Source organism: Prevotella sp. C0026C3, from assembly GCF_056590795.1.
In genome coordinates this window covers 115,343-211,821 of the sequence record NZ_JBWPWW010000005.1, presented here as the reverse complement: position 1 = coordinate 211,821, position 96,479 = coordinate 115,343, and the positions used below count along the sequence as shown (strand labels likewise).

Genomic DNA, 96,479 nt, shown 5'->3' with positions numbered 1-96,479 from the left:
CTGGGGCGGGGTGGGGCTTTTGTAGGGATGTGGCATGCCGCATCCGAGAGGGAATACACAACCTTCTTTATTCCAGCATTGTAGCATATACATATCTGCGGACGCGACATGTCGCGTCCCTACGAATTCAATTATATCATCAAACAGTTGCTATTGGGCTGCGAGGGCTGCTAATATATGAGATAGCCACGCTGTGGCTTATTGTCATGACAAAGAGAAGTAGAGACGAAAAATCTTCTATCTCACACCATTATATAAAGACTTTTGCCGACCTTCTATGTTGATGTAGGTCAAAAAATGTAGGTGTTTGCGTAAACAGGTGGGTAAAAGTGTTGTGGGATGGGAGGAATGTTGCTATCTTTACACCGTATTTATAATAGGATAACAGCGAAAAGTAAGGCTCCAAACAGGATAGGGGAGTCTCTGAATATAGAAAGGTAGAAAGATGATGAAAAGGATAATGATAGCTCTTGTGGCACTTTTAGGTATGACGACAGCATTTGCAGGCGAGGAAAAATCGAATGCTGTAGAAGTATCAAGGGTATATAATACTAACTTTAATTTCCGCAAATTGGCCGAGACTTTACGTCTCTCGTCTGACCAACGTTCGATAGCTGAGGATGTACACAACACCTTTACCATTGAGATGAACAATGCCGCTGTGGCAGCAAAGGATGATAAACGTGAGATGGTAGAGCGTGCCGTGGCCAACGATATACGCAATATGCGCTATGTGTTGAACAAGGAACAACTCGCTAAATACGTGTTATTGCTCAATACGACGCTTGAAAACAGGGGGTTGAAGTAGGGACTTATTTAGGAGTTGTTGGGAGTTAAAGCCTTCGGCTAGGGAGTTATCGGAAGTTAACTGACCTATGTTGATAGGCTTCATGCATACGCAGAGGTTTTGATTCAAGGAGTTATTGGGAGTAAATCGACATTTGCCGATAAGTTAAAGAACAAATAAAGATGAAGTAATTTCACTTTCGCAATAGCGGAAGTCTTATATACTGTTTAGATCAAATCTGTGATGGGTATCCAAGAAATTGGGTACCCATTTTTATTATAGGGATGGTTTGAAATACGGTTTATCTTACTGACAGTACGCCGAGAGCTCCTGTTGAGGATGCAGGATAACGTATGAGCTTGTCGCCGGAGTCACCACTGACAATAAAACCGCCATTGTTTAAATCGTAAGAGCGATGGCATACAGGGCAGGTGGCAATGCCATTGGAGGCAACTGCGAGCGGTTTGCTACGCACGGGAATGGCATCCGGGTTGAAACAATTGGGACATTCGCGGTCGTAGGCATAAAAGGTAGCGTCGGTAGAGTTGCCGAATCCTACTATCAAAGCTCCATTCATGCCCAATTGGAACGAGCGGCGTGAGTCGATAGCGTTGAAGATTGATTCGTGGAAAGTGTTTTGATTGCTGACAAAACGGAAATATTGTGCGCCACCATGAGAGGTGACGGTGAGGGTTACGAAGACTCCGGCGTAGGGTGTCATGGCCTGTGCGAGCACGGGATCTTGGTGCACGCTGTTGTCAATGGCAACATAACAAGGGTATCTACTGTACTCGTGGTTGGTGTTACAAGCCGTCGTAAACAATAGCATTATGGCTAGCAGACCGGTTAAGCGGAATTTTTTCATAGGCCTTTAAGAGTTATTGGAAGTTGCCGGAAGATAGCTGTCAAAAGTTTATTTACTGACGGATTACTGCTTATCGTTGCTTTGGCCCGTTGCGAGCAAGGCTTTCTCGGCTTGTTCCATTTGTTCAAAATGGAACTCACTGATGGTCTGTTCCATCAGCGACCGGATATTGTCATTGCACAAATTGCCGATACTGCCCTCGTGAGTATGGTGTATATCCTTGTCGGCCTTGAATGTTCCGGCTTCGATTTCCAGTCCCACTTTCTTGTAAGCATCGCGGAATGGCAAGCCCTCGGCGGCCAATCGGTTCACTTCTTCGACCGAGAACATGGGGTCGTACATGGAATTGTCGAGGATATGCTCGTTCACTTCCATCTTGTTGATGATGTAAGCTGTCATCCGGAGGCAGTCTTTGAGTTCGTCGAAAGCGGGCAGAAAGACTTCTTTGATGATTTGTAAATCGCGGAAATAACCTACGGGCAGGTTGTTCATGATGAGCATAACCTGCTGCGGAAGAGTCTGTAGCTTATTGCTTTTGGCACGTATCAGCTCGAAGACATCGGGGTTTTTCTTATGCGGCATGATGCTTGAACCGGTGGTACATTCTTTGGGTAACTTCACAAACGAGAAGTTTTGGCTGTTGAACAAGCAAGCGTCGAAAGCCATTTTGGCTAATGTGCCGGCCACGGTAGCCATGGCGAAAGCCACATTTCGCTCTGTCTTGCCACGCCCCATCTGCGCATATACCACGTTGTAGTCCATAGAGTCGAAGCCCAACAGGCGGGTTGTCATCGTGCGATTCAATGGGAATGAAGAACCATAGCCTGCTGCCGAGCCCAGCGGATTGCGATTGGTCATGCGCCAAGCGGCCTGAAGGAAGAGCATGTCGTCGGCTAAACTCTCGGCATAAGCGCCAAACCAAAGTCCGAAACTGCTCGGCATGGCTATCTGCAAATGCGTATAACCCGGCATCAAAACGTCGCGGTAACGGTTGCTTTTTTCGATAAGTTCGTCGAAAAGCACTTTGACGTCTTCGACAATATCTTTGAGTTGTTGACGTGTGAATAGTTTCAGGTCGATCAAAACTTGGTCGTTTCGGCTGCGACCGCTGTGTATCTTCTTGCCCATATCGCCGAGCTTGCGCGTCAAAAGTAGCTCTACTTGGGAGTGAACATCCTCTACACCGTCTTCAATACAGAACTCTCCACACTCGCAAGTGTCGTAGATGTTTCGCAATTCGGCCAGTAGTAGGGGGAGTTCGTCGCTACCTAGCAGTCCGATAGATTCCAACATGGTGATGTGAGCCATCGAACCGAGTACGTCGTATTTGGCTAAATAGAGATCCATCTCGCGGTCGCGACCGACAGTGAAACGCTCTATCTCCTTGTTTACTTCAAAGTCTTTCTCCCAAAGTTTGTTCGCCATAAGTCATCGCTCCATCAAAAGTGTGGGACAAAATATGTTTCCCTTTTGTTCCACCCTCGTTATTTTCTTATTGTTATAAAAGTCTCTTGTCGTCTCTCTGCGCCTATCTTTCATTGCTTGATAGGCAAAACAGTCACTAAAGAAGTGCCAAAATTCTTTGTTGTGCATGTAGAGACGGAGCGTACTCCGCCTCATTTGAATGCGTTGGATAGTAATAAATGCTCTCTTCTTATGAGACGGAAAACTTTCCGTCTCTACAAGAGGATGAGCATTTTCTTGATATATTCCTCCGCAAAGAGATTAATATTGTATCATCTGTAGGGCGTCGGCTATATTCTCAATACCCTCTTGGAGGGGCTTCTGAACCATTCCTTTGATGAAAGGATTGAGCTCTGCCTTGATGGTAAGCTTCATTTTGCACGACGTATCTGTCACCGGTAAGAGTTGTATCCAGAAGTTGAAAGGGAGCGGACTCTGCTCTGTTTCAAACTTGATGGTCTTAGGTGGCTCGCGATCAATGATGTGTAACTTCACCGCACCCATCGGACTGCTGATGGCAATAGAGTCTTGATCGAACGAAAGATCGTTGAGTTTATCCTCTGGGATGCGCCCTTTGACCTTTTCGATATTGCTCAAGTCGCTCAGCATATCGTAGACAGCTTGCTGCGAGTAAGCTATCTCGCGGATGCTACTTTCAAATGTACTCATGTTATATGGGGTGTTATTTTACTTGTGCCAATGCGCCGGATCCTTGCGCCATTCATGTAATAACTCTACATCGCTTTCTACTATGTACTCCGTTTCGAGCGCTTCGGCCACCACATGTTCGTAATCCGTGAGGGTGACAAGCTGCACGTTGGCCTTGTTGAAAGCCTCTTCGGCTTCGGGGAATCCGTAGGTGTAAGCTGCTACCATGCCGATAACGTTGCATCCATCGCGACGTATTGCCTCGACAGCTTTAAGACTACTGCTGCCTGTAGAGACGAGATCCTCTACTACTACAACTTTTGAACCGGGTCTTAATTCGCCCTCTATCAAGTTCTCCAAGCCATGATCCTTTGGTTTAGAACGTACATATACGAACGGAAGATGTAGTTCGTCGGCCACCAATGCGCCTTGAGCAATTGCTCCGGTAGCCACTCCTGCGATGGCTTCGACCTCAGGAAAGGCTTCGAGTATGGCGTGTACTAATTCCAGTTTGATGTAGTTGCGCAACTCTGGATATGATAGTGTCTTGCGGTTATCACAATAAAAGGGAGAGCTCCAGCCTGATGCCCAAGTGAAAGGATTGTTAGGTTGAAGTTTGATAGCTTTAACTTTGAGTAATTTTGATGCGAATTCTTTCTTTAAAGAGTCCATAGTGTATTAGTTTAAATCATTATATTGCTGATATGTAGCCTATCTTATGCAAAGGTAAATTAAATATTGCATACTTCAAAATAAATCTTTACGTGTTAGGATTCTTTGTGTTTTTGATGGTTGGATGGGGATAGTGGCAGCTTATTTTGTATTTAAGAGACTTCTCATATTCTCATCGGTAAAAGCTTATATAGTTCGATAAAAAGTGATACTTTTGCATGGAAAAGATTGAAGAAGATGAGTAATGTGACTGATATGACGGTAGGATCGCCTGCAAGAGGTATCCTCAAGTTTTCTATTCCACTGATTTTAGGCTACATATTGCAGCAGTTATACCTCGTTATCGACGCTGCGATAGTGGGTCGTTGGGTTGGAGTTGGGGCTTTGGCAGCTATCGGCGCGTCTACATCTATCATGTTTTTGATTATGGGTTTTTGCAATGGAACGTGTGCAGGTTTTGCAATTCCTGTGGCCCAAACGTTTGGTGCAAAGGATTATAGTAAGATGCGAGCGTATGTAGCCAATTCTATTCGTATCGCCATTGTGCTCTCTGTAGTGATCACCGGAACCTCTTGCATCTTGTGTCATCGTATCCTTGGGCTCGTCAATACGCCTTCCGACATCTTCCATGAAGCCTATGTATTCTTGATGTTACAGTTTCTTGCCATCCCTTTTACAATGGCTTACAACCTACTTTCTGGTTTCATTCGGGCGCTGGGGAATTCTCGTCAACCTTTTTATTTCCTTATTGTTTCATCGGTATTGAACGTAGTTCTCGACGTGATATTGATACTTATATTGGGTATGGGAGTAGAAGGTGCAGGTATCGCAACCCTCCTTTCACAAGGATTTTCAGCGCTATTGTGTGCTTGGTACATTCGTCGAAGCATGCGAATATTGATACCTCAGGGGGCAGAAAGAGCTTATCATGATTCTATGGTAGGTCATTTGCTGAACAGCGGTGTCCCTATGGGCTTGCAGTTCTCCATCACCGGCATCGGTATCATCATGCTTCAGAGTGCCAACAATGCCCTTGGAACCGCCTATGTGGCTGCCTTCACAGCGTCAATGCGTATCAAATACCTGTTCACTTGTGTGTTTGACAACATCGGAGTAGCTATGGCTACCTATTGCGGACAGAACATTGGGGCACGCCAACTGGTGCGTGTGCGACGCGGTATAGTTGCGGTTACAAAGATAATGTTGGTCTATTGTCTGTTCACCTTTATTATAATATATCCCTTTGCCGATTATATGATGCTGCTGTTTGTCGATGGTAATCAGCGGGCGGTGATTGAAAATGCAGCGCTCTTCATGCGTATTGCCAATTATTTTTATCCGGCTTTGGGGTTATTGTGTGTGCTTCGTTACTCCATCCAAGGCTTGGGATACTCCAATTTGTCAATGTTGAGTGGTGTGATGGAGATGATAGCGCGTTGTGGAGTGAGCCTTTGGATAGTGCCGGCATACCATTTTGTGGGTGTATGTTTTGGTGATCCGGTGGCTTGGATAGCTGCAAATGTTTTCCTTATACCGGCCATGTTATGGCTGTATAGACACTTAAAAGTGAAGTTGGTGAATGGTAGTTAGGGAGTAATTATTAAAAGGTAAGAGATTATTTCCTACCAAAATCGGCAGGTATCTCGCCCCATTGCTTCGTTTCCCACTTCACTACGGGGGTGGTTACGCGATGAGTACGTAACCATAGTTCGGCACGCGCAATGATTTGAAACAACGGTTCGGTCTGTGCATTGCGCTCCAGTTTGGTTTTACATTGTTTCTTTTTCACCCATAATATAGCGTTGTAACTGTCGCTATAGATGGTATATCCTGTGATTCCTTTTTTGTCTAGCAAGGCCAGCGCATGCACGATGGCGAGGAATTCCCCGATGTTATTCGTGCCATGAACGGGCCCGAAGTGGAATATCTGTGTCCCTGTCTGTAGGTCAATCCCTTGATACTCCATCGGTCCGGGGTTGCCTGAACAAGCTGCGTCTACGGCAATGGCAGCCCCACCCCGGCCCTCCCCAAAGGGGGAGGGAGTATTATTCTGCAGCGGGTTTGCTATTGTTGCCTCTTTGGAAAGAACCGGAGCGGAGATGGATGTTTGCATTTTGTTGTTCTTTAATAGCGTTAGTTCAGTTCTTATTGAATTAATGACACCATTTATATTAGCAATAATATCTTCGTTTTTGAATCGAATAACTTTGAATCCTTTGCTGTTTAAGAACTCGGTACGTTCTCGGTCGTGCATCGGTTGAAGCCCTCTTTCATGATAAACACCATCAACTTCTATCACAAGCTTATCGTGTAAACATACGAAGTCTGCAATGTATTCACCAATGATATGCTGTCTACGAAACTTATATGTATCCAGTTGTTTCCCTCTTAATGCAGTCCACAGGATACGCTCAGCCTCCGTTGCGCAGAGTCTGTTCTCTTCTGCAAACTTTTTCAGAAGCTCGTATTCGCTACTTTCAGCTGTTTCGTAGATATACATGATGTATTAGAGATTTTCCCTCCCCTTTTGGGGAGGGTTGGAGTGGGGCTATTGGTGAGGTGTTTTGACTGAGAAGAGGTCTTTACATCCTCTCCGGAACCTCGATACCTAGCAATGCCATGCCGTTCTTAATGACTTTGGCAACGTTTGCAGCCAATATCAAACGAGTGATTTTCTCGTCCTCGCGCTCTGCATTCAAGATGCTGTAGTCGTGGTAGAATTGATTGAACAGCTTGGTCAACTCGTAACAATAGTTGGCAATACCGCTCGGACTGTAATCCATTCCAGCTTGTGCCACGGCTACAGAGAAATCGCTCAGCTTCTGAATGAGTTCTGTCTCCTTTTCGTTGAGGGGTGCATTGTCGGTCAATGCGGTTGGCAATGCGATGCCTTCAGCTGCTGCTTTGCGCAGGATACTGCGGATACGAGCGTATGTATATTGGATAAACGGACCGGTATTTCCGTTGAAATCGATACTCTCTGCTGGGTTGAAGAGCATGTTTTTGCGTGCATCTACCTTCAAGATGAAATATTTCAACGCACCCAAGCCCACCACGCGAGCAATCTCGTTACGCTCTTCCTCGCTCATGTCTTTAAACTTACCCAGTTCGTCACTGGTCTTTCTGGCGTCGTCTACCATTGCTGCTATCAGTTCATCGGCATCAACTACCGTTCCTTCGCGGCTCTTCATCTTACCGTTAGGCAGCTCTACCATGCCGTAAGAGAAGTGTACTAACTCCTTTCCCCATTTGAATCCGAGGCGGTCGAGCAGCAATGAGAGCACCTGGAAGTGATAGTTTTGCTCATTTCCTACTACGTAAATCATCTTGTCGATAGGGAAATCGCTGAAGCGCATCTGAGCTGTTCCGATATCCTGTGTCATGTAGACCGATGTGCCATCCGAACGTAGTAGGAGCTTTTGATCGAGTCCGTCACCGGTAAGATCGGCCCATACGCTATTGTCATCTTTGCGGAAGAAGAGTCCTTTCTCCAATCCTTCTTCTACCTTTTTCTTTCCTACGAGGTAGGTATCCGATTCATAATAGATTTTATCGAAGCCTACACCCATAGCCTTATAAGTCTCGTCGAAGCCGGCGTATACCCAGTTGTTCATCTTTTGCCATAGCGCACGTACCTCCGTATCACCTTGTTCCCACTTCACAAGCATCTCATGAGCCTCCTTAATGAGCGGAGCTTCGGCCGCCGCTTTGTCTTCCGCGTCTTTATCGGTCATGCCTTGAGCTTTGAATTGAGCCTCTAATTCCTTGCATTCTGCCTTGTAATGCTTATCGAACAGCACGTAGAAGTCGCCTATCAAGTGGTCGCCCTTCTTTCCGCTCGTCTCCGGTGTCACGCCTTCGCCCCACTTCTGCCAAGCCAGCATGCTCTTACAGATGTGGATACCACGGTCGTTGACGATGTTGGTCTTGACAACTCGATTGCCATTAGCTTCCATAATTTGAGCCAATGACCATCCCAAGAGGTTGTTACGCACGTGTCCCAAATGCAGCGGTTTATTGGTGTTGGGCGATGAATATTCTATCATTACTAGCGGCGAAGACTCTGTGACGGGCTTCTCGCCGTATTTCTCGTTGGCATGAATGTCGTTGAGCAGATCTACCCAAGCTGCCGATGCGATGCTGAGGTTCAGGAATCCCTTTACTACATTGTACTTAGCCACTGCTTTGCAATGCTCCTGTAGATAGGCACCTATTTCCTCTGCCGTGGCTTCGGGACTCTTGCGAGAAGTCTTCAAGAATGGGAATACCACGAGTGTGAGACTACCCTCAAAGTCGCTTCTGGTCTTTTGGAGTTGTACCATCTTTTCCGGAACATCTTGTCCGTACAGTTCTTTCACTGCCGCGAGCACCGAACTGCTTATTTCGTTTTCGATCATCATACCGATATAATCACTTAATTTATTTATCTTATAAGAACACTGCAAAGATAAAGAAAATATTGTAAACCACCATCATTCAGCGTTTTTAAACAGAAGAAGACGTTGGTTGCATCGCAATCTATCGTGGTCACACAACCTTGTGTCACACAACTTTGTGTTACTTTGTTTTGTTTGATACCTTTTTTTTACTATCTTTGGCGTACTGTAACCAATATATACATGATTGTATGAGGAGAAATTTTGTTTTTGGAACGGCTGTGAGTGACTATAATTTTACAGGTCGTGAGCGCGAAATAAAGAGATTATTAACTGCGTTTCAAACAGGTATTAATGTTATTTTGATGTCTGCTCGGCGTTTAGGTAAAACCTCTTTGGTGAAGCATGTCAGTAGATTGCTAGACTCCAATGAGGTTATCATGGTGTTTCTTGATATATTCAGTTGCAAGACAGAATATGAATTCTACAACAAACTAGCGACGGAGGTGCTGAAGCAGACGGCCTCCCGTCAAGAACTTTGGCTTGATGAGGCTAGAGAGTTTATCTTCCGATTGGCTCCAAAAATCTCTATTTCTCCTGATCCCAATTCAGAATTCAGTGTTTCTTTGGGTATATCTCCTAAGACGCACACCCCCGAAGAAGTCTTATCTTTGGCAGAAAAGATTGCTATCAAAAAAGGAAAACGAATAGTTGTATGTATAGATGAGTTCCAGCAAATAGGCGAGATGGAAGGTAGTAAGCAGATTCAAGCTCGTTTACGTGCCGTGTGGCAACATCAAGAGCATGTCTCATACTGTCTTTTTGGAAGCAAACAACATTTGATGAGCAATATTTTCCTCAATCGTAGTATGCCTTTCTATCAATTCGGTGACCTTATTGTGCTGGAAAAAATACCTACGGAAGAGTGGGTAGAATATATCGTTAGTCATTTTGCTGATGGTAATCGGACGATTCTTCGTGAACAAGCTGAAGAGATTTGTCGTTTTGTTGATAACTATTCTTCTTATGTCCAGCAACTCTCATGGATACTCTATACACAAACGAATGAAGGCGAATGTGTGACAGATGAGAAAGTCCGACAAGCCGAAACCGACTTGCTGAATGTTAATGAGATTCTGTTTATGCAGATGGTAGAACCATTGACGGAATATCAAACCAACTTTATTCGAGCCATTGTAAGTGGTGAACATTCCGATTTTGGATTGGCAGAGACACGCGAAACTTATAGGCTAGGCAGTTATTCAAACATAGGAAGGCTGAAAAAAGCTCTCTTAGAACGTGATATTATTACGTCTGAGAATCACATTATAACCCTTACCGACCCTGTATTTGCACAGTGGTTCAATCGTAATATGATGATATGAGAAAGCAAGACATCTTTTTTCATTCTCAATACATCAACCAATAGACTCGTAAATTAGCAACCTCAGTTCACTGCAGGGGCTAGGCAATATCGCTGTTTCGGCTTTGCAGCAATGCTGAATGGGCTTGGCAGAAGTGCTGAGAAGCCGCTGCAGCAACCTCTCTCCGCTCCTCTACAGCCCCACCCACGCCATTACCTCCCTCGTTTACCGTCGCACCGGCTGAGCCGACAGCGACTATTCGGTCGATGACCGATGGTTCCCCAAAAGGGGAGGGAGATGGTTTTGAGTTGACAAGTAGACGAGTTTAGGTTTTAGTTGGTGAGTTCTTGAGTTTATAAGTTATTGGTTGAGTTTGTTAGTTCATGAGTTTTTGAGTTGATAAGTTATTGTGTTATGCGATAATCATGCGGTGTTTGCCCCGTCAGCCGCTTAAAATATTTGCAGAAGAAGCTCACGTTGGAGCGTCCGGCAGCTCTTTCTTATCAAGATAAGGTGATTGTTTCTGCCGCGACTTATCGTGATGTTTCCCATCATTATCATGTGTGTGATACCATGGGTTGCCAATATGGAGGTGCGCGATGTGGCTGTCCGTATCGTCGATAACGACCACTCGCAACTTTCAGCACGGCTTATCCATCGTGTGGAAGCTTCTAATTATTTCACATTTAGAGGTATATCTGCGTCGTACGATGAAGCATTACGGGATGTAGAAAAGGGGCATGCCGACGTGATAGTAAACATTCCGCGCTCCTATGCACGCGACATTGAGCATGGAAAAGTCCCTCAAGTGCTCATTGCAGCCAATGCTGTGAATGGCACGAAGGGTAGTCTTGGTGCCTCGTATATGGCCAATATCGTGATGCAAAATCTGCCTGTATATCCCGGTAAATCGAATGTTCAAGGCGGTATTGTGACCCAGAATCTCTACAATCTATATCAAGATTACAAGGTATTTATGATTCCGGCGCTCATGGCAATGATTATGATTATGATTTGTGGATTTGTTCCTGCGCTTAATATTGTAGGTGAAAAGGAAGCCGGAACCATCGAACAAATCAACGTAACACCTGTTAGTAAGATGGACTTTATATTGGCTAAGCTCATTCCTTTTTGGTTGATTGCCATCTTAGAACTCACCGTTTGTCTGCTCATATCGTGGCTGTTATATGGCTTAGTGCCTGCCGGTAATGTATTGTTTATCTATCTTTTGGCAGTGTTGTTAGCTATTATATTCAGCAGTATTGGGCTCATTGTGTCCAACTATAGCGATACCATGCAACAAGCTATGCTCGTGATGTGGTTTATACTGGTGTGTATGATTCTGTTGAGCGGCCTCTTTACGCCCACTCGCAGTATGCCCGACTGGGCTCAAGTGTTGGTTACGGTCATCCCCGTACATTATTTTATAGATGGTATGAGAGCCGTGTTTGTACATGGTGCAGGCTTTGCGGGTATCACTACTCAACTTTTGGCGCTCACCATCTTTGCTCTGTTGAGGGGTAGTTGGGCTGTGGTTAGTTATCGAAAGAATGTTTAAAAGGGGGCAGTTGATAAGTTTACGAGTAGACAAGTTAACGAGTTTGGAATGAGAAGTGACGAGTTAGGAGTGATGAGTTTATTGTTTCTTATTTAGAAAGAATCTCTATTGGATGCTTAAATTGAAATAATTACAATTTAATTTGACTCGTATTCTATTATTATTTATCTTTGCTTACATATTCATAGCGTATAGGATGTAATATGAAAAGTACATCTTCGAGCGGATAAGGAAATATGATTGCAGCGCCATCTAAGCGTATTGCGACAAGGAATACATCAATACAAAAATTAAAAACAAAAACATTATGAAGAAGAAATTTATCTGTACGGTATGTGGTTTGGTTGTTGAAGGAACTGAAGCTCCTGAACAATGCCCCGTATGTCATGCTCCAGCAAGCAAGTTTAAGGCTGTTGCTGACATCAAATTAGAGGGTACTAAGACCGAGAAGAACCTACAGACAGCTTTCGCCGGAGAAAGTCAGGCTCATACAAAGTATCTCTATTATGCATCAAAAGCAAAGAAAGAGGGATACGAGCAGATTGCTGCTCTCTTTGAAGAGACTGCTCGTAACGAGCGCGAACATGCTAAATTGTGGTTCAAGTTCTTGCACGGTGGCGACATCCCAACAACTACTGTGAACCTCACAGACGCTGCTACAGGTGAGAATTATGAGTGGACCGACATGTATGTTACAATGGCTAAGGAAGCTATGGAAGAAGGTTTCCCAGAGATAGCTGCTAAGTTTAAGAAGGTAGCTGCTATTGAGAAGCATCACGAGGAGCGCTATCGCAAGCTCTTGAAGAACATCGAAGACAAGGTCGTATTCTCTCGCGACGGTGACAGTATATGGCTATGTCGCAACTGTGGACACATCGTTATCGGCAAGGAAGCACCTGCTGTATGTCCTTGTTGTGACCATCCACAGAGCTTCTTCCAAATAGAAGCCCTCAACTACTAAACTTCTTAGAGTATTAAGAAAATAAGAAAGCCCGCGCTCTCCGGTTGATTGGAGAAGCGCGGGCTTATTGTTTTAGTAAGTTGTCAGGATGGTCTGACCTGCCGGACTCATCCGATATTTGTTCTTAAAGAATCGCTATGCCGGCCATAACGATGCTTACCATCGACATCAACTTAATGAGAATGTTGAGGCTGGGACCCGATGTATCCTTGAAAGGATCGCCCACTGTGTCGCCCACAACGGTGGCTTTGTGACATAGCGAGCCCTTTCCGCCGAACTCACCTTCCTCTACCAGCTTCTTGGCATTGTCCCATGAACCGCCTGCATTGGCCATAAAGATGGCTAAGGTGAACCCTGCCGACAAGCTACCCACCAGCAATCCGAGTACACCGGAGACTCCTAAGACGAGCGCAACGATGATAGGAATGAGGATGGCAAGCACAGATGGGAGTATCATTTCGCGTTGGGCGCTGCGTGTAGAAATCTCTACACACAGCTCATAGTCGGGTGTTGACACCCCTTCAAGGATACCTTTTATCTCGCGAAATTGGCGTCTTACCTCGTCGACCATAGCTCCGGCAGCTCGTCCTACAGCTCCCATGGTGAGTCCACAGAATAGGAATGCCGCCATCGCACCGACCATGGCGCCCACCAATACACGTGGATTCATCAGGTTGACTTGGAAGAATTCCATGAAATCGGGCATGTTGGCAGCCGATGGATTGAACGCCTTTCCGGTTGCATCGACGAATGTTTGTCCATGCTCTACGGCTCTGGACATGGCTATCTTCACCTCTTCTACGTACGATGCAAGCAGTGCCAGAGCGGTAAGAGCGGCCGACCCAATGGCAAATCCCTTACCCGTGGCAGCGGTCGTGTTGCCCAATGCGTCGAGTGCATCGGTGCGTTTACGTATCTCAGGCCCCAATTCGCTCATTTCGGCATTACCTCCTGCGTTGTCAGCAATGGGGCCGTAAGCATCCGTTGCCAGCGTAATACCGAGTGTAGAGAGCATACCTACGGCTGCGATGCCAATGCCATAAAGTCCATGAGAAATACTTTCGGCACTCATTGAGAGGTTGAATCCGTTGGCACAAAGGTAGCTTAGCATGATGGCAATGGCTATGGTAACGACAGGAATACAGGTAGATATCATGCCTGTACCGATGCCTTTGATGATGACGGTGGCTGCACCGGTCTGCGAGGCAGCCGCTATACTGCGTGTGGGACGGTAACTTTGTGAGGTGTAATATTCCGTAGCCTGCCCTATAATGACGCCTGCTGCAAGTCCTGTTACTACAGAGAACGACACACCTAGCCAATTATCGAGTTGCAAACCGTATAATATACCGAAGGAAGCAACGGCTATCAAGACGGCAGCTGAGTTGGTTCCACGTCCTAAGGCATGCAATAATTCGCGCATGGTAGCCCCCTCTCGTGTATGCACCAAGTAGATACCAAGGAGCGAAAGGAATATTCCGACGGCCGCAATCACCATGGGTGCGATGACAGCACGTAGTTGCATGTCGCCGTTCATAGCAAAGGCTGTAGCGCCAAGAGCGGCAGTCGACAGAATGGAGCCGCAATAACTTTCGTACAAGTCGGCTCCCATGCCGGCCACATCGCCTACATTATCGCCCACGTTATCGGCTATAGTGGCCGGATTTCGTGGGTCGTCTTCGGGAATATCTGCCTCTACTTTGCCCACAAGATCGGCTCCCACATCGGCCGCTTTGGTGTAGATGCCACCGCCCACACGGGCAAATAAGGCTTGCGTGGAGGCTCCCATACCGAACGTCAGCATTGTTGTGGTGATGGTGATAAGGGCTGCATGACTGCCCGAATAGATGGCTGTGAGGATAAGAAACCACAAGGTGATGTCGAGCAAACCTAATCCTACGACTACCAATCCCATTACAGCGCCACTTCGGAAAGCTATCTTGAGGCCTCTATCCAGTCCCTGTCGAGCCGCATTGGCCGTACGTGCAGAAGCATAGGTGGCTGTCTTCATGCCGAAAAAGCCCGATAATCCGGAGAAAAATCCACCTGTGAGGAAGGCAAAAGGAACCCACGGATTCTGTACTTTCAGCACATAAGCCATGAAAGCAAATACCAATGCCAACACCACAAAGACGATACCGACCACGCGATATTGCTGTTTCAGGTAGGCCATGGCGCCTTTTCGTACATGCGCGGCAATCTCTTTCATGCGCGGAGTGCCCTCGTTTTCTTTCATCATATCGCAGAAAAACTTCCAAGCCATAGCCAGTGCGATGACCGAAGCTGCCGGTACCAGCCAGAAAATAATAGGAATCGTATTCATCATATATAGGTATTAAGAAGTTTATATAGTAAAAACCTGTGTTTTCAAACGATCGACTACTATTATCGCAAATTTAATCATAATTTAAAAGAAAAGCAAGTCTGGATGTTGAAAAAAGATTAACTTTGCGTCCAAAATAAACAGTAAGTATAACTATGAAGTCATTATTCACGTTGATTTTATTCTTGTTTGCTGGTTGGCAGACGCAGGTATGCGCCCAAGGAGAGGTGCGCCAATGGGGCATTGAGGCCTCTATGGGGCAGGCAAGTATGGATTGTAACTACGATGCCAGCAGTCTTGATGCTAATAAGGCAAATACGTTTGCGCTTTCGGTAGATTATTATTTGCATCGCCACTGGGCTCTTACGGGCGGTATCTATATGGAACAGCAGGGTTTGTACACCAATCTTTCAACCGGTATCGGACTCATGAAAAACTGGGTTGCAGGTATTCAGGTCGGTGCCAAATGGTATCCATTGGCTCCCAAATGGATTGTTCAGCCTTATGTAGGGGCTAATTTGTACACCAATGTTCTCAATCTGCCACGCCAAAGGGGCGAGAAGAAGGTCACGGCTACACAAGCTTGGAATGGCGACGGGGTGATGACATACGATATTCAGCACGCTATTGGCAGTCTAAGTCCGAAGATAGGTGTTGATATTCGACTCGTCAGTAGTGTTAATCTCACGCTGGGTTGGGATTATCGTTGGGAGTTTTATGGACATACCAACAGCAATATGCGCTACACATCGGGTCCGGTGACGGGGCATGAGTATCCCATGAAGAGCAACAACAGCCGTGGAGTCATCAACATCGGAGTGAAAGTAGACTTCCCTATGCGCAGTGTTTCCGAGGGAACGATGCAGACCTTGCTTGGTGCGATACTCGGTTTGTTGATGCCATCGAAATAGTAAAAAGAGAGAGGGGCGATTTGATGAATTCATCAAATCGCCCCTCTTGGTATATCGTATGTGAATTATACGCGTGCACCGTACTGTTGGTCAAGACCGAAGATAGCAGATTCGCCCATCTTCTTGATGCGGTCTACGATGCCACTTGCAGTAGCTTCCTCTTCCACCTGTTCGCGAACAAACTGCCAAAGGAAGTCTTGTGTAGCCTTATCGCCTTCGGCAATAGCCTTATCCAAAAGGTTATCGATGAACTTGCTTACATGGCATTCGTGCTTATAAGCGTCTTCGAAAGCCTCCAAAGGAGAGTTCCATGTCTGACGAACAGCAGCAATCTGGTTTACAGTAGCTGTTCCGCCACGCTTGATAATGTAGTTAGCCATTTGGTAAGCGTGGTCCATTTCTTCAGCCGATTGCTTTTTCATCCATGTTGAAAAACCCTCAAATCCCTCTTTCTCCATGTAGAACGACATTGAAAGATATAAGTTAGCAGAGTAAATCTCGTTTACTATCTGTCCGTTTAGCGCTTCTTGTAATGTTTCTGAAATCATAATAGTAATTGTATTAATTATTTATTTGGTGCAAATATACGAAAAAGAATCTATCGTTGTGTCGTTTCCTATAGAATTTTAATATTTTTATATTTGCATGTCGAAAAGAAGCCATTATGAATTCATAAAGGCAGGTTGCTCATCTAAAACTCTAAATTTCTTGCTCTTAACTCATCACTCCTCACCCAAAACTTGTCTATTTGTCAACTCAATACAATCTTCCTCTCTTTGGGATAGAGTTGAGGAGAAGTTATTGCAGGGGCGTATCAGCATCGCTGTTTGGGCTTTTCAGCAATGCTGCATGGGCTAGGCAGTAATGCTGAGAAGTGGTTGCAGCAATCTCACCCCGGCTCTTTCCCAAGGAGAGGGAGTATTGGATGTGGGATGAATTCTTTTGCTTGTGAGTCTATAAGTGGATGAGTTATGGGACAAGGCAGGCTAAGATATGTGCTCACATATAATTTATGGTAGCACGGTCAGTACTCCATCGGCTACGCGGAAGTGTACATCGCGGCCACCGAAAGGCATGCCATAGATACGGGTGGGGTCTTCTTGATAGTGCGGACGCGGGTCGAGTTCGAGCGAAGCTTGCAAGGCCGACAGTTCATCGGGGCTATACACCTCTTTTAATAGGTCGATATTCTCTACTCGGAGTCGCTTGATGGGCTGCCGATCTACGAATCCACTGCGGGCATCGGGGTGACAGTCGGCATACACTACGTAGGGTTTGATGTCGTAAATAGGTGTTCCATCCATCAAGTCAGCGCCTTCGACATGAATTACGGGGCCTTGTGTGGTGTTCCATTCCACATGTGACAGACGTACGCAGGAGAGTCCGATGTTATTCGGACGGAACGGACTACGCGTGGCAAACACACCCATCTTGACGTTTCCTCCGAGCAGTGGAGGTCGCACAACAGGACTGTTGGCACGCTGACGGTTGGCCGAAAACTCCCAAATGAGCCATAGATAGTCAAACTCTTCGATGCCTCTGAGCGAGTCGGCATTTCGATATTCGGGTGTAAAGACGATGGTGCCTTGCAGCGACGGAGCCAGTCCGCTCTGTTTGGGAATGCCGAACTTCGATGTAAAAGGTGAATGGAAAGTGGCTATTTGAATCATGTTATATGTCGGATTTTGGTTATATTTGCACGAAATTGAATCATGGAGAAATTACAAAACATACGGGCTATCGCCTTCGATGCGGACGATACGCTGTGGGATTGCCAGTCGCATTTCGACCAAGTAGAGCGTCGTTATTGTGAATTGTTGGCCGAATATGGTGGGGCAGAGGCTATTTCGGCTTCGCTCTTTGATGTAGAAACGGCCAATATGGACGACCTTGGCTATGGCGCGAAAGCCTTTATGCTGTCGTTGGTAGAAAATGCCGTGAAGGTGAGTGAGGGACAAGTAAAGGCCGAAATCATTGCCGAGATATTGCAACTGGGTCGCCAATTGCTGCATATTCATGCTCGTCCGTTGGCCGAGGTGCCCGATACGCTGGCTCGGTTGCGAGCCTGTGGGCGTTTTCGTATGGCTGTATTCACTAAAGGGGAGCTACTAGACCAAGAGAAGAAGTTACACCGATCGGGGCTGGAACCGTATTTCGACCAAGTCGCTATCGTCTCTGATAAGACGGAGAAAGCCTACCATCAGCTTTGTGAAAACCTAGGTGTGAAGACCGAGGAACTGGTGATGGTGGGCAATTCGTTCCGCTCTGATATAGCTCCAGTGCTCCAAATCGGTGGCAAGGCGGTGCATATACCGTTCCATGCGACGTGGCAACACGAGCACATGGAGGCTTTTGTACATGAGAATCTGCGGACGATTGAGCGGTTCGGTGAACTGCTCAATATCCTCTAATCGGCTAATACTCGGTCTTGCTGTCGCTCTGTTGCCATAGTTCGAAGGCTTCTCTAGCCTCTTCGGGTAGCAGTTTGATGAGTGCTTTTTGGCGGTATTGTGGTGCCAAAGAAATCTCGCGGTAGATGAACTCGTCGTCGAAGCCTATTCGGGCAGCGTCTTTGCGGTTGTTGGCATAGAAGATTCGGTCGATATGCGCCCAATAAATGGCTCCCAGGCACATCGGACATGGTTCGCAACTGGTGTAGATGTCGCAGCCTGTAAGGTCGAAAGTGCCCAGCTTGGCAGTCGCTTGACGGATGGCATTGACCTCTGCATGCGCCGTAGGATCGTGGTCAATGGTGACGCTATTGGACGCTTCGGCAATGATTTCACCATCTTTTGCGATGACGGCACCGAAGGGTCCACCACCGTTTTTTACACTATTTATCGACAAGGCAATGGCCTTGCGCATCAATTCTTTATCGCTCATAGCTTGTTATATTGATTGTAACTTTTTACCAAAGAAAGGCAAATGGGAGCAATGAAAACTTGTTTTCAAATTGCCGAATGCAGCCTTTCTTCTACAAAGATAGGAATCTTATTAGGCTTATCATGCTAATCGGCCTAATAATCTTAACTAACATTAACTCTAAAAAGGTAACATTTGTGCCTTTAGGAGTGTCTGAATCTTTCTACTTTTGCTACCGAAGAATCCTCAAAACCACGTGATAATGAAATATGTGAACGAGACTATCAGGCGACAAGACCGCCTCATGGACAAGGAAAGAGCTATCGAACTGCTGCGTACAAGTGAGTTCGGTGTGTTGTCAATGGCCGATGCCGACAGTACACCTTACGGTATTCCGGTGAACTATGTATGGGATGGAGCCGACAGTATCTATATTCATTGTGCGCCCGAAGGTCGCAAATTACGTATCATCAACAATCATAATAAGGTGTCGTTTTGTCTTGTAGGGCGTGTACACCTGTTGCCCGGACAGTTTACAACAGAGTATGAGAGCGTGGTGTTGACGGGTATTGCCCACGTGGGATTGGACGAAGAGGAGCGCATGAGGGCCTTACATCTACTTATAGATAAACTATCGCCCGACTTCAAAGAGATTGGAGATAAGTATGCTCACAAGAGTTTTCACCGCACAGAGATTATCCGTGTGGACTTCACGGAGTTCAGTGGGAAACGCAAGAAAGTGCATACTGCTGATTAAGAAGATAAAGAATAACAGGTAATTTAAGTTTTGCGAACTTGTGTATGGATAGAAGTTAGTGGGAGTAAAATCCTCTTTGAGGCTTGAAGTTAACAGACGTTTGTTTATTAACTCCTTTATTACTCCAACGTTTTTAAGACGTTTAACTTCCGGATAACTCCAAATTTGAGCATTCATGCGAAACTTATAAATAGTAATTTTAAGGTAAAAAGATTGATATGAAGACTATTTTGGATTTTGAACAGTGGCCACTCGACCTGCTCATCGACTATGTATTGAAGATTCACCATCGCGGTATTCGCGAGCAAGGACCGGAACTCCTAGAACAGTTACAGCGTGTGGCACTGGCTCATAAGGCTGATGCTCCCGACTTACAGAAGGTTGTCGACCACTTCAGAAACAGCCTTGAAGACCTTGATATGCACCTACAGAAAGAGGAAAATGTACTGTTCCCCTTCTGTATGGAGATGTATGAGTCTTATCGTAACGGCCAACAAGCACCGATGTTCCATTGCGGTTCGGTGCAAGGACCTATCTCTGTGATGATGGCCGAACATGCCGATGAGACCGAAAGACATAACCGTATAGCGCAATTGACAAACGATTATACGGCTCCTGAGGGCACCGATGACGATTATCGGGAGGCAATGAGAGGGTTGAAAGAGTTTCGTGAACACCTCGAAGAGCACACTACAGTGGAGAATGAGGTGCTGTTCCCGATGGCTATGCAAGTGGAAATGGCTGGAAGATAAATGTCTTTTTATTTTGAAAAGCCTGCAAATTAGTTTATCTTTGTAGCCTTAACAATTCACTAAATGAAAGATATTTGCTGCGTAGGCCATATTACTCGTGATAAGATAATCACTCCTAAGCAGACTGTAAAGATGGCCGGTGGAACGGCATTTTATTTTGCTTACGGTATTAATCAGCTTCCCCGAAAGGTGGACTTTCAACTCTTGACGAAGGTAGGGGAGGGTTCTATGGACGAGGTTGAGAAGATGAGACAGGCCGGAATTGAGGTGGTTTGCCATCCAAGTAAGCATACCGTGTACTTTGAAAACAAATATGGGGCTAACTCTAACAACCGAACGCAACGCGTATTGGCTAAAGCTGACCCATTCACAGTGGCTGAAATGTACGATATCGAGGCTAAAATCTTTCATTTAGGTTCGCTTCTCGACGACGACTTCTCGCCTGAAACGGTGAAATATCTATCCACAAAAGGACGTATATCTATTGATGTTCAGGGCTATTTGAGGGAAGTTCGGGGTGAGAATGTGCATGCTGTTGACTGGAAAGATAAGGAAGAAATACTGGCTTGCACAGATATATTGAAACTCAACGAGCACGAGATGACAGTCATATCCAACTCGAAGAACCCACGTACGGTGGCTATCCAGTTGCACGAAATGGGTGTCGATGAGGTAGTCATTACACTTGGAAGCTATGGTTCGTTGATTTATTCAGACGGCAAGTTCTATGAGATTCCTGCCTATAAACCTCAAGAGGTGGTCGACGCGACGGGTTGTGGAGATACTTATTCGGCCGGTTATCTGTATTGTCGGTCGCAAGGTTTGGACTGTTTAGAGGCCGGAAAGTTCGCCGCTGCCATGTGTACTTTGAAGCTAGAGCATTCAGGTCCGTTCGATAGAACGATAGAAGAAGTCGAAGAAATTATTCGTGCGGAGAGGCGCTAATGTCTTTTTGAAGATGTATCGCTAATGTCTCGGCATCGAATTCGATGCCGTTTTTCCCAACATATCGGCTTAAAGTGCCGTTTTCGGCCAACTGTTCGGAGGTGCCGATATGTAGTTTTCGCTCGCTATCCAATAACCATAAGCGGTCGGATAATTGCAAAGCTAGTTCTAAATCGTGTGTAGATAGGAATATCGTTTTATTGTGTTGCGCGGCCAATCGACGCAGCAGTTGCATCATGTCTACCTTGCTTGGAAAGTCGAGAAAGGCTGTCGGTTCGTCTAAAAATACAATAGGTGTCTGTTGAGCTAGCGCCTTTGCAATCATGATCTTTTGCCTTTCGCCGTCGCTCAGTGTCTGTATCATACGGTCACTCATGTGCTTCATGCCTACAAGAGTGAGTGCTTCGTCTACGGCTTGGCGGTCTTCGGAGTGCAATCTGCCCCAGAATCCTGTGTAAGGAGCACGTCCCATCTCTACCATCTCGCGTGCCGTGATGTTTTGGATAGTCATTTTTTGCGTGAGAACTACGCTGACCAACCGAGACAGTTCCGCATCGGAAAGACTTGACAACGGCTTTCCACAAATGTCTATACTGCCCTTTAACGGTGGTTGGAAGCCTGCTAATGTGCGCAAAAGGGTCGATTTGCCGACACCATTAGCTCCAAGCAAGCAAGTCAATTCGCCTGCCTGCAACGCGGCCGTCAAGTTGTTGGCCACCTCTTTTACATTGTTGCCTTGTCGATAACCTATTGCTAAGCCACAGAGTGTAATGGTTTCGTTCATATTTACAAAGTTAATGCAAATGAGTGCAATGGAAGTTAACTTCCTAATTGCCGAGTGCCGGTTAACTTCTACAAAGGTAGTGGAAACGTAAGACAATCAGAAATAAAAGCTCAAATACTTAATATGTTGAGCAAAACAACGGCATTATTGTGGGCTTCATCGTGTGCACTGTAAAGTAATGTCACGTCTCCTTGCTCGCTCTCTTGCCTTATCATCGTCTCAAAATCGGCAAAACGAGGGTTTGCTTGTAGTTCTTCTTGGTAACGACGAGCAAACTCTTCGAACTTCTCAGGGGCGTGTCCGAACCACTTACGCAATTCGTTGGTTGGCGCAATCTCTTTTTCCCATAAGTCTATATGGGCTGTTTCCTTCTTCAATCCGCGTGGCCATAGCCGGTCAACGAGAACCCGATATCCGTCTGTATCGGCTACCGGGTCGTATATACGTTTGGTTTTTATCATTTAATCATGATGTCGCGTGCTTTCTGTAAACCCGATGCCAATGATACGGAAGTTGAGGTGTGTCCAATCTCAAAATTGTCGTATACAGGCGATTCAATAGGTGAGCTGAATCCAGAAACGCTGTCAATCTTGCTTGAATCCAAGAACCCTTCGGCACGTCCGGTGAGCATCTTGTGCGGATAACTCTGGTGAGAAATATCAAAAACAATTTTATCTTCGGGAGCGTTGAATACGTAATGAAGCGCTACAGTAGCCTCTGTGAAACCCAAGTTAGGGCCCACATGACCACCGTGCTGGCTCACGCGGTTCAAGATTCCGGCACGTATTTCATCGGCAACAGTGTTGAGTTGTTCTACAGAGAGTCCCTTCAAATCCTTGGGACTGTTGATTTTTTCAATATACATATGATGTTATAGTTTGTTTATCTTGCTTTTTTAATCTGATGATTCACGGTGCAAAGGTAAATAAAAGACTCGTGCATGATACTATAAATATTACATTTATAAGTACCAATATTACAGAATGATTTCTTGATTCAAATGATATTGGGCTTAAGCCGAAGGTTTGCAGGAAAGTAAGTAAGAGATTGTGGAATGATGAAAGGGGAATTTATGCAATTATTCCTAACTTAGTCTTATTTTCATTAAAAAAGATGTCACGGATTCTAATATTATGTACAGGCAACAGTTGTCGTAGCCAAATGGCACATGGTTTCCTGCAATCGCTTGATAAAACATTGGAAGTCTGTTCGGCAGGCACACAACCTGCTGCCCATGTTAATGCTATGGCGGTATCTATGATGCAGGAGATAGGTATTGATATCAGCACCCATACGCCCACATCGGTAGAACGTTATCTAGACCAATGTTGGGATTATGTCATAACGGTATGTGATCATGCTAACGAGACTTGCCCTATATTCCAAGGTAAAGTAGGCAAACGAATGCATATAGGCTTTGAAGATCCCTCTAAGGTGACAGGCTCCCCGGATTTTATATACAATGAATTTGTTAGGGTTCGCGAAGAGATTAAGCGTGAATTCACAAAGTTCTATTTTACAGAGATTACTTCATCTGATTTGCCAAAATGTATATGTAGTAACGGCTAATATTCCATTCAATACGATATAAACATGTTACAGGCTTTTGCAGATTGGCTTTCCTTTCGTTGTATTGGACTAGATTCCCACAGTTCATTGGGCATCGCAGTCAATTTTTTCTTTTATGATACGATGAAGATTTTATTGTTACTCTTCTTTATCAGTATCATCATGGGTATCGTCAATGCTTATTTTCCGATAGAAAGATTGCGCAATTACCTTGTCAACCATAAACTTTATGGTATGCAATATGTTCTGGCTTCGGTCTTTGGTGCAATCACTCCATTCTGTTCTTGTTCGTCTATTCCTCTTTTCATCGGCTTTGTGAAAGGCGGCATTCCATTGGGAGTGACGTTGGCTTTCCTCATTACTTCACCCTTAGTCAATGAGGTCGCTGTCGCTATGTTTCTTGGAACATTCGGTTTCCGAATTACAATAATTTATGTATTGAGTGGTATCTTGCTTGGCGTAGTCGGAGGATTTATACTTAACAAGATACATCTAGATAACTATCTGAGCGAATGGGTTAGGCATATCCAACAGAATTCCACTGTCCAAACAGAAGAATGGGAGCACGACCATGTTACTTTTGTTCAGCGGATGCCATCTATCATCCGCGAAGCATGGAATATTGTGAAAGGTGTCATCATCTATATTTTTGTAGGAATTGGAATCGGGGCAGCCATGCATGGGTATGTTCCGGAAGGCTTTTTCGCTGAATATATGGCAGCTAATCAATGGGTTGCAGTGCCACTCAGCGTCATATTGGCTGTCCCCATGTATGCTAATGCCGCAGGAATTGTACCTGTCATTCAAGTGCTTGTGGCTAAAGGTATTCCCATGGGTACAGCCTTGGCGTTCATGATGGCAGTAATAGGACTTTCGTTACCGGAAGCTACACTGTTGAAAAAAGTCATGACGTGGCGACTCATTGGTATTTATTTTGGGACAGTCACACTTTTTATCGTGATACTAGGCTACTTCTACAACTTTATATTTAGTCTGTAGAAAAAGAACATTCCATTCTTCTCATCTTTATTCCACTATCACCTCGTCGAAGAAGAAACGGGATTTTTGGCCGGGACGGACGTGGGATGGGGGACAAATACCAGCTCCACGCACTTGTATCTTGACATATCGAGCCTTTGATTGGAAGGCGAAAGAAAGGTCTTCACGGAAAGTTCCATCGGCAAACAAGTCGGCTTCATCGCACTGGTAGGTTGCTATGGGACGGAACTTTCGCCCATCCTTAGATGCCAAAACGTCTATTTGAGCCGGCCGATGTACGGCTACTCCATAGTTATTGATACATCCTAGACGGATGTATTTAATGGGTTGGATGCGTTGTAGGTCGATGATGAATGATGCGCTATCGGTATTATTCCACGAGCACCACTCTGAATCGGTGCACTTCATGGTACCTCGTACCCCGTTGGTCAATGTGTAGGGTAGGGTGGCGCCCATAGTTTTGATGGGGCAAGCTGTGGCTTTGTTCCAATGAATGGGGAATGACAAGGTCTCACCTTCCTGATGGTTATCGCGGAAAGTGGCAGCCTGAATGGTGACATCGGTAGACACTTCGAGTGGTGAGGTGTATAGGGGAGAGGTCGGGCTAGGTGGTGTGCCATCGAGAGTGTACCGTATTTGCACGTCGGGACGGATACAGTCGAGTGCCACTTGTAGTTTCCCATTGTGCGGAACGACCGATTCTTGAATGTTAAACATCGAACGTGCCGGTACGATACCCATGTTTCCGAGTTGTTCGCAGTAGTTGTCGGTGGCTTTCAAGAATCGATTCCAATCTTTATGTACGGGCATAGTCCACGCTGTTTCGGCCAAGGCTAGCATGCGAGGGAAGAGCAGATAGTCGACATCGGCAGTGGTCTGGCAGAATTCTGTCCACAAAGAGCCTTGTATACCAAGTAGTTGTTGTGTGATGGCGGACGTCCAATCGCGTTGTACGGGTTCGTAGTCGTACACATCTTTCAGCGTGTTGTTGCCGAAATAGGTAATCGGTTCAAAGCGTTGGGGACCCTGATAGCGGATGAGATAGAGTTTTTGAGCCGGTGTCATAACGATGGGATGTCCCTGTCGGGCAGCTTTTAGAGCGGCTTGTCCCATTCCTCGCCAACCGAAGATGACAGCCCCTTCGGGTAGTGTTTGGCTGTTAGTCAGTTCGTCCCAGCCTATCACTTTGCGCCCTTTGCTGCGTATATATTGTGCTAATTGTGACATGAAATAGCCCTGTAGGTCTTCTTCGTTGGTTATATGTTCGTGCTTCATGCGTGCTTGACAGCGCGGACAACGTTTCCAATAAGTTTTGTCGGCCTCGTCGCCACCGATGTGAATGTAATGCGAGGGGAACAACTCCATCACCTCATCGAGTACGTTGTGGAGGAAAGAATATACGCTGTCGTTACCTGCACAGAATATAATCTTGGCACGAGCAACACCCAGTCCGGGTAGTACACCGGTGGGTTGGTCAACTACCGGACACTTCAATGCCGGGTAAGCGGCCAATGCAGCGTTGCTATGGGCAGGTAGGTCGATTTCGGGAATCACCTCTATTTGCCGAGCAGCAGCGTAGGATACAATCTCTCGAATGTCGGTTTGAGTGTAGAATCCCTTCTCATAAACCGGTTCACCGGGCTCCGGATTGCGTCGCTCGGGGAAGAATTTGCCCGGCCTAACCACGCGTTTAGAGCCTACAGACGTGAGCCGTGGATAACGTTTTATTTCAATACGCCACCCATTGTCGTCTGTCAAATGCAGGTGAAGTCGGTTGAGTTTAAGCATCGACATGCAGTCGATGATTTGTAGAAGATGGTCTTTGGGAGTGAAAAAACGTGCAACATCAATCATTACACCACGATAGCCAAAGCGTGGCGAGTCTTTGATGGTAACAGCAGGTACGCACCATGGTGATTGCGTAGGCATGAGTTGGCGAAGCGATTGTATCGCATAGAAGAGTCCATTATTACCAGCCGAGCGGATTGTGATATGTTTGGTATCGACGTCAAGGATATAACTTTCGTCCGCTAGACTGCTATCTGTGATGATGCGTATGTCGGCTTGGTCGGTCGATACCATCTTGGGTGTAAAGCCCAAATCTCGCCGTAACGCGTCGACGAATAGCTGTATGACGGGCTGTTGTGATGGGTGGGCCACGCCAATCGTGGTAGATGGGGAGAACAGGAAAGTACCTTCGCCAACTTGAATCTCTTGTGGTTGAGGGATAAGATGGATGGTCGGTGATGGCTGTGCAGCTTTCAAGGGCATGCAACTCCATGCCAAGCTAACTAGAACAATGCGTATACTTATGGATAAAAACGTTTCTCTCATTAGGTTATAACGGGATTGAATGATATTGTATAGATGCAAAATTACGAAATAAAATAGATACCGACAACGTAACTTTCTCAAAAAAAAGCGATGACGACAGGCTTTGTTGTTAGCATATTTATTGCTATTTTTGCATGCAGCTATGAGTGAAACGTCGACCATACAAAGTCTTAAACAGCAACGATTGTTGCTGGAGTTGGAATACAACACAGAGAAAGAAGCCTTTCGGAAGCAAACCGAAACGATGGGATTGCAACGAAAGGTGAAGCGTGGCGATGCTTGGTATCTGCTGAGAGTGGGCAAAAGCTACTATAATTCGCTGAACCAACTGTCGCTGGAAGTGTTTCGTACGACCGATGAGGAGATAGAATGTAACTTCGAGTATGGCCGACCGGTGGTATTCTTTCGCGTCGATGGTGAGAGCGGACGCATACATTATTTCCCTTTTACTGGTTCGGTGGGCTACGTAGAAGGTGAGCGCATGGTTGTCACTGTGCCCGACTCGGCTTGCTTGTCGGATGTGCAGGCCTGTACATCTATGGTGGGTGTGCAGCTATTTTTCGACGAAACAAGTTACCGACTGATGTTTGAAGCACTTGACAAGGTGACCCGTGCCGATGGAAATCGATTGGCCTATCTGCGCGATTTGTTCTATTCGCATCGCCCGGCCGAACGATTTACTTTTGCAGCCACGCGTTTCCCATGGCTCAACGCTACGCAGGAGAAGGCCGTGAACGAGGTGTTGTGGGCTAAAGATGTGGCGGTGGTGCATGGTCCACCGGGCACAGGGAAGACTACCACATTGGTAGAAGCCATCAACGAAACACTGATGCGCGAGAGTCAGGTGCTCGTTTGTGCACAGAGCAATATGGCCGTAGACTGGATTTCGGAGAAGTTGGTAGACCGTGGTATTAATGTGCTGCGTATCGGTAATCCATCGCGTGTGAATGATAAGATGTTGTCGTTCACCTATGAGAGACGCTTCGAGTCGCATCCGGATTATCCCCAGCTGTGGGCTATACGGAAAGCTATACGTGAGTTGAGAGGCCAACGGCGTGGCCGGGACGACCGTTACCATCAGAAATTGGAACGTTTGAAGAGTCGAGCAGCGGAACTTGAGATACGCATCAATGCCCAACTATTCGGCGAAGCTCGTGTTGTTGCATCTACATTAACGGGTGCAGCGAACCGTTTACTCGACCGTCAGAAGTTCGGAACGCTCTTCATCGACGAGGCAGCGCAGGCTCTTGAAGCTGCTTGTTGGATAGCTATTCGTAAGGCAACACGTGTCATCTTGGCCGGCGACCATTGTCAATTGCCGCCTACCATCAAGAGTATTGCGGCATTGAAAGCTGGACTAGGCAAGACGCTCATGGAACGAATTGTGGAAAACAAGCCCGAAGTGGTGACGCTACTCAAGGTGCAATACCGTATGAACGAGCAGATAATGCGTTTTTCGAGCGACTGGTTTTATGGCGGACAGGTAGAGAGTGCACCTCAGATTAAGTTCCGTGGCATTCTGGATTATGATAATCCTATTGAGTGGGAGCGTACGGAAGTGACGACAGGAGAGACTTTCGTGGGAGAGAGTTTCGGCCGAATTAACAAGGAGGAGGCTGAATTGACGTTGCAAAAACTGGAGGCTTATTATTATAAGATAGGTAAGGAGCGCGTGTTGGAAGAGCGTATCGACGTGGGGATTATTTCTCCCTATCGTGCCCAAGTGCAATATTTGCGACGCCTCATCGGTAAGCGCGAATTCTTCAAATCCTATCGACATCTCATCTCGGTAAACACCGTCGACGGATTCCAAGGGCAGGAACGCGATGTGATTCTGATTTCGTTGGTGCGCAGTAACGATGAAGGGCAGATAGGATTTCTCAATGATTTGCGACGAATGAACGTGGCTATCACGCGTGCCCGAATGAAACTCATCATCCTAGGCGACGTAGATACGCTCACCAGGCATCCTTTTTATAAGAAACTATATGAAAGTATTCAAAACGAATCATAACGATGTTACAACGCGACTACTACCTCAGACTCATACAAGAGTTTATGGCTGCACTGGCCAAAGTACTGGAAAAGAAAGAGTTTACGGCTCGAAAAGAAGAACTGCATAAACTATATGAGCAGTATGTAGGGCCTTATGCGTTTTACGGTACGGCCACCATTGATGAAGTGATGCAGGCACTTGAGGGTGAAACTCCGGAAAAACGCATTATGAAACTCGAAATGTTATCAGAGTTATACTACCATGAAGGTTGTATAGAAACCGGACCGACACGTGACATCCTGCTCTCTAAAGCCTTCTCGCTCTTGGATTATTTAGAAGCCAATAGCGGTACCTACTCCATGGAACGACATGCCCGCATAGCAGAACTACAACGGGAATACGGGAAGAAAGATTGATATTTTGTTGAGAATATATTTTTCTGAGCGTCTTCAAAGCATACCAAAGACATGACAGACACAGACCTTGAAATACAGATAGAAGCGTTCGGCCGAGGCGATGAGAAAGCCTTTGACTTGCTTTTCTTGAAATATCAACCAAAGTTGGTTGCTTTTATTGAGTGCTTTGTCAAAGACCATGAGATAGCTCGCGATATTAGTCAAGACATTTTTTTGAAACTTTGGAAAGAGCGTGAGAGGTGTTGTCAGGTAAGATCTTTCAAATCTTATCTTTTTCATACTGCCAAGTTTGCTATCTATGACTATTTTGATCATAGTCTTGTCCAAGATAAATACCTACTTCACGCACTAAGAAAACCCATACAGACGAATGATGTAGAAGAGCAAATGTTTGCTGCTCAACTGCAAGAACTCATTGATACAACCATCTTACAGATGACACCTCAGCGTCAAAAGGTCTTTGTCATGAGTCGGAAGGAGAATCTTCCCAATAGTGAGATTGCGGCGAAATTAGGTATTAGCAAGCGTACTGTAGAGAATCATCTAAGTGCAGCTTTGGCTGAGATTAGGAAGGTTGTCAAACTCATGTTCGTTTTATTTATGTGATATCCTAAATAATTTTTGTGCCTAAAAGTGGCTTTCACCTTCTTATATATATAAAGGTAAGATATGAACAATCAAGAGATACAGGCAATCATACGTCAATTTTGTAAAAGAACTTTCTCGATTTTGACACAACAGAAATTTGTTTGGTGGCTTCTGAACAGTCAAGAACGTTTGGGGCAAGAGAATGCGATGGAGTTATTGTGGAATGAGATAGATGGCGAAGCTTCGACAGAAACGATAGAGGATTTGCATAAAATAAAAGGTATAATGCGACATCAAGTTCGTTTCAAACGCTATGTAAGGTTGGGTATAGCTGCTATGTTGTTGGTGTTACTCACTTCTATTACTACGGTCTTGTTGCTGAGACGCCTAGAACATATAGACAAACAAGATATACAATTGGTACAAATAACAGTGCCAAATGGGACTGTGCGTCAAATAATATTAGCTGATAGTACTGTAGCAACTATTAATGGTGGTTCCACATTGATTTATCCTAGCAAATTTTGTTCGGCTACCCGAAATGTCTTTTTGACAGGAGAAGCCAACTTCGCTATACACAAAGATACAGCCCACCCTTTCATTGTACAAACGGAACAGCTATCGGTAAAAGCGCTAGGAACTGTATTTCATGTATTGGCCTATCCAGATTCGAAATGGGTATCGACCACCTTAAAAGAAGGGAAGACAGAAGTTGCTGTGCGGCAACAACTCTCTAGCAAGTCAGTGAACTCTAAGTATCTGATGGAACCCGACCATAAGCTTATCTATAACAAGATAAGTAGAGAAGTAACAATAGTAGATGTAGATGCTCAACAGGTGCTGTCGTGGAATGAGGGAAATCTTATTTTCGATGCTATTGACTTCCGTGAAGTGATCTCAAGGTTGCAACATCGCTACAGTATCCATATTATTTGTCGTAATATGGATGCCATGAGAGGACTCTATCATGTAAAATTCAAATCCGAAGAATCGCTTAACAGCATCCTTAAAGTATTAAGTAATATATGTACACCATTCGATTATGTACAGAAAGGTGACAGTATCTATATTACTCCGCATCCACAACTATATTAAAAACTTAGAATAGCTTTTCTCTAAAAAAATAATTATTATTTTGTGCGTGAAGCTCCTTGTAACCTTCTTAATAGTAAAAAGGGTAGCCTTTTTATGTTCATTAAGCATAATCAATCTATTAAATAACCATTAATAAACCATTAGAATGAAAAACAAAAAGAATTATGGCTTGTTCATAGGGCTTTTGTTTACGACCGCTGTATGGCTGCCGAATAGTCTGTATGCACAGAATATTCGATTTAAAAGCGACCGTATTACGCTTAAAGAAGCTTTCGTGGAAATCGAAAAACAAGCAAAGAAGTCGGTGGATTATGATGTGGCTGTCATTGATTTGAACCGCATTGTTAATGTTAGAGAGGGCAGTGGAAGTCTTCATAAGGCATTGGCAAGCATTCTTAAAGGGACTGGCTACACTTATGAGATGAATAATGGGCACATTATCATCAGTAAAGAGAAGGTACAACAAGGAGAGACTAATGCTCAACAACGCCGAATCACGGGTACGGTAAAAGATGCAAAAGGCGAGCCTTTGACCGGAGCAACGGTCGTACAAAAGGGCACAACCAATGGTACTGTGACTGACGTAGATGGGCATTTTGTTCTTAATACACCTTTAGGAAGTACATTACTCATTTCATATATTGGTTCAAACGACCAAGAAGTGAAGGCAGCAGATAATCTATCTATTATCTTAACCGATAACGTTTCGGCTCTTGAAGAGATTGTTGTAGTGGGTTATGGAACGCAAAAGAAGATGGATCTTACCGGTTCGGTAGCGAATATTGGCAGCAAGGATTTAGCCAATCGCCCCGTAACGACATTGTCTAGTGCTATACAAGGATTGGCTCCGGGCGTTGCTGTGACCCAAGGGCAGGGTAGACCGGGGCAAGAAGGTGCCACTATTAGGGTACGTGGAACCGGTACACTGAATAGTGCCAGTCCTTATATTCTGGTCGATGGTGTAGAAACCGGTACGATGAACTCGCTCGATCCAAACGATATAGAGTCTATATCCGTGCTGAAAGATGCAGCTTCGGCTGCTATCTATGGTTCGAAGGCTGCCAATGGCGTCATCTTGATAACTACTAAACGCGGTGCCGTAGGTAAACCTTCGGTTAATTACAGTGGCTCTGTAGGTTGGCAATCAGAGACCGGTTATATCGAAAGAATGAATTCTGCCGATGCTGCTACCTATTATAATTTAGCCTTAAGTAATAGTGGAAAGGCTCCGAAATTTTCTGAAGAGGAGATTCAAAAGTTCCGTGATGGCTCCGATCCATATAATTATCCCAATACTGATTGGCACTCATTAGCCTTTGACGGAAGCGGTTTCATGCAACATCACAATATAAACGTGAGTGGTGGAAACGAATGGGTGAAATATATGACGTCTGGTGGATTCCTCACACAAGAGGGAGTTCTACGTAATTGTAGCCGTATGCAGTTTAATGTGCGTTCTAATATCGACATCAAACTATCCGACCATTTTACCGCACATAGTAATTTGGCTTATATCAATAACAGTTATGACGATGCCGACAACTCATATGTGGGAGGAGGGTCTGACCAGATTCTGCGTCAATTGAATCGTATTGCGCCTTGGGTTGCATACAAGAACGAGGATGGAACATATGGTACTATCGGAGACGGAAACCCTATAGCATGGCTCGATTTAGACCAAGCTATTCAGCGAAAGAATCAAAATTTTACAGGAATCCTATCTGTTGATTACAAGATGATGGACGGGCTTGTATTGACAGCCCAAGGTACTTACATCAGTAATGTACAAGATTATAAGGCTTTTACCAAGGATATTCAGTATAATAAGAATAAATATCATGGCCCGAATAAATTGAAAGATGCTAGTTATCTATGGAATCGTTATGCCTTTGATGCATTGCTCAACTATCACAAGACATTCGGACAACATGATGTCAAAGGACTTCTCGGTTATCGACTAGAAGATTATAATTATAAGGAACTGAGCGGAACTCGTACTGATTTCCCCAATAACGAAGTGACAGATATGGATGCCGGTACTGAATCTACGCAAACTAATGGTGGTTATTCGCGCGAATTGGCCATGATGTCGTACTTCGGTCGTATCAATTACGAGTATGCTAATCGATACTTATTTGAGGCAAATCTGCGTGCAGATGCATCTTCTCGTTTTGCTAGAGGACATCGATGGGGGTACTTCCCGTCATTCTCTGCAGGTTGGCGCATCAGTGAAGAGAGTTTCATGGAGTCTACTCGTAGTTGGTTGGACAACTTGAAAGTAAGAGCTTCGTGGGGACAATTGGGTAATCAAGACGCACTGTCAGATTACTATCCTGCCCTTCTTACTTACTCTGTTGGTAAGAATTATCCTTTCAACGGGGTGGTAAATACAGGTATTGCACAAACTTCGTATAAGCTTTCAACCATCTCTTGGGAGAAAACCACAACATGGGGTATCGGTTTAGACATGACATTGCTGCGTGGACTGACCCTGAATGTAGACTATTATAAGCGTAAGACTACGGGTATTATTATGTCTGTACCTGTCCCGAGAACCTTTGGTTTATCAGCGTATAAAGATAATGTAGGTTCAATGCAGAACAGTGGTGTCGAGATTTCGTTAGGTTACCAGAAGCAGGCGAAACAATGGTCGATGAATATTGTGGGCAATGTAGCTTTCAATAAAAATGAAATACTCGACTTAGGTGGTGTCAACGAGATGATCGATGATTACTATATCAATCGTGTAGGTTGTGCTTACAACTCGTTCTATGCCTACCAAGCTGACGGATTATTCCAAAGTCAAGAGGAGGCTAATGCCTTCACAGAAAAGTATGGCAATCCTTTTGGCCGTAAATTTAAGGCTGGTGACATACGTTATGTAGATGTCAATGAAGATGGAAAACTCACCTCTGCTGACCGTACTGTGTTCAAGGCTGAACAACCAAAGATGACTTTTGGACTTAATCTATCAGGGACTTATAAACACTTTGACTTGTCTATGCTGTTACAAGGAGCCATCGGTGTGAACAGATATTTTAACGAAGAGGTGTTTGGGGATTTTACAGGAGATACCTCACATCCTTCGACTGTATGGTTTGATGCATGGTCTGCCGATAATCCCAATGGTAAGTTCCCATATATAGCAGAAGCTAAAATGTCACCAAGTTATCCTACCAATCGCTCTTCATTTTGGATTTTCAATACCAACTATCTTCGTTGCAAGAGTTTGCAAATAGGTTATACGCTGCCTAGCCAGTTGACGAAGAAAATTGGATTGGAACGTATAAGATTATATTATGCAGCCGAGAACCTCTTTAAGATAGACAATCTGCCTGTGAATATAGATCCCGAATCTCCTTCAGGACGCGGGTCTCACTATCCACAACTGATGACTAATTCCTTTGGAATCAATATAAAATTCTAAATAACAGCAAGATGAAAGCTTTTAAAATATATATTACTATTGGAATGATAGGTCTTTTGGCCACATCATGCGAGTCGTTTCTAGACACCGCACCAGAGGATGCTCTGTCACCAACTACATTTTGGAAGTCGGAGAAAGACGTCAAAAGTGCTGTCACAGCATGCTATGATGGATGGTATAATCCGCATACCGGTTCCTCTGATATATTCTTTGCTGACTGCACTTCGGACATAGGGTACAACTATACTGGTTCGAGTAGCTATAAGTATGTGGGAAATGGATCGTTGTCGCAAGCTAAAACCATCAAGTATTATGATTACTCTACCATTCGTAGATGCACGTCGTTTTTAGACAATGTAGAACCACTTACCTTTCTCAATGAGGCTACTAAGAAAGACTATATGGCGCAAGTACGTACCATACGGGCTTGGCGATACTTCCAGATGAATTTTTGGTATGGTGGAGTACCACTTATTACAAAGTTTGCGGAGACCGCTGCCGAGGCTCAAGTTGCTCGTAATACCGAGGCGGAAGTGAAGGAATACGTGTACAAGGAGTTGGATGCGGCCATACCTGATTTAGTAAAAATGCCTGTCGAGCGTGGTAGAATAGCACGTGGAACAGCCTTAGCCATCAAGATGCGTGCCTCCCTTTATTGGGGCGATTATGCTCAAGCGCTCGATGCTGCCAATAAGATAAAAGAGCTAGGTATTTATTCTCTTGATCCCGATTATTTGAAAATGTTTTCTATGAGTGGTCAAGATTCCAAAGAGATCATCTATGCCATGCAGCATGTGCCCACCACTTATGAGTTTGGTAATGCCATTCGATTATTCAATAATCAGGATGGAGGATGGGCTTCTTTCGTACCGACACAGAATTTGGTCGACATGTTTGAGATGGCAAATGGCAAATCCATTACTGAAGAAGGGTCTGGCTATGATCCTGTACATCCTTTTGCCAATAGAGATCCACGCTTATATAAGACCGTTGTTTATCCCGGAATGGATTGGGTGGGCTCTGATGGTAAGACGCGTGTATTCAACACTTTGGATAAGAAAATAAATGATAAGAAGAACGCTGATTACTACGATGCAGCTAATAACTCTTCTAAATCGGGTATGATTTGGGCCAAGTACACCACGCCATTATCGCAGTATTCTCCAGCACTCGACAATGAAGGATTATGTCCGATAGTCTTCAGATATGCTGAAGTGCTTCTTACTATTGCTGAGGCTGATGTGGAATTGAATAAGAATCTAACGGAGGCACTCGACATTATAGATATGTTAAGAAAGCGCGGAGGACAGATACCGGTAGACCGTTCACGCTACAATACCCAAGACGCAATCAGAGAATTGGTCAGAAGAGAGCGTTGCATAGAGTTAGCGGGTGAAGGTTTGCGCCGGGCAGACATCGTAAGATGGAAAGACAAAACGGGAAAAATGGTGGCAGAGACGGTGCTGAACGGGACACTATATCGTATGATCGGAACGATAGATTATAAAGAGTCCGATCCTACACGTCGTGCAGTTATTGCTCTTCCTACTTCTGATAATCAAACTGCGAGAAAGTTGGAAGACCGTGTCTTCAAACCGTTCCAGCGTTATCTACCTATTCCTCAGGCCGAACTCGACCGCAATAAACAACTTATACAGAACGAAGGATATAAATAATCTCTTTTTCTCATTCTTTATTCGAGGATGAAATATGAATAAGGGTGTACCAAACGATGATGCGTTGGTACACCTTTTATTTTGTTGCAATGATTCGGCAGAGATGCTGCTAGAACTTTTCAGCGATTCTGAATAGGCAAGGCAATACTCCTGTTCGGCCTTTGCAGCAAACCCATATATTTTCCAACAAATCGTTTTACGATCTCGGTATACTTTTGACGATGGTCGGTATAGCTCATGGCATGAGCCGAGTGGGGGAAGAGGGCGAGTTGTTTGGGCTGCGGTTTGCCCGTATAGAGCGGGTAAACCATACGGGTGGGTACGTAGGTATCGGTCGTGCCATGGATAAAGAGCATCGGTTTGTTGCATTTTGCAACTTGCTTTAATGCTGAAGCTTCAGCAAAAGACCAACCGTAACGCAGCTTGCAAAGTGCACTCGTGGTGTACATCAAAGGGAATGAGGGGAGGCTGAATTGGTTTGAAAGTTCCCCTCTAAACTCATCCCACACGTCGGTATAGCCACAATCTTCTATGAAACAGCGAATGTAAGACGGGGTGTTTTCACCTGATAACATCATCACTGTGGCTGCTCCCATGGATATACCATGAAGCACTTGCTTCGTTCCGACGAACAGCGAATCGGCAAACGCTGACCAGCGCAAGACATCTTTGCGGTCTTCCCATCCCATTTGTATATGGTCGCCATCGCTTAGGCCGTGTCCATAGAGGTCGGGCAACAGCACGTTATATCCCATTCGGGCGTAGATATAGGCTATATGCAGCATCTTCACGGCACTGTCTTTATACCCATGGATGAGCAAGGCTGTGAGTGGGGTACGGCTCGGTGCATAGGCATAGTAGACGTGCATACGCTCACCATTCACCTTATATATAATGGTGTCGTGTAGTGCATGAATATGCAGCAGGCTGTCTATCCACGGTTTAATTTCGGGATTTGCAGCTACCACTTCCTGTAATTGTGTCTTCACATATGTTTCCCGGTTGTCTCTAGGAGACAGGGAGAACGAGAGCATGTAGCACGATGCGGCTGTGATGATGATGATTAGGGTTCCCAAAAGGATGCCCAGCCATCGGCCGATATACGATTTCTGTTTCATAAGTAAACGAAAAAAGGATAGCTTCATGGTATGAAACTATCCTTTATTTATTAGAGCTCAATACCTTCTCTCTTTGGCGAGGGAGGCGTAGGGCTGTTTTACTTCATCTTAGTATAACCATACTTAGCTGAGCAGCACAATTCTTCCTCGATGCGGATGAGCTGGTTGTACTTAGCCATACGGTCTGTGCGGCTCATAGAACCGGTCTTAATCTGACCGGAGTTGGTAGCTACGGCGATGTCAGCGATAGTAGTATCCTCTGTTTCGCCCGAACGGTGAGAAGTAACAGTGGTGTAACCGTGACGGTGAGCCATCTCGATTGCGTCAAGAGTTTCAGACAATGAACCGATTTGGTTGACTTTAATCAGGATTGAGTTAGCTGCACCCATCTTGATACCCTTTTCCAAGAACTTCACGTTAGTTACGAACAAGTCGTCACCAACCAACTGGCAACGGTCACCAATCTTAGCTGTCAGCTTCACCCAGTTCTCCCAGTCGTTCTCATCAAGACCGTCCTCGATAGAGTCGATAGGATATTTTGTGATAAGTTCTTCCAAGTAAGCGATTTGCTCTTCAGCTGTAAGCTTCTTGCCATTCTTTACGTCCTTCGGCATACCGTTCTTGAGTTGACGATAGTCGTAGAACCACTGACCGTTTTCCTGAACAGCAAATTCAGAAGCAGCACAGTCCATAGCAATCTTCACATCATCACCCGGCTTGTAACCAGCGTCCTTGATTGAAGCGATGATAGTGTCGAGAGCGTCTTCGATACCATCAAAGCTAGGAGCGAAACCACCCTCATCTCCAACAGCAGTAGAGAGTCCGCGCTTCTTCAAGTTCTTTGCCAATGCGTGGAAAACCTCAGCACCCATACGGATAGCTTCTTTCTCGTTCTTAGCGCCTACAGGGCGAATCATGAATTCTTGGAATGCGATAGGAGCGTCAGAGTGAGCACCACCGTTGATGATATTCATCATAGGTACGGGCAAAGTATAGGTATTGCAACCACCAATGTAGCGATACAAGGGGATATTGAGAGCCTTGGCAGCAGTCTGAGCAACAGCCAAAGAAACACCGAGAATGGCGTTAGCACCGAGCTTACTCTTTGTAGGAGTACCGTCGAGTTCAAGCATCTTGTTATCGATCTTGCGCTGTTCGAGTACGCAGAAGCCCTTCAATGCTGGAGCGATGACGTTGTTTACGTTCTCTACAGCTTTCAAAACGCCCTTGCCACCGAAACGGTTCTTGTCGCCGTCGCGAAGCTCAAGAGCCTCGTTTTCACCGGTAGAAGCACCAGATGGTACGCTAGCGCGACCCATCACACCATTTTCCAATGTTACTTCTACTTCTACTGTAGGATTGCCACGAGAGTCAATAATCTCACGAGCATGTACTTTTTCAATTACCATAGTTGTTTTCTTTATTTTATAAAATACAAATATATTCGTATTGTCTATGTATGCAAAGTTAGCATAAATTTCGCACATAGCATTCTCCCATGCGCAGTAGAGAGGTGCATTTTATATAAATTAACGCATGCGCGAGATTGATACAGTGCGTATACTGCTTTCTTAGCGTCTTCTGTTTTTACTGATGCTCTCTTTCAACAGTTCTGCGGCCACTTTCGAGATGTTGTATAAGATGACCATGTTGTGGTTGTCGGTGGTGGAGAGTTGCTTGACGAAAGCGGTATTCCAAGCCTTTACCTCATCTATTGTGACGGGATGGTCGGTCTTTATCGGAGTGGGAGAGAAGTTATGCTGCACTTGTTCTATCACGCGAGTGATGTATCGACATGTCTCAATATCCTCTGCTGTGAGTGGTTTGCTGTAATAATGCGCCCCAAGAGCCGATACATACGACAGCAAAGAGTGGTGCATATAGGTCAGTGCATAGGCCTCTCGCTGTAACTTCCGCTTCTTCTTGGGTTCGGCATGCATACCCTTCCAAGCCTTTGCCAAGGCGTTATCAGCCTGATGAGCGGTGCGTCTGTTGTGATAATAAGCGGCTCCTCGCACATCGTTCTCGTAGATGGTGTTGAAATAGCGTAGCGTCTTGGTGATGGCATCAGTCATCAATTGCTGTAGATGGCGATATTGCCAATCGGGCCAAATATACCTTACGGCCAAGAAAGCCATGATAGAACCGAGCAGCGTATCGAGCAGTCGGTAGGTCATGACGGCTATACCGGTGCCAGTCTGTAGGTTGAATGCGGCAATCACGAACATGGTAATGAAGACCACGGCATACGTGTAGCGCTTGCGAACCCAATAGAAGAACGTGAATATAGAGAATAATAAAAGTACGATTTGACCAGCTACGGTGGGTAACAAATGAGCCCAAATGACGCCTAAGGCTACTCCGACAAAGGTTCCGAAGATACGTTCGAAGAGGCGTTGGCGCGTAGCTACGTAACTTTGTTGGCACACAAAGAGAATCGTCAGTACCACCCATGCGCCTTTGTTCATGTGGAAAGCCTCGACAAGGGCGTATCCCGCCACTAGGCAAATAGACAGTCGCACGGCATGGCGGAATCGCGGATGGTTCTCGTTGAAGAGAGCCCGAAGTCGTTGTTTCAGTGATGCCGGCTTGTATTGTAGTGTTTCTACGGGTACAGGCTCGCTGTGATGGCTGTCGTCGGCGTGTTCCAAGAGCAGCGAAATGCGCGACAGGTTGGAATAAAGCATGGACAGTGCGGCGTATTCGGGGTCGTCGGTACTCTCCTCCAATTGGTGTCCTACCACCTCTTTCGTCCATCGTAAGTCGGCCGGTAAGGCAAATCTTTCGCCCATAATAATCGTGTCGGCATAGTGCCGAATAGCTTCCGACAAGCAATAAAGATATTGCCCGAGTCCTTCGAGTAACAAAGGGTGTTTGCAACGACGGCTCAACACATCGTAACGTTGATGGGTTGAGGCTGCACGCTCGTGCAGTTGTTGCAACAATATCCATTGATGGTAAAGTGGAGCGAGCCCCTCTGTGCTTTTTCCACCAAGTACATCGAGGCACGAATAAATCACGTCTTTGCAGCTATCTATGCCGCGTCCCACGGCAATATTGCGCTCGGCCAGTTGTGTGCGCCCCGCTTTATACTCGTCTTTCGTACATGGGAAGAGTTCGGCTTTTACGCTTAGATAGTCGGCTAAATGCCCATAAGCCACGACCAACTGCTCTTTCAGCAATCGATAAGGACGTAGCGAAAGTAGCAAGAGAGAGATGCTGCCGTACATCAAACCGCCAAGTGGCAGCAGAATGGGTTGATAGTACCACGGTTTAATGCCCGCGCCGAGCATGGCATAGACCGACACGAGTAGCGCACCAAAGGTCACCCCTTGATACCGAGTACTTAGTCCGCCGAGTAGAATCAGTATGAACGACGTGGCTCCCAAGCCGATACCAAACAGCCACGGATAGTCTTTCAGCAGTTCGACGCTTGTACTTACAATCACGAAACTCACGATGGTAACGGCTAAACTGCGCATGCGGCCGAGTGGATGGTCGTCGTTTTCGGCTAAGGCAGCGCCTACTGCCCCTAGTGCCAACGTACATCCTACGAACGGTTCGCCAAATAAACAGCATGGTATCAACATCAAGGCGATAGCCAATGTCACCTTGAGAGCCCACAAATTGTCGGGATGTGTCCAGAAACAATCTATCCAAATCCGTCGTAATTGCCGTATGAAGGCGTTGTATGTCTTTGCTAATAATTTGTTCATACTTGTCTGCAAAGGTAGTGATTTTCCACGGATTAGGACATAAAAAATGACGTCTGAACGATAAAATCGTTCAGACGCCAACTCACAACAATTATTATTCAAACACCGTGGCAGCAATCTTCTGTACCAGTGCTATCTTTTTCCATTGCTCATCTTCTGTCAACTTGTTGCCAATCTCGCACGAAGCGAAGCCACACTGCGGACTTAAGCAGAGTCGTTCGGCCGGTATATACTGCTCGGCTTCCTTGATTCGGTCGATAATAGTCTGTTCATTCTCAAGTTCGGCACGCTTGGTGGTAATCAGTCCGAGCACCACTTTCTTGTCAGCGGGTATGTATTTCAAAGGTTCGAAACTTCCCGAACGCTCGTCGTCGAACTCTAAATAGAATGCATCCACATTCTCGTGGGCGAACAGATAGGGCGCGATGGCATCGTAACCTCCCTTACATGCGTAGGTGGAATGGTAGTTTCCACGACACACGTGGGTGTTGATTGCCAAGTCGGCAGGTCTGCCTTCGAGTGCCAGATTGTTCACGTGCAGATACTTCTTAGCCTCGCTTTCTATAGTAGCACCGTCGCCCATCTTCGCCTTCCAGTAATCTTCGTCAACTATCATGCCCCAAGTGCAGTCGTCGAACTGGATGTTTCGGCAGCCGGCCTCATACAAGTCGCGAATCACGGTGCGATAAGCGGCTGCTAAATCTTCCACCAATTCATCAAAATTAGGATAGATAGACTCCGTTTGCTTGGCATTGTCGCCACGGAAAAGCTCTGCTAATGTCTGTGCCGGAGCAGGGATTGTCTGTCTGGCCACGACTCCCGGACGTTCAAATTGCTTCACGTATTTGAAGTGTTCTACGAATGGATGGTTTTCTCCGGAGATTTCTCCGACCAGTTTGATAGACCCTTTTGTGGTCTCTTCGCCATGAAAGAAGTAGCCATGTTCGAGTTCAATGTGCTCTATTCCCTGCAATCCCCACATGAAATCGAGGTGCCAATAGCTGCGACGATATTCTCCGTCGGTGATGACATGTAGCCCTGATGCTATTTGTTTTTCTATCAACTCTTTGATGAGCCGGTCTTCCACGGCTTTCAGTTCGGCATCGCCAATCTCTCCATTGGCATACTTGGCTCTTGCAGTCTTCAATTCTTCCGGTCGCAAAAAACTCCCTACGATGTCGGCACTAAACGGTGCTCTAGTCTCTTCTCTCTTACTCATAGTCTCTATTTTATCTCGTTTTACCTTATTTCGTTGTTGTGAAGGCAAAGGTAAATGGTTTTACTTTTACTAGCAAATAATTTTGGTAAATAGGAATATTATGCTACTTTTGTCGGAAATATAATGCTTTGTGTAGAATATTATTCTATAAAAATGTGTTATTGGAGAGGTGTATAAAGGACTAAAAGAGACTTCCGCAATGGTTATGATGGCTATTGTAAGTCCCTTATCGCAATTGTATAATGATGGAAAATCTAGACGAAACCGATATTCGCATCCTACGCGAACTACAACAAAATGCCCGACTCACAGTGAAAGAGTTGGCTGCCAAGGTGCATCTATCGCCCACTCCAGTCTTCGAACGACAGAAAAGACTGGAGCGAGAAGGTTATATCAAGCGGTATGTAGCGCAGCTAGACAGCCGTAGACTTGGTACGGGTATCATCGTATTGTGTAACATTCGGTTGAAACAGCACTCCCAACACTATATTCAAGAGTTCATGGATGCTGTGCAAAATATAGAGCAAATCACCGAATGTTACAATATCAGTGGCGACTTCGACTTCATTATTAAGGTGCATGCTCGCGATATGCGCGATTATCAAGCGTTCATGTTGAATACGCTCGGTACGATAGATTGCATCGGAAGTCTGAACAGTGTCTTTGTCATTGGCGAAATCAAAGGCAGCCAAGGCATCCCTCTCCCACGTATCAACAGTCAAAACAAACACAACGTATGAAATATCTTATCATCTCAGACATACACGGTTGTCTGCCGGCATTGCAAAAAGCACTGAAATTTTACCGTGAAGAGCATTGCGATATGCTTGTTATTCTAGGCGACATATTGAACTATGGACCGCGTAATGGGTTGCCCGAAGGACTCGACCCACAAGGTATTGTGCGCGAACTCAATGCCATGGCCGACGAGATTGTGGCTATCCGAGGCAATTGTGATTCCGAAGTCGACCAGATGTTACTTGATTTTCCTATTATGGCCGACAGTATGTTGCTCGTTGATAGTGGCCGTCGTATCTTACTTACTCACGGTCATATCTACAACGAAACGAATATGCCACGCGGTCCATACGACGCCATCGTCTATGGGCATACGCATCTCTATAAACTCGAACAGCATGGCTCGCTCACTGTTTGTAACACCGGTTCCATCACTTTTCCTAAAGGTGGCAATCCGCCTACGATGGTTGTGTATGAGAATGGAGAATTTAAAATTATCGTATTACCATAAGACGAGGTAATACGATAATTTCTCTTTGATGCTTGGCGAGAGGTTTCGCCATATCAAGCTGGGGGATAAAAAGGGGTGGAAAAGAATTATTTCTGTTCTTTTACCAAATATACGACTACCGGAAGGTGGTCTGAGAAACCATCAAGCCATACTCCGCCGGCTGTCGTACGCAATGGAGCACCCTTGTATTTTCCTGTTTGTTGGAACAGATAATCACGACGGAAGATCTGTTTTTTCCAATATTTCAGTGTTGAGAAATCTTTCTTTCCGTCCTTATCAAGCAGTGTCGGTGAAAGAACTATTTGGTCGAAGAGATTCCAACTGCCGTTGTACATCAACGTACCGGTACCTTGTTTCGCGAGAATAGCGTAGAACGGGTTGTACATATCGTTCGGTCCAACTTCGGAGATGTCGCCCTTGGCCGCCAATCCTACTTTCATGCTGGCGTTCATGGGGTCGTCGTTCATGTCGCCCATCACAAACACTTTCAGGTCGGGATTGGCTTGCAACAAGCTGTCTTTTATCTTCTTCACCTGTCTACCGGCAGTCTCTCGATAGGGTGAAGTGTTGAAACGGCTAGGCCAGTGGCATACGATAACGCACACAGAATCGCCACCCAAGATTCCTTTCACGGTGAGATAACCGCGTGTATGGAATGCGGTGTCACCTTTCACTTCGTCTTTATATTGATAAAGGTGGCTCCATGTAGGCGTGAACAAACTTGGATTATACAGCAAGGCACAGTCGATGCCACGGCTATCGGGGCCTTCTATGTGTACAAACTGGAAGTTGCGGGCTTTCAAAGGTTCTTGAGCCACGAGGTCGGCCAAAGCCATTGAATCTTCCACCTCGCTCACTCCGATAAGCGAACAGCCCACGCCGGGCAATACATCGGTCCCCATATCGGCCAACGCCCTACTCATATTGCGAAGTTTATGTGTGTAGCGTAGCTTGTCCCACTTATAGATTCCATTAGGTAAGAAGTCGTAATCGCGCTTTCCCTCGTTATGAACAGTGTCGAAAAGGTTCTCTTGATTATAGAATCCTACAGCATAAACGTTGAACTTTTTCTGCGCTGTAGACATGATAGACACAAAGAGACATGCCATCAGCATCAAAGTTGTTTTTCTCATTACTTGCTTTTTTGCTTTTTGATATTACGTTAACCGACAAATATTTTAAAACTATACTTGTCTTTGCAAATGTCGTAAAATTATGCGAGAAATATCCCTTTTTTATGAATAAAAGTAATTTTATAAGGTGGAAATTCAAAAATAAGTACTTATTTTGCAAACAAAGTCAAATTTAAAAACAACCATGCAAAAGAAGATTAAACTTGCTGCGATAGCGATATGCTACTCATCGTTGGCATTTGCACAGTCTGTTGGTAATGGCCAAAAGAACGAAGTTCAGAACGAATCGGCTTTCACCTTTACCGAATCACAGCTTGGAGAAGATGACAATATCACCCAGAATGTGACCATCATCAATTCCAATTCCAATGTCTATGCCAGTGGTGTGGGTTATCTTTTCTCACCAGTGCGGTTCAGATACCGTGCTTTCAATCAGAAATACAACGAGGTCTATATCAACGGTATGCCCATGAACGATATGGAAAGTGGTCAATTCCGCTTCTCGTTGATTGGTGGATTGAACAACCAGACACGTAATTCTGATACATCACTCCCGTTTGAGAACAATGCTTATATGGTATCTGCCATGGCCGGTTCTACCAATTACGATTTCCGTCCGGCAAACATGCCGAGAGGTCATAGAGTCTCTATAGCAGCGGCCAACCGTAGTTATACCGCTCGTGGAGTGTACAGTTACAACAGCGGTCTCAATAGTAAAGGCTGGGCATTCTCTGCCGGTCTTACTTACAGATGGGCCAGTCGAGGCTATGTAGAAGGTACTTTCTACAATTCGTTGTCTTATTTCTTGGGTGTTCAAAAGGTGCTTGGCTCTCGCATGCAGCATTCGCTGAGCTTCACCACATGGGGTAATCCCACCGAGCGTGGTACTCAAGGAGCTGCCACAGACGAAAGTTACTGGTTGGCCAACGACTATCAGTACAATCCATATTGGGGTTATCAGAATGGTAAGAAGCGCAACTCGCGCGTGGTAAACGAGTTCTCTCCTTCTGCATTATTTACATGGGATTGGAAGATAGATAACGATATGAAGTTGACAACCACTTTGGGTGGTAAGCTCGGCCACTACAGTAGCACCAAACTCAACTATAATAACACCGACAATCCACAGCCCGATTACTATAAGCTTCTGCCTAGTAGCTACTATGATGTGTTCGATCCAACCGACACCGGTAATCGTACCGAGGCTTCGTTGGTGGGATGGACAAAGGCTTATAATTACCTTACGGCATCGAAAGCCAATCGGCAAGTCAACTGGGATCGCTTGTATTTAGCCAACGCCAATGCCTCGGCTCAGGGCGCAGATGCTATGTACTATGTGGAAAATCGTCACAGTAACCAAAGCATGTTGACCCTTGCGTCGACGCTTAATGCCAATATTAATAAACTCACGACATGGAATTTGGGTGTGATTCTCGCTACCAGTAGAACACATCATTATAAGACTATGGAGGATTTATTGGGCGCAACATCGTTCCACAATATTAATACTTACGCTTTAGGTACATACGCTCCGGGCGCTGACGAATTGCAATACGACCTTAACCATCCCAATGCTTTGGTAGGAAAGGGCGACATCTTCGCCTACGACTACAACATCTTTGTCAATAAGGGGTATGCTTGGACAAGCTTCACCCGCACATTTGGTCGCCTTCATGGATTGGCAGCTATCAAGGCCGGAGGCACTAGTATGAGTCGAGATGGCAAGATGCGCAATGGTCTCTTCCCCAATAATTCATTTGGTGGAAGCGGTACGGCAACCTTCGCCGAGGCAACCGGCAAACTGGCTTTGACGCTGAATGCAGGTCGTGGACACACGTTCTCCATGGGCGCAAGCTATGGTTGGAATGCTCCTACGGCTTCTGTAGCTTTCCAAGCTGCCGAGATGAACAACGATTTCGTCACCAATCTGAAGAACGAGCGTGTATTTAGTTCTGAGATAGGGTATCAATACCTCTCTTCTTGGCTCCATGCCAATGTCAGTGCACACTATAGTTATGTAGACCGTGTGACCGAATGGATTCCTATCTACTTCGATGATATCAATTCATTCTCTTATGTTTCGCTAACCAACAACGTCAAACGATTCTACGGAGTAGAAGCCGGACTCGACTTTAAGTTGTCGTCTGCCTTCAATCTCAAGTTCCTAGGAACTGTGAGCGAAGCCAAGTATGCCAACAATGCCAACGTTCGTTACCTCAACAGTACAAAGGGAACCTACGACACAGATGTGTTGTTGAACAAGGGAATGCGCGAATCGGGTACTCCTCTCACGGCTTTGAGTGCAGGCATTAGTTATCATCAGGGTGGCTGGTATGTCGACCTCAACGGCAACTACTACGACCGAATCTATCTCTCTTATTCCCCTTATTACCGCTATCAGAAGGTACTTGCCAAGCTCGGACGTGTGGACGAGAGCAACAATTACATCGTATCTTCGCAAGATAAGGGCAAGGGTGGTTTCATGCTCGATGGGTCTATTGGTCGAAACATCTATCTGAAGAAAGGTTCACTCTCTATCAACTTGATGGTAACCAATATTCTTAACAACCGTCGTATCGTGACCGGTGGTTACGAACAGAGCCGCTCAGACGCCACCGCTTCGGGCAATACACGTGGCTATAAGTTCTCTGCCAATCCTAAGAAGTTCTATGCTTACGGCACGAACGGTATGCTTAACATCACCTATAAATTCTAAACAGACATCGCAATGAAACAAATTCTATATTTCATCGTGGCCGTACTGACTTTCATGGCTACCGGCTGTATGAACAACGATTGGGATAATCCCGATAACAAGAATGCATTTGGCAATGAGAAAATCCAAGAAAGCAATGTCATAACCATTGCCAAACTCAAATCTCAGTATGCCGATTACATTTATCAAACGACTAATACATACACCGAAATCACCGACGATGTGCAGATAAAGGCTCGTGTTACGGGTAACGATGTGGGTGGAAACATCTATAGCGAAATCTCTGTCGACGACGGAACTGGTGCTCTTCTCATCTGTATCTCGCAGAATGGACTCTTTGGTTTCTTGCCCGTAGGTCAGGAAATCTTGATAGATTTGAAGGGGCTTTACATCGGTGGATACGGTCAGCAGGCCGAGATTGGTATACCATATACCAATGCACGTGGCAAGAGTTACGTGAGTCGAATGAGCCGTTATATTTGGAATGAGCACTTTAAACTCATTGGTACGGCCGACGCTTCAAAGGTTACGGTCGAAGATTTCGATGGTAACAAGATGAAAGATGCCAACTATCTCAAGTCTAATAGTGGCAAGTTGATGACCATTAAAGGCGTGAAGTTCAATGAAGGTAACGGTACCGACACCTATGCTTCTACCGGAACGCCTGATGCAGCCAACTGTGTGAACCGTGGTCTTGCTGGTTATAATGCGTCCAATCTTGTAGTTCGCACAAGCACCTATGCTGATTTCGCTGCTTCAAAATTACCTACTAAGACTGTCGACATCACCGGTATCTTCACCCGATACGGCAATACATGGCAGATACTCGTGCGTACCGAAGCCGACGTGAAGTAAATATCAATTACCCAAGTAAACAAAAAACAACCATAATATGAAAAAGATTTTTTATTCAATGATCGCAATGGCTATGGCAGCCATGATATTTACAAGTTGCGAAAATGTTCCCGCTCCATACGAAGTTCCCGGCAGTGGAAACACAGAAACGGCTGCTATTTTAAAAGAAACCTTCGCTTCTAGCTTTGGTTCCTTTACCGTTGAGACTCCGAAAGGAATCGCATGGGTTATCAGTCACAACACTGCTACGGCTACAGGATATGTAGATAAGAAGAATACCGAGAGCGAGAGCTATCTAGTTTCGCCAGAAATAGACCTTACCAAAGTCGAAAAAGCTAACTTGCAATTTGATTATATCTTGCAGTATGCCAATAATGAGGGAGCCGACAAAGTGCTTATTACCAAGAATTATACCGGAAAACCTGCCGAAACTCAATGGGAAGACATCACCGGAACATTGACGCCGGGCACTCCGGGCGAATGGTCTACATTCGCACACTATGCTAAGAACATCGACGCTAAGTATCTTGGTGGCAAGTGTCGCATTGCTTTCTACTACAGTGGCACAGCAAAAGGTTCTAGGACATGGGAAATTAAGAATGTCGTAGTGGCTTCAGGCGAAGTTGAAGAACAGAAAGAAGTACTCCCACCTGTTACCGGTACGGGTGAAGGAACAAAAGATTCTCCTTACAATGTAGAGAAAGCTACTAGTCTTATTGCTGCAAAACAAAACGATAGAAACGCAGAAGTCTATGTTAAGGGTATCATTACCAAGGTAGACAGTGTAAGTGCTAAATACCACAACGCTACTTATCAGATTGCCGATACCAAGGATGGTACGAACACCCTTATTATATTTGGTGGTCTGAACTTGGGCAAAGCTAATTTCAACAACGAGAAAGAAGTGCCTGTAGGTAGTACTGTTGTCGTAGTTGGTAAACTGGTAGAATATAAGGGACTGAAAGAGATGTCTGCTAAAAACTACATCTATTCTGTCGATGGCAAGACCGCTCCGGAGAAACCTGATACCCCAATTGGAGAGGCAAAGGGCGATGGTAGCGAGGCTAAACCTTTCAACGTAGCCGGTGCCTTGGCTGAGATTACAGCGAATCCCAAGGACGAGAAGACTGCTACCGACTCTTATGTGAGCGGTGTAGTTTGTAAAGTTGATAAATTTAATAAGAGTTATAACAGTCTCACCTATTATATCTCAGACAACGGTAAAAATGAGAATGCTCTGCAAATATACAGTGGATTGAGAACTAAAGATAATCCTTTCAAGGCAGCAACCGACTTAAAGGTGGGCGATAAAGTAACAGTGAAAGGAAAACTGATAGATTTTAAGGGAACCAAGGAGGTTGCCAAGAACAGCATTATTACGAAGTTTGAGACTGGCTCTGGCACCACTACTCCCGATGTAAAACCTACTGAGGGCAGTGGTTTGACTATCGAAGGCACCACAGTTACATTGACCAACAGCAAGTTTACAGCCGGTCCGTCTGTCACAATAGATCTTAGCAAGGCTGGACTTACAGATAAGAAAGAAGTTGCTCAAGTTGCATTGAGCGATGGAAGTACCATCGAATTTAGCAAGGGAACAGCTTCTACCAATGCTAAATTTTATGCTCAGAGTAAGGGTATCCGTTCATATGCGGGTGGTATTATCACCTTTACAGGTAAGAACAATATTGCTAAGATTGTGATTACTTGTGATAATTTCCGAGGTGCAAATGTTGGTAATGCTGATGCTTCTGTTGTTTACGATGGCAAGAAGGTAGTATATACCAATTCAAAGACAGACCCAAAGAAGCAGATTCGTCTACAAACTGTCACTATCTATTACGCTAAGTAATAGCTTATCATATATAGGTGTGCCAAGAGAAATACACTTTTGGTGCACCTATTTCTTTTTATTTATTATCCATTTATTTCATGTTCAGGAAACTATTTACTATCTGCACGGCTGCATTCCTTTTTGTAGCGTGTTCAAGTAACGACGATATAATCCCCGACAATGAAACCAATAACGCCAATGCCAACGATGCCTCTGTATTCCCGGAATACGCCCGTTTGGAATTTCCCAAGCTTAAAGGGGGAGCCAACAATCGTGTCCTTATCCATAAAAGCAATGATGGTTTCGGTGTCAACTACTGTACCGAGTGGGACGATAGCAAGAAGTCGCAGCGCTGGTCGTGCTATCAACTTTATAAGAGCAACCTTGCTACAGGTAAGGGAGTAAAGCGTTATGTGGCTGATAGGCGGAAAGGTGAGTTGCAATACTTCCAAGATGAACTTATTCCGGCTATGTACCGATTTGCTTATGACCCATATTATAGAACTGGATACGACCACGGCCACATCTGTCCTTCTGCCGACCGACTCTATACGCAGACTGCTAACATCGAGACATTCTATCTTTCCAACATGCAACCGCAGTCGCATGCGTTCAACGATGGAGTGTGGAAAAACATGGAGACTGCCGTTCGCCAGTGGGGGACTCGAAATAATTATGGGTTTGCCGACACCCTTTATGTGTGCAAAGGTGGTACCATTGATAAGAACGACTATATCCTAAAGAGGCTGTCTAGCGGCCTTATCGTGCCTAAATACTTTTGGATGGCTATCTTGCGCGTGAAAGATGGACAGTACAATGCCATCGCTTTCTGGGTAAAGCACGAAGACAACAAGGATACAGCTTTGGCCAAGTATGCCATTTCTATCAACGATTTGGAGAAGAAACTCGATATTGATCTCTTCTGTAATCTGCCCGATGACCGCGAAGAACGAATAGAATCTTCAGTGAATATCAATCTTTGGGGATTGCAGTAAATGCTGAGTTGTCGCGCTGCATTCGCTCTTTAAGTTGACAAGTGTACAAGTGAACGAGTAGGCAAATAGACGAGTTTAGGCTTTAGTTTTAAAGTTTTTGGGTTGATAAGTTATTGGTTGAGTTTGTAAGTTCATGAGTTTTTGAGTTGAAAACTATTGGAGTGGGATTTAGAAAAGAGGAATTTCCTGCCTGAAAGGCAGCCTTTTCATAGCCGGATGCCTTTAGGCTTCCGGAGCACAATGATAAAGAAAGATCGAGTCTGAAAGACTCCCCTACATATAAAAGGTTATATATCAACTAATAAAAAAGATATTTCTTGTCAGGCGAATTGCATTCGCCCTGAATAATTACACCAACGGCAATGAACTGCCAATGAGCTTCTGATAGATGTCAAGGGCATAGACATCGGTCATTCCACTGACGTAGTCGATGACGGCCATGATGCAATTTTCGAGGTTGGCATTGCGAATATCGTACTGGCTGCTTACCAAGTTGATAAGCTGTTTGGAATGGAATTTATTGGGATTGACCACCGCATCGACGAGTGTATCCATCAATGTCTCCATGATTTTATAACCGCTCAGTTCGGTGTCCAACACAGGTTTGCTAGTGTAAATCAGTCGGTACGACTCCTTGGCACATCGTTGATAGGCATCGCGTTGTAGCGGGTTGATGTGGTCGACAAGGCATCCTTTGAACGTTCCGGCAAGTATCTCGTCTTCGTGTTCAACGAAGGTTGCCACACATTCGCTTTCCAGTTTGCCGATAGCACAAGCTCGCATGTAGACCACGCGTTCGTTCTCGTCGGTTATATGTTCATCTTCGATACGTTGTTTTACACGTTCCTGTTCCTCCGGAGAGAGGAAACCGAGCAGCAAGTCGCTCGTCTGTTCGTAGGAGAGGATGCGTAGTTTATGCGAATCTTCAATGTCCATGACCTCGTAACAGATGTCGTCGGCCGCTTCAACGAGATATACCAACGGGTGTCGGGCGTATGCCAACGGTTCGTCGGGAGCCGAGTGGCGAATGATACCTAGTTCTTCTGCAATCTTACAATAAGTGTCTTGCTCAAATTGGAAGAACCCGAATTTGCCGTGATGACCATCTTGTCCTGACGAAAATGGGTATTTGACGATACTCGCAAGTGTCGCGTAGGTCATGGCAAAACCACCTACACGGCGACCATTAAACTGGTGGGTGAGCAGTCGGAAAGCGTTGGCATTACCTTCAAAATGGGTAATATCGCTCCAAAATTGACGGCTCAAGCGAGCCTTGAGAGCTGCTCCGGCCCCCTCTTCAAAGAAAGCTTGTATGGCTTTCTCACCGCTATGACCGAATGGCGGATTCCCCATGTCGTGCGCCAGACAGGCTGTGCTGACGATGGTTCCTATCTCTTCGAAAAGCGTACCGACCAGTTCGGGATGGCGTCGCTTCAATAGTGTGGCCACATCGTTGCCTAGCGACATGCCTACCGAGGCCACTTCGAGCGAGTGGGTGAGGCGATTGTGTACGAATACTGAGCCCGGAAGAGGGAATACCTGTGTTTTATTTTGCAGTCGACGGAAAGGAGCCGAGAAGATAAGACGATCGTAATCACGCTTGAATTCCGAGCGGTCGTCGTGCCGATTGGCATGTTTATATTCTTGTCCTAGTCGTTTGTTGGATATGAGTTGTAGCCAGTTCATGTGCTGATAGCGTCTTTTATAGGTTGACTGGGAGTCTGTCCCATCGCATTGTTTGACAAAAGTAGCAATAAAAAGTCATAACCTTGTGTCTTTTGATAGTTTTTTGTATTTTTGCAATGATGGAACTTCGACAACTCAAATATTTCTTGAAGACAGCTGAACTGCTCTCATTTTCGGAGGCGGCCAAGGCTTTGTCTATCACGCAAAGTACGCTTTCGCAACAGATAAAACATCTGGAAAACGAGCTTGGTGTGGAACTGTTCCACCGCAATAGTCACGAAGTGCAACTCACGGAAGCCGGCGAACACATGGTTCCCAACGCTCGTGCCACGCTTGTATCGGCCGATACCTGTGTGGAAAGCATCAACGAATTAAAGGCCATCATGACCGGGACGTTGAACATCGGAGTCACTTATACGTTCAGTCCGCTGCTTACCGACGCCCTGTTCGACTTCACTCGGCATTATCCGCATGTCCACATGAACATCATCTATAAGTCGATGAACGAACTCATGGAGATGCTGCAACAGCGTGAACTCGACTTTGTGCTGGCTTTCAAACCCTCCGAACGCTATGCCAATATAGATAGCCATGTGCTCTTTAGCACGCATCTGACAGCCGTGGTACGTACCGGTCATCCCTTGACGAAGCTATCTTCGGTGTCGTTATCGGAGCTTGACTACTACGATATGGCCTTGCCGGCTACGGGATTACAGGCACGTAATGCCTTCGACAAGATTCTTGCTGACAGCGACCATCATCCCCATGTGCTCATAGAGTTGAACGATGTGGAGATATTATTGAAATTGGTGCAGCTTAGTAATTACGTTTCGGTACTGGCAGAGACTACCATTCACGGTCTAGAAGGAATAGAGGGAGTGCCCTTGAAGAACTGTGAAGACCTGATGGAAGGTTGTATTCATGTGCGTAAGAATACGTATGTGAAGAACTCTGCCCGCGAATTCTACCGCATTCTCAGCGACTCTGAAGCTATCAAACGCTATTCCGTATTGGCCGATTTGATGTAATTACAGCAGTTCTTTCAACTGTGCTAGATGGATACCATTGCTCCCTTTGATGAGAATATAATATCCGCGAGGTTGCATTTTTGCAATCTCGCTTTTTACTTCCTCCACATCTTTGAACTTCCGGAAGTTGCATTGAGTCTTCCCGAATTCCTCTCCGACGAGCCATACAGTGCCTAATTGTTTCTCGGCCATGAGTTCTACCATCTTCTGATGTTCTTCCATGCTCGCCTCTCCCAGTTCTCTCATGTCGCCTAGAATGGCCATCTTATGCTCGTTTGGGATGAGACTGAAGTTTTGTAGAGCTGCCGCCATACTTGTAGGATTGGCATTATAGGCGTCGACGATGAGTTTGTTGTGCGCCGTTACGTCTAGTTGACTGCGGTTGTTGCTCGGAATGTAGTTGGCAAGTGCCTCGCTTATCAGTTCCGGAGCGATGCCGAAGCGCACACCGACAGCAATGGCTGCCAACATATTATCCAAGTTGTAGGCTCCGATGAGATGTGTTTTGACTTCGTACCACTGTCCATTGCCCGACTGCCAACGGAAATGTAAGAACGGCGTACAGTCGATTAACTCTCCGCGAGTGGTAATCTTGGCATCTTCGCTTTGCCCATAATAGATGGCTTCGGTGATGCCTGCGTGCTCCCGCATCTTTTCCAGATAGGGGTTATCCAAGTTGGCAAACACCTCGCAATGGTTAGCATGGAGATAGTCGTACAACTCTCCTTTAGTGCGCATCACGCCTTCAAACGATCCGAAACCTTGCAAATGAGCCTTGCCAACATTCGTTATCAGTCCGCAAGTAGGTTCCACCGTCTCCACCAAAGTTTTGATGTCGCCGGGATGACTGGCTCCCATCTCGATGACGGCTATCTCGTTTTGCTTCTTAAGACGCAACAAAGTTTTGGGCACTCCCACGTCGTTGTTGAAGTTGCCGAGTGTGTATAACACATTATAGCGCTTTTCCAATACGGCAGCAATGAGTTCCTTGGTCGTCGTCTTGCCGTTGGTTCCGGTGATACCTATCACAGGAATGTTGAACGTACGGCGGTGCTCGCGTACCATATCCTTGAATGCTTGCAGCACATCGGGCACCAATATATAGCGCATATCGCCCTCTACAGCATACTCGGCTTCGTCCACAACGGCATAAGCGCATCCTTTTTCCAACGCGGCAGCAGCAAACTTGTTGCCATTAAACGACTCGCCCTTGAGGGCAAAGAAGATAGAGCCGGCAGGGCAATCGCGGCTGTCGGTGGTAGCTTGTCCCTGTTTTAGGTACAAAGCATATAATTCGGTTGCATTCATGAACACTATTTGTTAGAGAATGAAATTCCTCTTTGAGGAGTTATGGTGGCTTCATTCGTATCATGGAGATACACGATGGTACCTTCATCTTATGCAAAGAAAGTGCAATTGAGCGCAATGAAAACTTGTTTTCAAATAGCCGAATGCAGCCTTTCTTATGCAAAGATAATGATATTTTCTGATTCTGTCGCGCCATGAGTGGGAAAATCGGAAAGCAACTTTGTAACCGTTGTTACAGTAACCATGGTTACAAAGTGAATAGATGGAAAATGGTGACTTCACTCGCATGCCTTTTTCTGTCTGTTATCTAGTCTACTTGCCAATTCCAAACTCTTTGTTTTCATAGCGAAGTGGTGGGTGTTCTGTTCACTCCGAGTAGCTATCTTGGTTAAAGGACAGCCCTTTGTAATGAGCGTAAGCCTAAAGGCATCCGGCTATGAAAAGGCTGCCTTTCAGGCAGTAAATTCCTTTTTTTCAATCCCACCCCAATAGTTTTCAACTCAAAAACCTATGAACTTATAAACTCAACTAATAACTCATCAACTCAATAACTTACAAACTAAAACCTAAACTTGTCTATTTGTTTACTCATTAACTTGTCTACTACTTCGCTGCAAAGCCGAGGCAGCGATGTTGACAAGACTTTGCAGTAATGCTGAATGGACTTGGCAGCAATACTGAGGAGCCGTTGCAGCAACCTCTCCTCAACCCTCTGTAGCCCCACCCCCGCCCTCCCCAAAAGGAGAGGGAGATGGTTTTGAGTTGATAAGTTCTTTAGTTTTGAAGCTGATGAGTTGTTGAATTTTGGGGAGAAAGACTTGATATTCATCACTTTTTGTATGTATTCTTTAAAGTAAAAGGGTGTTAATCATGCTACTATAGTCGAAAAGTGATACCTTTGCGGTCGCGTTTCGACGTTTGAAAAGTTTTATTGTATTCATGGCTAGACAGTTTTTTATCATCTTCGGATGCTTGGCATTGGGAGAGTTTGCAGTGTGGGCCACCGGCATCAAGTTGCCATCGAGCATCATAGGGATGTTGCTCCTGACCCTGTTTTTGAAACTCAAGTGGGTGAAATTGGAATGGGTTCGCCAACTGTGTGACTTCCTTATCGGTAACCTAGGATTCTTTTTTGTGCCACCGGGGGTGGCTATTATGCTCTATTTCGACATTATCAAGCCGCAGATAGTGCCTATCACAGTGGCCACTTTCGTGAGTACGGCCATCGTATTGGTGGTTACCGGTCATATGCACCAGTTGGTGATAGGCAGCGAGCGTACGTTTTTGAGATGGTATGTGTCACACTGTAGAAAGAATAGAAAATAAGCAACGCACATGAACCACGAATATTTATTGCAGATTTTTTCCAATCAATACGTATCATTGGCACTCACCTTTGCCATCTTTTTCTTAACGCGACGCCTGCAACGTCGCACTGGTTGGGTGTTGTTTAATCCCATCTTGATAACGATAGTAGCCATTATCGCTTATCTGAAGTTGACCGGTGTACCCTTTGAAACTTACAGAACCAATGGCGCACTCATCGAGTTTTGGTTGAAACCGGCCGTTGTGGCGCTTGGTGTCCCACTGTATTTGCAGCTTGAAGCTATCAAACGACTGTGGTTGCCTATCGTTGTTTCGCAATTGGTAGGGTGCTTGGTAGGAGTTGTAAGCGTCGTGCTGACAGCCAAACTATTGGGTGCTTCACAGGTTGTTATCGTGTCATTGGCCAGTAAGTCGGTCACCACTCCTATCGCTATGGAGGTGACTCAAGCCCTCAATGGCATTCCATCGCTCACTGCAGCCATTGTGATTGTAACGGGAATCATCGGTTCTATCTTCGGATTTAAGATGCTGGCAATTGGTCATGTCAACAGTCCTATAGCTCAAGGACTGAGTATGGGCACGGCTTCCCACGCTGTCGGAGCATCTACAGCGATGGATGTGAGTAGCAAGTATGGAGCTTTTGCCAGTCTAGGTATCACGCTCAACGGTATCTTTACTGCCCTGCTGACGCCCTCGATACTGAAGGTTATAGGGATTATATAAAGCCCCTTTCCAGCCTTTACCTTCCTCGTTTGCCGTTGCACGGGCTACACTGATAACGACTAATCGGTCGACGACCGATGGTTTTCTAATGAGGGAAAGAGTTTATATGATATTACAAGGTAGCTCTCCCTCCCTTTTTGGGGAGGGAAGGGGTGGGGCTAGGTGAGGTCTTACAAAATATCCAAATACTTCTCCAAGGGTATACCGCGATTCTTATCGACGTTGTCTTTATTCAAATCGATGAGTTTGTAGACGGCATCCATGGCCTTACGGGTACTCTCTGTGAGCTGTTCGCCATTGAGTAAATGACCAATGAGAACGGCAGAGAATATGTCGCCGGTACCCGGAAAATGCACTGGTATCTCGGTATAAGGTAATTGGAAGTAGGTGTCCGTTTCATGATTGTAACCTACTACCGATGGCTGTCCGCCGACAGGAATACTGGTGATGAGCACCGATTTGGCTCCTATATGGCGCAGACCATCTATCAAGGTATGCGCACCGTCCTTATCCACACCCTCCGGATGATAGGGTGAGTCTGTCAGATAACATGCTTCGGTGTGGTTAGGGAATACCAAATGGGCTACGGAAACCATTTCCCGCATGTTTTGGACTGTTGCCGGCGTCACCCCGTTGTAGAGTTTTCCCTCGTCGCCCATGATGGGATCGACGAAGATGGTGGTACCGGTGGTAGCCTGTTCGCGGCAATATTGCGATACCAGACGAGCTTGGCGTTCGGATACGATGAATCCTGTTGCAATGGCATCGAACGAAAATCCCAGCTCTTTCCAAACCGGAAAGACATTTTTGATATAGTCTGTGGTGTCGAGGATATGGAACTTTCCATAGTCGAGCGTGTTGGAAACGAGCGCTGTAGGCAGGTTGTAGGTGGGCAAACCCATGTACGAAAGGATGGGAAGCATGGCTGCTGTAGCTACCTTTCCGTAACCCGCCATATCGTTGATCAGAAGTATCTGTTTCTTGCTCATGTGTGTATGCATTATATTATGTGCAAAGATACGAAAAGGAGTGAAATATTTTTGTATCTTTGCCTAGAATGTTTTGCAATCGCAGAGTAGCTTTCCAGTGGGTAGGTAATTATGGTTGGATATTCTGTAATATGTTTAACGACGATGCGAAAAAGACTTGCTACCTTTGTCGCCAGAAAGAGAAGAAGACTATGACAGAATCAAAAATCAGGCGTATAGACTCCATTGATGCTTACAATAAAGAGATGGGACTTGAGACGCGACACCCTTTGGTGACCGTTGTCGATATGTCGAAGGTTAACTTGGAAGCCGCTCGCGAAGAGCGAACAATTGAATATGGTGTCTATAGTATATGGTAGAAGCAGACCTATTGTGGCGATATTACCTACGGACGGCAGCCTTATGACTATCAAGAGGGGATGGTGACATCGTTCGCTCCGGGGCAGGTGATACATATAAAACCGGCTCCTGACTATACACCTAACGCTATCGGACTGCTCTTTCACCCCGACTTGATTCGCGGAACTTCGCTTGCTCAGAGCATAAAACAGTACGCTTTCTTTTCTTATTCGTCGCGCGAAGCATTACATTTGAGTGAGGACGAGCGTGCCATTTTCAAAGATTGTCTCAGCAAGATACAACAGGAACTGGAGCATCCTATTGACCAACACACGCGTAAACTGATTTGTCGGAATATCGAATTGCTCTTGGATTACTGCTTGAGATTCTACGAACGGCAGTTTGTAACGCGTAAAACAGCTAATCTTGGAGTCTTGGAAAAGTTTGAATCGTTGCTTGATGGCTATTTTAAGGGGCATCGACCGAAACAAGACCGACTCCGACATTGCCGCATGGCTAGGATATGCCAACACAACCTTGATGTATTCGCTCACTCGCTTCAACGAGACGACCCGCCGATTTTCCTATAAATAGGCTCTTATTAATATTTGCTTTAGACACCGGTATCTAAAAAATAGACAGTAAATGGGTGAATATCAAGAATAATTCTTATTTTTGCAAAACCAATAACTTAAAACTGTATCAATATGTTAGGCACACCGGAGATTATTCTGATAGTACTTATTGTCTTGCTTCTCTTTGGAGGTAAGAAGATTCCTGAACTAATGAGAGGCCTTGGTAAAGGCGTGAAGAGTTTCAAAGAAGGAGTAAACGGTATTGAGAACGACCTTAATCCAGACGCTCCGAAGAAGACGGAAGAGAAGAACGACTAGATACATGGCGGAAGAAGAGCTCTCCTTTTGGGAGCATCTTGACGTGTTTCGCAACTGCCTAATCAAGGTTATTTGCGTGACCGTAGTGGCTGGTATTGTCGCATTCTGCCTGAAAGAGCAGCTCTTCGACATTGTGCTGGCACCGAAAGATGCCCACTTCATCACTTACAAACTATTGGGTGCTGACGATTTCAGCATCCATCTAGTAAACGTAGGACTTACCGAGCAGTTCATGGTACACATGAAAACAGCTCTCTGTTTCGGTGTGTTGGTGGCCTTACCTTATGTACTTTACGAGCTCTATGGGTTTGTATCGCCGGCTCTTTATCAGCAAGAACGGCGTTATTCGGCACGTGTTGTGATGGCCGGATACCTGCTTTTCTGCGTAGGAATACTTATCAATTACTTCTTATTTTTCCCCTTGACGGTTAAGTTCTTGGCTACTTATCAAGTGAGTAGTGATGTAGAGAACCTGTTATCGTTGCAATCTTACATTGACACCTTGTTGATGATGAGTTTTGTTTTCGGCTTGGTATTCGAGATACCTGTCGTCAGTTGGCTCATGGCTAAGCTTGGTGTGCTTCGTTCTTCGTGGATGCGCCACTATCGTCGACACGCTGTTGTGGTGATATTGATAGTTGCTGCCATCATCACACCTACTTCCGACATCTTTACGCTCAGTATTGTTGCCGTCCCCATTTGGCTGCTCTACGAAATAAGTATCTTCTTGGTGCAGGGCGTAGAAGGCCCCGAAGTGGAGGAAGATGCTGTAGATGAAGAGGTAGAAGACACTATATAAGCCACGTAGAAAGTACATCACAGACTCTTAAATCCTTACTCTTTATTTCCTGCATGGGCTTGGCAACATCGCTGTCTTGGCTTCTCAGCAATGCTGCTACGGCTTTTCAGCAGTTTTGCCTAGCCCATGCAGAGAATGAAGGGTAAAAAGTTCGGAGTGAATAATGGGCAGTATGAGCCAATGAAATAGGTATGTTCATGCTGAAAGATCATACCTCTTTTATCCGATAGATTACTGAAACAAGCAATAAAAAAGTCCATCTCGCAAAAGATGGACTTTTATGTTAGGCGACTATCAAGTCGCTATAGGTTTGTCGTTTATTTCAAAGGAATGAGCCAAGTGGTGAAGTCGAAGTTACCATACTTCACTTCGTACTTAGGCATAGCTTTGGCATGAGGCGACCAACTGTCGATACCACCGACACCAGCCATGCGCTTGTCGAGGAAGAGGTTGGTGTACTTGCTCTTTGCTACTTGCTGTGTATGGCGCTGTTCTTTTTCTTCTCCATCGTCCAAGTCGTCGATGTTGTAGTGTATAGCACTTGCCGAGAAAGCATTGTCAGATACCACGCGCAAGCCTGTACCGGCTTTTGTAGACTGTATCCACCAGCGCATATCAGTCTTGGTGCCACTCTCTTGTGGGCGAATATAAGAGAAGAACTGCTCATCGGCCGACTGTTTGTTGATACTGATGTTCATACATTCGCGACGGTCGAGGTAGTTTTCGATAGGTCCACGACCAAAGTATTCAGACTGATCCATATCGTATGGCATCTGAAGTACCATTCCGAAGCGGAACAGATTGCTTACCTTAGCTCCCGGAGTGGTCGTCATCTTCTGATTTACTTTGATTTCTCCGTTGGGATAAACCACATAGCTGAGTACCAATTGAGCCTTCACTTCGGGCATATCGTAGCGAGCTACGACGGTAGCCGTGCGTTTATCGCTTGTTGCGGTGAGGCTTTGTAGGTTCATAACTGGATGATGCCATGCTTTATAAGCGATGTTAAGATGGGCTCCCATATCGTTGTCAGTGACTGCACGCCAGAAGTTTGGCTTCAACGTACCGCCTTCACCGAGCATGGAAGTGCCGTTGACAGTGTACGAAGTGAGCAGACCTGTGGCCTTATCAATTTTCACATCTACACCGTTAGCAGTGATACTGATTTGTGTATCCTTCTTCTTATTCTGCAATTTCAGTTTGCCTTCAGCTGCCGGACCGGCATAGTTGTAGGTCGGGAGTGTGATGTGTAGCTGACGATAAGCCACTTCTTGGCCGGCTTTCATCAATGGTTCTGCAGTTTTCAATACGAAGCTTAGGTTGAGCAAAAGCTCTCCCTTGAAGGCTTGAGCATTGTAAGGCAGGGTGTATTCTACGGTCTGTTGAGGTGCCACTTTGAGGTCGTTGACCTCTCCTGTCTGCACAGCTTTACCGTCTTCTGTCATAGTCCATACCAGTTTATAATTGCTCAAGTCGCGGAAGAAGTACTCGTTGTGCACGCTAATCTTGCCGGCTTTGAGGTTAACGGGCTCTGCCCATATGTTTTGGTATTGGTAAGCCACTTCGTAAGCATGCGGATTAAGCTGGCGGTCGGGGCCAATGATACCGTTGCAATTGAAGTTGTTGTCGCTGCCATCATAGTTGTTATAATCGCCACCATATTTATAGATGCTCACGCCATTGGCGTCTTTGCCGTGCAGAGCTTGGTCTACGAAGTCCCAAATAAAGCCACCTTGGAATTTCGGATATTTGCGGACGAGTTCCCAATAGTCTTTGAGTCCACCGCCCGAATTACCCATGGTGTGGTTGTATTCGCACTGAATGAGTGGCTTTTGGTCTTCGGGTGCTGTACTGAGAGCGTATTTTTCGCATGCTGCGGGAGTGCGATACATCGGACAATAGAAGTCGGTGTTGGCACCTTTCTCAGCACGTTCCCACTGTATAGGACGGCTACTATCAAAGTTTTTAATCCACTGGTAGGCTGCCGTAAAGTTTGGTCCATCAACTGTTTCGTTACCCAAACTCCAGTAGATGATGCTTGGATGGTTCACGTGCATCTCTACATTGTGCTGATTGCGTTCCAATATCTGTTTGGCAAAGAGTGGTTTCTTGGCCTCCGAATCGTCGCCGTACTGGAATCCGTGGCTCTCTTGGTTGGCCTCGGCACATACATATAGTCCGTACTCATCGCATAGATCGTACCACATTGGATCATTGGGATAGTGGCAAGTACGTACGGCATTGATGTTCAGACGTTTCATAATCTGAATGTCTTGAATCATTCTTTCTCGGCTAACGACGTATCCTCCGTCCGGATCCATCTCATGTCGGTTGGCTCCTTTGATGTAGATGGGCTTGCCATTGACAAGCAATTGGGCATTCTTTATCTCTATTTTACGGAATCCAATCTTCTGTGTGATGACCTCTTTCACGTTCTTTTTGCGGTCCTTTACGGTCGCTACGAGAGTGTAAAGGTAAGGACTTTCGGCCGTCCAAGTCTTCACATTGCGGAGCAAGAATTGCACTGTTCCGGATGTTCTTCCCTTGAAGTCGGTCTCTGATTTCAACACTTCTATGCCATTGGCATTGTAAAGTTGGAAGTCGATAATGGGTTGTCCCTTCACGTCAACACTGATCTGAGCCTCGCCATCTTGATAGTTGTTCTGCAAATCGGGGGTGATACGGATGTTCGTCATTTGCACATTGGCATCGCGAGCATATAGATAACTCTCGCGAGCAACGCCCGATAAGCGCCAGAAGTCTTGGTCTTCGCAGTACGAGCCGTCACTCCAACGGAAGCTTTGGAAAGCTATTAGGTTTGCTCCTTTCTTCAAGTATGGAGTAATATCAAACTCTGCTGCCACCTTACTATCTTCGGTGTAGCCCACATATTGACCGTTAATCCAAAGATACATGTTGGATGTCACGGAGCCGAAATGGGCGATAACTTGTTTCCCCGTCCAGTTATCGGGGATGTTGATAACGCGACGATAGCTGCCCACATGGTTGTCTTTGATAGGCACCTGAGGCGGATTGTCCTTGAAATGGCCGCGCCATGCGAAGCCCACATTGATGTAGACAGGGTCTCCATAGCCGTTCAGTTCCCATATACCGGGGACGTTCAGGCTCTTCCAAGAAGCGTCGTTGTAATCGGTTTTGAAGAAGTCTGTGGGGCGTTGGTCGGCATTTTCCACCCAATTAAACTTCCATGCACCATGCAATGAAAGATAGTTATCCGACTGGGTCATGTCGCCTTTCATTGCCTTCTCTGCCGATTCGTAGGCAAAGTAATTAGTATGAAGCTTGAAACGATTAACCTGATTGACTGCCATATCGTGCCATTCGGTGAATGTTGGTTGCACGGTCGGGGTGTTACTCGCACATACTGGCAACGCAGAAGTCAATGCAGCGATAAGGAAAAGTTTGTTCATAGATGTTGGTTTATTGGTATTTATTTGTGCAAAAATAACGATAAAACTCTGCATAAACAAAGGGAAATCGTCAAAAGATGTGAAATCTGAAAATGTGACGAATGCTAGATACATTCGTCATAGAGGCGAGAAACGTCCATATGGTCGCATCTCTTATGGGGGTATAATAGTTCTGTTTCCTTGTTGAGTAGGACTAGGATAGGGCTTTATAGTTTCACGTTCGAGATGTCTACTAGATTGTTCACGATGGCATAGATGGTGAGTCCGGCCGATGAATGAATCTGTAGTTTGCGGGCAATGTTGCGTCTGTGCGTGATGACGGTGTTGAAAGAGATAAACAAATGGCCGGCTATCTCTTGGTTGGTCATGCCCTGTACGATGCAGATAACAATGTCTTTCTCTCGCTCACTCAGTGCATCTTTGGCATGAGGAGCTTTGGTGAGCATGGCTTCGATGTTGCTGCTGATGGCATTTTTGCCTATTTTCTCTTCGTAAAGTCGAATAGCCGGCACCATGATCTCGTCTTCCACGCGTGTGTGTTGCTTCAACCATTCCTCGTTACTATATAGTTTATAGAGGGTGGCCATGAGTTTGTTGTTGAGCAACCCGTTGCTAGGCAGATACTTGATGATGATGTCTTTCAGCTCATGGAGTTTGTCGTCGGTAGGCTCATGGTGTGTGGAATAGGTTTCTATATCGTAGTCGGTAGGCATCTGGTTAGCTATCAATTTCTCGATATAAGGGAACACGTTGCGCTCTTCATACTTCATGTGGCGATGCATCAAACGCGAGAAATCGTCGAACAAAGAAAGAATCAACTGCCCAATTTTGTCGTCGGGAGTCACCGATTCCACCAATTGCTCACGGATAGTGGGCAACTGGAATCCCAAATAATACTCATGACAAGCTCTCAAGTGTTTCAATAACGTGGGGATATGGAGCTTGTCTATGCTCGCCGTATTTTTATAACCGTTGATGGTAAAGTTGACAATTGTCAAGAAAGTAAATGTATCTACGTGTTGTTCTTCGCAGACTTCTTTTACTGTTTTGTCGCCAAATCCAAGGTTAATACCGAAACTTCCTAAGCTTTGCAACACTTCTCGGTTGTCGCTAATGAGACTAATCATCCGGTCGTTGGGCTCATAAATCTTGTGATTTACCATAATGTTCTTTGTCCTTCGTTACTTTCTTGCTCCCTTGTGGGCAAGTTTTTTCTTATTGCTCTGCATGCAAAGATAATTATTTTTCCACGAAGTCGGGTACATTTCGATATTTTAAGACGCTTTTTATACCTTTTCTTAACGTCTCAAAAACTATTAGAAAAGATGGAGCGTATTGTTTGTTTGCAGCTTCAGATGACTTATCTTTGTCTCGAAACCAAAAATAAGAGACTATGATACAGAAAAGATTTCAGGATGCAAAGTCTTATATTGTGAACTTAACAGAGCTGATTTGGAACTATATACGTCATCGCGATTGGTTCCCCGAAGGCAGTCTGTTAGCCATACAACCCGAAATTATTGAGGTGGTTATAGAACTTCCGGGCAACTGTAACGGGTGCGAATTATTCGATCCACAACTCTTTATCCGTCGCAATGCACTGGGTTATGCCGTCCCAAACATGCAAGCTATTCGCCAATTGGCACGTCGGTATTATTAAACGATGTATTCATGGGCTTGCTGCTATGGTTTTTCAGTGTTGTGTTAGATGTCGGGAAACGAAGCCCACATTATCTATATGAAACTTATTTTAGCCTGAATGGCAACCATTGGTCGACGTTCTCACCGGCTTGCATACGCCTGCGAATTTCGCTACTACTGGTGTCGTAGAGTTCAGTTTTGAGCAGATGGACATTGGATGGCAAGGTAGTGGCGTCAATAGGATTGTTGCGACGAGGATAAATGAAGATGTCGTGGTCGCGCAGAATATCTTCATGATGTGCCCATTGTGGAAAACTGAGCCAGTTGTCGGCACCAATAATGAGACAGAATTGTCGGTTGGGATAGTCGTGATGTAGGTGTTGTAGCGTGTTCCAGGTATACGAAGGCTTGGGTAAGTGGAACTCGTAATCGGAGACAAAGAGTTGTGGCTCATCGGCCAAGGCTTGGCGCACCCATTCCAATCGTTGCTCGTCGGGCATCAAGTCTCGCTGCCGTTTGAAAGGATTCTGGGGTGAGACGACAAACCAAACCTCGTCGAGGTTGGCTGCTTTGAGTATCTGTTTAGCCAGCGCAACGTGTCCGATATGGATGGGATTGAACGAACCTCCATAGATACCGGTGCGAATGGGTGAGCTTGCGGAATTCATATTCCTAGGAAATCTTTGATGAGTTGGTAGGTCTCTTGTTTCGCTTTTTCGAGGTCATCGTTGATGATGACATGGTCGAAACAAGGTGCAAAGGCGAGTTCGTAAGCCGCACGTGCGAGACGTTGTTCTATGACTTCAGGCGCATCGGTGTTACGACCGACGAGTCGTTGGCGCAAAGCATCGATGGAAGGTGGTTGAATGAACAGGCTCATGGCACGGTCGCCATAGAATTGTTTGATGTTGCATCCACCCTTGACGTCGACATCAAACACCACATTTTGGCCGGCAGCGGACTGCTTCTCTACCTGCGATTTGAGCGTACCATAGAATCTGTCTTGATAAACTTCTTCGTATTCGAGGAATTCGTCGGCTGCAATCTTGGCACGAAACTCATCGGGTGTGAGGAAAAAATATTCCACTCCGTCTTGTTCAGTACCTCGTGGTGCCCTGCTGGTACAGCTGATGGAGAATGCCAGATTAAGTTCCGGATGTTTCGTCATGAGCCAATTGATAATAGTACTCTTGCCACTGCCGGATGGCGCAGAGAAGATGAGGAGTCGGCCTTTAACCTCCCCCGCCCCCTCCCAAGGAGGGGAGAGCCTACGGGAACAAGTCTTTCCTGAGAAGGGAAGTGATGACATTGTGTCCTTAGGTTCAATACTTTCGACTGTAGATTTAGTCTTTATTCTTGTGGAATCATTCATATCTGTTGATATTATGTCATGTTCTTTTGGTTGGTCTAAACGATGTCGCTCTTTGTAATTTGGATTTATTTGTAGTGCCTTTTTGATTTTTTGAATGACTACTTCGGGAGCTGCATTTACCTCTTCGTTAGTAAACCGAATGACTTGAAAGCCCTTTTGGTGGAGATATTCAGTTCGTTCGGCATCGTTCAATGGCTGACCATTAACGTAATGATAGCCTCCATCAACTTCTATGATGAGATTATGTGATAGACAAACAAAGTCTGGAATGTAATCTCCAATGGGATGTTGCCTACGGAATCTTACACCTAATTGCTTACCTCGAAGATATTGCCATAAAAGGAATTCAGAAGTTGTAGGGTATCGCCTGTTACTCTTTGCCGCACGACGTAGTAATTCGTAGTTGCCTGTTTTTGAGGTGAAGTAACCATAAGATCTCTCACTGCATGCATCGTTTGGTATATTATCAGAGTGTTTCATCATGAGGATTATTATGAATCTATTGGTCTACCCTTTCTTTGGAAGGTGTTGATACTATGTCTCTTTGCAGTTCTCCCTTGTAGAAAGAGACTAAGTGAGGTTTATCTCCTATAGGTTTTCCTCTTTTAAAGAGAAGGTTGGAGATGTCCTTTGGCAGTTCTCCTTTGTTGGAAGAGGTTAAGTGAGGATTGTCCCCTGTAGGTCTTCCTCATTCTAAAGAGAAAGTAAGAGATGTTAGTTCCCCGTAGGCACTCCCCTCTTTGGGAGGGGTTGGGGGAGGTTTTTACAGTGCATTTAGCACTTGTTCCTTGATTTGCTCCAACTCATCTTTCATCTTGACGACGATATTTTGCATCTCCGCCTGATTGCTCTTGGACCCAGTGGTGTTGATTTCGCGCCCCATCTCCTGAGCGATGAAGCCCAACTTTTTACCTATCGGTCCTTCTTCGGCCATTGTTTCGCGGAAGTATTTGAGGTGATTGGTGAGTCGTTGCTTCTCTTCATTGATATCTAATTTCTCGATATAGTAGATGAGTTCCTGCTCCAAACGGTTGGTGTCGTAAGTCACACTGGGTATTTGTTCCAGTCCTTTGACAATGTTAGCCTTGATTTTCTCAACGCGTGCCTGCTCATAAGGTTCGATACTGGTAAGCAGTTGTTGGATGTTGTCCACCTTTTCGGTAAACTTCTGTTGCAGTGCAGCACCTTCTTGGTGGCGGAATTCCACGAGGGCGTCGATGGCTTCGTTGATAGTTTGGAGAGCTACGGCCCATTCGTCGTCGGACAATACTTCTACTTCTGTGCGTGTAGTGACGTCGGGCATGCGCATCAATGTGTTGTACCAATCCTGTGGTTCGGGGATGCCGGCAGTGGCAGAAATCTGCTTGAGTTGTTTGTAATAGTTCTCTACCAGTGCCGCATTGATGGGAGTGGCGTCGAGTGCAGCATCTTTCTCAATCCAAATAGAGAAATCTATCTTGCCTCGTTGCAATGCCTGTGTGATAATCTGACGTATCTCCATCTCCTTCTCACGGTAGAGTGGGGCGATGCGAGTGGATAGATCAAGTGATTTACTGTTAAGAGATTTGATTTCTACATGAATCTTCTTCTCGTTGTAGATTGCGACAGATTTGCCGTAACCGGTCATAGATTGTATCATAATTCGAATCGCGTTAAATTTCTGCAAAAGTAAGAAAATTGCAGGAAAAATCTGTAAATTTGCGCTTTATTTAGAATATATTTGTAGTTATGTCGTGTATATTAAATATCGAGACGAGCACCGATGTTTGCTCGGTGTCCGTAGGACGCGATGGAGATTGTATCTTTAATCAAGAAGACCATAGCGGCCCTAATCATGCAGTGAAGCTCGGAGTGTTCGTAGACGAGGCTTTGGCATATATCGACGAGCAGGGTATACAGCTCGATGCGGTCGCTGTGAGCTGTGGTCCCGGTTCGTATACCGGTCTGCGTATCGGTGTCAGTATGGCTAAGGGTGTTTGCTTTGGCCGTTCGGCTAAACTCATCGCTATACCGACCTTGCAACTACTGTGTGTTCCGGTATTGTTGAAAGAACAGATAGAAGAAGAGAATGCTTTGCTCGTACCGATGCTCGATGCTCGAAGGATGGAAGTGTATGCTCAGGTAAATGACCGTGCATTGAAAGAAATACGTCCTATTCAAGCCGATATAGTGGATGCCGATACGTATAAGGAATACTTGGAACGTGGTCCGGTGTACTTCTTTGGCAATGGTGCAGCAAAGTGTATGGAGTCTATCAATCACCCCAATGCCCGTCTCATCAAGGACGTAGAGCCGTTGGCTAAATACATGTTGCCCTTGGCAGAGAAAGCTATGGCTGAGCAACGTTTTGAAGATGTGGCCTATTTTGTGCCTTTCTATCTGAAGGACTTTGTGGCAAAGATGCCGAAGAAATTGTTGTAAGATAAGCAAAAACCAAAAAATCCATTTCATGAATATCCAAGGATTAGACTATAATACCCAGCGCGAACGCTTGAAACTTCCGGAATACGGGCGAGAGATACAAAGCATGGTAGACTATGCGGTAGGACTCCCTACGAAGGAAGAGCGCCAACAGTGTGCTGAATCCATCATTGCCATCATGGATAGAATGTTTCCGCAAAACCACGATACTCAAGACTATTTGCAAAAGTTGTGGGATCATCTAGCTATCATGAGCGACTTTAAGCTAGATGTAGACTATCCTTTCGATGTGACAGAAGCAGTGAAGATGGGCGACAAACCTACGCCTGTGAGTTATCCGATGAAGTCGATTCCGGTACGCCATTATGGCTATATGCTGTTCGAGGTGTTTGAGAAATTGAAGACCATGGAGGAGGGTGTGGAACGTGATGAATTGATTCGCTTAACGGCCAACCAAATGAAACGTAATTTGGTTCAGTGGAGTCATGGCTCCATTGATGACGAGAAAGTAGCGTCGGATTTGGCGCGTTTTACTGACGGTAAAGTGCAATTAGACTTGTCTACATTCAAGTTTGATAAGATTATCGACCGCGAGCCCCAGACTACTAATAACAAGCGAAAGAGGAAATAATGGAGTCTTTTGTGATAGAAGGAGGGCATAAACTCCAAGGAACCATTAAACCGCAAGGTGCAAAGAATGAGGCGTTGGAGGTAATCTGTGCCACGTTGCTGACCCCGGAAGCTGTTAGAATAAACAATATCCCGGATATTCAGGATGTAAACAATTTGATTAAGTTGTTACAGACGATAGGGGTGAAAGTGACACGGCACAATAAGAACGACTATACATTCCAAGCCGATGAACTGGATTTGAGCTACTTGGACAGTTTGGAGTTTGTGAAAGCCTGTGCAGCTTTGCGTGGTAGCGTGCTGATGATAGGCCCGTTGCTTGGGCGATTTGGTAAAGCTACGGTGGCTAAACCCGGTGGAGACAAGATTGGTCGACGTCGTTTGGACACCCATTTCCTAGGTTTTAAATATCTTGGTGCGAAGTTTTCGCGTGAAGACGAGCGCGAGGTATTTCATATAGAAGCTCGCAAATTGAAGGGATGCTATATGCTCTTGGATGAGGCTTCGGTCACAGGTACGGCCAATATCATCATGGCGGCTGTGCTTGCTATGGGTACGACGACTATCTATAATGCTGCATGCGAACCCTATATTCAGCAACTTTGCCATCTGCTCAATGCGATGGGAGCTTGTATCAGTGGCATTGGTAGCAATTTATTGACAGTCGTTGGCGTATCATCGTTGCATGGTGCGACACATCGTATATTGCCGGACATGATAGAAGTGGGGTCGTTTATCGGTATGGCGGCCATGTGTGGCGATGGTATCAGAATCAAAGATGTATCAGTACGCGACCTAGGTATTATTCCCGATGCATTCCGCCGACTAGGTGTGAAAGTCAAGATTGAGGGCGATGATCTATGGATTCCGCCTACCAACCACTATGAGATAGACTCTTTTATAGACGGTACCATCATGACATTGGCCGATGCTCCGTGGCCGGGATTGACTCCCGATCTATTGTCGGTATTGTTGGTTGTGGCTACACAAGCCCGTGGTAGTGTGCTGTTCCATCAGAAGATGTTTGAAAGTAGATTGTTTTTTGTCGATAAATTGATAGATATGGGAGCACAGATTATCTTGTGCGATCCCCATCGGGCTGTCGTTATCGGACATGACCGTAAGCGTACTTTGAGGGCCGGAAGAATGACCAGCCCCGATATTCGCGCCGGTATCGCGTTGCTGATAGCTGCATTGAGCGCGTCGGGAACAAGCAAGATAGCCAATATTGCACAGATAGATCGTGGCTATGAGAATATAGAAGAGCGTCTCAACTCGCTTGGAGCTAAAATAATTCGTGTGGATGATTAAGACTGAAGACGTATATAAGATAGGTAAGATAGGCAAGCCTCATGGGGTGAAAGGAGAGGTTTCGATGTCTTTCACCGACGATGTCTTCGACCGAGTGGAGGCAGATTACCTCGTCTTGGAGATGGATGGAATCCTCGTACCTTTTTTTATGGAAGAGTATCGATTCCACAGTGAAGAGACGGCATTGGTGAAATTCTGCGATATTGAGACGCAGGAGCAGGCTCGACAGCTCACCGGTAGCATCGTATTCTTCCCTCGACATCTGTCTGATTCGGATGCGGAAAACGTGACATGGGCTGAGATTATCGGCTGGACGGTGCGCAATTCGCATGACGGGGAAGCTGTAGGAATCATCCGGCATGTGGACGACACCACTATCAATACGCTTTTTGAAGTGCTTGCTCCGGACGGGAAGGAGATACTCCTCCCTGCATCCGACGACCTGATAGCAGGCGTTGACCACGACAAACACGAAATAAGCCTGATGATACCCGATGGTATCATGGGGCTGGATGAATAGGAGAAACGACAATATGAAGAAACAAATATGTATCCTCGGTTCTACGGGTAGCATCGGAACACAGGCACTCGACGTTATCGAACAGCATAGCGACCTATACGAAGTGTATTGCCTGACGGCCAATAACCGCGTGGACGAACTGGCGGCGCAGGCTCGCAAGTTTCGTCCGGCAGCTGTGGTTATCGGCAATGATGCTCATTATGAGAGGCTGAAGGAATTACTCTCAGACCAACCGGACATTAAAGTTTATGCCGGACGAGAGGCTCTGGAGCAGATCGTCGAGGCCGAACCGATCGATATGGTGCTCACGGCGATGGTGGGATATGCCGGACTGGCACCGACCATCCATGCCATTAAGGCTCGCAAGAAAATTTGTCTGGCCAATAAGGAGACGCTGGTTGTGGCCGGAGAATTGATTTGCCGGTTGGCTCAAGAATACCATGCGCCCATCCTACCTGTCGATAGTGAGCACAGTGCCATATTCCAAAGCCTCGTCGGCGAAGACCATAATGAGATCGAGAAGATACTGCTGACCTGCTCCGGTGGGCCTTTCCGCAAGTTCACGAGTGAGCAGATAGCCCGCGTGACAGCCGCAGATGCACTCCGACATCCGACGTGGGAGATGGGTGCGAAGATAACTATCGACTCGGCATCGTTGATGAATAAGGGCTTCGAAGTGATGGAAGCGAAGTGGTTGTTCGGTGTTCCGGCCGATAAGATTCAAGTGCTTATCCATCCACAGAGCATCGTTCACAGTGCGGTACAGTTCGCTGATGGTGGCGTGAAAGCTCAATTGGGTGTGCCTGATATGCGACTTCCCATCCAGTATGCATTCTCTTTCCCCGATCGTCTGCCTCTGAATGGCGACCGATTGGACTTGTTCAAGCAGCCGTTGGAGTTCTTTGAACCGGATGTGAATAAGTTTAAATGCTTGGCATTGGCCTATGATGCCATTCAAAAAGGTGGTAATATGCCGTGTATCTTGAATGCCGCTAATGAGGTAGTAAACGAAGGTTTCCGTCGTGATAAGTGCTCATTCTTGGGCATGGCCGACATTATAGAGCAGACCATGCAGCAAGCTACTTTCGATGCTACGCCTACCTATGAGACTTATGTAGCTTCGGATGCGCAAGCACGTGCTATTGCCGGCGAGTTGATGGCAACGAAATTTTAATAATAAATAGAATCATTCATTTAGTCCAAACAACTATAGACAATGGAAATATTTCTGATAAGACTGCTACAATTCATGTTGGCAATCTCGTTACTAGTGCTGCTCCATGAGGGTGGGCACTTCTTTTTCTCTAAACTTTTCGGTGTTCGTGTTGAGAAATTCTACCTCTTTTTCGACCCTTGGTTTCATCTTTTCCAGTTTAAACCGCGCAAGAGTGATACGACATACGGTATAGGTTGGCTCCCACTTGGTGGATATTGTAAGATCTCCGGAATGATAGACGAGAGCTTCGACACCGAACAAATGAAGAAACCTGCCGAACCTTGGGAGTTCAGATCGAAGCCTGCGTGGCAACGACTCCTTATTATGATAGGTGGAGTGTTGGTGAATTTCTTGTTGGCTCTGTTTATCTATTCGATGGTTTTGTTCCATTGGGGAGAATCGTATGTGGCTGTCAAGGATATGACCATGGGTATGAAGTTCAATAAGGAAGCCAAAGTTTTGGGCTTCCACGACCATGATATATTAATAGGTACGGAGAAAGGTGATTTCAAAGACTACGGAGCCGACTTGTTCCGCGATCTTTCTGAGGCGCAAAGCGTGCGCATTGTTCGTGATGGAAAGGCCATGACGCTGCCTCTTCCGGGCGAGATTAATCTGCTTGGTATGTTGAAGACGGAACCTCGGTTCGTGTCTCCTTTCGTCCCGGCACAAGTAGATAGCGTGTTGGCAGGTTCTCCTGCTGCCAAGATAGGGCTTGCTAAGGGCGATGTGATGGTCGCTGTCAATGGCAAGGCTGTTGATTCTTACAATGAATTTATGGGAGAATTGGGGCGCTTGTCCGATGTGATGATGGATGCAAAGACTCCTCAGGATAGTCTGAAAGTACGCACGGCATCCTTCGTAGTCAAGAAAGCCGGCATCGAAAAACTTGATACCGTCAATACTATATTGACTTCCGATTTGAAGTTGGGATTCATTGTGAAGAATCTCTTCGATACTTATCAAGAGACACATGTGACTTATGGATTCTTCGAGAGTTTCCCTGCCGGAGTACGATATGGTTGGGATGTATTGTCGGGATATGTCAGCGATATGAAGTATGTGTTCACTGCCGACGGTGCAAAGAGCCTCGGTGGATTCGGTGCTATAGGCAGTCTGTTCCCTCCAACATGGGATTGGCATGTCTTTTGGTTGATGACTGCTTTCCTCAGTATCATCTTGGCTTTCATGAATATCCTGCCGATTCCGGCACTTGATGGCGGACATGTGTTGTTCCTTCTCTACGAGATGATAACGCGACGCAAACCAAGTGAGAATTTCATGATACGTGCCGAATACGTAGGTATTGGTATTTTGATGCTGCTGATGGTACTTGCCAATCTCAACGATATATTGCGTTGGCTTGGTTATATGTAATATAAAGTCAGTGAATTTTAATAGATGAGCAGTGTATCTATGCCAAGTTTGCATAGGTGCACTGCTTTTTTGTTGGTCTTAACTCTGCTTAGTAATTTTTTGAAAGAGTAATTTAGCTTTTTATGGAGCAAAATAGTCCGATTCTTTCTATAATTCAATCAAATGCGTTCTTTATAGTTAAAAAAGTTGTACTATTATAAGAATTGTTGTAATTTTGTCCCATAATTTTGATTAAGCAAGTAGTACAAGATTTAAGTCTGGGGGTACTTTTATTATTTTATTTATTTACATTATGCGTAAGATACTTTCTATTATTGCAGCCAGTGTTATAACACTGAGCGCAAGCGCACAAGGATTTGTGGGTAACAAGTTCTTTGATAACTGGTCTCTTGGAATTGAAGTTGGTGGTACAACAGCTACTAGCCATTTGGATCAAGTTCCCGGTTCTAATAAAGCTTTCAAACAAGGAGCTTTTTGGGGAGGCATGCGTCCTATCTTTGGTGCGGAATTAACTAAGATGATTTCCCCTGCTTTTGGACTCGCTATTCAAGATCATGCGGCAGTTAACTGGACGGATAGCAAGACAGTTGTAGATTACAACGACCTCGTTTTCTTGGCAAAGTTAAACTTGATGAACTTCTTTGGAGGCTACAAGGATACTCCTCGTACATTTGAGTTAGAAGGTGTATTGGGTGTGGGTTGGCGTTATTACTTCAATTCAGACCATATTGAGTATATCAATAATGGTAATCCCGGAACAGCTTATAAAGATGCTCAGGGCAATGTGTTGAACAATAGCTTCAGCGATGGCCGCGATTCTTGGATTACAAAGGCTGGTTTGAACTTCCTATTCAACTTGGGTGAGAAGAAAGCTTGGACTCTCTCTGTGAAGCCGGCTATCGTTTGGGATATGGATGGCTTTGCCGTTCAGCACAACAACGGTGCTCGTTTCGATATAAACCATAGCAATATTGAATTGATGGCAGGTCTTACTTACCACTTCAAGAGTTCTAACGGTGAACATCATTTTACGCTTGTTGAGCCTTGTGATCCTAACGTAATTGACGGCTTAACTTCTCAAATCAACGACTTGCGTAATCAACTTAATGACAAGGATGCACAAATTAACAACCTCAATGATGAGAATGCTCGTCTGAAAGAGATGTTGAATAAGCCTGCAGAGAATACTTCTGTGAAAGAATTCATTGCAACTCCTATTTCGGTATTCTTTAATATTGACAAGACAAATATTGCTTCTAAGAAAGATTTAGTAAACGTTCGTGCGTTGGCTAAGTATGCTAGAGAGAACAATTCTAACCTTCTTGTTACAGGTTATGCAGACAGTGCTACCGGTTCAGTTAAACACAACCAGTGGTTGTCAGAGCAGCGTGCTAAAGTTGTTGCTGATGAACTTGTCAACAATATGGGTATCGAACGTAGCAAGATTAAGACAGCTGCAAAGGGTGGTGTGAACGATTTGTCACCTATCTCATTCAACCGTCGTGCTACAGTTCAGGTTACAGAGTAATCTAGAATTATCATTCATATAAAAAGAGCGAATCCATTTGGGTTCGCTCTTTTTTTTGTTGTAGGCTTATAATACGATTCTTTTCTTTCTTGCTTAGTCCTTAATTCCAACCAATTCTACGGTGAATACAAGTGTAGAATAAGGTTTTATCTTTCCGGCTTGACGTTCGCCATAGCCCAACTCTTGGGGAATAAACAACTCCCATTTGCTACCTATAGGCATCATGGTTAATGCCTCTGTCCAACCTTTGATTACTTGATTGCAACGGAAAGATGTTGTTTGTGGATTACGATTGTAACTGTTGTCGAATTCGGTACCGTCAATCAACTTGCCCACATACTTCACCGTTACCTCTTGTTTCTCTGTAGGTTTAGCTCCGGTACCGGCTTTTAATACTTTGTATTGTAGTCCGCTAGGTAGTTTGATGACTCCCTCCTTCGTAGCATTACGTGCTAACCAATCAGCATTCTCTTTCTTGTAAGCTGCGTTCTTTAGCTCTTGGTCGGCTGCCATACGTTCACGGTACATCTTATCGGCAGCCGCTACTGTGTAGTAAGTGGTGTCGTTGGTTAGTGCAGCAATGAATCCTGCGTGGAACATATCTTGACTGATGGAGTCGCGAGTACCCTCAAAACTAGTACGTGCATGGGTGATGATGCGTTCGTTTACCATGTTGGCAATCTGTCCACCAGCATTGTAAGCTTTGAACTTCGGATCGTTGGAATGGCTCAATGCATCGCGAAATCCTTGTACGAAGTCGGCCATATAAGTAGTATCTACTTCATACTGTTGCTTGATAAAAGAGAGGAGGCCTTGCGTAGCCGCCATTCCGGCTGCATAACTCACTGAGTCACTTGGGGTCGCTAGTTTGATAGTAGCTACCGGTTGTGCTGTTGTTTTCTTCTTCTTTTTGTCTTTAGCTTGAAGAGTCAAGGCTTGTGCGCCCATCAAGAGGGCGATAGATAGTAAAATAGTCTTTTTCATTTTCATGCTTATTTATATGCAACAAACCCCCTCTCCACAGTGGGAAAGAGGGTTTGTTAGTTTCTCATATTGTGAGTAAACGACTTATTTAACGCTTAGCAATTCAATCTTGAAGATCAAAGCAGAGAAAGGTTTGATAGTACCTTGCTCACGCTCACCGTATGCTAAGTTCTGAGGAATGTACACTTCCCATACAGAACCCACCGGCATGTGAACCAAAGCGTCTGTCCATCCTTTGATTACCTGGTTGGCACGGAGGCTAACAGGGTTGCCACGTTGATAAGAACTGTCGAATACCTTACCGTCGATGGTCTTGCCTTCGTACTGTACTTCTACCATAGAAGTGTCTTTAGGCATAGCGCCCTTACCCTCTTTGATGACCTTATACTGTACACCGCTAGGTAATGTTTTCACACCGGCCTTGGTCTTGTTGGCTGCGAGGAACTTCTCACCGGCTTCTTTGTTTGGACCATATTGTTTCTCCATGTTTTTGCCCTTGATGCGTGTCATCAATGTCTGGGCGGTCATTTGAGCCTGCTCAATGGTCATTTTCACCTTGCCGGTTTTGCCGGTTGTACCAGCGATAAAGCCTGCCATGAAGTTCTTCATAGAGATAGTCTTGGTAGAATCATCGCCGAAAACTTCGTGATTGATACCCTTGAACATCTGCTGACTAATCTGCTGGCCAATCTGAATACCTGCATAGTAAGCAGCTTTCTTCTTGTTATCACCGGCGTTAGCACCTTCGTTCAAACCCTTGATGAAGTCTTCCATATAGGTAGTATCAATCTGCATACGACCTACTAGATACTCTTTCAAGCCCTGAGTCTGTGCCAAACCCATAGCATAACTCATGGTGTCGACATCATTTTTAAGATCAGCCTTAGGGGTTGAGTTGCCGCATGATGTCAGAGCGGCTACGCTGATAGCCAATGCGGCTACGATAGAAAGTCTTTTCATTGGTTTATAATTGAATTTTTAGAGTTTTCTTATCTCACTGCAATCAGTTCTACGTCGAAGATCAAAGCTGCGAATGGAGGAATTGATGCACCTGCACCGCGCTCGCCATAGCCTAACTGATAAGGAATGAAGAAGCGATACTTAGCGCCTTCCTGCATCAATTGGAGACCTTCAGTCCAGCCTGCGATAACTTGGTTCAAGCCGAATGTAGCTGTCTGTCCGCGGTCGTAGCTGCTGTCAAATTGTGTCCCATCAATCAATGTACCGCGATAGTGGCATTCCACTTGGTCGGTAGCCTTGGGGCTTTTACCGTTTCCTTCTAGCAATACCATATATTGCAGACCGCTAGCTGTGGTCTTTACGCCTTCTTTTGCAGCATTCTCTTGCAAGAAAGCTTCGCCCTCTTCTTTAGCCACTTTACCCTTTTCTGCGGCAGCCGCTTGTTGTTGAGCTTCTTTCTCGGCAAAGAAATTCTGTACGATGGTTTGCGCTTCTTGATCGTCGAGCTGTAACTTTGCGCCGGCAATCACATCTTTGATAGCCTGTGCAAAATCGTCAATATTCAAGCCCTCGGCACCCATTCCAGACAGTTGTCGGCCGATGCCCAATCCTAAAGCGTAACTAACTTTATCCATAAATCTATTTTCTGTTATTATAATAATGTGCTTATATTCCTGCAAAGTTAGCATTTTTATCTTACTTCCTTTCGTACAATAGCCAAAAAATCCTTAATTTTGTGGGAACAAGGGGGGAGTAAAGAAGTAGACAAGTTAACAAGTAAGCGTGTAGATTTGCCTAGAGAATGTGTAAGTGTATATCTATTTGGCTGTATCTTGTCTACTTGTTAGCTCGTCCACTTGTTAACTTTGAAGAACTCGTAAACTGTAAAATATGAAACATATTGTATTTCTAACTGGAGCAGGGATGTCGGTGGAGAGTGGATTTAAGACTTTTCGCGGCAATGATGGATTGTGGGAGAACTATCCGGTAGAGCAGATTGCTACCCATGAGGGATGGGAAGCTGACCCTACATTGGTGACTAATTTCTACAATATGTTGCGCAAGAAGCTCTATCAGGCGGCACCCAATGAAGGGCATCTACTCATCCACGAGTTGGAAAAACGGTTCGAGGTAACTGTCGTTACGCAGAATGTAGATAATCTACACGAGAAAGCGGGGTCGTCGCGAGTCATTCATCTGCATGGAGAACTGTCTAAAGTATGCTCTAGTCGTGCCCCTTACGACAACCGATATATACGCGAACTGCCCGAAGATGATTGTCAAATAAAACCCGGAACCAAGGCCGAAGATGGTTCGTTGTTGCGTCCTTTCATCGTGTTCTTTGGTGAATCGGTACCCATGATGGAACCCGCTGCAGTGGCAGCACACCAAGCTGACATCTTTGTTATTATTGGTACATCGCTCAATGTCTATCCAGCTGCCGGACTGGTACAATATGTTCGTCCCGAAGTTCCGGTTTATCTCATCGACCCAAATCCGGTGAATGCAGCTGGTGGTCGAATCGTTCAGATAGCCAAAGGAGCGTCCGAAGGTATGAGGCAGCTCGCTAAAGTATTGGAATAAACATGTTATTCATAGTCGGAGGGTGTCGAACGTAAGCGAAGATAGTCTCCGGTATGCGTATATGTACTACAATCATGGAGTAAAGAGATTGCAAATTTCCCCCGCGGACGAGACATGTCGCGTCCCTACAGAAGCCCCACCCCATCCCTTCCCATAGAGGGGAGGGCGACAGAAATAAAGCTTCCCCGTCCCACAACTAAATAACTTATCAACTCAAAAACTTACAAACTAAAGCCTAAACTCGTCTACTTGTCCACTTAAAACCTTCTCCCTCCCCTTTTGGGGAGGGCTGGGGTGGGGCTGTTGCAGCGGTTCCTCAGTATTGCTGCATGGCCTCTTCAGCATTCTTGCAAAGCCGAGACAGCATCGCTGCCTCGGCTTTGCAGCAAAGTAGTAGACAAGTTAACGAGTGGATAAGTAGACGAGCTTGAAGTGAGAAGTGGGGGCTTTTATTATCAAAATGATAATAGAGTTTCAAATAGTCTATTTATTTTCACTTTTTATGTTTACCTTTGTTGCTAAATAGAACAGCTGAAGTAATTACTTAAAAGATGAACTTAGATAGTGAATATCGTGATGGATACCTCGTCTCTGTAGAGATGAAAAAAATCTGGGCAATAGAACTAGATTTGCTTAAAAAACTCGTTGATATTTGCCGGAAGCACGATTTGCGTGTATGGATAGAAGGAGGTACGTTGCTAGGAGCGGTGCGGCATCAAGGATTTATCCCTTGGGATGATGATATAGACGTCACGATGCCTCGTCCGGATTATGAAAAGTTGCGGCTTATCTGTGCTAAGGAATTGGAGGCGCCTTACTTTTTGCAGACTCCTTATAATGATGAACATTATTGTTGTGGGCACGCTCAGTTGCGTAATAGTAATACCACGGCTGTGCGTCCGAGCGATTGTTACCGTCCTTATAACCAAGGAATATTTATAGATATATTCATCCTTGATGGCATGCCCGATGATATGGTAGAACGAAAGCAGCTGGTTAAGAATGTCCGCAGACGTTTGAGATGTCTCAAGTCGATAGATTATCCCATCTTGCTCTCAGGACGTTTAGGGCTGTTGTTTCGCAAGTACTGGTGGCGTCGCCAGGTGATGAAGTATGGATTTGCCCAACTATATCAGTATGTAGACGATTTGTTGTTGCAACATTCTTGGGATGATAGTCGGCAATTGGGACATGTGGCCTTTGCAGGAGATAGGTTTATATGGGATAAACACATCTTTGACCATACGACGATGCTATCTTTTGAGGGGTTACAAGTGCCTGCTCCGGGCGATTATGATGCATATTTGAAAGTGGTGTTCGGTCCCGATTATATGACTCCTGTCAAATGTCCGAATATGCATGGCGCCGTAGTGTTTGATACAGACCATAGCTATAAGGTACGGATGCCGGATATACGTCGGGCGTATAGACGCTCGGCAGTTAAACGATTACTAGCAAAACTATGAATATGAAAGAGCTAAAGAATTTGCTGAATTTTACAGTTGGACCGGTCATGTCGTCAGAGGCGGTTCGACAAATAGGCGGAGAGCAGGTGCCATATTTTCGTACCCCCGAGTTCTCGGAGCTGACATTTGATAGTGAGAGGCTTATCAAGCAGTTTGCGCATGCCGAAGATTCTGCAAGAGTATTGTTCTTGACCGGTTCTGGAACGGCTGCAATGGAAGCTACAGTGATGAATGTGCTGACTCCGGCTGATCGTGTTTTGGTTGTCAATGGTGGTAGCTTCGGCCATCGCTTCGTACAACTTTGCGATATTCATGGCCTGAATTACACCGAGATAAAGGTACCTATGGGTAAGCAGTTGACCGAATTGATGCTTCAACCATTTGCCGGTCAAGGTTTTACTGCGCTCTTAGTCAATGTGGGAGAGACCTCTACGGGTGTACATTATGATATAGATTTGATTAGTCGCTTTTGTCAAGAGCAAGATCTTTTGCTTGTGGTTGATGCCATAAGCTCATTCTTGGCCGACCCGTTTGATATGGCGTCACTGCATGTAGATGTGATGATTACTGGTTCGCAGAAAGCTTTAGCGTGTGCACCGGGTATCTCTGTGGTGGTTCTAGGCGAAAGGGCTTTGGCACGTGTAGAGGGAAATAAGGTAAGAAGTATGTACTTTGACCTGAAGGATGCACTGAAGAATGCAGAGCGAGGTCAGACTCCTTTCACTCCTGCCGTCGGAATCTTACGGCAGATAAATGCCCGACTTCATGAAATAGCAGAGGCAGGTGGCGACGCCATAGAGATAGAACGAACCCGCTTGTTGGCAGAAGACTTCAGGCAACGTATCCGTCATCTGCCGCTTGAATTGTTTGCTGAATCTCCTTCGAATGCCGTCACTTCGCTTCATCCATTGCATGCTTCGGCTTATGATATATTTGTTTGTCTCAAAGATGAGTACCATCTATGGGTATGTCCGAATGGTGGAGACTTGCGCGATAAAGTGTTTCGCGTAGGTCATATTGGTGCCTTGACTGTGGAGGACAATACGGTTCTGATAGATGCTTTGAACGACTTGCATACCAGAGGAATATTATGAAAAAGGTAATTACTTACGGAACATACGACCTTCTGCACCATGGGCACATCAAACTATTACAACGTGCCAAGGCATTAGGCGATTATTTGATAGTCGGAGTGACTGCTGACACTTTCGATAGGTCGCGTGGTAAAATCAACGTACAGCAATCTTTGATAGAGCGTATTAATAATGTGCGTGATACAGGATTGGCCGATGAGATTGTCGTAGAGGAATATATAGGGCAGAAAATCGATGATATTCGTCGTTTGAATGTGGATGTATTCACGGTTGGGTCGGATTGGAAAGGTAAGTTTGATTACTTAAAAGAGTTCTGTGAGGTCGTGTATCTTGACCGTACAGAGGGTATCTCAAGTTCTGAATTGCGTTGTGAACAGCGCGATATAAGAATAGGTTTGGTGGGCGACTCGGCCATTCTAAACAAATTTGAGAACGAAAGTCACTATGTGAATGGTGTTACTATCAGTGGTGTGTGTACGAATAATGGCAGCTTGTTGGCTGAACGACTTCATCAACTGCCTTGTGTGACAGACCAGCTAGATGAATTATTGAATGTTTCTGATGCCATATACGTGATTTCAAAGCCCGAAATGCACTATGAACATATATACCGTGCCCTCGGAAAAGGAAAACATGTGTTGTGCGAAACTCCAATAACTATCAAGGTAGAGCAATGGTGTGAATTGCAGCAGATGGCAAAGGACAAGGGATTGGTGCTTGCCGATGGATTGAAGACTGCTTATTCTATGGCCTATGACCGACTTTGTTTATTGGCTAAGAGTGGGGCAATTGGGAAGGTAGTTTCGGTGGATGCCACTTGTACAAGCCTGCAAGACATGGAAAGAATGCGCGAAGGGAATGGTCCATGTCCATGGAATAGCATTTGCGCATGGGGACCTACGGCTCTATTACCCATCTTCCAATTGCTAGGGACAGACTATATAAGTAAGCAAATCGTTACACATCTGCTGGATGAAGAGTTGTTCTTTGACGCCTTTACCAAGGTTTCTTTTGTCTATCCGCATGCTGTAGCCTCGTTGAAAGTAGGACAAGGAGTGAAGTCGGAAGGCGAACTCGTCGTGTCGGGAACAAAAGGTTACATCTATGTTCCGGCTCCATGGTGGAAGACAGATTACTTTGAAGTGAGGTATGAGAACCCTGCTGAGAATAAACGTTACTTCTATCAACTGGATGGCGAAGGCATTAGATACGAGATATTATCGTTTATCAAATCCATCAAGTCGTCGCGTAATGAATCTTATATAGACGTGAACACATCTGAAGCTATTATCCGTGTCATTCAAGACTTCTATGAAGGACGGGATGTTATCAGGATGTAGAGCCTATCTTTTACCTAATCTCTCGTGGATACCATCGCTATAGGCCTGCCACAACATGGGTAAGTCTTTCCATTGCCACGCCTTTGAGAAGGGCATGGTAAACAGAGCGGGAATGATATAACCAATCATTCCAATGAAGCTACGTAGGTAGCGAACGCCCCAATTACGGCCATAATGATGGTTCAGGTAGGCCTCGTTGCGTATTTGGTAATATCGTTTCCACTTCTTTTTTTGATTGCGTGTGACCCATGTATCATCATTGAAGAACTTATGTTTGTCCATCAAGGCATCCGGAATATACTGTAAACGGAAGCCGGATAGATGGGTTCGTAGGCAATAGTCGGTGTCGTCGCAGAAGATAAACAACTCTTTGTTGGGTAAACCAATTCTCTCTACGACCGTGCGATTGATGAGTGGACCTTCGAAGTCGGCTCCAACAATCTCTGTGGCTTGGCTTATTTGCTGTTTGGCTAGTTTTCGTCCGTGCATGGAAGCTAATGGATTGGTGAAGTCGAATTTTTGAAATTCATGTGTAAACACTTGTCCGTCGAGTAGTCGTCGGGGCGAGAGTATGCCGATACTGGGTTGCTCTATGTATTTCAATAATTGTATTAAGCAGTCGGGGCGTGGGAAGACATCGTCGTCCATACACCATATCCAATCGGCTCCATCGGTATAAGCTCGCTGGATACCGGTATAGAATCCGCCACTTCCGCCCACATTCTCTTGGTGTATGACAGTTAAATCGGTTTGCTCATCAAGCCATTCGCAGGTTCCATCTGTACACCCATTGTCGACAACAATGACTTTTGAAAGGCCTTGTTGTTGGCGAAGCGAGGCTATACCGCGCTGGAGTAGTTCTATACGATTGTATGTTACGACTACGGCAATAATCTTTTTTATTTCAGTCATACGCCTACTTTGTCAATTGATTGATGGCTTCTTGCAATGCCTTTGTGAAGTAATGACCGGTCCGAAGCTGCTCGTTTACCCGATATACTTGCTTCTTCATCTCGTCGTATTGCACAGCTGTAATGCTTGGGAGTATGTCGTTAAGCTCTTCGAGAGAATCTATACAGATTCCGATACCTTCTTCTTGGACGACGTTTGCAAGGGCTGCTTGTCGCCAAATGATAATGGGAAGACCGGCACGGAGATAAAATGAGACCTTATGAGGGCTGTTCCAACGGAGGTATTCGCCGAAAGCTCCGCTGCAAGTATGAGTATCTGCACCATCCCAAACGAGTCCGAAATGTCCGTCTACATGCTCTATGAAGTCTTCGGAGGCCATAAATCCCTCTATCTTGACGTGCTTACTGTCTGCTAATCCGGGCAATCCGTTCTTGTTACCATAGATTACCAATTGATAGTTTTGTGCTTGTTGCGACATTAATCGTAGGAAGCTGTTCTTCCGTTCGGCTAATGCTCCGGCATATATAACGCGTGGACAATCGGTCAAGGTTGTTTGTTTCTGATGGATAGTATGACTTCGATAATCGAAGAGACTTAGCGAACCCAATGGGTGTTTATATCCTTTCGTGTGGAGCCATTGCTTCATTGTCTCGTTAGAAGCGATTACATAGTCAGCGCACATTAGTCGCTCTATCTCTTGTTTTACGCCAAGTCGCTTCCTACGCATGGAACCGAGATCATGAATTAAGGCTATGGTTGAGGCGCCACGCAACTTTGCAAATCGGCAAATAAATGCAAAATATTTCTTGATAGGGTATTGAAGTACGATTAAATCTCCACGTCGTATCGTGCATATCGTCTTTAGAATGCCGGCCAAATCGAGAAAAAATGTCAGTATCTTACTGTTATAATAGGTTGTTGGCAGGCCTAGATTATGTGCCTGTAAGCCCCTAAGCGTCTCCTCGTTATCGGTTTTGGCTTTATTACCAGAGCCATTTACGCCTCGATAATTGCGCGATATGTAGCATAATCGTTTCTTTTTCATAGTTCAAGTTTAAAAGGAATGTTGTGTTTACGTTGATAGTTTATCCAAAAGCGACGGCGCAGTTTCAACGCTCTGTCAACGACTTCTTGTGGTATGATGCCCCGTTCTTCGGCATAATGTTGCATCAATAATATGAAAAAAGCTTTGGGTCCCCACATTCGTTTAAGGTTGTTGATACCCTTATTGATACTTACCGGGCCAAAGTACATGCGATTGGTGTCTACCAATGAGAACTTGAATCCATCCTCATCATGCTTCCACAGTATATTGCCGGGAGTGAAATCAAGGTGCATGATGTTCTTGTTGTGCGTGCTGGCAGCTAGATGTGCAAGTGCTTTAGCCATGGGTTCGTATAGTTCAGGAGTAGCATTCCCCATATCATAGAGCGTATGTGGATAGTCGCATTGCTCACTAATGAAGTACGTATATCCCAATAATCCGGCCTGTCGTTCCTCTATATATGCGATAGGTGTGGGACTGTTGATACCGTTGCGCAAGAGTATGGCAGGGTATTCAAAGGCTCTCTGTCCCTTGGGTTTACGCAATCCGCATGAATATATCAATCGGTTCAGTCCATTGGGTACATGGTATCGTTTCACATTCAGCTTCTGGCCGTCGGGTGTTTCCATCACTTTTATCTCATTGCGGAGGTGATATATGGTAGTACCCTCGGCTTCGAAACGAGATGGAATACGCTCAATGTAGCTTCTCAGATATTCGTATGTAGGATTTAACAACATCATGCTTGCTTGCCTTCCATTCTTTTATTGTATTCTTCGTGCGTACGTTTCCATCGGTTATGGCTCCATAAATAGTATTCGGGATTGCGTCGAATAGTCTGTTCTAACAACTCGAAGAAACGGCGGGTAATCTCGTGTTCGGGCAGCTCATTGGGCATTTTGGTAATGAGATGATACGTACAAGTGTAGTAACCGCGACGTGGTCGGCTCATCTCTACGTAATAAACGGCATTGTTTAGCTTCCTCATGAGGCGTTCACTACCGGTAAATACGGGTGTATCGTGATTGAGAAAAGGCAACCAAAGGTGGATATTCTCCCATTTTGGGGTTTGGTCTGATATATAACCGAAGAACGAGTTGATGCCTTGTTGCTTGTAGGCGAGTAGGTATCGGAGTGTATCTTGTTTGGGAATGGGAACTCCATTAGCTTGTGACGAACGTATGCGGCGGAACAATTCGTCAAAAAAATGATTGCTAAGAGGGTGGTAGACGAGTCCGCAACGGCTCTCTTTTGGTAATTCCATACCCACACATGAGAGCCATTCCCAGTTACAATAATGCCCTAGGATGGCTGCTACCGATTGTCCGTTATCGAAACATTCGATGATTTCTTGGGAGTTTTGGATAGTGAATCGATGCTTCAATTCCGTGTCACTGATGCTTAGCAACTTGATGGCTTCGAGTGTATAATCGCAAAACCAGTGGTAAAATCTTCTTTCGATGTGTGCTATCTCTGCCTCATTTTTGTCGGGGAAAGCAGTCGACAGATTCTTTCTAACGATTTCACGACGGTATCTCAATAGTCTGTATACAAGTAGATAGGCTATATCGGAGATACAATAAAGAACGCGGAAGGGTAGGAGCGAGAGGGTGTAAAAGACACCAAAAGCCAATTTCCTCCAAAATCCCAACTGCTCTTCGTGTTGGAGTTGGGACGCAGAATTCGTCGTTTGACAGTTTAGTCTCGTCATGTTTGTATTCTCAGTATAGTCTTATTTACTCTCTCTTTCTTAGCGATAAGAGTGGGGAAGTCCCCTTATTTCTGCATTTCGTTCAGCTTCTTGTAGTATCCGTCTTTCTCTATCAGCTCGTCATGCGTGCCACGTTCCACGATACTTCCGTCGTGCAACACGCATATTTCGTCTGCATGTTTGATGGTAGAGAGGCGGTGTGCCACAGCAATCGTGGTACGTGTGCTCATCAAGTGTTCCAATGCGTCTTGTACCAGACGTTCACTTTCGGTATCAAGAGCACTTGTTGCTTCGTCCAGAATAAGAATGGGCGGATTCTTTAAGATAGCTCGTGCAATGCTTACACGCTGTCGTTGACCGCCCGACAGTCGTCCTCCACGATCGCCGATGGATGTATTATAGCCGTTCTCCGACTGCATAATGAACTCGTGGGCATTCGCTATTCGCGCTGCTTGTTCTACTTGTTCAGGCGTAGCATTGTCGGTTCCGAAAGATATGTTGTTGAAGAACGTGTCGTTGAAGAGTATTGCTTCTTGGTTCACATTGCCTATCAATTGTCGTAAATCGTGGATTCCTAGGTCGCGAACATTGACTCCGTCGATGAGTACTTCGCCTTCTTGAACATCGTAGTAACGCGGAATGAGGTCGACAAGGGTAGATTTTCCGCTACCACTTTGACCCACCAAAGCTACTGTTTTACCCTTCTCTATCACGAGATTGATGTCGCGTAGCACCCATTTCTCGGCATATTTGAACGATACATGGCGGAATTCTATCTGATGTTTGAAGCTACTGATATGCTTCGGATGGTCTGTCTCTTTGATGGAAATCTCTGCTAATAGAATTTTATCTACGCGCTCCATCGATGCTAAACCTTTCGGAATGTTGTATCCGGCCTTTGAAAATTCCTTCAAAGGATTAATGATTGAGTAGAGTATTACGAGGTAGTAGATGAACGTCGGACCGCTGATAGTCTGGTTGTTTAGTACTAGTATACCGCCAAACCAAAGCACAATGACTATCATAACCGTCCCTAAGAATTCGCTCATGGGATGTGCCATCTGCTGTCGGATATTTACTTTCATGATGTTATCGCGGTATTCCGAGTTGATACGGTCGAACCGTTGGTTCATCTTCTCTTCTGCACAGAAGGCCTTGATGATGCGTAATCCGCCGAGAGTTTCCTCTACTTGACTCATCGTATCGCTCCATAAAGCCTGTGCTTTGATACTTTTGGCTTTCAGTTTGCGCCCTACATAGCCCATCAACCAGCCGAACAAGGGGACGAAGATGACTGTAAACAGGGTCAATTGCCAACTTATAACAACCAACGTAGCAAAGTAAGCGATGATGAGGATTGGGTTTTTGAAGAGCATATCAAGGCTCGACATGATGGAACTTTCAATTTCCTGCACGTCTCCACTCATACGGGCAATGATGTCACCTTTACGTTCTTCTGAGAAGAAAGAGAGTGAAAGGGCATTTATTTTACGGTAAAGTTGATTGCGTATATCGCGTACTATACCGGTTCTGATGGGTATAATGGTGGCCGACGATAGGAAATATGCCCCTGTTTTCAGGAATGTCATGAGTGCCAAAAACAGTCCGATGATGAGCAATGTCGTCGTTGCACCCATATCGCCTATCATCGATTGCACGTAATAGTTGACATTATTGCTCAGTACTTCTTTTGCTGAGGCGTCGTCCCATGCCATCAATGCCGTTACTTTTGTGGTATCTCCGGTATTAAAGAGAATCTGTAATATCGGGATTAATGCGGCAAACGAGAAGATATTTAGTACTGCCGAGAGGATGTTAAACATCACCGATAGTATCAAATACCGCTTGTATGGCGGCACAAATCGTTGTAATATCTTGAAGAATTCTTTCATTTATTCTCGGTCAATCCAATTCTCTATTTGGAGATTTGGGATTCTTTCCAAATGTTTAGTATTCTCTGTTACCATCACACATTGATTGATGATGGCCGTAGAACCTATCAATAAATCAAAATTGTCTATCAGATTCCCTTGCTCCCTTAGTAAAGCTTTTGTTTCAGCAAAGACCTCCAAGCAGTCATAGATAGGTAAGACGTCGAAGACTTTAATAAGCGATGAAATCTCATCTCTATTGCGTGGATTCTTACCAACGGCAGCACCATATAGCAACTCGGCCACTGTTATTTCTGAGATATAGCAATTCTCAATACCCACACTTTCTATCTTTTCAGGAATATGATATTTATTCTTGAAATAAGAAATGCAGATATTTGTATCAAGCAAATATTTCCGTCTAGTCATTTAAAGGAAGTATTTCGCGTTCGTAATCGGCTTTTCTACCTTCGGCAATGGTTTCTTCGATAGTATCCATACTCGGATCATTCTCCCAAACACCTGCCAACTGTTTGAAAAGTTTATATCTTTCAGTCTGCTTTGCCATATTATTCCTTTCTTTTCTAGCTTCTTCGATGAGCCTTTCTCCAAGTCACTGCTTATTACTATAGCTTAGTGAAAATGAATTGATATAATCTAATAGATTGTTGAGTGGAACTTGTGCCTGCATAAAACCTCCTTTTTATTCGTCTTCCTTGCAAACTTACACAAAAGTTTTGATATTCCATACAATGCGAGGGATTTATCATTGTGAGGCAATGCACAATAGGGATGTAGCAAGAATGATAAATGCTAGCACTAGAGATGGCATGTAGTCTGTCTCGCAAGGTCTCATACCGATGATTGGTAGACTGGCTATAGGGAGACGGAGTACACTCCGTCTCTACTGTTCGACACTGCTTTTTATAGGTGTTTTTGTTGGCGTTGAACTTACACTTCTTCTCCAAACAGTGTGGCACTCGTGCTTCCGGTGATTCTCACTTTCACGAATTCACCGATATGATGGTTGCCTTTATCGAAGATGACAGCCTTGTTTTGTTCGGTTCTACCCATCAATTGCTGGCGACTGCGTTTGCTGAATCCCTCTACAAGTACTGTAAATTCCTTGCCTTCATCCTTTTTATTCTGCTCGGCACTGACCTCTGTTTGCAATTGTATCAACTCGTTCAAGCGGGCAATCTTTTCTTCTTCCGGCACGTTGTCGGGTAAATGTTTGGACGCATAAGTACCCGGACGCTCGCTGTATTTGAACATGAAGGCCGAGTCGAAGCCTACCTCGCGTACCAACGATAACGTCTCTTCAAAGTCGGCACGGCTCTCGTTGTGGTAGCCGATGAATATATCGGTGGTGATACCGCATCTGGGGATGATGCGACGGATATTGTCTATCATCTTCAGATACTCTTCGCGGGTGTATTTGCGGTTCATCAGTTTGAGCTGACTGTTGCTTCCACTCTGTGCCGGGAAGTGGATATGACGGCATAGGTTGGGCTCTTCGGCGATGGCATACAGGATGTCTTCGCTCATGTCTTCGGGATTTGAGGTGGTGAAACGTACGCGCATGTCGGGTACCGATTGCGCTACTGTCCTCAATAGTTGGGCGAACGAGGTGCTGCCTTCTTCGCGTTTGCCCGATGGCGACAGTCCGTAGCTGTTCACATTCTGTCCGAGTAGTGTTACTTCTTTGAATCCCTTGTCGTGTAGGTCGCGCACTTCTTTCAAGATGCTTTCTACATCTCGCGAGCGTTCACGGCCACGGGTGAAGGGCACAATACAGTAGTGGCAGAAGTTATTGCAGCCACGCATGATGCTCACAAAGCCACTCACATGGTTTCCACCGATACGTTGTGGCACCACATCGCGATAGGTCTCGGTCTTTGAAAGCTCGATGTTCATGGCCTTATGACCTGTCTCTACTTGCGCAATCATATCGGGCAGGTTCAGATAACTGTCGGGGCCGCATACCAAATCGGCATGGTGATTGTTGATTAAGTTGTCTCTCACGCGTTCAGCCATACAGCCCAATACGCCCAAAATCAGTTGTCTGCCTTTCTTTTGTTCGGCATGTAATGTTTCTAATCGGTTGTAAATCTTGTTCTCCGCATTCTCTCTGATGCTGCAAGTGTTCATGAATACAGCGTCTGCTTCGTCTTCTTTCTCGCAGATTTCGTATCCTGCCATCTGCATTACAGAGGCTACTACCTCGCTATCAGCAACGTTCATCTGACAGCCGTAGGTTTCTATATATAATTTCTTCATCCGTTTTAATTGGTTATATGGATCATCTGGGATGTGAGTTATCCGATGCAAAGGTAGTGTAAATCAATAAGATAAGCAAGTAAACGACTTTTTTTGTGATGATGACCAAGCTACTTGTTGATACACATTTAGTCTTATTCTCTTGTGGAATGAATAACTAATAAACTCAAAAACTTATGAACTCAATTTGCTGCAAAGGCGAGGCAATATTGCTGCAAAGCCTGGACAGCGTTGCTGAAGAACCGAGGCAGAAAGACTGGGGAGGCACTGCAAAAGCCCTTCTCCAACCATCTACAGCCCCACTCCAACCCTCCCCAAAAGGGGAGGGAGATGGTTTTAAGTTGACAAGTAGACGAGTTTAGGTTTTAGTATTTAAGTTTTTGAGTTTATAAGTTTTAAGTTGTGGAATCGAAAAGGCTCATCTCTTTCTCCCTCTTCTTTTGGAGAACCATCGGTCATCGACCGAGTAGTCGCAGTCGACTCAACCGGTGCGATAGAAAACGAGGGAGATAATGGCGGGGGAGAGACTCCTGTAGAGACGGAAAGTTTTCCGTCTCACAAGCAAAAGGGTGCAAAAAACAAGTCCCATCTTAGCTCTTTCTCAAGGGGAAGAATGTTGTATTGAGTTGATAAGTTATGGGTTGGGAATTAAGTTCATGAATTTTTGAGTTCATGGGTTCTTTGTTCTTCCTTCCTCTTTGGGGAGGGATAGGTTGGGTTTTATGGTGTATGAGATTGGTGTACACACCATCTCTACAAAGCAAATATAAAGGTCATTGCTGGTCTTGTTTGATGGATTCTATCAGTCGGGCGAACATTTCGCGCATGCCGTAAGCCGGTTTCCAGCCCAAGGCCTGCATGCGCCCGGTGTCCAATCGCAGCTTAGTGGTGGGCGAGTAGCCCATTCCCTCGGTCAGGTTGACGACTACTTGCACGATAGGATTGAACTCGTGGCAGAGCATGCGAGCCATGTCGACGATAGAAATATAGGTCTCTTCGTTGGCTATGTTGTAAGCCCGACCGCTTTCTCCTTGTGTCGCAAGACAGAGCATGGCAGCCATGGCGTCCGTCGTGTAGCAGTAGCAGCGGCTCAATTCGCCCGTGGTGTGCAGTTCAATGTCGCGACTGTCGATGATGGCGCGGGCAAACTGGGCAAACACCCGGTTGTCGTCGGCTGCCACACCGGCTCCAAACGTCTGTGCCAGTCGGGCTATCCTGACAGGCAGTCCGTACTCGGCGGCATAGGCATGGCATAGGCATTCGGCCGCGCGCTTGGCCATGGGGTAGCTGCTGCGCGTGTCCATAGGGTCTAAGAATCCCTGCCGGTCTTCGGTCAGCGGTGTGGAATCGTCGTACACCGTGCCGTAGACTTCGAGCGTAGATGCATAGACCACCGACTGCACGGCATGTCTTCGGGCATACTCAAGCAGCGTGCGTGTACCGTCGAGGACGGTCGTAAAGGTCTCCGCGGGATGTTCTACGAAGTAGCGCGAGGCCGTGGGAGCAGCGAAATGGATGATATGTGTGGGTGCCTCGTTGGGCAGGAAGGGCAGCGAAGCGGCGAAGTCGTAGACATAATATTGATGCTGTGGCGTGGCCGCACCGAGCAGCTGGGTGGCTTTTTCTAGGTTTCTCACCACGCTGATGATGCTGATATGGAGCTGTTGTTGCTCGTTGAGAGCCTGCAGACAGCGTACCATGCACGAGCCAAGGAGTCCGGTGGCACCAGTCACCATGATTCGGCTGCCTCGCAATGCGCTACCGTCAAAGTGGGCGGCAAAGCGGAGAAAGTCTTCTTTCTGGACGTTGTTCATCGTTTAGAGTCCGAATATTTGTTGGTCTTCGTGTACCTTCACCATCGCCCGGAACACGAAGAAGTCGGTCGGGGTGGTAATCTTGATATTCTCCATGGGACCGATGACGGTGCCTAGCTTGTAGCCATAGTGGCTCATCATGGTGCATGAGTCGATGAAATCGTGCAGCCCCTCGGCGATAGCCCGTTCGTGGGCGGAGAGAATGTCAGACAGTTTGAAACTCTGAGGTGCGCGTGCTATGAGCGAATCGGAGCGCGAGGGAATCTCCAAGGATCCATCGGGCTGGCGCACGATAAAGGTTTCTGTGGCCGGGATGCACGTGATGCAACTGCCGCATTCCTCTACTTTGCGCAGGTTGTCGGTGATAGTCTGCTCGGTAATCAGGGGGCGCACGCCGTCGTGGATGAGCACCGTGGCGTCGGCTTGGGCTATCTCCTGAGCTGCTTTCAGGCCGTTGTAGATGGACGCCTGTCCCGTCTGGCCGCCGGGAACCATCTTGACCACCTTGTTGATTTCAAACTTACGCAGCTGCTTTTCGAGGAAAGGTATCCAGTTTTCGATACATGCTACCACGATGGCATCAATCTCCGGATGGTTGTCGAACAGCTCTAATGTATAGATGATGATGGGTTTTCCGTTGAGATCGAGAAACTGTTTGGGGCGCGATTTGGTGTGCATGCGCAGGCCGGAACCACCGGCAAAAATCACAGCTATATTCATATCGTGAGATGTTTTTAGTCGTAGAAGACGATGTCTATCTGGTGTCGGTCGCGTTTATCGCGCGGTGGCAGATCCATATAGTTGCCATACGCGATGCGACAAAGCTCTTCGGGATTGGACGGTCCTTCGAAGGTATGCCCCTCGAAGACGATGGGTTTGTGCGGCACCATGTATTTCTTAGGGTTCTGCTCGTAGAACCATGCGCCGTAGGAGTGCATGTAGAGTTCGGGATTTCCAAAGCACCTACCGATGAGACGGAATGCAGGGAACACCACATGATGGAGTGTCTGATAGGTTATCTGTGCCAAACGGGGGTGCGAACCGGCCAGATAGAGGTTGGTGTTGACCGACAGTTTGGCGGCCAGATGCTGTAACCATGGAATCATGTGTCCCTCGTACGGGAAGATGTCGACGTGCAGTCCGCGGAATTTCTGGGCTTCGTGCATGCGCCGGTCTTTGCTGCCGGCTGCCGCGGTACTGCGGTTTTCGCTCTTCAGGTCGCGCAGGCACGACCACTCTTTGTAGAATCCGGGGTCGGTATCGTTGTCTTGTAGCACGTATTGAGGATGTGGATGCATCTTCAGATAGCGGCATAGTTTCTTGTAATCCTTGTAGCTCAACACCATGTCTATATCGTCATCCCATGGGATAAAGCCTCCGTGGCGCAGCGCACCGAGTATGTTTCCGCCGTCGAGTCGGCATGCCACGCCTATCTTCTGGGCCGTTTCTTGCAGGTAGATGGCCATGTCGAGCATGCGAAGTTGTGCCTGTCGCAGCACCGAACCGTCAGGATTGTAGTCGCGGCGTAGGGTCTCGTCGGTCTCGCCCGTGTTATATTGTTTCGTCATTTCAAGTCTGTTTTTGGCAATTTACTTCTTCACCCAAAGGCGATAGTTGTACATTTGCATGATGGGATAGAGGAGGGCACGCAGCCATTTTACGATTCCACCACCCGGAGTTTGGAACAATCGGCTGCGATGTCGGATGAAAAAAGCGGTCAAACGAGCGTAGGCTATCAGCCCGTTGCCCAATTGTAAGCGAATGAGGCGGCATCCTTCGTCGTATATCCAAGTGTTCGGATGAATCTCACGAAACAGTGCTTGTCGGCCTCGGAAGTAGCGTTGCAGATGAGGTTTGGCCTTTGTGTAGTTGCAGAGTGACCATTTGAGGATGCGAAAGGCATTGCCTACAGTGGGTAGACTGCCACTGTATGCCACGTAGGTGGCCGCATTGGCATAGCGACGCTGGTGTACCAGTACCTTGTCTACAAATACAATGCTGTCGAAAGCGGCTGCCGTCATGCCTAGAATGGCATCGTAAAGCGAGATGCCATAGATAGGATTATCTTGGGGTAACAGCTCTATCAAGCGACGATTGATGAGCATGGTGTGACCGGGAAGGCTGGCAAAAAGCAATCGGATGAGGCTGGTGTTGGGACGACGGCCATCGAACGAGGCAAACGAACCGTCTTCAGAGAAAGGCTTGGAAAAGCAACTACACAGCAAATGGTCGCCAATGGCCACTGCTTGTTGCTCAAGTTTGGTAGGCTCCCACAGGTCGTCTTGGTCGCAGATAGCAATCAAATCACCAGTGGCTTTGCGTAGTGCACCGAAGAAATTGGAGTTGACGCCCTGCCCATCTTCATTCACACATACCTTGATAAACGGATAGTTGGCGGCATATTCTTGCAATATGGCCATGGTGCGGTCGGTGGAATGGTCGTCTTGAATGATAATCTCGTCGGGCAGTAGAGTTTGGGTGACAAGCGTATCTAACTGTTCTTTCAAAAACAGTTCGCCATTATAGGTGCACATCACCACTGAGATACGCTTTTTATCCATTGTTTTTCGCCCCTAAACACGGGTATTGGTTTCATGCAAAAGTACCATTAATATTTTAATATTCAAAAGAATTTACTACTTTTGTAGCTTGAAGCAAGACTCGAAATAACACTGATTTACATGAGTTCATTGAAAGAAAAAACCGCCAAGGGATTGTTTTGGGGAGCCGTGAACAGTGGCTCTACCCAATTGTTGAATGTTGTTATTGGTGTTTGTCTGGCTCGTTTGCTTGATTTGTCTGATTATGGTATCGTGGGTATGTTGACCATCTTTACGGCCATCGCAGGCAATTTGCAGGACAGCGGGTTCTCTACTGCTCTCATCAATCTGCCCAAGATACGGAATCGCGACTATAACTCCGTGTTTTGGTTTGGCGTCTCGGTGAGCATTACGCTGTATGTAATTCTGTTTTTCGGTGCGCCGTTGATAGCCGATTTCTTCCATCAACCCTGCCTGATACCGTTGTCCAGATTCATCTTTCTCACCTTTGTACTGGCCTCGCTGGGCATTCCTCATAGTGCCTATATGATTCGAAACTTCATGAATAAGGAGAAGGCCATCATGGGATTTGTGGCCTTGGTGGTGTCGGGAACAGTAGGTATTGTGTTGGCTTTCAATGGTTATGGCTATTGGAGCTTGGCTTGGCAACAGTTTCTCTTCATCCTTGTCTTGGATTTAGGCCGGCTGTATTATACACGCTGGTTGCCCACCTTTGAGTTCGATTTTGCCCCTATCCGCTCTATGTTCAGTTTCAGTAACAAGATATTGATAACGACAATGATCGGCACCATCAGCAATAACTTTCTCACATTCATATTCGGTCATCTCTTTACGGCGAAGACAGTGGGTAGTTTTACGCAGGCTTATAAGTGGGATACGATGGGTTATTCGCTCATCTCGAACACCGTAGCACAGGTGGCTCAGCCTGTTTTTGCGCAGGTGGGAGATGATAGGAGCAGGCTTAAAGGCGTGTTCCGGAAGATGATGCGGTTCACGGCTTTCCTCTCATTCCCGTTGATGTTCGGGCTTTGCATCGTCTCGCGGGAGTTTATCGTCGTCACGATCGGAGCGAAATGGATGGCCAGTGTGCCGCTGTTACAGATACTATGCGTGAGCGGTGCGTTCTTTCCTTTCTATACATTGTATCAAAATTTGGCCATCAGTCATTCGCGTTCCGACATTCTGATGTGGTGTAATGTGGGGCAAATCGCCTTGCAACTCATTTTGATATTGGTGTCGTCGCCCTATGGTATACAGGCGATGGTCGTGGTATATTCCTTGTTCAATATCGTGTGGTTGGGTGTATGGCAGTGTGTTGCCAAGCGTTTGGCCGGCATTGCCCTACTCGAATTGCT

General features: G+C 45.6%; 83 protein-coding genes and 2 pseudogenes (1 of these 85 cut by a window edge). 43 read left to right on the top strand and 42 right to left on the bottom strand.

Features of this window, described 5'->3' with window-relative positions; translation table 11 throughout:
• The first annotated feature begins 445 nt into the window (after positions 1–445).
• Complete coding sequence (locus AC1EK4_RS05100; protein ID WP_480357274.1) at positions 446–808, top strand: hypothetical protein; 363 nt, start codon at positions 446–448, stop codon at positions 806–808.
• A 280-nt stretch (positions 809–1,088) separates the two neighbouring features.
• On the opposite strand, the gene AC1EK4_RS05095 is transcribed toward AC1EK4_RS05100, so the two are convergent.
• The 4 genes from AC1EK4_RS05095 to pyrE form a co-directional block, all read right to left on the bottom strand.
• The gene (locus AC1EK4_RS05095) at positions 1,089–1,652 is read right to left on the bottom strand and encodes a hypothetical protein (RefSeq protein WP_480357272.1); all 564 of its coding nucleotides are present in this window, start codon (positions 1,650–1,652) and stop codon (positions 1,089–1,091) included.
• Between the two features lie 63 nt (positions 1,653–1,715).
• Positions 1,716–3,077, bottom strand: a complete 1,362-nt coding sequence (argH, locus tag AC1EK4_RS05090; protein WP_480357271.1) for an argininosuccinate lyase — start codon at positions 3,075–3,077, stop codon at positions 1,716–1,718.
• A 300-nt stretch (positions 3,078–3,377) separates the two neighbouring features.
• A complete protein-coding gene (locus tag AC1EK4_RS05085; protein ID WP_480357269.1) occupies positions 3,378–3,785 on the bottom strand; it encodes an SRPBCC family protein in 408 nt (135 codons plus the stop codon).
• A gap of 18 nt (positions 3,786–3,803) precedes the next feature.
• The gene (gene pyrE, locus AC1EK4_RS05080) at positions 3,804–4,436 is read right to left on the bottom strand and encodes an orotate phosphoribosyltransferase (protein WP_480357268.1); all 633 of its coding nucleotides are present in this window, start codon (positions 4,434–4,436) and stop codon (positions 3,804–3,806) included.
• A gap of 237 nt (positions 4,437–4,673) precedes the next feature.
• Here pyrE and AC1EK4_RS05075 point away from each other — a divergent pair, with 237 nt between their 5' ends.
• On the top strand, positions 4,674–6,026 hold the full coding sequence (locus tag AC1EK4_RS05075) for an MATE family efflux transporter (protein ID WP_036900471.1): 1,353 nt from the start codon (positions 4,674–4,676) through the stop codon (positions 6,024–6,026).
• A gap of 25 nt (positions 6,027–6,051) precedes the next feature.
• Here AC1EK4_RS05075 and AC1EK4_RS05070 read toward each other — a convergent pair whose 3' ends face one another.
• Positions 6,052–6,936 (bottom strand): DUF559 domain-containing protein, encoded by an 885-nt coding sequence (locus AC1EK4_RS05070; protein ID WP_480357265.1) that lies wholly within the window; start codon positions 6,934–6,936, stop codon positions 6,052–6,054.
• 82 nt (positions 6,937–7,018) lie between these two features.
• On the bottom strand, positions 7,019–8,836 hold the full coding sequence (gene argS, locus AC1EK4_RS05065; protein ID WP_036900483.1) for an arginine--tRNA ligase: 1,818 nt from the start codon (positions 8,834–8,836) through the stop codon (positions 7,019–7,021).
• A 227-nt stretch (positions 8,837–9,063) separates the two neighbouring features.
• Here argS and AC1EK4_RS05060 point away from each other — a divergent pair, with 227 nt between their 5' ends.
• The 3 genes from AC1EK4_RS05060 (at position 9,064) to rbr (ending at position 12,695) form a co-directional block, all read left to right on the top strand.
• On the top strand, positions 9,064–10,197 hold the full coding sequence (locus tag AC1EK4_RS05060) for an AAA family ATPase (protein WP_480357261.1): 1,134 nt from the start codon (positions 9,064–9,066) through the stop codon (positions 10,195–10,197).
• A gap of 520 nt (positions 10,198–10,717) precedes the next feature.
• Positions 10,718–11,734 (top strand): ABC transporter permease, encoded by a 1,017-nt coding sequence (locus AC1EK4_RS05055; protein WP_480357285.1) that lies wholly within the window; start codon positions 10,718–10,720, stop codon positions 11,732–11,734.
• A gap of 307 nt (positions 11,735–12,041) precedes the next feature.
• Complete coding sequence (gene rbr / locus AC1EK4_RS05050) at positions 12,042–12,695, top strand: rubrerythrin (RefSeq protein WP_480357259.1); 654 nt, start codon at positions 12,042–12,044, stop codon at positions 12,693–12,695.
• A 124-nt stretch (positions 12,696–12,819) separates the two neighbouring features.
• Here rbr and AC1EK4_RS05045 read toward each other — a convergent pair whose 3' ends face one another.
• The gene (locus tag AC1EK4_RS05045) at positions 12,820–15,018 is read right to left on the bottom strand and encodes a sodium-translocating pyrophosphatase (RefSeq protein ID WP_480357283.1); all 2,199 of its coding nucleotides are present in this window, start codon (positions 15,016–15,018) and stop codon (positions 12,820–12,822) included.
• A 155-nt stretch (positions 15,019–15,173) separates the two neighbouring features.
• Here AC1EK4_RS05045 and AC1EK4_RS05040 point away from each other — a divergent pair, with 155 nt between their 5' ends.
• Positions 15,174–15,929, top strand: a complete 756-nt coding sequence (locus tag AC1EK4_RS05040; protein WP_052052809.1) for an outer membrane beta-barrel protein — start codon at positions 15,174–15,176, stop codon at positions 15,927–15,929.
• 65 nt (positions 15,930–15,994) lie between these two features.
• On the opposite strand, the gene AC1EK4_RS05035 is transcribed toward AC1EK4_RS05040, so the two are convergent.
• Both AC1EK4_RS05035 and tsaA read right to left on the bottom strand, forming a co-directional pair.
• Positions 15,995–16,477 carry a ferritin gene (locus AC1EK4_RS05035; RefSeq protein ID WP_036896749.1) on the bottom strand — a complete coding sequence of 161 codons (483 nt, stop codon included), beginning with the start codon at positions 16,475–16,477 and terminating at the stop codon, positions 15,995–15,997.
• A 462-nt stretch (positions 16,478–16,939) separates the two neighbouring features.
• Positions 16,940–17,599 carry a tRNA (N6-threonylcarbamoyladenosine(37)-N6)-methyltransferase TrmO gene (gene tsaA / locus AC1EK4_RS05030; RefSeq protein ID WP_036896750.1) on the bottom strand — a complete coding sequence of 220 codons (660 nt, stop codon included), beginning with the start codon at positions 17,597–17,599 and terminating at the stop codon, positions 16,940–16,942.
• A 42-nt stretch (positions 17,600–17,641) separates the two neighbouring features.
• Here tsaA and AC1EK4_RS05025 point away from each other — a divergent pair, with 42 nt between their 5' ends.
• Positions 17,642–18,340, top strand: a complete 699-nt coding sequence (locus AC1EK4_RS05025) for an HAD family hydrolase (RefSeq protein ID WP_036896751.1) — start codon at positions 17,642–17,644, stop codon at positions 18,338–18,340.
• A 4-nt stretch (positions 18,341–18,344) separates the two neighbouring features.
• Here the strand turns inward: AC1EK4_RS05025 and AC1EK4_RS05020 are convergent, their stop codons facing one another.
• Complete coding sequence (locus AC1EK4_RS05020) at positions 18,345–18,812, bottom strand: nucleoside deaminase (RefSeq protein ID WP_036896754.1); 468 nt, start codon at positions 18,810–18,812, stop codon at positions 18,345–18,347.
• A gap of 241 nt (positions 18,813–19,053) precedes the next feature.
• Between AC1EK4_RS05020 and AC1EK4_RS05015 the strand changes: the two genes are divergently transcribed.
• From AC1EK4_RS05015 to AC1EK4_RS05005, 3 genes are all read left to right on the top strand, one after another.
• Entirely contained in the window at positions 19,054–19,548 is a 495-nt protein-coding gene (locus AC1EK4_RS05015; RefSeq protein WP_036896756.1) for a pyridoxamine 5'-phosphate oxidase family protein, read from the top strand.
• A gap of 218 nt (positions 19,549–19,766) precedes the next feature.
• Entirely contained in the window at positions 19,767–20,300 is a 534-nt protein-coding gene (locus AC1EK4_RS05010; protein WP_036896757.1) for a hemerythrin domain-containing protein, read from the top strand.
• Positions 20,301–20,363: 63 nt separating this feature from the next.
• Positions 20,364–21,245: a PfkB family carbohydrate kinase gene (locus AC1EK4_RS05005; RefSeq protein ID WP_036896758.1), complete on the top strand. Its 882-nt coding sequence runs from the start codon at positions 20,364–20,366 to the stop codon at positions 21,243–21,245.
• Here AC1EK4_RS05005 and AC1EK4_RS05000 read toward each other — a convergent pair.
• The 3 genes and pseudogenes from AC1EK4_RS05000 to AC1EK4_RS04990 form a co-directional block, all read right to left on the bottom strand.
• Positions 21,223–22,029, bottom strand: coding sequence for an ABC transporter ATP-binding protein (locus AC1EK4_RS05000; protein WP_036896760.1), 807 nt, complete (start codon positions 22,027–22,029; stop codon positions 21,223–21,225). The two genes, AC1EK4_RS05005 and AC1EK4_RS05000, sit on opposite strands and share 23 nt — an antisense overlap.
• A 110-nt stretch (positions 22,030–22,139) precedes the next feature.
• Positions 22,140–22,487 (bottom strand): DUF488 domain-containing protein, encoded by a 348-nt coding sequence (locus AC1EK4_RS04995; protein ID WP_369793919.1) that lies wholly within the window; start codon positions 22,485–22,487, stop codon positions 22,140–22,142.
• A gap of 8 nt (positions 22,488–22,495) precedes the next feature.
• Positions 22,496–22,894: pseudogene (locus AC1EK4_RS04990) on the bottom strand (1-deoxy-D-xylulose-5-phosphate synthase N-terminal domain-containing protein); the annotation flags it as partial.
• A gap of 248 nt (positions 22,895–23,142) precedes the next feature.
• Between AC1EK4_RS04990 and AC1EK4_RS04985 the strand changes: the two are divergent.
• Together AC1EK4_RS04985 and AC1EK4_RS04980 are read left to right on the top strand one after the other, a co-directional pair.
• Entirely contained in the window at positions 23,143–23,598 is a 456-nt protein-coding gene (locus AC1EK4_RS04985) for an arsenate reductase ArsC (RefSeq protein ID WP_082721725.1), read from the top strand.
• 24 nt (positions 23,599–23,622) lie between these two features.
• On the top strand, positions 23,623–24,597 hold the full coding sequence (locus tag AC1EK4_RS04980) for a permease (protein WP_480357254.1): 975 nt from the start codon (positions 23,623–23,625) through the stop codon (positions 24,595–24,597).
• 27 nt (positions 24,598–24,624) lie between these two features.
• On the opposite strand, the gene AC1EK4_RS04975 is transcribed toward AC1EK4_RS04980, so the two are convergent.
• Entirely contained in the window at positions 24,625–26,868 is a 2,244-nt protein-coding gene (locus AC1EK4_RS04975; protein ID WP_480357252.1) for a glycoside hydrolase family 20 protein, read from the bottom strand.
• Between the two features lie 205 nt (positions 26,869–27,073).
• On the opposite strand from AC1EK4_RS04975, the gene AC1EK4_RS04970 reads away from it, so the two are divergent.
• The 6 genes from AC1EK4_RS04970 to AC1EK4_RS04945 all read left to right on the top strand — a co-directional run bounded on the left by AC1EK4_RS04970 (position 27,074) and on the right by AC1EK4_RS04945 (position 36,129).
• On the top strand, positions 27,074–28,945 hold the full coding sequence (locus AC1EK4_RS04970; RefSeq protein ID WP_480357250.1) for an AAA domain-containing protein: 1,872 nt from the start codon (positions 27,074–27,076) through the stop codon (positions 28,943–28,945).
• A gap of 2 nt (positions 28,946–28,947) precedes the next feature.
• A complete protein-coding gene (locus tag AC1EK4_RS04965) occupies positions 28,948–29,343 on the top strand; it encodes a hypothetical protein (protein WP_480357248.1) in 396 nt (131 codons plus the stop codon).
• A 51-nt stretch (positions 29,344–29,394) separates the two neighbouring features.
• Complete coding sequence (locus tag AC1EK4_RS04960) at positions 29,395–29,949, top strand: RNA polymerase sigma-70 factor (protein WP_480357246.1); 555 nt, start codon at positions 29,395–29,397, stop codon at positions 29,947–29,949.
• Positions 29,950–30,072: 123 nt separating this feature from the next.
• On the top strand, positions 30,073–31,026 hold the full coding sequence (locus AC1EK4_RS04955; protein ID WP_480357244.1) for a FecR family protein: 954 nt from the start codon (positions 30,073–30,075) through the stop codon (positions 31,024–31,026).
• A 145-nt stretch (positions 31,027–31,171) separates the two neighbouring features.
• On the top strand, positions 31,172–34,453 hold the full coding sequence (locus AC1EK4_RS04950) for a TonB-dependent receptor (protein WP_480357242.1): 3,282 nt from the start codon (positions 31,172–31,174) through the stop codon (positions 34,451–34,453).
• Between the two features lie 11 nt (positions 34,454–34,464).
• Positions 34,465–36,129, top strand: coding sequence for a RagB/SusD family nutrient uptake outer membrane protein (locus tag AC1EK4_RS04945; RefSeq protein ID WP_480357240.1), 1,665 nt, complete (start codon positions 34,465–34,467; stop codon positions 36,127–36,129).
• Positions 36,130–36,248: 119 nt separating this feature from the next.
• Here AC1EK4_RS04945 and AC1EK4_RS04940 read toward each other — a convergent pair whose 3' ends face one another.
• The 4 genes from AC1EK4_RS04940 to AC1EK4_RS04925 form a co-directional block, all read right to left on the bottom strand.
• Positions 36,249–37,247, bottom strand: a complete 999-nt coding sequence (locus tag AC1EK4_RS04940; protein WP_480357237.1) for an alpha/beta hydrolase — start codon at positions 37,245–37,247, stop codon at positions 36,249–36,251.
• A 98-nt stretch (positions 37,248–37,345) separates the two neighbouring features.
• Positions 37,346–38,656, bottom strand: coding sequence for a phosphopyruvate hydratase (gene eno / locus AC1EK4_RS04935; protein ID WP_036896774.1), 1,311 nt, complete (start codon positions 38,654–38,656; stop codon positions 37,346–37,348).
• Between the two features lie 162 nt (positions 38,657–38,818).
• Positions 38,819–40,963, bottom strand: a complete 2,145-nt coding sequence (locus tag AC1EK4_RS04930) for an FUSC family membrane protein (protein ID WP_231725601.1) — start codon at positions 40,961–40,963, stop codon at positions 38,819–38,821.
• 94 nt (positions 40,964–41,057) lie between these two features.
• Complete coding sequence (locus AC1EK4_RS04925) at positions 41,058–42,182, bottom strand: 5-methyltetrahydropteroyltriglutamate--homocysteine S-methyltransferase (protein ID WP_036896854.1); 1,125 nt, start codon at positions 42,180–42,182, stop codon at positions 41,058–41,060.
• A 242-nt stretch (positions 42,183–42,424) separates the two neighbouring features.
• Between AC1EK4_RS04925 and AC1EK4_RS04920 the strand changes: the two genes are divergently transcribed.
• Both AC1EK4_RS04920 and yfcE read left to right on the top strand, forming a co-directional pair.
• Positions 42,425–42,922, top strand: a complete 498-nt coding sequence (locus AC1EK4_RS04920; RefSeq protein WP_369793918.1) for an Lrp/AsnC family transcriptional regulator — start codon at positions 42,425–42,427, stop codon at positions 42,920–42,922.
• Positions 42,919–43,431 carry a phosphodiesterase gene (yfcE, locus tag AC1EK4_RS04915; RefSeq protein WP_036896779.1) on the top strand — a complete coding sequence of 171 codons (513 nt, stop codon included), beginning with the start codon at positions 42,919–42,921 and terminating at the stop codon, positions 43,429–43,431. Before AC1EK4_RS04920 ends, yfcE begins: the two co-directional genes overlap by 4 nt.
• 86 nt (positions 43,432–43,517) lie before the next feature.
• Here yfcE and AC1EK4_RS04910 read toward each other — a convergent pair whose 3' ends face one another.
• Positions 43,518–44,564: an endonuclease/exonuclease/phosphatase family protein gene (locus AC1EK4_RS04910; protein ID WP_480357234.1), complete on the bottom strand. Its 1,047-nt coding sequence runs from the start codon at positions 44,562–44,564 to the stop codon at positions 43,518–43,520.
• A gap of 184 nt (positions 44,565–44,748) precedes the next feature.
• Here AC1EK4_RS04910 and AC1EK4_RS04905 point away from each other — a divergent pair, with 184 nt between their 5' ends.
• From AC1EK4_RS04905 to AC1EK4_RS04890, 4 genes are all read left to right on the top strand, one after another.
• Positions 44,749–47,280 (top strand): TonB-dependent receptor, encoded by a 2,532-nt coding sequence (locus AC1EK4_RS04905; RefSeq protein WP_480357232.1) that lies wholly within the window; start codon positions 44,749–44,751, stop codon positions 47,278–47,280.
• 12 nt (positions 47,281–47,292) lie between these two features.
• Complete coding sequence (locus AC1EK4_RS04900) at positions 47,293–48,135, top strand: DUF5689 domain-containing protein (RefSeq protein WP_062433414.1); 843 nt, start codon at positions 47,293–47,295, stop codon at positions 48,133–48,135.
• A 37-nt stretch (positions 48,136–48,172) separates the two neighbouring features.
• On the top strand, positions 48,173–49,987 hold the full coding sequence (locus tag AC1EK4_RS04895; protein ID WP_480357230.1) for a choice-of-anchor J domain-containing protein: 1,815 nt from the start codon (positions 48,173–48,175) through the stop codon (positions 49,985–49,987).
• 80 nt (positions 49,988–50,067) lie between these two features.
• Complete coding sequence (locus AC1EK4_RS04890) at positions 50,068–50,964, top strand: DNA/RNA non-specific endonuclease (protein WP_036896783.1); 897 nt, start codon at positions 50,068–50,070, stop codon at positions 50,962–50,964.
• Positions 50,965–51,312: 348 nt separating this feature from the next.
• Here the strand turns inward: AC1EK4_RS04890 and dgt are convergent, their stop codons facing one another.
• Positions 51,313–52,650: a dGTP triphosphohydrolase gene (gene dgt / locus AC1EK4_RS04885; protein ID WP_480357228.1), complete on the bottom strand. Its 1,338-nt coding sequence runs from the start codon at positions 52,648–52,650 to the stop codon at positions 51,313–51,315.
• Positions 52,651–52,769: 119 nt separating this feature from the next.
• Between dgt and AC1EK4_RS04880 the strand changes: the two genes are divergently transcribed.
• Positions 52,770–53,678: a LysR family transcriptional regulator gene (locus tag AC1EK4_RS04880; protein ID WP_480357280.1), complete on the top strand. Its 909-nt coding sequence runs from the start codon at positions 52,770–52,772 to the stop codon at positions 53,676–53,678.
• Here AC1EK4_RS04880 and AC1EK4_RS04875 read toward each other — a convergent pair whose 3' ends face one another.
• Complete coding sequence (locus AC1EK4_RS04875) at positions 53,679–54,986, bottom strand: UDP-N-acetylmuramoyl-tripeptide--D-alanyl-D-alanine ligase (RefSeq protein ID WP_480357225.1); 1,308 nt, start codon at positions 54,984–54,986, stop codon at positions 53,679–53,681.
• A 939-nt stretch (positions 54,987–55,925) separates the two neighbouring features.
• Here AC1EK4_RS04875 and AC1EK4_RS04870 point away from each other — a divergent pair.
• Together AC1EK4_RS04870 and AC1EK4_RS04865 are read left to right on the top strand one after the other, a co-directional pair.
• The gene (locus AC1EK4_RS04870; RefSeq protein ID WP_036896861.1) at positions 55,926–56,312 is read left to right on the top strand and encodes a CidA/LrgA family protein; all 387 of its coding nucleotides are present in this window, start codon (positions 55,926–55,928) and stop codon (positions 56,310–56,312) included.
• Between the two features lie 9 nt (positions 56,313–56,321).
• Positions 56,322–57,035: an LrgB family protein gene (locus tag AC1EK4_RS04865; RefSeq protein WP_036896793.1), complete on the top strand. Its 714-nt coding sequence runs from the start codon at positions 56,322–56,324 to the stop codon at positions 57,033–57,035.
• 170 nt (positions 57,036–57,205) lie between these two features.
• On the opposite strand, the gene AC1EK4_RS04860 is transcribed toward AC1EK4_RS04865, so the two are convergent.
• Positions 57,206–58,024: a pyridoxamine kinase gene (locus AC1EK4_RS04860; protein WP_480357221.1), complete on the bottom strand. Its 819-nt coding sequence runs from the start codon at positions 58,022–58,024 to the stop codon at positions 57,206–57,208.
• Positions 58,025–58,215: 191 nt separating this feature from the next.
• Between AC1EK4_RS04860 and AC1EK4_RS04855 the strand changes: the two are divergent.
• The 3 genes and pseudogenes from AC1EK4_RS04855 to tatC all read left to right on the top strand — a co-directional run.
• Positions 58,216–58,863, top strand: a pseudogene (locus AC1EK4_RS04855) (AraC family transcriptional regulator); the annotation flags it as partial.
• A gap of 207 nt (positions 58,864–59,070) precedes the next feature.
• Positions 59,071–59,256, top strand: a complete 186-nt coding sequence (locus AC1EK4_RS04850; protein ID WP_036896796.1) for a Sec-independent protein translocase subunit TatA/TatB — start codon at positions 59,071–59,073, stop codon at positions 59,254–59,256.
• 4 nt (positions 59,257–59,260) lie between these two features.
• On the top strand, positions 59,261–60,055 hold the full coding sequence (gene tatC, locus AC1EK4_RS04845; protein WP_036896798.1) for a twin-arginine translocase subunit TatC: 795 nt from the start codon (positions 59,261–59,263) through the stop codon (positions 60,053–60,055).
• Positions 60,056–60,372: 317 nt separating this feature from the next.
• On the opposite strand, the gene AC1EK4_RS04840 is transcribed toward tatC, so the two are convergent.
• Both AC1EK4_RS04840 and AC1EK4_RS04835 read right to left on the bottom strand, forming a co-directional pair.
• Positions 60,373–63,486, bottom strand: coding sequence for a glycoside hydrolase family 2 TIM barrel-domain containing protein (locus tag AC1EK4_RS04840; protein WP_480357219.1), 3,114 nt, complete (start codon positions 63,484–63,486; stop codon positions 60,373–60,375).
• Between the two features lie 206 nt (positions 63,487–63,692).
• Complete coding sequence (locus tag AC1EK4_RS04835) at positions 63,693–64,649, bottom strand: LuxR C-terminal-related transcriptional regulator (RefSeq protein ID WP_480357217.1); 957 nt, start codon at positions 64,647–64,649, stop codon at positions 63,693–63,695.
• A 230-nt stretch (positions 64,650–64,879) separates the two neighbouring features.
• Here AC1EK4_RS04835 and AC1EK4_RS04830 point away from each other — a divergent pair, with 230 nt between their 5' ends.
• A complete protein-coding gene (locus AC1EK4_RS04830; protein WP_480357215.1) occupies positions 64,880–65,146 on the top strand; it encodes a hypothetical protein in 267 nt (88 codons plus the stop codon).
• An 85-nt stretch (positions 65,147–65,231) separates the two neighbouring features.
• Here the strand turns inward: AC1EK4_RS04830 and nadD are convergent, their stop codons facing one another.
• From nadD to AC1EK4_RS04815, 3 genes are all read right to left on the bottom strand, one after another.
• On the bottom strand, positions 65,232–65,795 hold the full coding sequence (nadD, locus tag AC1EK4_RS04825; RefSeq protein ID WP_036896806.1) for a nicotinate (nicotinamide) nucleotide adenylyltransferase: 564 nt from the start codon (positions 65,793–65,795) through the stop codon (positions 65,232–65,234).
• Positions 65,792–66,982: a guanylate kinase gene (gmk, locus tag AC1EK4_RS04820; RefSeq protein WP_480357213.1), complete on the bottom strand. Its 1,191-nt coding sequence runs from the start codon at positions 66,980–66,982 to the stop codon at positions 65,792–65,794. Before gmk ends, nadD begins: the two co-directional genes overlap by 4 nt.
• A gap of 280 nt (positions 66,983–67,262) precedes the next feature.
• Positions 67,263–68,138, bottom strand: coding sequence for a YicC/YloC family endoribonuclease (locus tag AC1EK4_RS04815; RefSeq protein WP_036896808.1), 876 nt, complete (start codon positions 68,136–68,138; stop codon positions 67,263–67,265).
• Positions 68,139–68,227: 89 nt separating this feature from the next.
• Here AC1EK4_RS04815 and tsaB point away from each other — a divergent pair, with 89 nt between their 5' ends.
• From tsaB to AC1EK4_RS04780, 7 genes are all read left to right on the top strand, one after another.
• Positions 68,228–68,920 (top strand): tRNA (adenosine(37)-N6)-threonylcarbamoyltransferase complex dimerization subunit type 1 TsaB, encoded by a 693-nt coding sequence (gene tsaB / locus AC1EK4_RS04810; RefSeq protein WP_480357212.1) that lies wholly within the window; start codon positions 68,228–68,230, stop codon positions 68,918–68,920.
• Positions 68,921–68,948: 28 nt separating this feature from the next.
• Positions 68,949–69,551 carry a DUF4290 domain-containing protein gene (locus AC1EK4_RS04805; protein ID WP_036896812.1) on the top strand — a complete coding sequence of 201 codons (603 nt, stop codon included), beginning with the start codon at positions 68,949–68,951 and terminating at the stop codon, positions 69,549–69,551.
• The gene (gene murA / locus AC1EK4_RS04800) at positions 69,551–70,861 is read left to right on the top strand and encodes a UDP-N-acetylglucosamine 1-carboxyvinyltransferase (RefSeq protein WP_480357211.1); all 1,311 of its coding nucleotides are present in this window, start codon (positions 69,551–69,553) and stop codon (positions 70,859–70,861) included. Before AC1EK4_RS04805 ends, murA begins: the two co-directional genes overlap by 1 nt.
• Positions 70,854–71,381 (top strand): ribosome maturation factor RimM, encoded by a 528-nt coding sequence (rimM, locus tag AC1EK4_RS04795; protein WP_480357209.1) that lies wholly within the window; start codon positions 70,854–70,856, stop codon positions 71,379–71,381. The genes murA and rimM overlap by 8 nt, the downstream gene beginning before the upstream one ends.
• 13 nt (positions 71,382–71,394) lie before the next feature.
• On the top strand, positions 71,395–72,555 hold the full coding sequence (locus tag AC1EK4_RS04790; protein ID WP_036896873.1) for a 1-deoxy-D-xylulose-5-phosphate reductoisomerase: 1,161 nt from the start codon (positions 71,395–71,397) through the stop codon (positions 72,553–72,555).
• 42 nt (positions 72,556–72,597) lie between these two features.
• Entirely contained in the window at positions 72,598–73,974 is a 1,377-nt protein-coding gene (gene rseP / locus AC1EK4_RS04785; RefSeq protein ID WP_480357207.1) for an RIP metalloprotease RseP, read from the top strand.
• Positions 73,975–74,266: 292 nt separating this feature from the next.
• Entirely contained in the window at positions 74,267–75,502 is a 1,236-nt protein-coding gene (locus AC1EK4_RS04780) for an OmpA family protein (RefSeq protein ID WP_062433453.1), read from the top strand.
• A gap of 93 nt (positions 75,503–75,595) precedes the next feature.
• On the opposite strand, the gene bamJ (AC1EK4_RS04775) is transcribed toward AC1EK4_RS04780, so the two are convergent.
• The 3 genes from bamJ (AC1EK4_RS04775) to bamJ (AC1EK4_RS04765) all read right to left on the bottom strand — a co-directional run bounded on the left by bamJ (AC1EK4_RS04775) (position 75,596) and on the right by bamJ (AC1EK4_RS04765) (position 78,081).
• The gene (bamJ, locus tag AC1EK4_RS04775; protein WP_036896821.1) at positions 75,596–76,486 is read right to left on the bottom strand and encodes a BamJ family beta-barrel-assembly machinery protein; all 891 of its coding nucleotides are present in this window, start codon (positions 76,484–76,486) and stop codon (positions 75,596–75,598) included.
• An 84-nt stretch (positions 76,487–76,570) separates the two neighbouring features.
• Positions 76,571–77,446, bottom strand: a complete 876-nt coding sequence (bamJ, locus tag AC1EK4_RS04770) for a BamJ family beta-barrel-assembly machinery protein (RefSeq protein ID WP_036896822.1) — start codon at positions 77,444–77,446, stop codon at positions 76,571–76,573.
• A gap of 29 nt (positions 77,447–77,475) precedes the next feature.
• Positions 77,476–78,081, bottom strand: coding sequence for a BamJ family beta-barrel-assembly machinery protein (gene bamJ, locus AC1EK4_RS04765; RefSeq protein WP_480357204.1), 606 nt, complete (start codon positions 78,079–78,081; stop codon positions 77,476–77,478).
• Positions 78,082–78,337: 256 nt separating this feature from the next.
• Between bamJ (AC1EK4_RS04765) and AC1EK4_RS04760 the strand changes: the two genes are divergently transcribed.
• From AC1EK4_RS04760 to AC1EK4_RS04745, 4 genes are all read left to right on the top strand, one after another.
• Entirely contained in the window at positions 78,338–79,030 is a 693-nt protein-coding gene (locus AC1EK4_RS04760) for an SIR2 family NAD-dependent protein deacylase (protein WP_036896824.1), read from the top strand.
• Positions 79,031–79,581: 551 nt separating this feature from the next.
• Positions 79,582–80,496: a LicD family protein gene (locus AC1EK4_RS04755; protein WP_052052817.1), complete on the top strand. Its 915-nt coding sequence runs from the start codon at positions 79,582–79,584 to the stop codon at positions 80,494–80,496.
• A complete protein-coding gene (locus AC1EK4_RS04750) occupies positions 80,493–81,590 on the top strand; it encodes a pyridoxal-phosphate-dependent aminotransferase family protein (protein ID WP_480357201.1) in 1,098 nt (365 codons plus the stop codon). The genes AC1EK4_RS04755 and AC1EK4_RS04750 overlap by 4 nt, the downstream gene beginning before the upstream one ends.
• Positions 81,587–82,930 carry a Gfo/Idh/MocA family oxidoreductase gene (locus AC1EK4_RS04745; RefSeq protein WP_036896826.1) on the top strand — a complete coding sequence of 448 codons (1,344 nt, stop codon included), beginning with the start codon at positions 81,587–81,589 and terminating at the stop codon, positions 82,928–82,930. Before AC1EK4_RS04750 ends, AC1EK4_RS04745 begins: the two co-directional genes overlap by 4 nt.
• 3 nt (positions 82,931–82,933) lie before the next feature.
• On the opposite strand, the gene AC1EK4_RS04740 is transcribed toward AC1EK4_RS04745, so the two are convergent.
• The 12 genes from AC1EK4_RS04740 to AC1EK4_RS04685 form a co-directional block, all read right to left on the bottom strand.
• Entirely contained in the window at positions 82,934–83,842 is a 909-nt protein-coding gene (locus AC1EK4_RS04740) for a glycosyltransferase family 2 protein (RefSeq protein ID WP_036896829.1), read from the bottom strand.
• A 4-nt stretch (positions 83,843–83,846) separates the two neighbouring features.
• Positions 83,847–84,887: a glycosyltransferase gene (locus tag AC1EK4_RS04735; RefSeq protein ID WP_480357200.1), complete on the bottom strand. Its 1,041-nt coding sequence runs from the start codon at positions 84,885–84,887 to the stop codon at positions 83,847–83,849.
• Positions 84,884–85,630, bottom strand: a complete 747-nt coding sequence (locus AC1EK4_RS04730) for a lipopolysaccharide kinase InaA family protein (protein WP_480357199.1) — start codon at positions 85,628–85,630, stop codon at positions 84,884–84,886. The genes AC1EK4_RS04735 and AC1EK4_RS04730 overlap by 4 nt, the downstream gene beginning before the upstream one ends.
• Positions 85,627–86,598 (bottom strand): lysophospholipid acyltransferase family protein, encoded by a 972-nt coding sequence (locus AC1EK4_RS04725; protein ID WP_084589718.1) that lies wholly within the window; start codon positions 86,596–86,598, stop codon positions 85,627–85,629. The genes AC1EK4_RS04730 and AC1EK4_RS04725 overlap by 4 nt, the downstream gene beginning before the upstream one ends.
• Positions 86,599–86,663: 65 nt before the next feature.
• Entirely contained in the window at positions 86,664–88,490 is a 1,827-nt protein-coding gene (locus AC1EK4_RS04720; RefSeq protein WP_480357198.1) for an ABC transporter ATP-binding protein, read from the bottom strand.
• Positions 88,491–88,898: a type II toxin-antitoxin system VapC family toxin gene (locus AC1EK4_RS04715; protein WP_062433479.1), complete on the bottom strand. Its 408-nt coding sequence runs from the start codon at positions 88,896–88,898 to the stop codon at positions 88,491–88,493. It abuts the gene before it with no gap.
• Positions 88,891–89,037: a hypothetical protein gene (locus AC1EK4_RS04710; RefSeq protein ID WP_156431034.1), complete on the bottom strand. Its 147-nt coding sequence runs from the start codon at positions 89,035–89,037 to the stop codon at positions 88,891–88,893. Before AC1EK4_RS04710 ends, AC1EK4_RS04715 begins: the two co-directional genes overlap by 8 nt.
• A 383-nt stretch (positions 89,038–89,420) precedes the next feature.
• Positions 89,421–90,749, bottom strand: a complete 1,329-nt coding sequence (gene miaB / locus AC1EK4_RS04705) for a tRNA (N6-isopentenyl adenosine(37)-C2)-methylthiotransferase MiaB (RefSeq protein WP_062433482.1) — start codon at positions 90,747–90,749, stop codon at positions 89,421–89,423.
• Between the two features lie 773 nt (positions 90,750–91,522).
• On the bottom strand, positions 91,523–92,563 hold the full coding sequence (locus AC1EK4_RS04700; RefSeq protein ID WP_062433485.1) for an NAD-dependent epimerase/dehydratase family protein: 1,041 nt from the start codon (positions 92,561–92,563) through the stop codon (positions 91,523–91,525).
• A 3-nt stretch (positions 92,564–92,566) separates the two neighbouring features.
• On the bottom strand, positions 92,567–93,283 hold the full coding sequence (locus AC1EK4_RS04695) for an IspD/TarI family cytidylyltransferase (RefSeq protein WP_062433497.1): 717 nt from the start codon (positions 93,281–93,283) through the stop codon (positions 92,567–92,569).
• A 14-nt stretch (positions 93,284–93,297) separates the two neighbouring features.
• A complete protein-coding gene (locus tag AC1EK4_RS04690; protein ID WP_480357196.1) occupies positions 93,298–94,131 on the bottom strand; it encodes a LicD family protein in 834 nt (277 codons plus the stop codon).
• 21 nt (positions 94,132–94,152) lie between these two features.
• Positions 94,153–95,124, bottom strand: a complete 972-nt coding sequence (locus AC1EK4_RS04685) for a glycosyltransferase (RefSeq protein WP_480357194.1) — start codon at positions 95,122–95,124, stop codon at positions 94,153–94,155.
• A gap of 120 nt (positions 95,125–95,244) precedes the next feature.
• Here AC1EK4_RS04685 and AC1EK4_RS04680 point away from each other — a divergent pair, with 120 nt between their 5' ends.
• Positions 95,245–96,479 carry the 5' portion of a lipopolysaccharide biosynthesis protein gene (locus AC1EK4_RS04680; RefSeq protein ID WP_036896849.1) on the top strand. Its footprint extends 199 nt past the window's final position, so 1,235 of the gene's 1,434 nt are visible here — the first part of the coding sequence; the start codon lies at positions 95,245–95,247; its stop codon lies off the right edge, out of view.

Bases quoted from the DNA above. Each gene is read 5' to 3' on its own strand.
- AC1EK4_RS05100 (WP_480357274.1), top strand. From the start codon at position 446: ATGATGAAAAGGATAATGATAGCTCTTGTGGCACTTTTAGGTATGACG.
- AC1EK4_RS05095 (WP_480357272.1), bottom strand. From the start codon at position 1,652: ATGAAAAAATTCCGCTTAACCGGTCTGCTAGCCATAATGCTATTGTTT.
- argH (WP_480357271.1), bottom strand. From the start codon at position 3,077: ATGGCGAACAAACTTTGGGAGAAAGACTTTGAAGTAAACAAGGAGATA.
- AC1EK4_RS05085 (WP_480357269.1), bottom strand. From the start codon at position 3,785: ATGAGTACATTTGAAAGTAGCATCCGCGAGATAGCTTACTCGCAGCAA.
- pyrE (WP_480357268.1), bottom strand. From the start codon at position 4,436: ATGGACTCTTTAAAGAAAGAATTCGCATCAAAATTACTCAAAGTTAAA.
- AC1EK4_RS05075 (WP_036900471.1), top strand. From the start codon at position 4,674: ATGAGTAATGTGACTGATATGACGGTAGGATCGCCTGCAAGAGGTATC.
- AC1EK4_RS05070 (WP_480357265.1), bottom strand. From the start codon at position 6,936: ATGTATATCTACGAAACAGCTGAAAGTAGCGAATACGAGCTTCTGAAA.
- argS (WP_036900483.1), bottom strand. From the start codon at position 8,836: ATGATGATCGAAAACGAAATAAGCAGTTCGGTGCTCGCGGCAGTGAAA.
- AC1EK4_RS05060 (WP_480357261.1), top strand. From the start codon at position 9,064: ATGAGGAGAAATTTTGTTTTTGGAACGGCTGTGAGTGACTATAATTTT.
- AC1EK4_RS05055 (WP_480357285.1), top strand. From the start codon at position 10,718: ATGTTTCCCATCATTATCATGTGTGTGATACCATGGGTTGCCAATATG.
- rbr (WP_480357259.1), top strand. From the start codon at position 12,042: ATGAAGAAGAAATTTATCTGTACGGTATGTGGTTTGGTTGTTGAAGGA.
- AC1EK4_RS05045 (WP_480357283.1), bottom strand. From the start codon at position 15,018: ATGAATACGATTCCTATTATTTTCTGGCTGGTACCGGCAGCTTCGGTC.
- AC1EK4_RS05040 (WP_052052809.1), top strand. From the start codon at position 15,174: ATGAAGTCATTATTCACGTTGATTTTATTCTTGTTTGCTGGTTGGCAG.
- AC1EK4_RS05035 (WP_036896749.1), bottom strand. From the start codon at position 16,477: ATGATTTCAGAAACATTACAAGAAGCGCTAAACGGACAGATAGTAAAC.
- tsaA (WP_036896750.1), bottom strand. From the start codon at position 17,599: ATGATTCAAATAGCCACTTTCCATTCACCTTTTACATCGAAGTTCGGC.
- AC1EK4_RS05025 (WP_036896751.1), top strand. From the start codon at position 17,642: ATGGAGAAATTACAAAACATACGGGCTATCGCCTTCGATGCGGACGAT.
- AC1EK4_RS05020 (WP_036896754.1), bottom strand. From the start codon at position 18,812: ATGAGCGATAAAGAATTGATGCGCAAGGCCATTGCCTTGTCGATAAAT.
- AC1EK4_RS05015 (WP_036896756.1), top strand. From the start codon at position 19,054: ATGAAATATGTGAACGAGACTATCAGGCGACAAGACCGCCTCATGGAC.
- AC1EK4_RS05010 (WP_036896757.1), top strand. From the start codon at position 19,767: ATGAAGACTATTTTGGATTTTGAACAGTGGCCACTCGACCTGCTCATC.
- AC1EK4_RS05005 (WP_036896758.1), top strand. From the start codon at position 20,364: ATGAAAGATATTTGCTGCGTAGGCCATATTACTCGTGATAAGATAATC.
- AC1EK4_RS05000 (WP_036896760.1), bottom strand. From the start codon at position 22,029: ATGAACGAAACCATTACACTCTGTGGCTTAGCAATAGGTTATCGACAA.
- AC1EK4_RS04985 (WP_082721725.1), top strand. From the start codon at position 23,143: ATGTCACGGATTCTAATATTATGTACAGGCAACAGTTGTCGTAGCCAA.
- AC1EK4_RS04980 (WP_480357254.1), top strand. From the start codon at position 23,623: ATGTTACAGGCTTTTGCAGATTGGCTTTCCTTTCGTTGTATTGGACTA.
- AC1EK4_RS04975 (WP_480357252.1), bottom strand. From the start codon at position 26,868: ATGCCCTTGAAAGCTGCACAGCCATCACCGACCATCCATCTTATCCCT.
- AC1EK4_RS04970 (WP_480357250.1), top strand. From the start codon at position 27,074: ATGAGTGAAACGTCGACCATACAAAGTCTTAAACAGCAACGATTGTTG.
- AC1EK4_RS04965 (WP_480357248.1), top strand. From the start codon at position 28,948: ATGTTACAACGCGACTACTACCTCAGACTCATACAAGAGTTTATGGCT.
- AC1EK4_RS04960 (WP_480357246.1), top strand. From the start codon at position 29,395: ATGACAGACACAGACCTTGAAATACAGATAGAAGCGTTCGGCCGAGGC.
- AC1EK4_RS04950 (WP_480357242.1), top strand. From the start codon at position 31,172: ATGAAAAACAAAAAGAATTATGGCTTGTTCATAGGGCTTTTGTTTACG.
- AC1EK4_RS04945 (WP_480357240.1), top strand. From the start codon at position 34,465: ATGAAAGCTTTTAAAATATATATTACTATTGGAATGATAGGTCTTTTG.
- AC1EK4_RS04940 (WP_480357237.1), bottom strand. From the start codon at position 37,247: ATGAAACAGAAATCGTATATCGGCCGATGGCTGGGCATCCTTTTGGGA.
- eno (WP_036896774.1), bottom strand. From the start codon at position 38,656: ATGGTAATTGAAAAAGTACATGCTCGTGAGATTATTGACTCTCGTGGC.
- AC1EK4_RS04930 (WP_231725601.1), bottom strand. From the start codon at position 40,963: ATGAACAAATTATTAGCAAAGACATACAACGCCTTCATACGGCAATTA.
- AC1EK4_RS04925 (WP_036896854.1), bottom strand. From the start codon at position 42,182: ATGAGTAAGAGAGAAGAGACTAGAGCACCGTTTAGTGCCGACATCGTA.
- AC1EK4_RS04920 (WP_369793918.1), top strand. From the start codon at position 42,425: ATGATGGAAAATCTAGACGAAACCGATATTCGCATCCTACGCGAACTA.
- yfcE (WP_036896779.1), top strand. From the start codon at position 42,919: ATGAAATATCTTATCATCTCAGACATACACGGTTGTCTGCCGGCATTG.
- AC1EK4_RS04910 (WP_480357234.1), bottom strand. From the start codon at position 44,564: ATGAGAAAAACAACTTTGATGCTGATGGCATGTCTCTTTGTGTCTATC.
- AC1EK4_RS04905 (WP_480357232.1), top strand. From the start codon at position 44,749: ATGCAAAAGAAGATTAAACTTGCTGCGATAGCGATATGCTACTCATCG.
- AC1EK4_RS04900 (WP_062433414.1), top strand. From the start codon at position 47,293: ATGAAACAAATTCTATATTTCATCGTGGCCGTACTGACTTTCATGGCT.
- AC1EK4_RS04895 (WP_480357230.1), top strand. From the start codon at position 48,173: ATGAAAAAGATTTTTTATTCAATGATCGCAATGGCTATGGCAGCCATG.
- AC1EK4_RS04890 (WP_036896783.1), top strand. From the start codon at position 50,068: ATGTTCAGGAAACTATTTACTATCTGCACGGCTGCATTCCTTTTTGTA.
- dgt (WP_480357228.1), bottom strand. From the start codon at position 52,650: ATGAACTGGCTACAACTCATATCCAACAAACGACTAGGACAAGAATAT.
- AC1EK4_RS04880 (WP_480357280.1), top strand. From the start codon at position 52,770: ATGGAACTTCGACAACTCAAATATTTCTTGAAGACAGCTGAACTGCTC.
- AC1EK4_RS04875 (WP_480357225.1), bottom strand. From the start codon at position 54,986: ATGAATGCAACCGAATTATATGCTTTGTACCTAAAACAGGGACAAGCT.
- AC1EK4_RS04870 (WP_036896861.1), top strand. From the start codon at position 55,926: ATGGCTAGACAGTTTTTTATCATCTTCGGATGCTTGGCATTGGGAGAG.
- AC1EK4_RS04865 (WP_036896793.1), top strand. From the start codon at position 56,322: ATGAACCACGAATATTTATTGCAGATTTTTTCCAATCAATACGTATCA.
- AC1EK4_RS04860 (WP_480357221.1), bottom strand. From the start codon at position 58,024: ATGAGCAAGAAACAGATACTTCTGATCAACGATATGGCGGGTTACGGA.
- AC1EK4_RS04850 (WP_036896796.1), top strand. From the start codon at position 59,071: ATGTTAGGCACACCGGAGATTATTCTGATAGTACTTATTGTCTTGCTT.
- tatC (WP_036896798.1), top strand. From the start codon at position 59,261: ATGGCGGAAGAAGAGCTCTCCTTTTGGGAGCATCTTGACGTGTTTCGC.
- AC1EK4_RS04840 (WP_480357219.1), bottom strand. From the start codon at position 63,486: ATGAACAAACTTTTCCTTATCGCTGCATTGACTTCTGCGTTGCCAGTA.
- AC1EK4_RS04835 (WP_480357217.1), bottom strand. From the start codon at position 64,649: ATGGTAAATCACAAGATTTATGAGCCCAACGACCGGATGATTAGTCTC.
- AC1EK4_RS04830 (WP_480357215.1), top strand. From the start codon at position 64,880: ATGATACAGAAAAGATTTCAGGATGCAAAGTCTTATATTGTGAACTTA.
- nadD (WP_036896806.1), bottom strand. From the start codon at position 65,795: ATGAATTCCGCAAGCTCACCCATTCGCACCGGTATCTATGGAGGTTCG.
- gmk (WP_480357213.1), bottom strand. From the start codon at position 66,982: ATGATGAAACACTCTGATAATATACCAAACGATGCATGCAGTGAGAGA.
- AC1EK4_RS04815 (WP_036896808.1), bottom strand. From the start codon at position 68,138: ATGATACAATCTATGACCGGTTACGGCAAATCTGTCGCAATCTACAAC.
- tsaB (WP_480357212.1), top strand. From the start codon at position 68,228: ATGTCGTGTATATTAAATATCGAGACGAGCACCGATGTTTGCTCGGTG.
- AC1EK4_RS04805 (WP_036896812.1), top strand. From the start codon at position 68,949: ATGAATATCCAAGGATTAGACTATAATACCCAGCGCGAACGCTTGAAA.
- murA (WP_480357211.1), top strand. From the start codon at position 69,551: ATGGAGTCTTTTGTGATAGAAGGAGGGCATAAACTCCAAGGAACCATT.
- rimM (WP_480357209.1), top strand. From the start codon at position 70,854: ATGATTAAGACTGAAGACGTATATAAGATAGGTAAGATAGGCAAGCCT.
- AC1EK4_RS04790 (WP_036896873.1), top strand. From the start codon at position 71,395: ATGAAGAAACAAATATGTATCCTCGGTTCTACGGGTAGCATCGGAACA.
- rseP (WP_480357207.1), top strand. From the start codon at position 72,598: ATGGAAATATTTCTGATAAGACTGCTACAATTCATGTTGGCAATCTCG.
- AC1EK4_RS04780 (WP_062433453.1), top strand. From the start codon at position 74,267: ATGCGTAAGATACTTTCTATTATTGCAGCCAGTGTTATAACACTGAGC.
- bamJ (WP_036896821.1), bottom strand. From the start codon at position 76,486: ATGAAAAAGACTATTTTACTATCTATCGCCCTCTTGATGGGCGCACAA.
- bamJ (WP_036896822.1), bottom strand. From the start codon at position 77,446: ATGAAAAGACTTTCTATCGTAGCCGCATTGGCTATCAGCGTAGCCGCT.
- bamJ (WP_480357204.1), bottom strand. From the start codon at position 78,081: ATGGATAAAGTTAGTTACGCTTTAGGATTGGGCATCGGCCGACAACTG.
- AC1EK4_RS04760 (WP_036896824.1), top strand. From the start codon at position 78,338: ATGAAACATATTGTATTTCTAACTGGAGCAGGGATGTCGGTGGAGAGT.
- AC1EK4_RS04755 (WP_052052817.1), top strand. From the start codon at position 79,582: ATGAACTTAGATAGTGAATATCGTGATGGATACCTCGTCTCTGTAGAG.
- AC1EK4_RS04750 (WP_480357201.1), top strand. From the start codon at position 80,493: ATGAATATGAAAGAGCTAAAGAATTTGCTGAATTTTACAGTTGGACCG.
- AC1EK4_RS04745 (WP_036896826.1), top strand. From the start codon at position 81,587: ATGAAAAAGGTAATTACTTACGGAACATACGACCTTCTGCACCATGGG.
- AC1EK4_RS04740 (WP_036896829.1), bottom strand. From the start codon at position 83,842: ATGACTGAAATAAAAAAGATTATTGCCGTAGTCGTAACATACAATCGT.
- AC1EK4_RS04735 (WP_480357200.1), bottom strand. From the start codon at position 84,887: ATGAAAAAGAAACGATTATGCTACATATCGCGCAATTATCGAGGCGTA.
- AC1EK4_RS04730 (WP_480357199.1), bottom strand. From the start codon at position 85,630: ATGATGTTGTTAAATCCTACATACGAATATCTGAGAAGCTACATTGAG.
- AC1EK4_RS04725 (WP_084589718.1), bottom strand. From the start codon at position 86,598: ATGACGAGACTAAACTGTCAAACGACGAATTCTGCGTCCCAACTCCAA.
- AC1EK4_RS04720 (WP_480357198.1), bottom strand. From the start codon at position 88,490: ATGAAAGAATTCTTCAAGATATTACAACGATTTGTGCCGCCATACAAG.
- AC1EK4_RS04715 (WP_062433479.1), bottom strand. From the start codon at position 88,898: ATGACTAGACGGAAATATTTGCTTGATACAAATATCTGCATTTCTTAT.
- AC1EK4_RS04710 (WP_156431034.1), bottom strand. From the start codon at position 89,037: ATGGCAAAGCAGACTGAAAGATATAAACTTTTCAAACAGTTGGCAGGT.
- miaB (WP_062433482.1), bottom strand. From the start codon at position 90,749: ATGAAGAAATTATATATAGAAACCTACGGCTGTCAGATGAACGTTGCT.
- AC1EK4_RS04700 (WP_062433485.1), bottom strand. From the start codon at position 92,563: ATGAACAACGTCCAGAAAGAAGACTTTCTCCGCTTTGCCGCCCACTTT.
- AC1EK4_RS04695 (WP_062433497.1), bottom strand. From the start codon at position 93,283: ATGAATATAGCTGTGATTTTTGCCGGTGGTTCCGGCCTGCGCATGCAC.
- AC1EK4_RS04690 (WP_480357196.1), bottom strand. From the start codon at position 94,131: ATGACGAAACAATATAACACGGGCGAGACCGACGAGACCCTACGCCGC.
- AC1EK4_RS04685 (WP_480357194.1), bottom strand. From the start codon at position 95,124: ATGGATAAAAAGCGTATCTCAGTGGTGATGTGCACCTATAATGGCGAA.